The sequence below is a fragment of the Roseovarius gahaiensis genome, assembly GCF_011601345.1.
Lineage (GTDB): Bacteria > Pseudomonadota > Alphaproteobacteria > Rhodobacterales > Rhodobacteraceae > Roseovarius > Roseovarius gahaiensis.
Genome location: NZ_JAAORB010000003.1, coordinates 54,408 through 167,300, shown reverse-complemented (window position 1 = coordinate 167,300; position 112,893 = coordinate 54,408). Strand labels below are relative to the sequence as shown.

The window sequence follows — 112,893 nt, the reverse complement described above, 5'->3', positions numbered from 1 at the left end:
GGCCTGCGCCGAATGTAACGCGTGCCTGTCAGCGCGGATCAACGTCGCAGATTTTTCGCCGTCGCGCAGTCAGCGCAAAACGCTCAAGCGCAACAAGACCCTTGAACGCCGGTCAACCTCGCCATGGGCCACCGAAGAACAATACGACCTGTTTCGCCGGTATCTGGCGGACCGCCATGCAGATGGCGGAATGGCCGACATGGATACCTTTGAATTCGCCGCAATGGTGGAAGAAACGCCGATCAGAACCCGCGTGGTCGAATATGTGGACACCGACAGCGGCGATTTGGTGGCAGTGTGCCTGACCGACGTTCTGGATGACGGGGTCAGCATGGTGTATTCGTTTTACGAGCCCGACCGCGCCACCGCGTCGCTTGGCACCTATATCATCCTTGATCACATTGAAATCGCAAGACAAAACAGCCTGCCGCATGTCTATCTGGGTTATTGGGTGCCGGGCAGTTCGAAAATGGGCTACAAGGCTGCGTTTTCAGGTCTGGAATTGCATGTGAACGGCGCGTGGGAAAAGATGCGTGCGCCCGAAACCTATGACGCGCAACTGCACCCTTTGTCCAACGATCCGATCTCGGAGCAGGTGGCCAATATTTCCCTGCCCGACGGCCGACCGCTGCGCGCGCGCCGGGGATGAAATTCAGGCGTTGCTGCGCCGTGCACCACTCATAACCGCCACAAACCCGACCAGCAGAACAGCGACACAAACCATCAGCAATTGCTCGTATTTGTGCCCCTCGGGCAGCAGGCTTGCGGCCCAACTAGCCTCGCGCGCGAAATACGTGACCGCGCCAAAGATCGCGGCGCTGAACGCCACCAGATAGGCCCAAACGGCAACGTGCCGGTTCAAGATCAGCCCGACCACCAAAACCGGGGTCAGGAACATGCTGGCTGTTCCGCTGACAGCCACAGCATCGAACAGGGTTTGGTTGCCCCAAAGTGTCAAAACAGCACCAAGCGTCATGAACGCCAACATGGCCAATCGCCCACCCATCAGGCTGCGTGGGCTGAGGCGCAGCTCATCCACCACCAGCCGTGCGGCACTGGCCAAGGCCGAATCCAGCGTGCTCAGCGCGCTGATCAAAAGCGAGATCAACAGTGCCCCATAGACCCAAGCCGGGAACATACCCGCCCACGTCCCCAAAAGCTCGCCCTCATAGTCTGCCCCGACCAGTCCCGCCTGCACCCCGAACAACCCGAACGCGATGATGCACAGGGCCGAAATCCAGAACGCATGCAGAAACGACGCCCGTGTGGTCGCGCGGTCGGCCAAAAAGCCGCGATCCATCATCACCGGATCATGTGCCGGATAGGAAAACACCTGTAAAAATGCCACCAGCAACAAAACCTGCCCGTTCCATGCGCCGCTTGTGCCCGGTGCAGTCATCACAGCGCCAAAGTCAAACGCCGGGCTGGCCAACAGCGCCACGAAGGCCGCCGTAAACACCACCAAAAACACGCTCATTTGCAACACATCCGTGCGCAAGGATGCGCTCAGCCCGCCCCATGCGCTATAGGCCAGCCCAAGCCCGGCCACCGCAAGAATGGCCGCCGTATCGGCCCCGGCCCAGTGCGGCAGGGCCGCCGCAAAGATCAGCCCAACCACCAGCAGGTTGGCAAACACTTCGGACAACAGCCGCAGCGCGATCACGATGTTATAGCAGGTCACCCCCACCAGACCGAATCGCGCGGTCAGCCAGCCCTGCACCGATCCAGCACCGCGTTCGCGCAGCCGGTCCACAATGAATCCACCGGTCAGGAACGATCCGTAATACGTGGCATAAGCCAAAACGCCCCAGATCCCGTAAAAGTATCCAAGGATGGCCGCATTCATCAAAGACCGTGCAAAGATCCAAGTTGTCACCTGGCTAAGGACAAGGGTCCAAAGGCCCGGCGCACGCCCCGCGGCAGACGCACCGCCAAAAAAGCCCTCGACAGTGGCCCGACGCGGCGCAATCGCGATACTGGCAATGACAAGAAGGACGAAAAGGGCAATGACGACAGAAGTTTGCATGGGCGATCCGAAGGGTTGAAGCGACACATGCCTTTAGCAGTCGCCGCCCTCTCTCTCCAGAGTTTGGCCCCCGTGCCACGCGAATGTGATGGGCTTTTGTCGGCCCGTGTTCGGTGCCACGTCCCTTGGTGGGTGCCAGCGGGGGCTGGCGCGGCATGGTGCATCGGACCACGCCGCCACCGATTAACTACGCTGGTCAGGCTTTAGATGCCTGATGCTTGGGTCACATCGTGGTGTTCACGGCACCACCGTCCAGCAACACATTCTGCCCGATGATGAAGCCTGCATACTGACTGCACAAAAACGCACAGGTCGCGCCGAATTCTTCCGCCGTGCCGTAACGGCCTGCGGGGATCGTGGCGCAGCGTTTTACCTTGGCCTCTTCAACCGTAATGCCTTCGGCCTCGGCCACGCCCTTGTCCAATGCTGCGGCCCGGTCCGTTGCATGGATGCCCGGCAAAAGATTGTTGATGGTCACGCCTTTGCCAGCCACCTGACGCGACGTGCCCGCAACATACCCCGTCAGACCCGCCCGGGCCGAGTTGGACAGCCCCAACACCGGAATGGGCGATTTGACCGATTGCGAGGTGATGTTCACCACCCGGCCCCAGCCACGCTCCATCATGCCCGGCACGATCGCCTTGATCAGGGCAATCGGCGCCAGCATGTTGGCATCCAGCGCGGCGATGAAATCATCGCGGTCCCAATCGGTCCACATGCCCGGCGGCGGGCCGCCTGCATTGTTCACCAGAATATCCACGTCTTGCGCGGCATTGATCAATGTCGCCTGCCCGTCTTCGGTTGTGACGTCGCAGGCCACGGTGGTCACGGCCACGCCAAACGTGTCGCGAATGTCCTGCGCCGCAGCCTCAAGCGCCTCGGCGCCGCGCGCGTTCATGATCAGATCGACACCCGCTTCGGCCAGTGCCCGCGCGCAGCCCAAACCCAAACCTTTCGATGACGCGCAAACCAGCGCTGTTTTCCCTTTAAGTCCCAGATCCATTTGAATTCTCCCGCATTTGTCTGACTTGTCCCTATCACCAGTTCGACCGGCAACACCAGACAAGCGCAGAATGATTGACCATATTTGCGCGGGACTATACCGTTACCTCGCTGACCTTCCAGTGTAATTTCCCAATAAGCTGCTGCCGGACACTCATGACCGAAACAACGCTTAAACCATGCCAATCCATCCCGGTCTTCAGGGCGGTTGATTTCCGCGTCGTGAACGGCGCGAATTTGGGCGACCCGATTTCATTCGCCGCCGAACTGGATCTGGACGACACATATGAGCTCAGCAAAACCGCCCGTCAGCACCGCCTGTCGGTTTTCAGCGATGACAGTGGCGTATTCACCATCGCCGCCGACACGGTCTTGGGCCATCCCGGTGCAACATTGCATCTTGATTCTTGTCTGACCATGATGTCGGGCACCGGCCAGACCACGGAAATGCTGATCCTTGTCGAAGTCGACGGCAATGGCAATGTGACCGAGGTTTACATTCTTCCCTTGGCCGCATTGGCGCCGCGTATAGGTTATGCGCTTGTCGGGATTGATCGGGACAATGCCGATCAGAAGTTTGCCGAAGTGGCCTGCGTCTCGTTCTCGCGCGGCACGCATATTACCATGGCCTCGGGCCAACAGCGGCGGATCGAAGATCTGAACGTGGGCGACATGGTGCTGACCCGCAACGATGGGCCGCAGCAAGTGCGTTGGATCGGCCAGTCCACCGTGCGCGCGGTTGGTGAATTTGCCCCGATCCGGATCAAGGCCGGGGCGCTGCACAATGAGCACGATCTGCTGGTCAGCCCCGACCATCGCCTATTCATCTATCAACGCTCCGATGCGCTTGGGGCGGGCCGCAGCGAATTGCTGGTGCGGGCGCGGTATCTGGTGAACGGCGATACCGTGGTGCAACAGGATGGCGGGTTTATCGACTATTTTCAGTTGCTCTTCGATCATCATCAGATCATCTATGCCGAAGGGATCGCCGCCGAGACGCTGCTGGTTGATACCCGCACCCGCGCCGCCCTGCCGCAAGACCTGCATGACGCCTTGGCCGATCTGCTGTCGGATCATGGTGATCAAACCCACAAAGACCTTGAGGTCAGCGAGGCGTTGCTGAAACACCCCGACGCCGCCAGTATTCTCAAACGCGCCTCGACGCGGTAGTGTTCTGCGCCCTGTGGGTGGCTTGATGAAATCCGCCGTTAAGGTTCAAACGAATGGCCCAAGGGTAAGGAGGGTGACGTCAGCGGCCGCGCATCGTCGGGCCGCGGTGTGGCGATCTAATCGATAGTCTATGGCGCTTAATCCAGAACACTGGCGCACACCCCATGCTTGATGCGCTTAGACCAACCCAATCGCCGCGCCGGGCGGCCCGGCGATGCACGGCGGCGCTATGCGCCTTGTTCCGCGCAGAGAATATCCTTCTATCCGGTCCGACGGTTTATGGGTTCACGACCAGCCGCGCTGACTGTGCTCACCTGAAAAATTCCTCTCGGACGACCTGCCTCCTGTGCGACGTGCTGAACACTCGGTCTCGAGAACAGGCTATCACCGCGTATTGCGCCCCTGCCCTGCGCCCTCTATATGCCGCAGCATGTTGGATCAGACCCCGAACCGCCCCGATTTGCCGCCCGAGATTGCGCGGCGCCGCACCTTTGCGATCATTTCGCACCCGGATGCGGGCAAAACCACGCTGACCGAAAAGTTCCTGCTGTATGGCGGTGCCATCCAGATGGCCGGTCAGGTGCGCGCCAAGGGCGAGGCACGGCGCACGCGCTCGGACTTCATGCAGATGGAAAAGGACCGCGGGATCTCGGTGTCAGCCTCGGCCATGTCGTTCGATTTCGGCAGGTTCCGGTTCAATCTGGTCGATACGCCCGGCCACTCGGATTTTTCCGAAGACACCTATCGCACGCTGACGGCGGTGGATGCGGCCGTGATGGTCATTGACGGGGCCAAAGGCGTCGAAAGCCAGACACGAAAACTGTTCGAAGTGTGCCGCCTGCGCGATCTTCCGATCCTGACTTTTTGTAACAAGATGGACCGAGAAAGCCGCGATACCTTTGATATCATCGACGAAATTCAGGAAAATCTGGCGATTGACGTGACCCCGGCCAGTTGGCCCATCGGCGTGGGCCGTGATTTCATCGGCTGTTACGACATGCTGAACGACCGGCTGGAACTAATGGACCGTGCCGACCGCAACAAAGTGGCCGAATCCATCCAGATCAACGGCTTGGACGACCCCGAGTTGGCCCGCCATGTGCCCGACCATCTGGTCGAAAAGCTGCGCGAAGAGATCGAGATGGCGCGCGAATTGCTGCCCACGCTTGATGCGCAATCGGTGCTTGAAGGCCATATGACGCCGATCTGGTTTGGCTCGGCGATCAATTCTTTCGGCGTCAAGGAACTGATGGATGGCATCGGCGCCTACGGCCCCGAACCACAACCGCAATCGGCCGACACGCGCCAGATCGCGCCCGACGAAACCAAGGTGTCAGGCTTTGTCTTCAAGGTTCAGGCCAACATGGACCCCAAGCACCGCGACCGGGTGGCCTTTGTCCGCATGGCCAGCGGCCATTTCAAGCGCGGCATGAAACTGAACCATGTGCGCAGCAAGAAACCCATGACGGTGTCCAACCCGGTGCTGTTTCTGGCCTCTGACCGGGAACTGGCCGAAGAAGCGTGGGCCGGGGATATCATCGGCATCCCCAACCACGGCCAGTTGCGCATCGGTGACACGCTGACCGAGGGCGAGGCCCTGCGCGTGACCGGCATCCCGTCCTTTGCGCCAGAGCTGCTGCAAAGTTGCCGCGCGGGCGATCCCATGAAGGCCAAGCATCTGGAAAAAGCCCTGATGCAATTCGCCGAGGAAGGCGCAGCCAAGGTGTTCAAGCCCGCCTTTGGATCGGGGTTTATCGTCGGCGTCGTCGGCGCGCTTCAATTCGAGGTTTTGGGCAGCCGGATCGAGATGGAATACGGCCTGCCCGTGCGCTTTGAGGGGTCGCAATTCACCTCGGCCCGGTGGGTGAACGGCCCGCGTGACGCGGTCGACAAGTTCACCGCGGCCAACAAACAGCACATCGCCCATGATCACGACGGCGACGTTGTCTATATGACACGGCTGCAATGGGATATTGACCGGGTCGAACGGGATTACCCCGACATCACCCTGACCGCGACCAAGGAAATGATGGCCTGATCGCCTACCAGCGGCCGGTGGTGGCGGCGGCCATCAAGCCCAAACGGCGGCGGATCGGTGACACCTCAAGCGCCGCGTCGGCCACCCGGCGCGGATCTCGCGCGGCGCGGCGCAGGATCGGCGCGACCTGCCACATCGGCAACAGCGCGGGCCGAACCTGAGGGGAAAGATCACCGCGGCCTTTGCGGGCCGCGCCAAGCGCCTCCAGCCCTTCATGCGCCAAAGCGCGCACAGCATCCGGCGTGCCTTCAACCAACGGCACCCGGCCTGCCTGTTCCAACGCGGACACGGCGCGCAGCCAATTGGCGACCCCAAGCGCAAAACCCGCCCGCCGGACAACCCGGTCCGGCACCGGCCCCAAGGCCCGCGCCGCCGCCAGCAGCAGATTGCCCGAGGTCTTGTCCAGATACTCCCGAAAATGCGTCATATCCTCAAAGGGCTCCCGGTAGACATCCCACCGCCGCGCTTCGATCAATCTGTCCAACAGGGCCGCCCCATCGGCATCCAGCACCTGCGCCAGCGGCGTCGCCACCTCGTGCCGGCGGACTTTTTTGTCACTGCGGATTTCGGCCAAGACATCGCGCCACCATTGCAGGCGCATTTCGGCAATCATGGGTTCTTGGGTCACCCATGGCGCGCGCGACACTTCGATGTTGAAAGCATAGATCGGAAACAGCGCCAGCCGGGCCGGCGGCGGCGCGGCCATCACGGCTGCAAACCTGTCGGGGTCGCCGCGTTCAACCAGTTGCGCACAGGCGATCAGATCAGTATCAAATTCCATACCCTGCACCTAGGCTACGGCCCCGGTCATGCCATAATCGCGGGACAATTTCCATGTGATCGCGTCCAGCAGCGCCTCGAAACTGGCATCAACGATGTTGGCGCTGACGCCCACGGTGGACCAGCGCCGCCCCTGCCCGTCTTCGCTGTCGATGATCACGCGGGTCACGGCCTCGGTCCCGCCTTGGGTGATCCGCACCTTGAAATCCACCAGACGCATATCGTCGATGGCGGCCTGATACGGCCCCAGATCCTTGGCCAACGCCTTGGCCAAAGCGTTCACCGGGCCACGGTCATTACCGCAGTCATCCATCGATTCACTGACCGACAGTTTCTTTTCGCCGTCCACCTTGACGACAACCACAGCCTCGGACAACGACACCATCTTGTCATACTTGTTCTTGCGGCGCTCGACCGTCACCTTGTAGCGCTTGACCTCGAAGAACGCGGGCAACTGCCCCAGTTCACGCCGCGCCAAAAGCTCGAAACTGGCCTGCGCGCTGTCATAGGTATAGCCGCGATCCTCGCGCTGCTTGATCTCGTCCAGAATGCGCGCCAGGGCCGCATCGCCCGGCACCACCTCGATCCCGGCCTCGGCCAAACGGCGGCGCAGGTTCGACTGCCCCGCCTGATTGGACATCGGGATGATCCGCGTGTTGCCCACCAGGCCCGGGTCGATATGCTCATACGTCGATGGGTCTTTCAAGATCGCACTGGCATGTAGCCCCGCCTTATGGGCAAAGGCCGACGCGCCCACATACGACGCCTGCTTGGTTGGCACCCGGTTCAGGATTTCGTCCAGCAACCGGCTGGCTTGCGTCAGCCCCTGCAAGGCGTCTTGCGTGATCCCGGTTTCAAACCGGCTGGCATAAGGCTCTTTCAGCAACAGCGTCGGGATCAGCGCGGTCAGGTTGGCGTTGCCACAGCGTTCGCCCAAACCGTTCAGCGTGCCCTGAATTTGCCGCGCCCCGGCCCGCACCGCCGCCAGCGATCCAGCCACCGCCGTTTCGGTATCGTTGTGACAATGAATGCCCAATCGGTCGCCCGGAATACCGGCGGCAATCACCTCCGCCGTGATCCGCTCGATCTCGTCGGGTAAGGTGCCGCCGTTTGTATCGCACAGCACGATCCAGCGTGCGCCGGCGTCATAGGCGGCGTGTAAACACTCAAGCGCGTAGTCGCGGTTGGCTTTCCAGCCGTCAAAGAAATGCTCGGCGTCAAACAGCGCCTCGCGCCCTTGCGCCACCATATGCGCGACCGAGCGCGCGATATTGTCGGTATTTTCCGCCAGCGTGATGCCAAGCGCGGTCTCAACATGAAAATCATGGGTCTTGCCCACCAGACACACCGCGCGGGTGCCGGCATTCATCACCGCCGCCAGCACATCGTCGTTGTCGGCCGAGCGGCCCGCCCGCTTGGTCATGCCAAAGGCCGTCATCGTGGCGCGCGTCTGCGGGGCTGCGTCGAAAAAGGCGCTGTCAGTGGGGTTGGCACCGGGCCAGCCGCCTTCAATGTAATCCACCCCCAACACATCCAGCGCCTGCGCAATCTGCACCTTTTCGTGGGTCGAGAACGAGACACCTTGCGTCTGCTGCCCGTCGCGCAGGGTGGTGTCGTAAAGGTAAAGGCGCTCCTTATCCATCACGCAGAACCTTCTTTTTCTTGGTCAAAATACCCCGGGGAGTGTGAGGGGCTGGCCCCTCACTCCGCCGCGCGCCAAACCGCATTCGGGCTGCAAATGCCGATCGCCCCCCAACCATATCTCCCCGCGCGGAATAAAGGCGGGCCTGCCCGCCGCCGCGCAGCGCCCGACCGCCCCCTCGGGCGGGCGCTTTTGCAACGTCGCAGTCCCGCACTGTTGTTTGATGTATTTGGCAACCATAAACGGCACCAAACACCTGTCGCAGCGCCCCCCCGGCGGCCGGACGCTGCGCGACACGCAAACGTTGTCCGGACAGGTGCATCATTCCAACCCCTCCAGCTTGGCCGGATCAAACCCCGCACCGGGGATCAGCTCGACACCATCCTTGCTCATCCGCACCTCGACCCCGGCCTCGACAAGCGCCGCCTTGAGCCGGTCCACCTCGGAAAAATCCTTGGTCTCCATGGCGGTTTGGCGGGCTTTAAACAGACGGCTTTCCAGACCCGACAGGTCGGCCACGGGGGTGGTCGCCCAATCTCCCAATTCATCATTCAACAGCCCCAGCATCTGGGCCGAGGCCTTCAACCCCGCCGCATCGCCAGCGGCGGCCAGTTTGTGCAATTCGGCCACCGCGCCTGCGGTGTTCAGATCATCGGCCAAGGCCTCGAGAACGGAAGCGGCCAACTCACCGGCCTGCACGCTTTCGGTCATGGCACGCCACTTGCGCAGTGTCGCCTCAGCCTCCCGCGCCTTCGCATCCGTCCAATCCATCGGTTTGCGGTAATGCGTGGACAAAAACACAAAGCGGATCACCTCGCCCGGATAGCCCTGGTTCAGCAAATCATGCACGGTAAAGAAATTGCCAAGGCTTTTGGACATCTTCTTGCCCTCGACCTGCAACATCTCGTTATGCATCCAGATTTGTGCAAAGCCCCCTTCGGGATGGGCGCAGCAGCTTTGGGCGATTTCGTTTTCGTGGTGCGGGAACATCAGGTCGTTACCGCCGCCGTGGATGTCGAAACTCTCGCCCAGCAATTCATAACTCATAGCCGAGCATTCGATATGCCAGCCGGGCCGTCCGTGGCCCCAAGGGCTGTCCCATCCGGGCAATTCTTCGCTTGAGGGTTTCCACAGCACGAAATCCATCGGGTTGCGTTTGTAGGGGGCCACCTCCACCCGGCTCCCCGCGATCATGTCGTCCACGGTGCGGCCCGACAGGTGCCCATACTCCTTGTAGCTTTCGACCGAGAACAGAACATGCCCCTCGGCCTCATAAGCGTGGCCCTTGGCGATCAGGTCTTCGATCATGGCGATCATCTGCGGGATATACTGCGTGGCGCGCGGCATGGCGTCGGGTTCCAATGCGCCAAGCGCGCCCATGTCATCCAGAAACCATTGCGTCGTCTGCGCAGTGATGCGGCCGATCTCGGCGTTCACATCGCCGCCTTGGCCGACGTTGTCGATGGCGCGGGCGTTGATCTTGTCATCAACATCGGTGAAATTGCGCACATAGGTCACATGATCGGGGCCGTAGAAATGGCGCAAAAGCCGATACAGCACGTCAAAGACGATGACCGGTCGCGCGTTGCCCAGATGGGCGCGATCATAGACCGTGGGGCCACAGACATACATCCGCACATTGTCGGGGTCCAACGGCGTCAGCACCTGCTTGGCGCGGGCCTTGGTGTTATACAGCTTGATCGTCGTCATGAATGTCCTCGCAGGCGCAAATCTCCCGCGGCGGGCTTATCAAGTCATGTCTGGATATGGAATAGATGACGGCCCGCCCCGGATATGTCAGGTGGTAATGCAGCGATCGGTGATACAACGGGGTGTCATGCGGGCGACGCTATGCCCGCGACGCACAGATGGCAAGCGCAAACGCTGGACATGGATCATTCGCGCCTATGCCGGATCGACCGGGCTTTATCCAATTTACTGGCGCTTCGCTCCCTATCCCTCTGCCAACCGGGCAAGGATAGCCGCGCTGTCGATGCCTTCGATGGCACCGCTGATCCGGCCGCGCGCCCCGGCAAGGCGGGTGGCGATAAAGCCTTCGGCCACCGCCGGCGGGGCGTGGCGGATCAACACCGAGGCGGTCAGCAGCGTGGCAAGGCTTTCGGCATACCAGCGCGCCTGCGCCTCGTCGGGCAACCGCGGAAAGCGGCCCATATGGTCGCGCAAGGCGGCGTCATACCGGCGATAACTGCCCGCCGCCGCGCCCAGTTCGGCGCTCAGCATCTCACCGGCCAACGGTTCGCGCCGCAGGGTGCGCAGGATATCAAGGCAGATCACGTTGCCGGATCCTTCCCAGATGGAATTCAACGGCGCCTCGCGATACAGCAGCGGCAGCGGCGTATCCTCGACATAGCCCATGCCGCCCATCGCCTCCATCGCCTCGTACACGACATTGGGGCACAGCTTGTTGCCCATGAACTTGGCCAAGGCAACGGACAGGCGGGCAAAGGCGCGGGCCTCTTCGCCCGGTGTGTCGAACAACCGCGCCACATACAGGCCAAGCGCCAGCGACCCTTCCCAATCCAGCGTCAGATCGGCCAGAACCGACCGCATCAGCGGCTGGTCGATCAGTTGTTTCTGAAAGGCCGTCCGGTGGCAGGCCCAATGGTGGGCATGATCCAGCGCCGCGCGCATCAGCCCCGCCGGGGCCATCGCGGTATCCAGCCTTGTGTGATGCACCATTTCGATGATCGTCTGAAGGCCCTGCCCCTCGTCGCCCAGACGGTGGGCCAGCGTGTTCACATATTCGATCTCGGCCGAGGCATTGGCGCGGTTGCCCAGCTTGTCCTTGAGCCGCTGAATGTGGATCGTATTACGCTCGTCCTCCAACCAACGGGGCACCAGAAAACAGGTCAGCCCGCCGGGGGCCTGCGCCAGCGTCAGGAACCCGTCGGACATCGGCGCGGAACAGAACCACTTATGCCCATTCAGGCGGTACACCTCACCCTCGGGGGTGGCGGTGGTGGTATTGGCGCGCACATCCGAGCCGCCCTGCTTTTCGGTCATCGCCATGCCAAGGGTCGCGCCCGGTTTGCGGGCCAGCGGCAGCGGCGCACCGTCATAGGCGCGCGCCGTCAGCTTAGGCACCCATTGCGACAGCAGCGCCTTGTCGGCCCTCAGCGCCGGAACAGCAGCATAGGTCATGGTCATCGGACAGCAGACACCGGGCTCGATCTGGCTGGTCAGGTAGACCATCGCGGCATGGGTGGCATGGCCGCCCTTTGCCCCCTCCCACGGCAGGGCGGCATAGCCTGCGGCGATGCCAGTTTGCAAAAGGTGGTGATAGGCCGGATGAAAGCGCACCTCGTCCAGGCGCCGGCCACCGGCATCGAACAGCACCAGTTCGGGGCTGTGGCGGTTGGCATCGCGCCCGGCGGCCTGCATGTCGGCAGTGCCGATGCGCGCGCCATAACTGGCAAGGTGATCGGCCTGCGCGCCGCTGGCCCGCGCGTGATCGCGCAGGGCGGGGTCGCTGTGCCACAAGTCCAGATCGCCACGCGGAGCGGGCTGATTGCTGACCTCATGGGTGGCAAGATCGCTGCGCGGCGGCACGTGTGGCATGGTGGACTCTCCTGTGCCGGGAAAGTATCGCGCAATGCGGTCAAGGTGAAAAGAGGGATTCACAAAGCGAATCAGCTGTGACATGGTATGTAGGACCGCCCGGTAAGAGGCGGCCCGTAAGGCAGAGCAGACATCACCATGACCCGTCGCACCCGGCCCGCTTTGGGCGTCTTGATCTTTTTCACCGTGGCCTTCGGCCTTGGGCTGTATTTCACCTTTGCCGCCGTGCAAGGCGATTACGGTCTATTCCGGCGCGCCGAGATCGAAGGCGAGACCCGCGCTCTGCAGGCGCAGCTAGACGCGTTGGAAGGGCAAGTCGCACGGATGGAAAACCTGACGCGGCGGCTGTCAGACGACTATCTGGATCTGGACTTGCTGGACCAGCAGGCGCGCGATGTGCTGGGGATGCTGCGCGCCGACGAGATCGTCATTCGGTAACTCCTGCTTGTCGCGCGTCACCGCGCGCCGCGCGATATTGTTGGCCCGCAAGCGCCGAGTCCCAAGCCATGAAAAATTGACCCTCGCATGCTAAGCGGTTTTGTTGTATGAATTAGTTTAACGCTAAACTAGTTTGCAGCAGAGGAGCGGGCCACAGATGACCACCCGAAAAAGCGCAAAGAAACCAAATGTTTCCGCTGACGAGCTGAAGGCATATTACCGCGACATGCTGTTGATCCGGCGATTCGAGGAAAAGGCCGGCCAGTTGTATGGCATGGGCCTGATCGGTGGGTTTTGTCACCTTTATATCGGACAAGAAGCCGTTGTTGTCGGGCTTGAGGCCGCCGCCGAAGAGGGTGACAAGCGGATCACAACCTATCGCGATCATGGGCATATGCTGGCCTGTGGGATGGACCCAAAGGGCGTCATGGCCGAGCTGACGGGTCGCGAGGGTGGCTATAGCCGTGGCAAGGGCGGCTCGATGCACATGTTCTCGACCGAGAAGGATTTCTACGGCGGGCATGGGATCGTGGGTGCAAATGTGCCGCTTGGTGCGGGTCTGGCCTTTGCCGACAAGTATCTGGAAAACAACCGCGTGACCTTCACCTATTTCGGCGATGGTGCGGCCAATCAGGGCCAAGTTTACGAGACGTTCAACATGGCCGCCTTGTGGGATTTGCCGGTGGTCTTCGTGATCGAGAACAACCAATACGCCATGGGCACGTCGCAGCAGCGCTCGACGTCCTCACCGGATATTTATCACCGGGGCGAAGCGTTCGGCATCCCCGGCGATATGGTTGACGGGATGGATGTTCTGGCCGTCAAGGAAGCGGGCGACAAGGCCGTGGCGCACTGTCGCGCGGGCAAGGGGCCATATATCCTTGAAATCAAGACCTATCGCTATCGCGGGCATTCGATGTCGGACCCGGCCAAGTATCGGACCCGAGAAGAAGTGCAAAAGATGCGCGAAGAAAAAGACGCCATCGAACATGTGCGCGATTTGCTGTTGTCGGGCAAACACGCCACCGAAGACGATCTCAAAGCCATCGACAAGGAAATCAAGGGAATCGTCAGCGATGCGGCCGATTTCTCGAAGGACAGCGCCGAGCCTGCCGAGGCCGAGCTGTGGACCGATATTTACACCGACATCGCCCCCCAGAACGCCTGAGCAGGAGAGACGACAATGGCAACCGAAATTCTGATGCCCGCCCTCTCGCCCACTATGGAAGAAGGCACGCTGGCCAAATGGCTGGTCAAAGAAGGTGACGAGGTGTCCAGCGGCGATATCATCGCCGAGATTGAAACCGACAAGGCCACGATGGAATTCGAGGCGGTCGACGAAGGCACGATCGGCAAGATCTTGATCGAAGAAGGCGCCGAAGGCGTGAAGGTGAACACGCCGATTGCGGTACTGCTGGAAGAAGGCGAAAGCGCCGACGACATCGACAGTGCCACCAGCAACGCCCCTGCCCCACAGGCCGACACGGCAAGCGAGTCTGACGCCGCCGATAGCGCACCCAAAGCTGCCCCGGCCACCGCCAAGGCCCCCGACGCGCCCAAGCCCGATCAAAGCCCCGATTGGCCCGAAGGCACAGAGACCAAGAAGCAGACCGTGCGCGAGGCCATCAATGCGGCCATCGCCGAGGAAATGCGCGGCGACCAGACCGTGTTCATCATGGGTGAAGAGGTGGCCGAATACGAAGGCGCCTACAAGATCACCCAAGGTCTGTTGGACGAGTTCGGCGCGAAACGCGTGATCGACACCCCGATCACCGAACACGGCTTTGCCGGGATCGGTGTTGGGGCCTCGTGGGGCGGGCTGCGCCCGATTGTCGAATTCATGACATGGAATTTCGCCATGCAGGCGATTGACCAGATCATCAACTCGGCAGCCAAGACCCTTTATATGTCGGGCGGGCAGATGGGCAGCCCCATCGTGTTCCGTGGCCCGAACGGTGCCGCCGCCCGCGTGGGCGCGCAGCACAGCCAAGACTATGCCGCGTGGTATGCGCAGGTGCCCGGCCTGAAAGTGGTGCAGCCCTATTCAGCCGCCGACGCCAAGGGCCTGTTGAAAAGCGCCATTCGCGATCCCAACCCGGTGGTGTTTCTGGAAAACGAAATCCTCTACGGCAAATCCTTCGAGGTGCCGGTGCTGGACGATTTCACCATCCCCTTCGGCAAGGCGCGCATCGCCCGCGACGGCAGCGATGTGACCATCGTCAGCTTTGGCATCGGCATGACCTATGCCTTGGAGGCCGCCGAAAAGCTGGCCGAAGATGGCATTGACGCCGAAGTGATCGACCTACGCACATTGCGCCCGATGGACCATGACACGGTGATCGCGTCGGTGATGAAAACCAACCGCTGCGTGACGGTCGAAGAAGGCTGGCCCGTGGCCTCGATCGGCAACCACATTTCGGCGGTGCTGATGGAGCGCGCGTTTGATTATCTCGATGCCCCGGTGATCAATTGCACCGGCAAGGACGTGCCGATGCCCTATGCCGCCAACCTTGAGAAACTGGCGCTGACCTCAACCGACGAGGTGATTGAGGCCGTGCGCAAAGTGACCTACCGCTAAGGAGACATGGACGATGCCAACTGAAATTCTCATGCCCGCCCTGTCCCCCACCATGGAAGAGGGCACGCTTGCCAAGTGGCTGGTCAAGGAAGGCGATACCGTCAATTCCGGCGATCTGCTGGCCGAGATAGAAACCGACAAGGCCACCATGGAATTCGAAGCCGTGGACGAAGGCACCATCGGCAAGATATTGGTAAGCGAAGGCAGCGAAGGTGTGAAAGTGAACACGCCGATTGCCGTGCTGCTGGAAGAGGGCGAAAGCGCCGATGACATCGGTGATACGGGCAGCGCCCCGGCCCCTAAGGCAAAATCCGAAAGCGATGAGACCCCGCCCGAGACAGCCTCGCAAGAGGCTGACGAGGGCACGGCCCAAGCCGCCCCCGCCGCACCCAAGGACGACAGCGGCGCGCGCATTTTCGCCTCGCCGCTGGCCCGCCGGATTGCCGCCGACAAAGGGTTGGACCTGACTCAGATCACCGGCTCGGGCCCGCATGGCCGGATCGTCAAGGCGGATGTGGAAAGCGCCAAGGCGGGCGCGGCCCCGGCCAAGTCCGAGGCATCGGCCGAGGCGGCCAAGGCCCCGGCCCCTGTGCCAGCCGGCCCGTCAGGCGATGCCATTGCCGCGATGTACAAAGACCGCGACTACGAGGAAATCAAGCTGGACGGCATGCGCAAGACGATTGCCGCGCGCCTGACCGAAGCCAAGCAGACCGTGCCGCATTTCTACCTGCGGCGCGATATCCAGCTGGACGCGCTGTTGAAATTCCGCGGCGATCTGAACAAGCAGCTTGAAGGCCGCGGCGTGAAACTGTCGGTCAATGATTTCATCATCAAAGCCTGCGCCTTGGCCTTGCAGGCAGTTCCTGCTGCCAATGCCGTTTGGGCCGGTGACAAGGTGTTGCAGCTCAAACCATCGGATGTGGCGGTGGCTGTGGCAATTGAAGGCGGGTTGTTCACACCCGTTCTGAAAGACGCCGAGATGAAATCGCTTTCGGCCCTGTCATCCGAGATGAAGGATCTGGCCAGCCGCGCGCGGGATCGCAAGCTGTCGCCCGAAGAATATCAGGGCGGCACGTTTGCGATTTCCAACCTTGGGATGTTCGGGATCGACAATTTCGATGCGGTGATCAACCCACCACACGGCGCCATTCTGGCCGTGGGTGCAGGCGTGAAAAAACCGGTTGTCGGCAAGGATGGCGAGCTGTCCGTGGCCACGGTGATGTCGGTCACGCTCAGCGTCGATCACCGGGTGATCGACGGTGCGCTTGGGGCCGAATTGCTGAAACAGATTGTCGAGAACCTGGAAAACCCGATGGTCATGCTGGCCTAAGCGCAAAAGAACAAAAGCCCCGCACAACAATATGTTGGCGGGGCTTTTTCATGTAACGCATGAACGTTGGTTCGATAGATATTTCAGTCCGACCCCTTGGTGCCCAACAACTGATCCATGCTGACCGAGGGCTGATCGCAGCCCGCTTCGCCGACGATCTTGGCCGGAACGCCCGCCACGGTTTTGCATGGTGGCACCTCTTGCAGCACGACCGAGCCCGCAGCAACGCGCGAGCAGTTTCCCACACGGATATTGCCCAGCACCTTGGCCCCTGCCCCGATCAGAACACCGTTGCCGATCTTGGGGTGACGATCCTCTTCTTCCTTGCCGGTGCCACCCAGAGTGACCGAATGCAGCATCGACACGTTGTCGCCCACGGTCGCCGTTTCACCAATCACGATGGAGTGGGCATGGTCGATCATGATCCCTTTGCCGATCGTGGCAGCCGGGTGAATATCAACGCCAAAAGTCTCGGATGAGCGCATCTGAACGAACCGCGCCATGTCGCGCCGCCCCTCACGCCACAGCCAGTTCGCGATACGGTAGGCCTGAATGGCCTGAAAGCCTTTGAAAAACAGCATCGGCTGGATAAACCGGTCGCAAGCCGGGTCACGGTCATGCACCGCCACGATATCGGCGCGCGCGGCCATCGCCAGCGACGGGTCAGCGGCATGTGCCTCATCACAAATCTCACGCAGGATCTGCTCGGGCATCTCGGTCGAGGCGAGTTTCAGGGAAATCCTGTAGGCCAAGGCCGATTCCAGCGTTTTGTGGTGCAGAATCGACGAGTGAATCACCCCGCCCAACAGCGGTTCGTCGTCGATTGCCTGTTCGGCTTCTGTGCGGATACGGCCCCAAACCGGGTCAAGCTGGGCCAGTTTTGCGCGGGTTTCAGCCATTTGCATGCTCCCAAATTCGATGATTGAGTGTAGCAGATAGCACAGCCAGAGAAAACGCAAAGCTGTGATCGAAAGGATCAGGCTGATGAATAAAGAAAACCTTGTCCGATTTCGCGATTTGATCAACATGCGGCTGGCCGAGTTGAACGCCGAGGACCAATTGGGCGAAACAGGACAGGCCACGGTCGAGCTGGATCAACAGGCCGTTGGCCGCCTCAGCCGTCAGGATGCCCTGCAAAATCAGGCCATGGCCAAGGCCACACAGGCCCGCAGGCAAGTGGAACGGAAACGCTTGGCCGCCGCACTCGTCTGTATGGACGAGGGCGAATACGGCTACTGCGAGGATTGCGGCGACGAGATTGCGCCGGGCCGACTTGAACTTGACCCGGCAGCAACCCGTTGCGTGGAGTGTGCGACGGGGTGACCGTGGCTATTCCGCCACGTCCAACCGCACGAACACGCCTGCGCCGTATAGGGCCGAAACTTGGGCCACCTGCACCGTGAACGGACCAGACAGGCCATCTTGGACCTGTGCCGCGCTGTCATAGGTCCAATCGGAGGTACTGGTGATTTCCTCGCGCAGCAGGGCCGTGCCTTGCATCACGCGCACGACATAGCGTTCGGTCTCTTCGCCCAGTGGCACCTCGGGCGTGTCCCAACGGTCGCCGCCGATCCGGGTGCGGCGCACCCATTGGAGGTGGCGCGCGCCGTCCAGCGCCTGTCTGTGGCGCAAGTGCACCGGTGCGTAGGGCCGCAAACCCAAACCGTCGAACGCAACTTGCGTGGCCTGATACGACGGATCATCCACCGGCCTATCAGCCGGCCCTACGCGGTAATACCGCGCCAGCCCGCGCTTGACCTCGGGCAAATCCATCTGCGTCGCGCTGCCATCCAACCGCACAAGGATCGACCCCACAGGCCAGACATCGCGCATCGCCGCCTCGGTGCCCAATTGGCCGCGCAGGCGGTGATGCAGAATATAGGTATCCGGGCCAACCAATTCCGCATCGCGGAACTGAAACAACTCCCATCCATCGGGGGTGCCATCGCCAATGGCACAGAGGTTCGCGCCCCCAAGAAAGGCTGCGGTGCTGACGCTGCTCAACGTGCCCCCCGGCCATTTGCACCACCAACCCCTCGCCCCGGTCGATCCGCCCAGAACATGAGGCGCGCAGCGGGGTTTCAGTTCGGCCCATCGGCGTGGGCTGTTCGATCAGGCGGTTGAGCTGGTAATCGGCGTCTTCGTCCGAGCCATAAACCGCCGCGCCGCCCGGCCAAGGGTCGGCTGTCACCGCGATATGCGGCGCATGTGGCACCTCTTCGCCGGTCATCAAGGGCAAATCCATGAACACGGGCGCAACCGGCACAGGCGCGGTAAACGCACGTATTTGTGTGGGCAAATCTTCAAGATCGGTCGGGCGGTAGGTTTCCGGCTCGATCCGCACGGCCTCGACCCTTTGGGTCTGCGCCAGTTGTTCGACCCGGTCGATGCGAAACAGCCCGTGGCCACCGTGCTCGGGTAGTGCAATCACGTCTCCGGCCCCGGCAGCCAGTTTGGACAGCGGCAGCGCAAGGCGCACAGTATCGCTCGAAACACGCGCCTCGGACAGCCAGCGTTCGACGGTCTGCCGTCCCTCGCCGCGCGCCATCAGCAGCGGCATTTCCGATGTGGCCACCGCATGGGTGGCGTCATCTGGCAATACGGCTTCTTCGGCAATCACCTCGAAATCGGCACCCGCTTCAACAAAGCGCAGGCGCACACGCCCGGCCAGTTCGGCGTTGTTTCCGCGGGTCTTTTCGATCACCCCATCCAAATCCGCATCGCGCACAAGCCATTCGGGATCAAGAACATGATCGGTTCGGCCATCGCGCATCCGAAAGGTCAAAAGGCCATCGCGTTCGAGGGCGTCAAACCCATAGCGCAGCATCAAGGGCTGCAAGGCACCGCGCGCCTCTTCGACCTGATCCACCAGATAGCCGCGTAGATGACCATGCAGCGCGCTGCTATCCGTCACCTTAGGGTCCAGCCCCGCGCGCGCCGTGACCTCATCAACGACCGAGGCCAGCGTGCGCGCGCATACACGCCCGTTCAGCCAATGCCCGCGACCGTAATTGTCGCCATCGCTCCAAAGGCCACGGTTGTTGGGAAAGAACGGGTAAGGCCGCGCATCCCACGCCCAGGCACAGCTATGATCCCAATCCAGCATCGGGCCACTGTATTCGTCAGACAGCGGATTATGCGCCGGATCGGTCCAATAGCCGGCCATGGCGCGCAGATATTGCAACTGCATCAACTCGTCCTGCCGCCCGGTTGAATAGCGCGGCAGGCTGGATTCGGACGATTTGGCATCCAAAAACTTGTTCGGTTGGTTGCTGCCCTTGTCCACCGCCGCGCAGCCGTATTCGGTAAAGCGGATCGGCTTGGAGCGCGGCACCCAGCCGGTGGGCGTGTCACTCCGCACGCCATCCACCCGGTCGTGATGCCAGTTCACCCACCAGTTGCGAATGTCCTTGAATCGCCAAATCCACGGCTCGTTATGCGCGTCGTCGCTAATCGGGGTGCGAATTTGCGCAGCCCGCGCCTCGGGTGAGTGATAAAACCAGTCGTAGCCTTCGCCGCCTTCGATATTGGATTGCAGATAGTCCAGATCGTAGATCGACGCGTAGTCCTGCGCGTCGCGATGATCATGACCCTCGCGCCAATCCGAAAGCGGCATGTAATTGTCGATCCCGATGAAATCGATATTGTCATCGCCCCATAGCGGATCAAGGTGAAAGAACCGGTCGCCATTGCCGGGCTGAAAGCCGAAATATTCACTCCAATCGGCGGCGTAGCCGATCTTGACATCGGGCCCCAACAGCGCGCGCACCTCGGCGGCCAGATCAATCAGGTGTGCGACCGCCGGAAAACTGTTGTCCGCGCCACGAATCTGCGTCAGCCCGCGCATTTCCGAGCCGATACAGAAGCTTTCGACCCCGCCCGCCGCCGCGCACAGCGCCGCCTGATGAAGAATGAACCGGCGATAGCCCCACTCCTCCGGGCCTTCATAGCGCACAGGGCTGCTGGCCGGGCGCGACAGGCCGTAGATCAAGCCCTGAGGGCTGGTGTCGGCCAAATCTCCCGCGTTGTCCGCCTCTTGTCCGATCTGGAAATCCGCGGCACTGGCGGTGCCAAAGAACGCCGCCACTTCGGCCTCGGCAGCGGCGGTGCCGTCGGGGCTGCCCGGCTGCCCCGGCGCGACCGAAGTGGTGATCCGCCCACGCCATGGCAAAACCGGCTGTTCGCCCGCATCGCTATAGGGGTCCGCCAACCCGTTGCCCGGCATCTGATCCATCAAGATAAAGGGGTAATACATCACGTCTTGGCCCGCGTCTTTCAACGCCTCGATGGCCTGCACAACCGACAGATCCGCAGGCGTGCCGCCGTAAACCTGTCGGCCCTCGTTGTCCAAAGGCACAGTGCGCGCCTGCTGCCGCGTCAGGCCACCGGCCATCCACGGCATGTTCGAGGCATCATACCGCTTTTGTTCGACCTTGGGCCGAATATCACACGTGCCACAGCGTAGATCGTCACCAAACCAACTGACGATCAGCGACACGGTCCGGCAGGCTGGCAATTCACCGATCAGGCTTTCAAGCGAGGTTGCGAAATCGGCCTTGCCCGACGGGGAATTCACATTGACCAGCCCCTGCGACCAGAATCCGTAGGTCATGCGCACAGGCTCGGGGGCAAGGGCGTATTCCCCGCTGCCGGGCAACAGTGCGACACCACGCATCGCCTGCGGTGGGTCCAATTCGGCCCCCGGCTGGCCGGGTTGCGCGGGGCGCATCACCTCGAAGGTGAATTGCGGCACACGGTTGCCGAACTGCGCCAGCGCCAGATCCTCGATCACAACATAGGCCGTGCCGCGATAGGCAGGCACCCGGCCAGCCCCTTCAACGGCTTCGATCTTGGGGTCGGGCATCTGATCAGCGGTGCCGCGATACACCCGCATCGACAGCTTGTCGCGCGCGATCTCTTGCCCGTCGGCCCAGACCCGGCCAACATGCGAAATCTCGCCCTCACAAAGCGCAATGGCCAAGGACACGGAATAGCGATGCACTATTTGTGTCGGCTGTGGCGGGCGCGCGCCCTTGCCGCCGCCGCTTCCGGCAAAGATGAACACCTGTTAGCGAAATTCTGTCGCCCAGATCACCTGTCCCGACACGCGCATGCGCCCATACACCTGCGCAATCGCATCGCCCTCGCCCGCGCCAGTCAGACGCAACCGCTTGACCTGCCCTGTATGCACCGTTTCCGAGCCTTGGCCCATCAACCGCTGATCAATCGAGCGCCCGATGACAGCCCCTGCAAAGCGGCCCGCTGCCCCCATAGACAGGCCCAAAACCGTGCCGCCGACCGAGCCGCCAATCGCCGCCCCCGCCGCTGAAAGAAGTATCGTTGCCATGACCTAGCCCTCCTCGGGAAATGAAAACCGGGCCACGATGCGCCGCGCCCATGGCGGCGTCAGGGGGCTTTCGACCACCGCGTGACCCGAATATGCGTGAATGAATGTGGCCGCTGCACCGACCCGGCCCGCGACCCCCAGATGCTTGGCCACTGCCCCGTCACGCATCCGAAACAACAACACATCGCCCGGTGCGGCATTGTTGACCGGCTTGGGCTGCAAATGCCTTTGCGCGGCGCGCCACAGAACCTCGTCGCGCGACGGCTCGGACCAGTCCATGCTATAGGCAGGCGGGCGTTCGGGCTCATGGCCCAGCACCTCGCGCCAGACGCCCCGGAGCAGGCCCAGACAATCGGTGCCCGCGCCCCGGCAACTGGCCTGATGGCGATATGGCGTGCCAATCCAGCCGCGCGCGGCGGTGACAATGCGGTCTGAATGTGTGCTCATCCTCGGCGGCTCCGGCCTGTCAGGCTGCCAGCGCGCGCCGGGTCGGTGATTGACCAATCATCGCCGGGAATATCGGGAAAGCCTTGAAAGTTCGGCAGGTTTTGAAATTTCAGGCGGCAGGTTTCCATGCGCTTGTCACAACCCGCCGTCAGGCGCAGCTGATCCCCGGGCGCAATCTCTGCGCGCAAAGGATGCCAAAGCTCAATCACCCGCGCGGAGCCATCAAAAACGTCGCGCTTGATCGCGCCGCGCAGGCCATCGGCGGCCCCGCTTTGCATACGCAACAGACCGTGGCGGAACCATCCGGCATCAAATCCATCCAGTCCTGCAAAGCGGAACACGCGCCGGTCCTCGACCTTCTCGACCACCAGATCAGCGAAATAGCCCGGCGTTTGCGTCTCAAACCCACAGGTCCGGTCACCCAAAACCGCACTGCACGGTTTCTGATAGACCCGGCCCAAAGGCACGTTCAAAACGTCCGTCAGGCCGCGCAACTCGGCCTCAAACGCGCCACCGGCGCGGCGCAGCTCTCCGATACTGCCGCGAAACTGCAACTGCCGCTGGCTGACATCGGCCCAATTGACCAGCCAAGCGCGCACCTCGGCCCCGTCAAAACGACCGGCCTCGATGTCATCCTCACGGATCGCGGCATCGCTCAGCGCCCCAAGCGCCTCGGTATTGTCCACCGACAGGCCAGTGCTTTGTTGCAAGGCCAGTGCGCTCAGCCCGGTATCGGCCTTGAATTGGATGTCATCGAAGGCCAACCCGCAATCGTGATCGGTAAACCCCATCACTACGCCATCACGGCGCGTGACCGCCCAACAGCGGCAAACCGTGGTGATACCGCTTTCCAGATGCGCCTTCAGGCCCGCGTTCAGCCCGCTCATGCCCGCACCTCGATGATCGGAACATTGGGCACGTCGCCAGCCTGAAAACTCGCAAGGCTGGTCTGGATGCGGTCGGTGTCGAACCGCACAGGCACGTCAAATTCATAACCTGCCGTAATCTCGACCCCCGCATCAGGCGGATGCACAAAACTGACCAAACCCGTGGTGTCGTCCACCGTATAATGAACACCATCCTGCTGCGCCGTGCCATCCAGCCCGATGCGCACCGTGCCCTCCACCGGCTTAGAGATCGGCCGGACATAGCTTTGGCCCCCCGATCGGTAGGTTTTGACCAATTGAAAAACCGCCGTCGTGTCGTCGCCATTGGCGATCACCTGATCCCCGATCCCCGGCTCGGCGCGCGCACCACAGGATTTGTAATCGGTCCAGTCCTTCCAGCGAAAGCCATGGATCTGCCCCTGCCGTGCCTCGAAAAAGGCGATCAGCGTTTCAATGTCATCAAGGCTGCGCATCGCCACACCTGCATCATAGCGCCGCCGCGAATGCCGCCACGGCGTGTTGCGCTCTTCATGGCCATTGGCCAGCGTGACCACATCGCTGTGCCGTTCCGGCCCCCCGACCGAGCCAAAGCTGAGGCTGGTGGGAAAGCGTATCTCGTGAAATGCCATGTCTGGTTCCCCTTTGCCTTAGCGATTGCGCCCGCCGCGCCCGATGACGCGGCCCAACTCGGCAGCGATCTGCCCCTTCGAGCGGCGAAACCCCTCGGTGTCGGGCGTGTGAATGTTCATCACAACATTCACCGGCGCCCCGCCCCCGCGCGCCTGCACCCCCAGCTTGCCGTCGGGGCCACGCGACAGCGGCATGATCGCCTCTGGCCCGGCCTCGCCCATCAATCCCATGCCACCGCGCATCGGAAATGTGACGGGCCTGCTGACAATCCCGCCGTTTGCAAAGGGCTGCACCCGCCCTTGGGCAAAGCTGCCGCCCTTCTCAAACGGCAAAAGCCCCGACATCAGGTTGCCCACCCCTTCGGCCAGCAAGCCGCCGAAATGGTTGCTCACCGGCTTGACTGCCGCATTGAAGGCCGCGTTGATCATGGTGTTGGCCATCTTGTCCAAGGCTTCGCTCAGGCTGTCGCCTTGCACCACCAGCCCGCGGATCGCCCGGCTCAGACCACGGCTCATCCCCCGCTCCAGCGTGGCAACGTCCTGCCCCGCCTCGGCAAAGCCCGCGCGCACCCGCGCCAATTCGCCGTTGAACGCCGCCGCCATGCCGGCGGCTTGTCCAAGGTTGTCGTCCAGCGCCTCAACCTGCGCATCGAGATCATCCAATTGTTCCACCGTCACACTCCTTTCGTGCTTGTGCGCCGTCGGGATGGGCAGACAGCAATGCGTCCAGCCGTTCGCGTTTCAGCGGCGCGACACCGGCCTGCTGGCCCAGCATCAGCTCCAGCTCGGCCGGGGTCAGCGCCCAGAACTCTGCCGGGCGCAGGCCCAGCCCCCGCAGGCCCGCGCGCATCAATGTAGGCCAGTCCACCGGGCCGCTCATTCGCTGACACCCGGTGCCATAAAGGCCCGCGCCAGCAACTCAGCCGCCGCGCGGGCCGCCCCCATCGGGCCGCCCTCAATCTCCGCAGTGATCAGATCGTTGGCTTGCCCGCGCCAGCCGCCGCCGCGCAGCCCCGCCACGATCAGACGCAGCACATCACGGCTGGCGAAGCGGCCACTTTCGAACCGCTCCACCAGATCAACCAGCGTGCCGGTCTCAAGCCCAGCCTCCAATTCCGCCAGCGCGCCCAATGTCAGCTTCAGAACATGGCGCTGCCCGTCGATCACCAGCGCCACCTCGCCTGCCCAAGGGTTCGCCATCGCCTTACGCCACCGCCGTAAAGGTCAACTGCCCCGCCGAAGCCAAGGACAGCTCATAGGTCGCCTCACCATCATGGGTGCCCGCATATTCGATCGCGGTCAGTTGAAACGGCCCTTCGACCGCCCCGAAATCCGGGATGACCACCTGAAACTCCGGCACTTCGCCGTCAAAAAAGATTTGCCGCGCACGGGCGTCGCTGGCCGCATCGCGAAAAATGCCAGAGCCGCTGATCGCCGCCGATTTTACGCCCGCGCCTTTCAGCAATTCGCGCCAGCCGCCCGCCGATTCAAGGCTGGTCACATCAACGCTTTCGGCGTTGAAGCTGATACGCGTGGCGCGCAGCCCCGCCACCGTCTGGAAATTGCTGTCACCCGTCAGGTCAATCTTGACCAACAGGTCTTTGCCGTTCTGAACCGCCATATCGTTTCTCCGCTTGTTCAGTGGGTTAAAGAGTGTCTTGCGTCCGCGCCCGAAAGGTCAGGTCGATCCGACGCTGCGCGCCGGTGCCTTCCCGCCGAGCCCGCGCGCGGTAGAAATGCAAGGCCACCAGATGGCCGTGCCCAAGGGGCAAATCCGCATCAGTCAAGGCCTCGCTGATCGTGGCCGCCACCTGTTTGGCGGCGTGAAAGCCCGCCGCACTGGTGATCACCGACACCGCAAAGCGATGCCACGCGCCACCGCCGCTGCCGTCACTGCGGGCGCGCACGTCTTCGGGGCCAAGGGTCACATAGGTTTCTGGCAAACTGCCCGCCGGGACCGTGTCATAGATCGCCCCGCCCACCAGCGCCGCCAAGTCTGTATCGCTGGCCAACCTCTGGAAAACCGCCTCTTGCAGGGCCGCCGCTGCCGCGTAGCTCATGGCACCACCTCCTCGGTTGCGAAACAGGTCAGAAACCGTGCCTGCGCATCGCGTTCGGTCACTGCTTCGATCCGAAACAGCCGCGTATCGTCGCGAAACCGCTGACCTGCGCGGGGCCGCGACGGCGCCCCCTGCGGCGCGGCGCGCACGGTGATACGAAATTTGGTGGTCGACAGGCTGACAGCCTCGCCACCGCGTTCGCGTCCGGCACGCGGCACCACCTCGCCCCAAAAACTGCCAAGTGCCTGCCACTGCTCGGAAAACCCACCGGCGCCGTCAGGTGCGCGCACAGCTTCTTCCAGCATCAAGCGACGGGCCAGATGGATGCGGCCACTCATGCCCGGCCCCCTGCAAACAGGCGTACCGTGCGATAGCGCTCGATCAAGGCGGTCACGCCAAACGGCATGCAACCATCGCCAAGCGCGGTCTCCTCGCGGTATTCGTAGTAATGCGCGGCCAGCAACAAAACCGCTTGCGCCAGATCAGCGGGCAAGCCGCCCCAATTGTCGGCATAGCCTGCATCAAACACGATTTCCGCCGTGCCACCCGAAGGAATGTAGGGCAGCACCGCCCCCTTGGGCCGGATCACAGGCCGCTGCATATCGGTCTCAAGCGTATAAAAATCCGGCGCGATCACTTCTTCGCCTTCGCCCCGGTCGCGCAGCACCAACCGCGTGATCTGCGTCACCGGGGCCACCGGCAAAGCCTGCACCGCCGGATCGCGCCAGCGGGTCAACGTCCATGAAAACGCACGCCGGATCAGCACCTTACCAGTGCGCGCCTCAATGGCCGCCATGGCCGCGCGCAGGAAACTTTCCAAAACGGGGTCCTGAATGCCGTCGTCGGCAAACCCCGTACCCAACCGCAAATGCGCCCTGAATTGCGCCAGTGGCAATGCGCTCTGCGGCACAGCGGTTTCTTCGATCAACATCATGGATGCTCTCCACAAATCCCGGACCCCTCCGGTGGTTCTGGTCAGGCGCGCGCCGCGCCCCGCGTTGCTCGGTCGGAGGGGAGCAGCTGGACAACGCGATTGGGTCAACCGGCGCGCGCCTTGGGGCGGGGCATCGCGCGCCCGCCCCATCCGCACATCCCTTACGAGACGGCGAATTTCAGCAGTTTGATCGCGGCAAAATCGCTGACGTCGCCGCCCACGCGCTTGGTGGCGTAGAACAGCACATGCGGCTTGGCGCTGAACGGATCGCGCAGTACGCGCAGATCGGGGCGTTCGGCCACGGTATAGCCCGCACTGAAATCGCCAAAGGCGATGGCATCGGCCCCGGTGGCGATGTCGGGCATGTCCTCGGCGATCAGCACCGGATAGCCCATCAAGCGCGCAGGCTCGGCGGCGGCCAGACCATCGGACCACAGGAACCGCCCGTCATTGTCCTTCAGCTTGCGCACCGCACCGGCGGTTTTTGAGTTCATCACAAAAGCCGCTTTGGCGCGGTATTGCGCGCCCAGCGCATAGACCAGATCAATGATCGCATCCGCGCCACCGAAATCCCCGTCAACGCCCGTGGGCACGTAGCCCAGATTGCCCCAGGTCCAGACATCGTGATCAACCGTCGGATGGGTCAAAAAGCCCTTGGGCTTGTCAATGCCATCGCCCGAAATGAACGCCGCTGCCTCGGCGCGGGCGAACTTGTCGGCAATCCGACCTGCCAGCCAGCCCTCGATATCAAACGCGCTGTCATCCAGCAGGCGCTGGCTGGCTTTCGGCAGCGCGCTCAACTCGTGCAGGGCAATGGTGATACGATCAATGGCCGGGGTGCCGGTTTCAGTGGTGGGATCGGTTTCGGTGGCCCAGCCGTGGCCCACATCCGAATGGTCGATGAGCACGTCATAAGACGTGGCCTCGACCTGCACCACATTGGCAATCGCGCGGATCGACGCGGTCGACGCCAGCACCGATTTGACCGTGTCAGCGGTTTGCGGATCGACCAGATAGCCACCATCGCCCGCAACGGCGCTGCTCATGGCTTTGCCTTCCAACTCCAGCCCACGCAGGCCATCGTCATCGCCACTGCGCAAATACGCGTCAAAAGCCTTGATGTGGGGCGCGCCAGCCTCGACGCGGGTTGCGTCAGCGGTGGACAATGCCGGGCGTGCAAGCCCCATGGATTTGCGTTCAATCTTGGTCATCTTGTCGTCCTGTTGTTGAAGTCGTTCCAGAATGTCGGCCCGAAAGCCCTTGAAGTCGCTCATGAAACCCGCCACGGCGGTTTTCATCTCGGCCACCGGAGACAAATCTTCCCCGGTCCGAGACTGTGCCTCGGTTGTGCTCATCGTTTGATCCCGTTTGGTTAAGGTCGGTGTGCGGCGCGTATTTCTGTCAGGATTGCGCCAACTCCCGGCGGGCGCCCTCAAAGACCGCCGCCAGATCACGCAGGTCATGGCCATCCAGCGTATCGCCCTTGGCCCCCACCCGCGCACTGGGCAACATCGGGAAGGTCACCAGCGACACCTCCCACAGCTCCAGTTCCTGCAAGAGCCTGCGGCCCCTGTCGTTCTTTGCCGCCCGCACGGTGCGATAGCCGATGCTCAGCCCGTCAATCGCCCCGGCCGCAATCAGCGCCGCCGCCTCACGCGCGCGCGCCACGCCGTCCAGCAGACGACCTTTGACATAAAGGCCCCGCGCATCTTCACGCACCTCGTCCCATACGCCAATGGGCTGGCCCGGGTCGTGCTGCCACAGCATCTTAACGCCGCGCCCCTCTTGCGCCAGCCGCTTGAGGCTGGCCGCATAAGCGCCCTTGGCGACGATATCGCCGCCCCGGTCGCGATTGTCGAACAGGCTGGCATAACCTTCGATCACCGTGCCATCGGTTACGACCAGATCGTCAGCCCCTCGGCAGAACTTGTGTTCCAGCCCGCAATCCATATCCATCACCTTCATCCTTTCACCTATCACCCGCCTTAGGGCATTGCCGCCAAAAGGGGCTGAAACGCCTGTGCCAGAATGGCCGCCATCACGCCGTAGACCGCCAGCCACAACCGCCGCTCTAGCTGCGCCAGCGCCTCTTCGATCTTTTGCAGCCGATGCAGCAACGCATCATGTTGCAACCGCGCCACCCGCTCATGCGCCTCAAGCCTCAGCGCCGGGGCACAGTCGAACGGCTCAAACCCATAGCGCTCACCGGGGTCACGCTCAGCCATCCTCCGCCTCCAGCGCGGGCAGCCCCAGCAAGGCCCGCTTTTCCGCCGGACTCAGGAAATCAGCCCCGGCCACACGCGCCCATTGGGCATCGCGTTCGGCCGATAGCGCCGGCACCTGATCGAGATCGGGGCGCAGCTCCAGCACGTCACCGGCAAAGCCCGACAGCCAGTCCGACAACGCCCCGGTCACTCGTGCCACCAGCGGCAAGACCGTCAGACGGTAAAATGCACGGTTGGCCTCGGCGTAATTGGCATAGGTCGCATCCCCCGGGATGCCCAACAGCATCGGCGGCACCCCAAAGGCCAGCGCGATCTCGCGCGCGGCGGCCTCCTTGGTTTTCTGAAACTCCATGTCCGAGGGCGAAAACCCCATCGGCTTCCAGTCCAGCCCCCCTTCCAGCAGCATCGGACGCCCAGCATTGCGCGCGCCCTGATGATGGCTTTCCATCTCGCTGACCAACCGATCATAGTGATCAGTGCTCAGGCTGCCCTGCCCCTCGGCCCCTTTGTAGACAATCGCACCACTGGGCCGCGCCGCATTGTCCAATAGCGCTTTCGACCAGCGGCTGGCGGAATTGTGCACATCCACCGCCTGCGCGGCGGCCTGCAAAGCCGAAAGCCCGTAATGGTCATCTTGCGGGTGAAACGATTTCAGATGACAGATCGCTGGATGCCCCGCACTGACATCAAAGCGATGCTTGCGCCCGCCGACCGTGTATTCATACCCCACCGGCCAGCCATCCGCGCCCGGAACCACGCTCATCCGGTCCGAGCGCAGCACATGCAGTTCCATTGGAACACTGCCCTCGCCGCCGCCCGCAGCCTCGACATAGCCATTGCCAGTCAGCAAAAGCTGACCATAAAGCGCCTCCAGCCATTCGGCGCGGCCCTGCGCCGGGTTGGGGCGGCGCACCAGTTCCAACAGCGGATGGCGCGCATAGCGTTGCTCGACATCCTGCAAGACCAATGGCAGCGCGGCTGCCGCCTCGGCCAGCATCTTGACACAGCGAAACCCAACCGGGTTGCCGCTGAACCCGGTGCGCGTCAGCGTCACGGTATCGCGCGGGCTCCAGGCCACGCGGCCCGCACCGTGCCACGCCATCACCGGCCCGGCGGCACTGGCCTTGGTCTCAGGCACATCCCGGTCCGCGGCCCCTGCCGATCCGGCGCTTCGGAAAAAATCCAGTATCATCTTGGCTCGTCTCCTTGGGTCTGCCCGCAGTCGAAATCGTTTTCACGTCTTGCCCAGCATCAGACCCCGAAAGGTTTAAGAATTGTAAATCAGACCGCGCGCACCTGAGGCCGCCGCCATTTCGCCGCTGGCGCGATCATCAACTCGTGCAGCGCCCACACCAGCGCATCCACCCGGTCGGGGCTGCCCTTGCCCTCATAGCCCTGCGCGGTCATGGCGCACATCTGGTCCTCCAGACGGCCAAGGCCGCGCAGATGATGCACCCGGCCCTGCTCATACAACGCCGCGACAGGCTCGGCGCGGGCCACCTTGCCGCGGCTGGCATGCACGGCCTTGACCGGCACCATGGGGTCCACCTGCCGGATCACCTGCGCCACCAGATCGCCGCCTTGGTTGACCTCGGCCACCAGACGCTCGGCCCCAAATTGCTCCATCGCGCGGATCGCGGCAGTGGCCCAGCCCACCGGGCTGGCCGCGGCCACGCTGCAATCGGCCAAAACCCAAGCCCGCCACTCCTGAACTGGGCCTTGCGTGCAGGCCCCCGCCACAATGATCCCGCATTCGTCCGATCCGTCTTTGCCACTCACCGCCGGGTCCACGGCCACCACGATCCGGTCCAGATCGGGCGGGGCCTCGCGCCTTGCATCCTCAAGCATGGCCGAATTCCACAACGCGCCCTCGGCATCCTCCAGCAACACGCCGTCCAGTTCCTGACGGCCCAACCGCGTGCCTGCATAGCGCGCGCGCACTTCTTCAAGGAAAGACTGTGCCAGAAAGGCGCTGTTGGCCTCGGTCGGGGCGTTGGTGACAACCGTGCTGTCCTGACGCACCAGATCCTTTAGCACACCCACGTTGCGCGGCGTCGTGGTGATGCACACCTGCGGATGCTCGCCCAGCCGCAACCCGAATTGCAACATATCCCACGTCTCGCGGGCCTTTTTCCACTTGGCCAGTTCATCCACCCACGCCCCGTCGAATTGCGGGCCACGCAAGCCCTCGGGTTCATGCGCCGAAAACACCTGTGCCACCGCGCCATTGGGCCAGATCAGCCGCTTTCGGCTGGCCTGCCAGTCAGGGCGCCTGTCGGGCGGCGAACAGGCCATGATCCCGCTTTCGCCGAAAATCATCACCTCGCGCACCTGATCGATGGTTTCACCCACCAGGGCCAAACGGCGGCAGCGCCCGGCATCCAGCGGCTTGTCGCCTTCCACTTGGGCGCGCACCCATTCGGCACCGGCGCGGGTTTTCCCCGCGCCACGCCCCCCCATGATGATCCAGTTGGTCCACGCCCCATCAGGCGGCAATTGATGCTCAAGGGCCCAAAACTCGAACAGATAGGGCAGCGCCATCAGCTCGCCTTCCTCAAGACTATCGAGGAACGCATCCTGAACATCGGGCCCTTCTGAGACGATCCAACCGGTAGCAGATCGAAGCCCGTGCTTCTCCAAGGTCGAGGGCATAGTCGTTGACGATGCCTTTTTCCTGCTTTCTGCGTTTTTCAAGTTGCGCCTCCGCTTCTATCGCGATCTTCAGCCACTGTCGGATTTCCGCCGTCGCCTTGGCCGCGTTTTTCAATTCATCGAAATCCCCTGCACGGATCTTTTGGTAGATGATCTCGATATCCTCGCGCATGTCCGACAGTTGCCGTTCCAGCGAGTCGATCGAGGTGGTCAGGCCCGTGGGCCCCTCGTCGGGGGTGATCAAAACCATTCGTGCTCATGCCTCATGCGTTGCGTGCCCGGTCACGTCCGAGTGAGGGAACAGCACACATGCCACCCCTCCAGCTGGCAGGCCGGAAAGATGCGTCATCGGGCGTTAAGATTGATTAAAGGGGGGGTGCGGTCGGGCGGTATCAGGCCCTGCGGTTTCACCGGGGCCATGATCACGACAAACCATTCAGCGCGCCTGATCGACGCGCGCACGTTTACGACGCGGGCTTTTAGACAAAACCCGCGTCCATTTTGTAGGATGGGTCCGAAACGCCCCGATCAGGCGTTATCTTTGGTCAGCGTTTACACTCATAGGCCCGTGCGACCAGACGTTCCTGCCGCTTTTCCCAATATGCTGCCTCTTTGGGATTGGTCGAATAGCTGATCCGGCGCACGGCTTCGTCCGCATAGGCAAGCTGATCATCGACTTGATGGCACGGCAAAAATTCAGGTGCTGTCGGCAGACTTTCCCGATCAATTTCAATCGGATCCATCGGCACACAGGCTGCCAATGCAGCCAGACCTACACCACAAACGAACACTTTGGAAAATGTCATGTTTTGTCCCCCACAAAATACGCGATTTTAAAAAGCGTGCTCCTGAACCCCCATAAAAAGGGAGGCCAGAACGCACAGTCAAACCTTCTACCAACGCTCAAGATGGTAGCATAATTTTGCTTTCAAACAAAGAACTTACTGGCGCAATCCCCGCCTTAGCGGCGGGTGAAACACGACGCGCGCTTGCCAAATCCACTGGGCGAACAAATCCACGAACCGCTTCCCTTTGCGCTTTGATTGCGCGCAATTTGGCGTTTCTGTGCATGGCTCAGCCTTGCCTGACGCTCTGCCTTGCTGATTGGCGTGACCCACATATAGCTTTTGTGCAAAGGCGTTACTGATTTGGTGCCACCAGCCGCTTCAACCGGCGACGCCGCAACAGCGACCGCACCTATAGAGATAGCTGGCGCGATATGCGCCAAGCGCTTGATTATATTGAGTTTCACTGCTCTACTCCAGTTTTGTTTCGCAGCCGCCCCGATGCCGGTTATCGTCTGTTCCGGTTTTATCGAGTTTCAGACAAGACATGTCATGCCCCGTCCGACAGCCTTCCTGCCACGCGCCAATAGTGGCGGTTTTACGCAGCTAAAGTCAATCGACCGGGCCAGAACAGCCCTTGTATGGCTGACTCTCGCGCATGACCTTGGCGAAAATATGGTGTTAAAGCCTTAATTTTTGGCGTGCACCCTTAAAGTGCCGCCGCCTAATCGTTTGGATTACTTAAAAAGACGGGGCAGGCTTTGCAGCTGCCCCGTCCGAATGCAGCCCTGCGATCCCGCGCTTGAGGTTGCGCCGTTTTATTCGTCGGCACCTGTAACGCGGTTATCCACACGCCAATCCGGTAGCCCAAACCCATCTGGCCAAGGATAGACTTCGACCTGATTAAAGTAGACGACGCCCACCAAATCCGGGAATTGTTCATAGGTCTGGCGAATGCTGTTATGCCACGCCTCGACATAGGCCTGATCGCCCGAAAACCCGGTTTCGGCCACAACGATTGGTTTGCCAAACTGCTTGGCCCGCTCATAGCGCGGCTCCAGAATGTCGACAAAGCTCTGTGATTTGCCCAAAATCTCTTCTTCCCAAGCCTGAAAGCCGAATACCGACAGCCCGACGAGATCCGCATAATCGTCTCCGGGATAATATTCATCCATGTTTTCAAAGCCAAGCGGCGACCACATGTAGTTTACTTGCGGGGCTTCGGCGCGACAGATATCCACCATCCGCCTATACGCGTCGATATAGGTGCCCGGCTCCCATTTGGCCCAAGTAAACTGGGTGGTATTATCATCCATTTCCTGCGCCCACCGCACCGTCACAGGACTATTGAGCGTGCCAAGGACCGAGCAGATCGCCCGCATGTATTGATCATACTCGCCCGATTGTAACCCCTGTTGAAGTCTCTGAGGCGTGTTGCGTTCGCTGCGCGTCCATGTCCATGGCTCGATTGTGACCAACAAGGCGCGTGCGCGCGCCAAAGCATATACATCAGCATCAACAAGACTGGGTAGGAACACATCCTCCCACGGCAGGAACAAATGTTCGATCTGCACGTCACTGTCATCCGAAAACTGCCCCTCGGGATCATAGACCCCGAACGGCGTTTCACCGGGCGGTGCTGCACCCGCGCTGCCGGCCAAGAACCCGGCCAAGAATGTCCCACTCAGCGCCTTTGCAAACATGGCTTTTGTTAAATGTCGCATTTCGAACTCCTTTCCCCACAACAGCTTGTGCCGTAATGTTTTCTAATCCCAACCCAGTTTGAAAACGTATTTCACTTCACCGGGCGGCGCGCGCCCGGCCCCGGACACGATGTGCTGGGTTTCCACCACATGCATGGCATCAAGGCCCAGCATAAGCGCATAAAGCGACTCTGGCCCCCGCATCCAAAGCGCCATCATCCCCAATCCGACCAAGCCAAAACATAACGCAATCTGCGCCCCCAAAACCAAAGGCTGGGTCAAAGCCCCGATCCCGGCGTTTTTCAGGTGATGCCAAACAATGACCACCACCAAGGCGACGTTCAAAGCGGCGTTCAACAGGGACAGAATATAGAACCCGGCGGCGTTCGTGACATTATCCACGGTTAATATCGGCCACATGCAAAACAGCGCAATCGCCGCATAAGGCACCAAAAACCGCAGCGGCAGCCGCGCCTCCACCGCATCGCCCTTGGGCGTTATCCGAAAATCCACAAACCGGCCTGTCAACCGGTCCCAGACCGCAACAGCGCACCCCCAGAACATCCATGGCCACTGCGCCGCCGCAAACAGGATTTTTTCCCAACTCAGGATTTTGGCATCATGCGGCCTGAAAAAGCCGTCACGCCGCGCCACCCATACCAACAGGATCAAGGCCAAAGTGGCTGGCACCGCATGGCCGATAAAACCCGGATAGGTGACATCGGCGTAGCGCACATCGAATGTCAGCGCCACAACCGGCATCGTATAGATCGCCAGCAGGAACAGCGCCGCGATTGGATACCACATCTGCGAAAACACAAACTGAAACTTCAAATGCGCGGGCAGCCCCGCCAGATACCGCGGTGTGTATTGCAACAACAACGTCACCAAGCTGCGCGACCATTGAAATTCCTGCGTGGCCATATCCGCCAAGGTGCCCGGCCCAGCCCCATGCGCTATGGCGTTCATCGCATGAACTCCGCGCCAGCCATTGGCGTTCATGATCAGCGAGGTCGAATGGTCCTCGGCCAGTTCTGGGCCAAGACCGCCAATCTGCCGCAAGGCACGGGTGCGCACGGCGTAATGCGAGCCGATGCACATCGGGGCCCATCCGCCACTATACCCCGCCTGCAACGCGCCGTGAAACATCGCCTCGATATACAGACGGGCGCGCGCCGCCCAACTTTGAACCGCGTTGGCATTGCAAATCGACGGGGCAGATACATAGCCAATCGACGGATCGGCAAAGGGCTTCATCAGTTCGCGCAGGTAACTGGGCTGCGGCACGTGATCGGCATCGAGCTGTGACACGAAATCATAATCGTCATAGCCCCAGTTGTCATAGAAAAACGCCAGATTGCCCTCTTTGCACCGGGTTCGGCGGGGCCATTCCGTCCGATGATACGCATCCCGGCCCTTTCGGCTGGAAATTCGCACGCCATGCGTGCGGCACCAGTCGATTGTGTCTGGCTGCGGGTCTTCATCGGCCAGCCATGTATCATGCGGCACATCTTGCGCCAGCATCGCCTCAAGCGTGGTTTTCACCATCGCAAACGGCTCGGACGGGGTTTTTGTGACCACCATCGCAATGCGCGGCTGCCCCAGATCATCGAAGGATGCCACCACCTTCCGACCGTTCAAAAACAGCACGATAAAATAGGCCTGAAGAAAGAAAAGCCAGAAAATGCAAAGCGTTACCAGAATATAGCGCCCCATGCCGATGATATGCTCGGGCTGTAGCCACCACCGCCAGAACCACGCAGCCAAAACAGCCCACAAAAGCACAAGACACATATATTTAACCCTCTGCGGCCCCTCCATCAAAGGTGCCAGAATTCTGGGGCTGTCTGCCTTGGGCGGGATCCGTCCCGGATGGGCGGCCATATCAGGTGCGCTGTAAATGTTTCGCATCGCGCACCTCAAGTCCAAAGCCTGGCGCCGCATCGCGAACCATCGCCGCAAGATTGGGCCATTTTGGCGCAAAACCCAACGATTGCTGCGCCTTTGACGCATCTGCCAGCAAAATGGCCGGATCACCGGGCCGCCTGTCGCGCATCACGTAAGGCACCCGGCGGCCTGTCACCTTTTGCACCGTTTCGATCACCTCAAGAACCGAAGCGCCCTGCCCCGTCCCCAGATTGACCGACAACGCCGCGCCCGGCCCGGACGCCTGCACATGACGCCACGCCGCCACATGCGCGGCAGCCAGATCGGCCACATGGATATAATCGCGAATGCAGGTGCCATCGGGCGTGTCGTAATCGCCGCCCATCACGTCCAAACGCTCGATCTGTCCTGCCGCCGCCATCAAAGCCAGCGGGATCAGATGCGTTTCGGGGTCGTGGCGTTCGCGCAGCATACCGTCCGGATCGGCACCAGCCGCGTTGAAATACCGCAAAGCCACGTAAGACACACCATAGGCCCGCGCATGATCGGCCAGCATCTGTTCGCAAATCAGTTTGGTCCAACCATAGGGGTTGATCGGGCGCTGCGGCGTGTTCTCGGTGATCGGCAGATGGTCAGGGGTGCCGTAAGTGGCACAACTGCTGGACAGGACAACCTGCCTCACCCCGGTATCGCGACACGCGGCCAAAAGCCCAATCATCCCGGCGACGTTGTTGTCGTAATAGAGCGCCGGATCTTGCATGGATTGCCCGACATAGGCAGAGGCGGCGAAATGCATGACCGTTTGCACGCGGTGATCGCGCAGGGCCTTTGCCACGGCGTCGCGATCCCGCACATCAGCGCGCACCAAAGGGCCCCATTTCACCGCATCGGCATGACCCGTCGACAGATTATCCAAAACAATCGGTCGCACCCCGGCCTCGGCCAGCCATTTGCATGCATGCGCGCCGATAAACCCGGCCCCTCCTGTCACCAGAACACCCGGTTTCATCACTCCGCCCCGACCAGAACCGGTGCCTTCATATCCAGCAATTCGTTTTGGAAATACGCGGTCGTTCGGGCAAGCCCCTCATCCAGCGAAACGACCGGCTGCCACTCCAGATACCGCTTGGCAAAACTGATATCTGGGCGACGCTGACGCGGATCATCCACAGGCAGATCGCGGAACACCAATCGCGCCTCTGATCCTGTCAGGTTCAGCACTTTGTGGGCCAGTTCCAACATGGTGAATTCTTCGGGATTGCCGATGTTGATCGGCATGACTGTGCCCAGAGGCGCGGCCATCAGGGCCATCAACCCCGCAATCTGATCGTCACGGTAACAAAAAGACCGGGTCTGCATCCCGTCCCCGTAAACCGTCAGATCCTCTCCCAGCAGGGCCTGCATGATGAAATTCGACACAACGCGCCCGTCATCGGGGCTCATGTTGGGGCCATATGTGTTGAAAATACGCGCGATACGGACTTCGACACCGTGGCGTGCGTGGTAGTCATGAAACAAGGTTTCCGCCGCGCGTTTGCCTTCATCATAGCATGACCGCGGCCCAACCGTGTTGACCGACCCGGTGTAGCTTTCGGGCTGTGGCGAGATTTCCGGATCTCCATACACCTCCGAGGTGGAGGCCTGCAAAATTCTGGCCCCCTGTGCCAACGCCAGATCCAGCATATTGATCGCGCCAAAAACGCTTGTTTTGAACGTATGTATTGGGTCAATCTGATACTTGGGCGGTGACGCCGGGCAAGCAAGATTAAAAATCTCGTCGACCGGGCCGGATACGTCCAGCGGATTGACCACGTCATGCTGCATGAAGGTAAAATTTACCCGGCCCTGCAAAGGCGCGATGTTGGACATCCGGCCGGTAGAAAGATCGTCAACACAGATGACTATATGGCCGGCGTCAACCAGCAAAGTACAAAGGTAAGAGCCCAGAAATCCGGCCCCCCCGGTGACAACAACAGTTTTACGCTTGGCCCCAATGGGCCGATTTTGTGCCAACGCTACGCACGACGGATGTGAATCAATCAGTTTCAATTTAACGTCCCCCATCTGCGGTCCAAAATGGACAGCGGCCCGAAAGCTCGACAGCGCCTGTCATGGGAAAGCAAAAATTCAAAAATCTATAGGTAATAGGCCGCTATTGATTTGGTTTAGTTACGGCGTACTCGTAAGCCTTCCTTCCCACCAATAAACGGACACCAAGGCATCCGATAAACCCCACGGGTCAAATAAGACATGAAATTCAAAGTAAGTCAATTTTTTCAATAGCTTAGACCATTTGATTGATCGCCCCAACGGGACTAATCAGATGGTATAAACCCAAAGATTTATACGCCTTGACCGCAGGGCTGACACTACGATGCCTCACTCGGCTGCGCGCTCTGCCTCGATCTCGCGCCAGCGGGCGACGTTCCGGTTATGCTCTTGCAGCGTTGTGGCAAAGGCATGCCCGCCGGTCCCATCCGCGACGAAAAAGATATAATCGGTGTTATCGGGATTGACGGCCGCTTCGATGCTGGCCCGGCCCGGATTGGCGATAGGTGTCGGGGGCAGACCAGCAATGACATACGTGTTCCAAGGCGTTTCTGCGCGCAATTCGCTTTGGCGCAGGCCGCGGCCCAATACGCCCTCACCTTGGGTGATGCCATAAATCACCGTTGGGTCGGTTTGCAGGCGCATCCCCTGATTCAGGCGGTTGACGAACACGCTGGCCACTTGCCGCCGTTCGGCGGCAATGCCTGTCTCTTTCTCGATGATCGAGGCCAGAATAAGCGCCTCCTCTGGGCTATCCAGCGGAAGACCTTCTTGCCGCGACTCCCACGCCGCGGCAAGAATCACATCTTGCGCGTCGCGCATACGCGCGATCACACTGGCCCGGCTGTCACCATCGCGCACTTCATAGCTGTCCGGCGCAAGGCTGCCTTCGGCGGGGATGTCCTGCACCTCGCCTGTCAGCACATCAACCGCCGTCAGCGCATTGACCACCTGCCAGCTTGTCACGCCTTCCGCCACGGCAATCCGATAGCGCGTATCGGCCTTTTCGCGCACGTCCTGAAACAGATCCGGCACGTTGTCATCACCGGGGCCAAAGGCCGCTTTTTCGACATAGCGGCTGGTGGTCGGGTCCAGTTCGCGCACTTGGATGCCTGTGCTGTTAACGCCGACGCGATACACGATTTCAGTGCCGCATGTGCTGGCCCCGCCCTTCGTAATCAGGTCGGTGATTTGCGACATGCTGGCACCCTCGGGGATCAGCCAGCTACCGGCCTTCAACAACGAAACCCGGTCGCTATATTCTGCCCCCACACGAAAGATCGTATCATTCGTAATCGCACCTTCATCCGCCAACCGGCGCGAGATGAGACGCATGTTGCTACCACGCTCGACCTGCAGGCAGATCGGTTCGTCCAGTGGGCCGGTCGCGTTATACTCGGATTGCCCCCAAAGGATCACGCCCCCGATCAGGAACACGATCACCACAAGAAACGTCAAGAAGTTCGACGCGATATGTCGCCACATCAGCGCGGTTTCCCGATGCAAAGGCAGGCGTTTGTGCCACCAAAGCCGAAGCTGTTGGAAATCGCCACGTCGATCTTGCGCTCGCGCTTGGCATTGGGGGCCAGATCAAGCGGCGTGTCCACGGCCGGGTTGTCCAGATTGATCGTGGGCGGTGCTACCTGATCGCGCAGGGCAAGGATCGAAAAGATCGCTTCGATCGCGCCAGCCGCGCCCAACAGGTGCCCGACCGACGATTTGGTCGAACTCATCGTGGCCTTTGACGCGGCATCGCCCATCAAACGCTCGACGGCTTGCAATTCGATGGTATCTGCCATGGTGCTGGTGCCATGCGCGTTGATGTAATCCACCTGATCGGGCGTAATACCCGCGTGTTTCAGCGCCATGCTCATCGCCCGGTATCCACCATCGCCATCCTCTGACGGCGCGGTGATGTGGTATGCATCCCCCGACAGGCCATACCCCAGCACCTCGGCATAGATCTTGGCCCCGCGCGCCTTGGCGTGCTCGTAGTCCTCCAACACGACAACGCCCGCGCCTTCACCCATGACAAACCCGTCACGGTCCGCGTCATACGGACGGCTGGCCGCCTTGGGGTCATCTGCGCGCTTGGTGCTGAGCGCCTTGCAGGCGTTAAAGCCCGCGATCCCGATTTCGCAAATCGCCGCCTCGGCACCGCCGGCGACCATCACGTCGGCATCGCCGAACTGAATCAGGCGCGCCGCATCGCCGATGGCATGCGCCCCGGTGGAGCAGGCGGTGACAACCGAATGGTTCGGCCCCTTGAAACCGTAGCGAATGCTGACCTGCCCGCTGATCAGGTTGATCAGCGCGCCGGGAATAAAGAATGGCGACACCCGGCGCGCGCCCTTGTCGCGGATCAGCAAGGTGGTTTCCTCGATCGACCGCAGGCCACCAATGCCAGAGCCAAGCATCACCCCTGTGCGCAGGCGGCTTTCCTCGTCCTCCGGGGTCCAGCCCGCATCTTTGACGGCCATATCCGCAGCGGCGACGCCGAAAAGGATGAAATCATCTACCTTGCGGCGCTCTTTGGGCAGCATGTGGTCATCTGCGTTGAATGTGCCGTCGCTGCCATCGCCCAAAGGCACTTCGCAGGCGTATTTCGTGATCACGTTCTCGGGATCAAAACGGGTGATCGTCCCCGCTCCGGACTGGCCCTTCAGAAGACGTGACCACGTTTCCTCGACGCCAGCGGCCAACGGTGTGACCAATCCCAGCCCGGTAACAACCACTCGACGCATGCTGCTGCCCTTTCCTTATCGCTTCCCGGCTGCTCATAACCCGCCTTGACCATGGGGGGCAAGAGCGGCCCTGCATGTGGCAGCCGCCTTCGACACTCTTTCGCCGACGATTTCGCGCGGGGCTTACTGAAATTCTGCCGTGGGTTCCGTCTCGGCTTGTGCAAAAGCAACCGCATCGGCCAGATCGACATCCTTTGATAACAAGGCTCGCCCGATCAATGTGCCCGCGATATTGGGCACGTATTTCAGACGCGCCACATCATCCGCGCTGCGCACGGTGCCCCGAGCAATCACCGGGTGACGGGTTTGCGCAGCAAGGCTGCTGATAACACCAAGGCTGCCATCACTGTCTTCGATATCGGCATCGACATCGGTGACGATGATTCCGGCCAATGGCGCATCATCAAACGCCTGAACAAAGCTGTCGGGCTGGAACGCGCTGCGGATTTTCCAGCCTTCTGTCACCACCGACCCGTCGTGGATGTCGACGGCCAGAACAATCTGATCAGGGTGGAATTTCGCCAGTTCCCGCAGAAGGTCGGGATCATGTGCCGCCATCGTTCCGATCACGATACGCCCGGCGCCGCGATCAATCCATTGGGCCACCCTCTCGCGCGAGCGGAAACCGCCGCCCAATTGCACCGGGATACCCACCGCGCGGATGATCTCTTCGATCAAGGCGTCATTGTCGCCCTCGCCACGCAGCGCGTCGATATCGGTGATATGCATCCAATCGGCCCCCGCTGCCGCGAAACTGCGGGCGGTTTCGACGGGGTCCACATGCCAGATCACCGGCGCATCCAGTCGGCCACGCGTCAGCGACACGCATTTGCCATTCATCAGTTCAAGGGTCGGGTAGATGATCATGACAGTTGGACCTTTCGTTGCATATGACGCGCCCGGCACGGCCGGACCCGTTGCCACTGTGCACCTCCCTTGCCTGTGACGGTGTTTTCAAATCGGCATGATAGGGTCTGTTCGCGCCGCCCAACGCAAAAGGCCCCTGCCGTTATGGCAGGGGCCTTGTTCTCATCCGAAAAGGATAAGGTAGCGGCTTAGGACGCTTCGTTGATGAACTTCACCGCGTCGCCGAATGTCTGGATGGTTTCGGCTGCGTCATCGGGGATTTCGATGCCGAATTCTTCTTCGAAGGCCATGACCAGCTCGACCGTGTCAAGGCTGTCTGCGCCCAGATCGTCGATGAACGAAGCGTTCTCGGCTACCTTGTCTTCTTCCACACCAAGGTGCTCAACAACGATTTTCTTCACGCGGTCTGCGATATCGCTCATGGTCATAATCCTCATTTACTTCGGGGTCTGCCGACCCGATTTGGTGCCCTTGCCCCCGGCGGGACGCGGCCTTGGTTGTGCCCCGTGGGGCGGCTGTATCTTTTCGTCACAGAAGGTTGCCCGGGGGCTCCGGGTGTCATCCCCCGGACGATCTGCGCCGCCTATAGCACATGGCGCGGCGTTGGCAAATCCTTTCGCCCAGCCTGTTGGCCAGTGACTTGGCCCAAAAACCCAACCCCGGCTGCATGGTGATTGCAAGCCCGGCCCTTCGGTTAAACCTCTGGTGCTGCGAAACAAACCCGGCATTTTCTGCATCACGACGGATCAATACCGCACGCCGGCCGGATTGCATGGCCCTGACATATTGCAACTTGCGACCGGGCCAATGAAGGCTGGCCTGCAAAGCGCGGTCGCAAGTGATTCCCACTGTCGTTGCCACGCCAATGGCCTTTAGATCATGGCCATGCCGCCATTCACGTGCAGGGTCGTGCCCGTCACATAGCCTGCTTCCGGGCTGGCAAGGTAAAGAACCGCGGCCGCGATTTCCTCGGGGGTGCCCATGCGGGCCGCCGGGATCTGCGCGTTGATCTTGTCTTTCTGATCATCGGTCAGCTTGTCGGTCATCGCCGTGGCGATAAAGCCCGGCGCAACCGCATTGGCGGTAATGCCCCGGCTGGCCACTTCATAGGCGATGGATTTCGTCATCCCCACAAGCCCCGCCTTGGACGCGGCATAATTGGCCTGCCCCGGGTTGCCCGTGGCCCCGACAATCGAGCTGATATTGATGATCCGCCCCCAACGAGCCTTCATCATCGGGCGCATCACGCCACGACACAGCCGCATCGATGAGGTCAGGTTGACATCCAGAACCTGCGCCCATTCCTCGTCGGACATGCGCATGAAAATCTGATCGCGGGTGATCCCGGCGTTGTTGACCAGTATATCCAATCCGCCCATCGCCTCGATCGCCTGCTTTGGCAGGGCCTCGACCGCCTCGGCATCGCCAAGGTTGCAGGGCAGAATATGCGCCCGCTCGCCCAGTTCTTTGGCCAGCGCCTCCAGCGGCTCAACCCGCGTGCCGCTTAGGCCAACTGTGGCCCCCGCGCCGTGCAGCGCCTTGGCAATGCCGCCGCCAATGCCGCCCGAGGCGCCTGTGATCAAGGCTGTCTTTCCGGTCAGATCGAACATGATATGTATCCTTTTACTCTGGTGCCCGGTGTGTTGCATGACACGCGGCACGAAACTTCAAATGGTGTGTGGCCCAGGCTTATGCGGTCATCGCTTCGGCAGCGGCTTTGACATCATCAGGGTTGCCGACAGCACGGGTGTCAATGCTGCGCTCGATCCGGCGGATCATGCCGCTTAGCGCTTTGCCCGCGCCGATTTCCCAAATCTCGGTCACGCCTTGCGCGGCCATATACTGCACGCCCTCGCGCCACCGGACCGCACCGGTGACCTGCTCGACCAACAAGGCACGAATTTCATCCGGGTCACTCACCGCCTCGGCCCGCACATTGGCCACCACGGGCACCTTCGGGGCGTTGATGGTGACGGCGCTCAGGGCTTCGGCCATCGCATCGGCGGCGGGCTGCATCAGGGCACAATGAAAAGGCGCGCTGACCGGCAGCAGCATCGCGCGCTTGGCGCCTTTTTCCTTGGCGATCTCGACCGCGCGTTCGACGGCGGCCTTGTGGCCCGAAACCACGACCTGCGCGGGATCATTGTCATTGGCAGCCTGACAGATCTCACCCTGCGCTGCGGCCTCGGCCACCGCGCGCACGGCGTCCAGATCAAGGCCCAGAATGGCGGCCATTGCCCCCTCGCCCACCGGCACGGCCTTTTGCATCGCCGCGCCGCGCGTGCGCAAAAGCTGCGCGCAATCGCTGACACTCAACGCGCCTGCGGCCGCAAGGGCCGAATACTCACCCAAGGAATGGCCCGCCGCCATCGACGCGGCCTCGATCCCGACGCCTTCGGCCTCAAGCGCGCGCATCGCGGCCAGCGACGTGGCCATCAGCGCGGGCTGCGCGTTATGGGTCAGGGTCAGCGCGTCTTGTTCCCCCTCCCAGATCAGGGCGCTCAACTTTTCGCCCAAGGCCGCGTCCACCTCATCGAACACGGCCTGCGCCGCTGGATATGCCTCGGCCAAGGCCCGGCCCATACCGATGGTTTGCGCGCCCTGTCCGGGGAAAACGAATGCTCGGGTCATGTCTGTCTCTTGCCTCTCTGATGCGGTAATCCCCCGATACCGCGCCTTGCCCGCTGAGGCAACGGCCAACCCCGGCCCCGGCATCAATGCACGAGCGTTGTGCATGACCTGCAATTGTTCAGCCTGCACAAAAGTCTAAACTTAGCCCAAGTCACCAATCAGGAGCAGACCATGCCCGCCAGCAATACCCGCACCACCTACGGCAGCGTCACCAAGACCTTTCACTGGCTGACCGCGCTGCTGATTTTCGCAACGATTCCGCTTGGGGTTATCGCCAACGATCTGGCCCATCAGGTGCGCAACCCTGATATCGCCACGTCCGATGCCACTTTGAAATGGGCGGCAACGCTGTTCTCGACACACAAGACCATCGGCGTGACACTTTTTTTCGTGGCGCTTGCCCGTATCCTATGGGCCTTGCGCCAAACCAAGCCGGGGCTGCTGAACGGAGATCGCGGGCCCGAGGCATGGCTGGCCGAAACCGTGCATTGGCTGCTCTACGGGTCATTGATCGCGGTGCAGTTGACCGGCTGGGTGCATCACGCGTCCACCACCGGATTTGCGCCGATCTGGTGGCCCTTCGGGCAAGCCCTGCCCTTCGTTCCCCAAGATCCGCAGTGGGCCGATCTGTCGGCCAGCCTGCACTATATCCTGCAATGGGTGCTGATCGGGGCCATTGGTCTGCATGTGGCGGGCGCGTTGAAACACCATGTGATCGACCGCGACGCCACCCTGCGCCGTATGCTGCCCGGCCACACCCCCGGCCAACCGACGCAAAAGCAACCGGGCCATGTTCTGCCCGCCCTGACCGCCCTGACGGTCTGGGCGGTGGTGCTTGGCGGCGCGGGCGCGCTTGGCTGGCTATCGGTGAGTGGTGACGCATCCGAGCGGGCCAGCACAGCGCCACAATCCCTTGAGGCCGCGCAAGGCGAATGGCAGGTGCAGGAGGGCGCGCTTGAAATTACGGTTTTGCAGATGGGGTCCGAGGTGACCGGCAGCTTTGCCGACTGGACCGCCGACATCGCATATGCGCAAACGCCCGACGCCACTGGCAAACATGGTGAGGTCACGGTGACCATCTCGATCGGGTCGCTGACCTTGGGATCGGTCACCGATCAGGCCATGGGGGCCGAGTATTTCAATGTCGAGAATTTCCCCACAGCACGCTTTACCGCAGACCTGCTCAGCAGCGAGCAAGGCCATGTGGCACGCGGAGATCTGACGATTCGGGACGAATCCGTGCCGGTCGAGATGCCGTTCGAGCTAGAGATTGACGGTGACACGGCACAGGCGCAGGGCGGGCTCAGCGTGGATCGGCGCACCTTTGGCATCGGGTCAGAAGGCACGGATTCATTGGGGGCCACGGTGGATATCCAGTTCAACTTGACGGCGGCGCGGGGCTGACAGGCCGTAACTTGACGACACGAAAGGGCCAGTCGCAGACGCAAACCCCGACCGGATATGTTGAGGATCGCGAGCGTCACAAGAGAGTGCCCACTGCGAGCGCAGAGTGGTGGGTGCTGTGCCAATTACAAATGGCGGCAAGGCGCAGGGAGCGGGGCTTGCAAAGTGGCACCGTGGTTGACCTTTTGCAGGATGGAGCAGACGCCGGATCAAGCCGCGCATCGCCGACGCGCGCGGTGGCGACGCTACGATGGAGCGGCGCACTTGATGTCAGCCAAATCCGAAAGACATCATGGCGATGCGCCCAGCGTCACCAAATCGCCGCCGCGTGGGGGCGCGTCGGCGATGCGCGGCGGCGCTAAGCGCCTTGATTCCGCGCAGGAGATTCGCATTCCAATGTCTGCGCCGGGGCCGATAAAACCGCCATTGCCCCGGCCAAGTTGAGCGGTAACAAAGCCGCGCACCGGCGGCCTCTAGACCGATGAAACCGGACCCGCAGAGTCTTGCGAGGGTATGAGCCTGTGTAGACCCATATTGCGTTCGGGGTCATACGTGGCCTTTCACCACACACAAAAAAGGGCCAGTCGCAGATGACTGGCCCTTTAATGTTCAATAACAGGTCTGCGGTTTATTCGGCTTTACCAGCCTCGATCGAGATCGTCACGTCAACCTCGTCTCCAACCGCCGGTGCAAATTTACCCAAGCCAAAATCGCTGCGCATCAGCGTTGTGGTGGCGTCAAAGCCGACCCATGGCTGACCGTCTTTCATCGGGTGACCGGCCATTTTGTTCATCGCAGCGTCCAGCACGACCGATTTGGTCACGCCATTCACGGTAAGGTCGCCGGTGATTTCGGCGGTGGTGTCGCCGGTGACGTTGATCCCGGTCGACGTGAAGCTGACCATGTCGTCTTCTGACGCGTCGAAAAAGTCACCCGACATGAAGTGCTCGAACCGCTTTTCCCATCCGGTCAGCATCGACATCACGGGCATCGACACGTTCACCGACGACGCGGCGGGGTCTTCCTCGTCGAACATGATGTCACCCTCAAAGCCCGAAAACATGCCGTAGGTGGTCGAATAGCCAAGGTGGTTATATGAAAACACGATCTGACTGTGGCTGGGATCGAGCGTATATTTTTCGGGGGCGGCGAGCGCGCCGGTGGCTCCGAATGCCAGTGCGGCGGCCAAAAGCATCTTGTTCATTGCGTTTCTCCCTCAAGAGTTCAAAGTGTTTCGTAACCCTACTTAACCGCAGGGCTTGGCCCCGGTGCAATCCTGTTAAATTCAACAAATGGTGTGAATAAGCGAACAGCCGCCTGTCCTTCTGTGCGCAAAAGGCGGCCCGAAGGTCACAGCGCGGCGCGCAGGGCCTCTACCACATCGGGGTTGTTGACCCGCACATCAAACAACTTTTTGCCCTTGCGGTCATGCGCCGTCAGCACCCCACCCTGCAAATCTAGGTCCGACAGCCCATCAAAGTCATGCGCCGCGGCAATCCGTGCCCGGCCCGCGCCATCGAACTCCACCACGCGCACCTGCCGGTTAAGCGGATCGACATGCAGCTCGGGCGGGCCGGCCCGGTCACGCAAGCCCGAGACGAAAATCATGCCGGTGATCAACAAAACCGCCGAGACCAGCAGTTTGATCAACTGCATGGCGGCATCGCCCGCGCCGGGCTGAAAGCCCCAGACACCGACGGCAGCCATCAAACAGGCCGATCCAACGGCCATGTATACAGCCCGTTTCGTGGTTGCCTGACCCCGCAGCGCCCGGCGCGCCTGACGCTCGACAGCAGTTGAGTTTTGCAGATCGGCGATATCCGGCAGGGCAACCATGGCAGGCCTCGTTCTATTGATGCAACGCGGGTCAGTTAATGTGGCAATTACGGCGCGAATTTGGCGCGGTGCGGACGTTTTCTGGCAATTGAAGAAACAAACGCCAGCCCGCCTGACCATGCTGACGCACGGCCCTTGCGCCATTGATCAAAGCGTCGTATACGCCCCGAACCTTCCGCACGACGTTTGACCCGCGCAGACTCTCGTGGTGGGGCCGCGGAAGGACAGTTGGCCCACCTATGAAATGCGCCTTGATAGAAATGGAGATCACATGCCGCTGTATGAGCATGTTTTTATCGCGCGTCAGGATTTGTCCAACGCGCAGGCTGAAGGCCTCATCGAACATTTCGGTACGGTTCTGTCCGACAACGGCGGTAGCGTCGTGGACAGCGAATACTGGGGCGTCAAAACGATGGCCTACAAGATCAACAAGAACCGCAAGGGCCACTACTCGTTCCTGAAAACCGACGCACCCGCGCCGGCCGTGCAGGAAATGGAACGCCTGATGCGTCTGCATGACGACGTAATGCGCGTTATGACCATCAAGGTCGACGAGCATGCCGAGGGCCCCTCGGTCCAGATGCAGAAGCGCGAAGAACGCGACACCCGTCGCGAGCGCCGTTGATATTCGCCTGACGAAAGGACACTAAACCATGGCCGCAAAACCGTTTTTCCGCCGCCGCAAGGTCTGCCCCTTCTCGGGCGACAATGCACCTGCGATCGACTATAAAGACACGAAACTGCTGCAGCGCTACATTTCCGAGCGTGGCAAGATCGTGCCGTCGCGCATCACCGCCGTCTCGGCCAAGAAGCAGCGTGAACTGTCCCGCGCCATCAAACGCGCACGGTTCCTGGCCCTGCTGCCCTACGCCGTGAAGTAAGGAGAGAGCATCATGCAAGTTATCCTTCTCGAACGCGTGGCCAAACTGGGCCAGATGGGCGAAGTCGTCGACGTCAAACCCGGTTTCGCTCGCAACTACCTGCTGCCCCAAGGCAAAGCCCTGTCGGCGTCTGACGCCAACATCAAAGGCTTCGAAGCCCAAAAGGCGCAGCTGGAAGCCAGCAACCTGGAAACCCGCAAAGAAGCCGAAAAACTGGCCGAAAAACTGGACGGCCAGCAGTTCATCGTGATTCGTCAGGCATCTGATGGTGGTAGCCTCTATGGGTCAGTTTCAACCCGTGACGCCGCCGCTGTCGCCACCGAAGAGGGCTTCACGATCGACCGCAAGCAGGTTTTGATCCGTCAACCGATCAAAACTTTGGGCCTGCATGACGTCGAAGTGCATCTGCACCCCGAGGTCGAAGTCACCATGCAGCTTAACGTTGCCCGGTCCCCCGAAGAAGCTGAATTGCAGAAATCGGGCAAATCCATTCAGGACGCGGCCGCCGAAGAAGAGGCCGCCGCTGATTATGAGATCGCCGAGTTGTTCGAAGACATTGGCAGCGCCGCCGCCGATGATGACGACTTGGCCGACACCGTTGACGAGGCCCTGCCAGAAGACCGGGCTTCGGATGAAGACAACGCATAAAGCGACGCCTTCTTAAGACAAACCAGCCTTCGGCCGCGCGGCACCCTCGCGCGGCCGAAGTGCGTTTGGTGTTTACTCTGCGTCAATCATGTTTCATTATGAACCAGTCCTTTTGATTAGTTCATGCGGTGCGCGACGGCATGTGATTGCAGATTTTCGCATAGTCTGTGCTGCGCCATAGGGTTGGTTATGCCGCTCACCTACTGAGTAACGAGTACGACTGGTTGTGTTTTCGTAAGCCACCTAACGTGGAATCCACACTTGACGTGGATCACTGCACAAAAGTGGCCTTGTGATTAACATATGGCATGGGGGTGCCATCGGTTCGGAAGGTTTCGTTGAACTGGGTGGCTCTGCACAGCTTGGCCTGCCTACCGGCAGGATCTTGGCTTACGGCAGAGTGCCCCTGCAGTATCGTAGAACGTGGGGAGAGGGGCACAACGCGTCCCTTTAGCGATATGAACAAACGCATGGATTTGATTGATCTCGCGGAAACACCGGAAGGCCAGCGCGACTATGTCGCGCATCTAAGGCAACTTTGCGATGGGGCTGGCGTCGAGCATGCCACATATGCCGCAGCCAATCCCGTAACCGGGACACTGCACGCCTTCACCACCTACCCCGACAGGTGGAAGAACCACTACATGGAACGCGGGCTGCACAATCTGGATCCCACGCTGAACGCCGCCGCCCGCTCCGTCGCCCCGGTTGATTGGAGCCGCCTTGAAAGAACGGAAAGCTTTCAATCCGTGTTTTCCGAAGCGCATGACTTCGGCATGCCGGATACCGGCCTGACCGTGCCCGTGCGGGGGCCTTTGGGTGAAACCGGCTTGTTGTGCATCTGCACGTCGATAAGCGTGCCGGAATGGCGCAAACTGAAACGCCACATCATGGGCGACCTGCTGACCAACGCGGTGCATTTACACGACACCGTGATGAACTCGGAACCCTTGATGAAGGCCTTGCGCAAGCCCCGTCTATCGCTGCGGGAAATCGAAATCCTGCAATGGGTTGCCGCTGGCAAGTCGCAGCAGGACGTTGGCGATATCCTGTCGATCTCGTCCCGCACGGTCGAGGTGCACCTGCGCTCAGTTCGCGAGAAACTATGCACCATATCAACCCCACAGGCGGTGGGCCGCGCGGTCAGCCTTGGCATCGTTCATCCCGGCTAATTGCTGTGCCCTATGCCGTCGCTGTGCACGTCACAGCACGTCCCCCCATAATGCTGCCGCCGTGTTTGTGACGCGGCCGCACTACGGGATTTCCCCAATATCCTAATTTTGAACTCTCGCTAAGCTTTCCCCATCATCACTTATTTTGGGGGAAGTGAAACCATGATCCTTGTTATTGACGCATTGAACCGTCACCGTTTCGGATCGATCATCGACGATATGTACCAATTGCGCGCGCGGGTGTTCCGGGACCGGCTTGGATGGGATGTCACCGTTCAAAACGGTCGCGAATCCGATTTGTTCGATGATCTCGATCCAGCCTACCTGATCGCGCTTGACGATGATTACAATGTCATCGGCTGTAACCGGATGCTTCAAACGACGGGGCCACATATGCTGGCCGATGTGTTTCAGGACATTTTGTGCGGTGAACCGCCGCTGCGCAGTGCCACCGTTTGGGAAAATACCCGGTTTTGCGTGGACACTGAACGGCTCAAGCGTCCCGAAGTGTCTCAAACCGTCTCAACCGCAACCTGCGAATTGATGGTCGGGATCCTTGAGTATGGTCGCGACTCGGGCATATCGGATGTCATCAGCGTGATCGACCCGCTGATGAACCGGGTTTTGAAACGCTCGAACAATGCGCCTTATGACTACATCGGTAAAACCGTGCAAATGGGGAAAACCCGTGCCATGGCCGCTTTGAACGATTGTACAGACTAGCGAATTCAAAACGTACGTGACTTCGCCGGGATCACAGGTGACGTGTTTGCTGATGAAGACGCGGTCGTGGATGCACTTGAGGCACGCAAGGCCAACATCGCGGTTGCCCCTGAATTGCGGGCCTATTGCCATGATCAGATCGCAGCCGCCGAAACCGAGGACGAGCGTCAAGCCGCCTTGGCCCTGCAAGACAAGATCACCCAGATGTTTCGTTCAAGCGGACCTGCAAGGCCAGAGACCCACCCCAGATAGGCCTCTGCAGATCATGCGCAGGCGGTGCAGATTATCTCCCCTGCCCGTCTGCCATGCCAGAACGAAACAGGCCGCCCCAGTCCCCGGGGCGGCCTTTTTGAGCATTGACCAACACAGGGCCAGATGGCCCCGCTGCGCAGTCTTTATTCGTCGTCCAGCGCTTCGACAGCTTTTTCCAGATCGGCCTTTGACACGTCCTTGTCGCTGATCTGCGCCTGTTCGACCACATGGTCGATGACCTTTTCTTCAAAGATCGGCGCGCGCAGCTGTTGGCGCATCTGCGGGTTGTTCTGCACGAACTCAAAGAACTGGCGTTCCTGACCGGGATACTGGCGCGCCTGCTGCATGACCGCTTGGGTCATCTCGGCATCCGACACTTCCACTTCGGCTTTCTGGCCCAGCTCGGCCAGCAACAGGCCCAGACGCACCCGGCGCTCGGCCAGTGTCTTGTGCTCGTCGGTCGCTTCGATCTCGGGGTGGTCATGCCCCTCGACCTCGGGGTTTTCCTCGTGCCACAGCTGATGCGCGATCTGCTTGGCCTCGGCCTCGACCATGCTGGGGGGCAGATCAAAGCTGACCAGCTTGTCCATCTCATCCAGCACATTGCGCTTCAGCACAGCGCGCGCGGCCCCGGCATATTCAGCTTCCAGCCGCTCTTTGATCTGGGCTTTCAGATCGTCAAGGCTTTCGGCGCCGTATTTAGTGGCCAACTCGTCATTGACCTCGGCGGCGACCGGCTCTTTGACTTCCTTGATCTTGCATTCAAAGACAGCTTCTTTGCCCGCCAGATGTTCGGCCTGATATTCTTCGGGGAACGTGACGGTCACGTCTTTTTCGTCGCCCGCTTTCACACCAACCAGCTGTTCTTCGAAGCCGGGAATAAAGCTGTTCGAGCCCAAGGTCAGCGGGTAATCTTCCGCCGAGCCGCCTTCGAATGGCTCGCCGTCAACCTTGCCGACAAAGTCGATCACGACCTGATCGCCATCTTTCGACTTGCTGCCTTTCTTGCGGTCTTTGAAGTCCTGCGCGCTCTCGGCCAGATTGGCCAGCGCTTCGTCAACGGCTTCGTCATCGGCCTTGGCGACCAGACGTTCCGCCTTGATCTGGCTCAGGTCCACCTCGGGAATATCGGGCAGAGCCTCATACGACATCTCGATCTCGACATCGTCGCCCTCTTTCCAGTCTTCATTGACCATCTTGACGGCGGGTTCCGCGGCGGGGCGCTCGCCCTTGTCTTCGAAATGCTGGGCCATGGCGCCATCCACGGCCTCTTGCATGGCTTCGCCCAGCACACGCTGGCCAAATTGCTTTTTCAGCAGTGGCAGGGGCACCTTGCCCTTGCGAAAGCCCTTCAGCTCAACCTCGGGCTGGGCCTCTTTGAGTTTTTCAGTGACCTTGTCGTCCAGTTCCTGGGCGGTCAAAATCATCGTGTAGGCGCGTTTTAGCCCTTCGTTCAGGGTCTCGGTGACCTGCATAGTCGTCCTCATCCATAGCATCGGGCCGCGGAGGCGTCCGCGGCGGTCAAAATCAGGGCTCGTTCTAGGGATCACACGACAAAGGCGCAAGCAGAGTCTTGGGGCAAGGCACAAAGCCGCTCCATCGGCGGGCCGCGGCACGGCGACCTAACCTATGGGCTATAGCGATTTATCCAAAAACTGGCGCGCGACGTTCAGACGGCGCACCAACACCGGCTCAATCGCCGGGCCGGTCGGGCGCGGCCCACCGATGGCGCGGCGGCGCTCCGCGCCTCGATTCCGCGCCCCTCACTTCAACCGAAACCGATTGCGCAGGCCCAAAGCCAATAGAAAGAAAAACACCGCCCCAAAAATTGTCTGCAATCCCGCAAAATATTTCAGAGAAATCGGCAAAGCCGCCAAGACCTCCGTGAAAAACGCGCGCGACAGCCCAAGAAAGGCCAAGACATTCGCAAATGACAGGCCAATCCCCGACCATCCGGGCGACGCCGCGACAGTATCGGGCACATCATGGCCCATCGGGGCCAGAAAATACCCCGCAAACATCGCCGCCCCAAGCGCCCACAGCACGGCCAAGGCAGCCGCCGGCCGCGCCACCGAAATCCCACTATCGGCGAATTTGCGATATAGAACGAACAACCCCTTTTCAAACCTCCCCGCGAGCGCCTCTTTGCACTTCATCTCCTGCCGCAGGAAGAAATGCTCAAGGTCCGGATCATAAATCTCCGCTGCCACCTGCCTAAGCCGGGTATAGGCGCGCTTGCCCTGCTTCGCGTTCTCCGCCGTCACATTCGGCCAGAGCTTTGGATCATCGGTAAAATTGGTGTTTTGGTGCATTTCGCGATGAAAGAATTCTGGCACCGTGCCTTTGAACTCAGCCTTCTCAAACAACGTTCGGGTTTTAAAGCTGCCATCCGAGAAATCTGCGCCTCGTTCGAATCGTGTTTCTTTGAAATAGACAAGCCCGATGAAACGTGACCTTTGGAATTCCGCAATTGCATTAAATTGCACTTCCGTGAACCAGGCAAACTCGGCGAAATACGTTTCTTGGAAACCAGCACGTCCGGTAAAACGCGCTTTTGAGAAAGAGGTGAACCCAGTGAAATAGGCTCCTGAGAAAGAACCACCCAAGAGAAAATGCGCCCCGTGAAAATCGGCACCTCGAATAAAATTTGCCTGGTGAAATAAGGCACGCCGGGCGAAATAACACTTCGCGAGCACACAAGTATTTAGAAAGTAAACAAGGCGAAAGTCCGCCATTTCATTGACTGCCGGGATCATCTTTTCTGGCGCACTCTGCGGGAACGCCTTTTTGAACCGCGCCTTGACCGCCTTCATCTCTTCCGCGCTCAACGGCGCAAGTGCCTTTTCCGAAAGGCCCAGTGTCTCCGCCAAAGCGGCGCGCTCACCTTCCTCCATTCCCTGACACATCCACCCATTCCAGAACCGCCGGTTGTTGGCATGCAGGTCATGGTCAATATCGGCAATAGAGGCCCCATCCTGCTCCCCCGCCACCGTCGCCAGCACATACCACGGGTTCTTACTGGCCGGGGTCAGCGTCACCCCGTCATTGCGCAGCGCGCCGCCGTCCTCATAGGTCTCGACAATCGCCCCCGGCGGCAGCTCTGGATTTTTCAGCGGTTTACGCATCCCCATGTCACCCCTTGCCCGTGCCCATGGCGCAAGCCTAGGCCCCGCATCGCAAGGTTGCAATCTATGGCTGTGGCGCGCGATCCGAACACGCGCGAGAGACGCCCACCGCTTGTCAATTTATGAAAAATCACAGCCGACGGTGAGGAAGCTGCGCCCGGCCTCAAGTCGCCAAAGGCGGTAGGCAATCTAACCGGCCTCAAGCAGCCAAAGGCGGTAGGCCATCTAACCCGCCTCAAGCAACCAAAGGCGGTAGGCCATCTAACCCGCCTCAAGTAGCCCAAGGCGGTAGGCAAGCTAACATGGTGCGGGTGAAGGGACTCGAACCCCCACGCCAAAGGCGCCAGAACCTAAATCTGGTGCGTCTACCAATTCCGCCACACCCGCATCTGAGCTGCGTCTTAGCAAAGCCCGAAAACGGATGCGAGCGGAAAATACACCTCAAAAAGCGCAGAAGCCTGCGCAAAAAAAGCGCGACATTAACGCAATCTTGCCATATTATAGCAGAAAACTGAGGCAGTCATAAAGCGAGCAACGCCATGAAACCGAAAACGGTCGGGCGCACAGTCGGCGGTAATGCCGAACATGCCCCCATTGAATCTACCGGGCTGCTGGCCCAGTCCATTATCCTGACGCTGGACGGTGAAAAACCCGTGGCTGACGTAACAGCCGGGGATCGAGTGATCACCCGCGACAGCGGCACCGCAGTGGTGCGCACTGTGCGCCGCCGCAAAATCACCTGTGACACGGTTGTCATTCAGGCCGGATCGCTTGGCGACAAACGTCCCGATTGCGATACTGTCTTGCCCGCAGGCCAGCCGGTCTTGATCCGCGATTGGCGCGCCGAGGCGCTGTTTGGCAGTCGTCAGGCGCTGGTCGCTACAGAACGCCTGATTGATGGTGAGTTCATTCGCCGCGAAGCCTCCACCGAGATGACCGTGATCGAGCTTGAGTTTGATCGCGCGCATGTTCTGTATGTGGACGGCTTGGAAGTGGCCTGCCACACCGTGCAATCCGCGCAGGCCACAGCCGCCTGACCACGCAGAATTGCACACCGATATTTCAAAGCGTTGCTTGGCATCCCCATGCCAGGCGGCCCTTGGCCCTTACCCCAGACCTAGCCTGCGAAAGACTTTGGGCAGTTCCTCGGGCAGATCCTCGGCAATCAGGCCGGGGCCAAAGGATCGCGCACACTCCACATGCAGCCATGCCGCCGCCTCGGCCGCCTGCATCGGGTCAAATCCTCGCGCCAGCAGGCCGGTGATAAACCCGGCCAGAACATCCCCCGCCCCCGCCGTCGCCAGCCAAGGCGCGGCCCGATCACCTGTCGCCGCATGGACCGCGCATTTCCCATCCGGCGCGGCGATCACCGTATCGGGCCCCTTGAACAGCACCACACAACCTGCCCGCTTGGCCGCGTCGCGCGTCGCATCCACCTTGGAATAGGCCGGGCCTTTGCTGGGCACAGCGTTCAGCTTTTCGGCAATGTCGGGAAACAGCCGCGCGAACTCGCCGCCATGGGGCGTCAGCACACAGCGGTCATGCAACATGCCAAACAGCGCCTCGGGCGCGTCGGCAAAGGCTGTCAGCGCGTCGGCATCCAAAACCACGTAGGGTGCGTGCTCGGCACGCACCGCCACTGGCACAAGGTCGCGCGCCCGTTCAATCCCCAGCCCCGGCCCCAGACACAGCGCATTGATCCGCGTGTCGGCCAACCCCTCAGCTAACGCCGCGCTGTCATCTACCCGTCGCAGCATCAGCGCGGTGATCTGGCAGGCCACTTCCATCTGCGCCGATCCCGGCGCGCCGAGCGTCACCAACCCTGCGCCGATCCTGAGCGCCCCCCGTGCCGCCAATCGCGCCGCACCGGTGCGCCCTGCCCCGCCTGTCAGAACCAACGCATGGCCGTGGGTGTATTTGTGCGCACCATCCACTTTATAGGAAAATTTTGCATGCGACGCCTCGACAACACGTACCTTGTCGCGCTGCGTGTCGGGACGCAAACCAATATCCGCAACGACAGTGCGTCCGCATTTGAAAGTCCCGCATTGCAGGTAGTGGCCAAGTTTTGCCGCGTGAAATGATACCGTGAGAGATGCCAGAACCGTTGCGCCATTGTGCCCCAATTCACGCCCACTATCACTACATAGCCCCGAGGGCATATCCACGGCCACGGTCTTGCCTTGGGCGTCCGGGTCCGCCTCTCGGTCCGTGGCCCATGTCAACGCCGCCCCCTCCAAGGGTCGCGCCAACCCTGTGCCAAACAACGCATCAACGAATAGATCCGCCTCATGCGCGAACCGGGGCGCGGCTTCGATCGCCCCAACCTGCCCAATCGCGCACCACCAGTCGTAATTCACCTTGGCGTCCGGCGGCAGCTTGGCGGGGTCTCCATAAAGGAACACCTGCACCGTCCAGCCCCAGTCTTTCAGCAGCCGCGCCACCACAAAGCCATCACCACCATTGTTGCCGGGGCCGCACAGAACCACTGCCTTGTGCGGGGCATTGGCCAGATCGGGCCATTCCTCGAACACTGCCTCGATCACGCCGCGCCCGGCGCGCTCCATCAGCTCTAGCCCGGTCACGTCACCCGACTCGATGGCGGCCTGTTCGATGGCCCGCATCTGTGCCGCCGTCAGCAATTCCGTCATTGTTCCCCACCTCTGCGATTCAATTTCGCCCATACGAAAGGCGTATTGCCTAAATTTTGTGCATTACTTGCGCAGCACACCCGCACAACGCCCCACCGCAACCCTATCCGATTGAGAGCCCACCTGAGAAGTGGTCTGCAACTAGCAAGATACTGAAGGGCGAGGAGGCCGAGCCATGAAGAAGATCGAAGCGATCATCAAACCGTTCAAGCTGGACGAGGTCAAAGAAGCCCTGCAAGACGCAGGCATTCAGGGCCTCAGCGTGCTTGAAGTCAAAGGCTTCGGTCGCCAGAAAGGCCACACCGAATTGTATCGCGGTGCCGAATACGTGGTGGATTTCCTGCCCAAGGTGAAAATCGACGTTGTGATCGACGATGATCAGGTCGATCAGGCCATCGAGGCCATCGTTGATGCCGCCCGCACCGACAAGATCGGCGATGGCAAGATCTTTGTCAGCCCCGTCGAACAAGCCATCCGCATCCGCACCGGCGAAACCGGGTCAGACGCTCTCTGACGCATACCGCCGTTTTGCGAATAGCACAAAACACCCGCGCCACCCGGCGCATCTCAACCAACACTTAGACGCGACCCAGACAGAAAGGGATTTCACGAATGAGCCACAAAGCTATCATTCAGCAGATCAAAGAAGAAGACATCGAGTATGTCGATATTCGCTTTACCGACACCCGCGGCAAGCTGCAGCACGTGACTATCATTGCCGACGAGGTTGATGAAGACTTCCTCGAAGAGGGTTTCATGTTCGATGGATCGTCGATTGCAGGATGGAAATCCATCGAAGCGTCCGACATGAAATTGATGCCCGATACCGAGTCGGCCTATGTGGATCCGTTCTATGCCGAGAAAACGCTGTGCATCCACTGCTCGATCGTTGAGCCCGATACCGGCGAACCCTATAATCGCGATCCGCGCGGCACGGCCGAAAAAGCCGAGGCCTATCTGAAATCCTCGGGCATCGGCGACAACGCCTTCTTTGGCCCCGAAGCCGAGTTTTTCCTGTTCGACGATGTGCGTTTTTCAAACACGATCAACAAGGTATCCTACGAAGTTGATGCGATGGATGCGTCGTGGAACAGCGACACCCAATATGAAATGGGCAACACCGGGCACCGCCCCGGCGTCAAGGGTGGCTATTTCCCGGTCAACCCAATTGACGATGCGCAGGACATCCGCAGTGAAATGCTGTCGACCATGAAGCGCCTTGGCATGAAGGTTGACAAGCATCACCACGAAGTCGCCTCGTGCCAGCACGAATTGGGCCTGATCTTCGGCACGCTGACAACGCAGGCCGATGAGCTTCAGAAATACAAATACGTCATTCACAACGTCGCGCAGGCCTATGGCAAATCGGCCACCTTCATGCCCAAGCCGATCTATGGCGACAACGGCACCGGCATGCATGTGAACATGTCAATCTGGAAAGACGGCAAGCCGCTGTTTGCAGGCGACAAATATGCCGATCTCAGCCAAGAGGCGCTGTATTTCATCGGCGGCATCCTGAAGCACGCGAAAACGCTGAATGCCTTCACCAACCCGTCGACCAACAGCTACAAGCGTCTGATCCCGGGTTTCGAGGCCCCCGTTCTGCGCGCCTATTCGGCTCGTAACCGCTCGGGCTGTGTGCGTATTCCGTGGACCGAAAGCCCCAAGGCCAAGCGCGTCGAGGCCCGCTTCCCCGATCCGTCGGCCAACCCCTACCTGTGCTTTGCAGCGCTGTTGATGGCCGGCCTTGACGGCATCAAGAACAAGATCGACCCGGGCGAGGCGATGGACAAGAACCTCTACGACCTGCCCGCCGAAGAGCTGGAAGGCATCCCGACCGTCTGCGGCAGCCTGCGTGAAGCGCTGGATGCACTGGCCGCCGACCATGACTTCCTGCTGGCCGGTGACGTGTTCACCAAGGACCAGATCGAAGGCTATATCGATCTGAAGATGGAAGAGGTCGAAACCTACGAACACACCCCCCACCCGGTTGAATTCCAGCTGTATTACAGCTGCTAATCACCGAGAACGGGACAGTGAACACCGGGGCGCCCTGCACAGGGCGCCCTTTTTCGTGCGCCGATGCCAGACGGGATGTCCGTGCCAATCTGATCGTTCCACACCGCGCAACAATAGGGCGCTCAGCGCGGGATTGCCCCAATGTATTCTTATTTGAAACAAACCTTTTCCAACTTGCGCATGCAAAAGGGATGCTCCTGAAATCCCCATGAGCAGGCAAAACCATGACCAATGACACAAGATGGGTTACAGCAGGACTAGTATTTCTCGGTATGAGAGACATCGACATCGTTGAAACCTCGAACCGCGTTCAAGCCGCCCTTGCGCGCTTGGGCCATCGGATCACAGGGGCCAACATTCGATCGGATTCCAGCGCTTATGTGGCATCGTGTTGCCACACGTTGCGCATCGACATCACGCAAGACGGCTTTGTCGACGAGTTTTCCAAACAGGTTCCGCGGGTTCTGACACTCTCGGTCGCAGAAGAAGATTCTGTGCCGGTGCCGGATGGGCTGGGACTGACCAATGACATGGTTCTCACGCATGTGCAGCGCGACCTTCAATGGCAACTGTCTGCGGATTATGTCCGTTGGGTGGGCCATGGCCGATTGCTCAGCTCGGCGGATTTTGCCTTGATGACAGCCGATTTACCCGGCCCGATCAAGGCCCCGGCGACGCGCTTGGCCCGCGGCACCGCCGACGCCAGTGTCGCCAGATCAGCCAGGGCCGAACAAGCCTGTGCCGCCGATCTGGCCGACCTTCGCCAGTTTTTCGTCGAGGCCGACACCAACCCACAAGCCGTCGCTGATGCGTTGCTAGATGAGATGCCAAAACCTCTTAGCGCACCGCAACGGTTGTCTGCGTGGCTGCTGACCTATGCCGTCATGCTGCTTGCGTTTCCGGTGGGGCTGTTTTTGTTCCTGATGACTGTCTTCAAGGGTGAAAACCCGCGCCTTGCCTCGCAAACCGCTGCCCTGACGGGAACGTTTTTGTCGTTTCAGACCTTCGGCACGACCGCGCAAGCCATGGAGGCCATGCAGGCCGTTCTTTTTTGAACACGCGCACATCGCCGGCCCTCTTTGCGGGGCCGGCCCATTTAGAGCTTTGTGAGCGCGGCCCTTGTCCGCTAAGCTTTCACCCGCAACGCCACAAATTATTGCGGGAGCGCACAATGAATTTCACACCCACGTTTTTCCCAACAACACACAATCGGTCAATCCGCCTTCTGGCGCTCACGATGCTTGCCGTCAGCCTGATGCCCGGCACCGCCATCGCCGCGCCTTGTGGCAATGACGGGTCTGGATTTGCCGCATGGAAAACCGCCTTCGCCGCCGAGGCCCAACGTGCCGGTGTTGGCAAGCGTGGCCTTCAGGCGCTGGCCAAGGCCCAATATGCCTCGCGCACCATTGCCGCCGACCGCAATCAGAAAAGCTTTCGCTACTCCCTCGCCAAGTTCATGCAAGTGCGCGGTGCCAACACCATCGTCGCGCAAGGCCGCACCCGCAAGGCGCGCAATGCCGCGTTCTACGCAGCGCTTGAGCGTCAATATGGCGTTCCAGCCGGTGTTCTGATCGCCATTCACGGTATGGAAACCGGCTTTGGCGGCTTCATGGGCGACAGCAGGGTCGTTTCGGCGATCACCACGCTGGCCTATGACTGCCGCCGCTCTGATTTCTTTGTCCCCCACGCCATCGGCGCCCTGAAACTTGTGGATCAAGGGGCAATCACCGCCGAGACCCGCGGCGCCAAGCATGGCGAGTTGGGCCACACACAATTCTTGCCTGGCAATGCCCTGACATACGGTATTGACGCCAATGGCGATGGCCGCATTGATTTCTACAATCAGGCCGATGCAATGGCCTCAACCGCGAATTTCCTGCGCCAGAAAGGTTGGCGTCCCGGTGAAGGCTACCAAGAAGGCCAACCAAACTTCAGCGTCATCAAGCAATGGAACGCCGCTGGCGTGTATCAAAAGGCCATCGCGATCATGGCGGCACAGATTGATGCGGGCGGATAGTCGGCACAGGCTGTCCAAGGCATTGAAAATTCACTTATTCCCACTCATTCTGGCTGACTTCACGGTTCCGCCGTATTTCGATCAAACTCGCATCAAAATCGCCGGGCATTGATCAACGCAAGGACAGATTCAAACCCAGACAGGAGTAGGCGCAATGCAGACCTACGGTGTGGTTATCGGGTTCGAGTATCGCGCATGTCCGCGCATGGAATTTCCGGATATCGTCGAAGAGTTCGACCTATCCTTTCAACTGGCTGATGCCCAAACCCGTGCTTTGACCTGGGATTGTGACGACATCGCCGTGATCGACCGCGACTATCTGCGCGTGGCGCTTGGCTGGCTTCCGCCCGACGAGGACGGCGGCGCTTGGCATTTGGTTGCGGCTGTCGGTCCCTGTGAGACCGCGGCAGGGTGCCTGCTGGATGATAATTCACTGACCTTTCTGGTGGATCAGATCATCGCGCGCACCCAAAACGTGCTGCCAGCGGACGCGGTGTTACAAGGCCCGGCATCTGGCCCGGTCGGCCCCGAACTTGTCGATGACATCTTCGATCTGCTGCGCCTGACGGCAACCGCCGCGTGCGACACCGTTGCCAAACCGGATATCGCGGGCGCCGCGTCAAATGTCATACCCGATGGGCAAGCGGCACCGGGCTTTGTACCTTCACCAGACGACGCCAACACCATCGACATTGCCACCAAGGCCCCGCCATGGCAGGCGGTTGCCGGCTGGCTGTCCAAACGTGCCGACCCCTCGAAACCGCTGCGCCTGACGGTGCATACACTGGCCCTCACCCTGATGCTGTATGTTCCGCCGCTCGGGGCGTCCCTGTTCACCTATACCATGCTGCGCGATATCGTGCCGGTCTCGGCCTGACCAAACCCGGCCTCAGCCGACATGCTGCACGAATGTATGGATCGAAAACACGCAGGCCTGCGTTTCCGGCAGCCGCAGCACGCATTGCCGCTCGCTGCGCAGGTAAGGCAGGTCCGCCCGGTCCACCGGATGCGGCGCCTGCGGCTTGCAGGGCTGAAACAAGGCCGGGTCTTCATATCGCAGCGCGTTGAAGCGCCATAGCGGGCGGCCCACTTGCACCCCGTCAAACAGGCGCTGCACGCGCCGTGCAAGCGCGTCGTCATAGTCCGGCACTGGCACATGAATGCCGGTCAACGGCTTGCCGATCTTGTCGGCCAGCCGCCAGCTGGCGGGAAAACACACGGTCGCGGCAGTCAAAACGTGCTCGTCGCCCTGCTTGTCCATCACGCACAGGTCTTCCTGCACCAAATGCCCCAAGGTGCCCATCGGATCGTCCCGGTCCAAAGGCACCCGCAGGCCATCGGGCCGGCGCACAGTGTCGCCTGCCACGCCATAACCCGGCGCATGCGCGTGCAACCAAGCCAGCACAACGTCGAACAGTTCTGCCGCCGCGGCCCGCCCCTCCGGCGTCACCGCCACAACCGCGTCGCGCCGCGCGTCCAGCAACCGCGCCCGTTCCGCCATCTGCGCCTCAAAGGCGTCGTCCACCAACAACCACTGCGCCGGATCCAGCGGCGCAATCCCCGGCAGACGCGGCTGCGCTTGAACATCATAAGGAATCGTAGATTGAAAAATGCCTGTCATACCCGGCTCTTGCCCTTCGCGTTTTCTCTTTATCGCCCCATCCAAACACGGCTCGACCAGACCCGCCTTTCATTGTTCTAAAAATACTCCAGGGGAGTCGCCGTTTACGGCGACGGGGGCAGCGCCCCCTCTTTCCCTCTCCCGGTGCCGTGTTCCGGTCGATACTCGGTCATCATGATATAATCCTTGCGCGGCCCCCGCACCTGCCAAATACACCGCCACGAAGGCCACTGGCCAAACACGTAGCGCCCCTCATATTGATCGGGATCACACCAATGGCTGCATGTCCCACCGCGCGCAGGCACCTGATGAAAAAAGCGCCCGTCGTCGAACCATACGCGCAGACCGTCGGACCATAAATACCGCCGCTGCGCCTCCAGCGGTGCCGCGTCAGCCACCTGCAACAGCCCGCGTTCCTCACAAATCAGCCCATCGGGCGCAGGGGTCCAGCAGGCCTCGCCCTCCATCCGCGCGACGGTGCCATCGGCGTGGACAATGCGGCGCACCATCTGCCAACGGCCTTCAAAGTCGGCCAGCGTGCGTGCCTCCGCCTCGTTATGCTCATCCGCCATAGCCATCCTTTCAGATCCCGTCTGCTTGCCGTGACCTTGGCTTCCGTCTAAACCCGGCACAACCGTTACAGGACAGACAAAGGCTCGTCATATGATTCCTCGCTACTCCCGCCCCGACATGGTTGCAATCTGGTCGCCAGAAAGCAAATTCCGCATCTGGTACGAAATCGAGGCGCACGCTTGCGATGCGATGGCCAATCTGGGCGTCATCCCCCGTGAAAACGCCGAAGCCGTGTGGAAAGCCAAGGATGTCGAGTTTGACGTGGCCCGCATCGACGAGATCGAGGCTGTCACCAAACATGACGTCATCGCCTTCCTGACCCATCTGGCCGAACATGTCGGCAGCGACGAGGCGCGTTTCGTCCATCAGGGCATGACCAGCTCGGACGTTCTGGATACTTGTTTCAACGTGCAGCTTGTGCGCGCCGCCGATATTCTGATTGCCGATATTGAGGGGCTTCTGGCCGCCCTCAAACGCCGCGCGCTTGAACATAAGACGACGCTGCGCGTTGGCCGGAGCCACGGCATCCATGCCGAACCCACCACCATGGGCCTGACCTTCGCACGCTTCTATGCCGAGATGGATCGCAACCTGACCCGCATGAAAACCGCCCGCGACGAAGTGGCCACCGGCGCGATTTCTGGTGCGGTTGGCACCTTCGCCAATATCGACCCGGGCGTCGAAGAGCATGTCTGCACACAACTGGGCCTTCAGCCCGAACCGATCAGCACGCAGGTGATCCCGCGCGACCGGCACGCCGCCTTCTTTGCCACGCTTGGTGTCGTCGCGTCGTCGATTGAAAATATCGCCATCGAAGTGCGCCACATGCAGCGCACCGAAGTTCTTGAAGGGGCAGAGTTTTTCTCGATGGGTCAAAAAGGCTCCTCGGCCATGCCGCACAAGAAAAACCCGGTGCTGACCGAAAACCTGACCGGGCTGGCCCGGATGGTGCGCTCGGCTGTTGTGCCGGCGATGGAAAATGTGGCGCTTTGGCATGAGCGCGACATCTCGCATTCCTCGGTCGAGCGGATGATCGGCCCGGATGCCACCATCACGCTTGATTTCGCATTGGCCCGCCTGACGGGCGTGATCGACAAGATGCTGATCTTCCCTGAAAATATGCTGGAAAACATGAACAAGTTTCCGGGCCTTGTCATGTCGCAGCGGGTGCTTTTGGCGCTCACGCAGGCCGGTGTCAGCCGCGAAGATGCCTACGCCATGGTGCAGCGCAACGCGCTGAAAGTCTGGGAAGACCGCACCGATTTCAAACAGGAACTGCTGGCCGACGCCGATGTCGTCGCGGCGCTTGGCAAGGACCAGATCGAGGAAAAATTCGATATGGGCTATCACACCAAACATGTCGATACGATTTTCAAAAGGGTGTTCGGTGAAAGCTGACATCGCCTTTGGTGCCTAGAATTTCAGCAAGGGCGGCCCCATCTGGGCCGCCTTTTTCGTGCGGCGTTTTGAGAGCGGGCAAATCCATGTTATAAGGGGAAAATGGTTCAACAGGAGAAACAGAGATGACCCTCAAAACCATTCTGGCCGCCGCCGCGCTGACCCTCACCTCGGGTGCCGCGGGCTTTGCTTGTCCCGCGCATGATCATCAGGCGATGTCGTGCATCGAAGGCACCACGTGGGATGCCGACGCCAAGGCCTGTGTGCCGCAAATCAGCAGTTGAGCCATAGCTCAAAACCAAGTGTGCAAGCGCACCTCGGATAATGCGCCCGCGCCCTGCTTTTCTTTAGGCAATTCTTCATTCCTCTGCCCCTAGACTGCAAAGAACACCGCATCGAGGGACGGGGATGAGCACTTCAAGACCGCTTGCACAGATCACACCAAGCCGCAGCCCCGGCCCGGCCAGTGCACGCTTGTCACGTCGTCAGAAGGCGGCGATCATCGTGCGCTTCTTGCTGAACGAAGGTGCCGAAATTCCGCTGACCGATCTGCCGGAACAGCTTCAGGCGCAATTGACCACGCAGATGGGGTCGATGCGCTATGTGGATCGCAGCACGCTCGCCGATGTGGTGGCCGAATTCGCCGCCGAGCTTGAGGCGATGGGCCTGACATTTCCGCGCGGCGTGGCCGGCGCGCTGAATGCGCTTGATGGCCGGATCAGCCCGCAAACCGCCGCCCGCCTGCGCAAAGAGGCTGGCGTGCGCCAATTCGGTGAGCCTTGGGAACAGGTGCGCGCCGCCGCGACCGACGACCTTATGAACATGATCACCCGCGAAAGCACCGAGGTCGCCGCCGTCATGCTGTCCAAGCTTGATGTCGCCCGCGCCGCCGAACTTTTGGGCCGCCTGCCCGGCGATCAGGCCCGGCGCATCACCTATGCCGTCTCGCAAACTGGCGCGGTCACCCCCCAAGCGGTCGACCGCATTGGGCTGGCACTGGCCGCGCAACTGCACGACGTGCCCGAAACCGCCTTTGATGAAGGCCCGGTGGAACGCGTCGGCGCGATCCTGAACTTTTCCGCCGCCACCACGCGTGACGACGTGCTGACCGGGCTGGATGAAACCGATCAGGACTTTGCCAAACTGGTCCGCAAGGCGATTTTCACCTTTGTTCATATCCCTGCACGTGTCGCCGCCGTCGATATTCCCAAGATCATCCGCGAGGTGGATCAGGCCGTTCTTGTCACCGCGCTTGCCTCGGCCAGCGATCAGGGCGGTGATCTGGCCCCGGCGGCCGAGTTCATTCTTGGCAACATCTCGACCCGGATGGCCGATGCGCTGCGCGAAGAAATCGAAGAGCAGGGCCGCGTCAAACCCCGCGACGGCGAAACAGCGATGACCGAGATCGTCAACGCCATCCGCACGCTCGAAGCCCGCGGCGAGATTACCCTCGTCAGCCAAGAGGAAGAGGAGGACGGCGACGAATGACATGCCTCGAATCGACAGCGCGCCCTCCCGTGCTTGGCCTGACCAGATAAGCCGGTAGCGAAAGCTGCTCTTGGCCAAAACAACTGCCTGCGCTAGGTTAACGGCATGTCCACATCATCCCCCATCATAGACAATCTTTCACTGCCCGCAGGCCAAACCACCTGTGGCACCACATGGGAATTGGTCTCGGATCGGGTCATGGGCGGGGTCTCGGACGGTTCGCTGACCCATTGCACGGTGGAAGGCCGCCCCGCCCTGCGCATGACAGGCACGGTCAGCCTTGAGAACGACGGTGGATTCTTGCAAATGGCACTGGATCTGCGCCCGGATGGCTGCGGTGTCGATGCCAGCGGCCAGACCGGGCTGGCGCTGGACATTCTGGGCAACGATCAACGCTACAATATCCACCTGCGCACCGCCGATGTCACGCGACCGTGGCAATCCTACCGGGCGGAATTTACCGCGCCGGGCCACTGGACGACCATAAAACTGCCGTTCTCGGATTTCACGCCACACCGTTTGACCGCCCCGCTGGATCTATCCAGCCTGCGCCGGGTCGGCCTTGTAGCCATCGGTCGTGCGTTTACCGCCGATCTGGCTTTGGGTGATCTGCGCTTTTACTGACCTCTGGACAGCCGCGCCCCTTGGCCCTACCCTGCCCGTATGATGGATACCGATGGACGCCGCTGGCACGATATGGGCGGGCAGGATGCTGGCCCGGTTTGTGCCGATGACCATGATTTCGCGCTTTGGGAAAAGCGTGTCGATGCCTTGATGGTGCTTTGCGGTGCCAAAGGGTTTTTTACCGTCGACGGCCTGCGCCGCGCGCTTGAAGATATGGGCGAAGACGCGTTTGAAACCATGTCTTATTACGAACGCTGGATTGCCGCGATCAATCAAAACCTGCTCGAATACGGGGCCTACACCCCGTCTGAGTTGGGCGAACGGATGGAACAGATCGCCGAACGCGGCCCCACCTATGCCGCCGCCCAAAAGGCCCACGATGCCTGAGCGTGTGCGCGTCAAAACCATCATGCCGCCGGGCCATGTACGCATCCCGGCCTATCTGCGCGGCAAAACCGGCGTGATCGAACGCGCGCTTGGCCCTTTCCCCAACCCCGAGCAACTGGCCTATGGCCTGCCCGCTGCCAGCCAACCGTTGTACCGCGTGCGATTTACCATGGACGAGCTTTGGGGCACCGCCGCCGAACACCCCAACGATACGCTGGATGCCGAAATCTATGGCCATTGGCTGGAGAAGGTCTGACACATGCCCCACGATCACCACGACCATTCCGGGCTGAGCCCCTCGGGCCATCCCTACCGCGCCGATAACGACACACCGCTCAGCTATTGGCAGCGCATGGAAATCGCGGTGCGCGAGCTTTTGATCGAAAAGGGCCACCTTGATGCCGCCGCGGTGGCCGCGCAGATCGACGCGATGGATGCCCGCAGCCCCGCCAATGGCGCGGCGGTCGTGGCCCGCGCATGGACCGATCCGGCCTTCAAGGCGCGCCTGTTGGACAATGCGTCGCAAGCGTGCCGGGATATGGGGTTCGATATCGGCCCGCTGCATCTGATCGCGGTCGAAAACACGCCGGACACCCATAACATGATCGTCTGTACACTGTGTTCATGCTATCCACGCAACCTGCTGGGTCTGCCGCCGGATTGGTACAAAACGCGCGAATACCGCGCGCGCGCCGTGCGCGAGCCACGGGCCGTACTGCGCGAGTTTGGGGTGGACCTGCCCGACAGCACCACCATCCGCGTGCATGACAGTACCGCCGACATGCGCTATATCGTTTTATCCGCCCGGCCCGCTGGAACCGACGGCATGACACAAGACCAGCTTGCCGCGCTTGTGACCCGCGACAGCATGATCGGCACCGGTCTGCCCCGCACCCCATGACGCCGCCCTTGGTCTTGTGATCATGTTGCGCAGGGCGTATGTCTGCGCAGCAAGACTCCAAAGGCCACCCCCGATGACAGACCCAAGCCCAAGTTTTCTTGACCGCGCGCGTGACACCGCCCTTGGGCTGGCCATCTATGCGCCGATCGCATTGGCACGGCGGCTGCCCTACCGCTGGCGTGTGCCGGTGATGGGCTGGATCACCTCGCGGATCATAGCCCCGATCGCCGGGTATGACCGCCGCGTGCGCGACAATCTCGCCCATGTCCTGCCAGACCTGCCAAAGGCCGAGGTGCGGCGACTTAGCCGCACTGTTGCCGACAACGCCGGGCGCAACATGATCGAACTGCATTCCCCGAATGCTTTCATCGCGCGCACCCGCGATATTCCTCTGGAGGGTCCGGGCGTCGACCTGATCCGCGCCGCCCGTGCCCAAGGCCGCCCGGTGATCTTTGTCACCGGGCATTTTGGGAATTTTCATGCGGCGCGCGTGGCGCTTGTGGCGCAGGGGTTTGACATGGGGGTGTTCTATCGCCCCATGGCCAACGCGTTTTACAATCGCCGCTACACGCACTGCATGGAAACGCTCAGCACGCCAATGTTCCAACAGGGCCGGCGCGGTATGATGCAAACGGTCAAGCACCTGCGCGCGGGTGGCGTTCTGGCGATCCTGACCGACCTGAACGCGCTTGATGGCGTGCCGCTGGACTTTTTTGGCAAACCCGCCCTGTCGTCACTGGCGACCGCGGAAATGGCGCTCAAGTTCGACGCGCCGCTGGTGCCCGTCTGGGCGATCCGCGCCGAAAACGGGCTGGATTTCCGCGTCATCGTCGAAGAGCCGGTGCCTGCCACCGATCCGGTCACCATGACCCAAGAGGTCAACAACCGGCTGGAAGCGATGGTGCGCCAGCACATGGATCAGTGGTTCTGGATTCATCGCCGCTGGAAAAACGGCACCGGCCCCTTGGCGGATCGTGGCGCGAAACAATTGAAAAAACACCGCAACGATTGAACGGCGTCCGGCGCGGCGGCCTGTCAGGGCCGACAAGCCGCGCGACTCAGACCCATTTGGCCAGTGGTGGCAGGCTCATCAGCACGGCATTGGCGTCATGGCCTGTCGCCAGACCAAACTTGGTGCCCCGGTCGTAGACAAGGTTATATTCGGCATAAAGCCCACGATGCACCAGTTGCGCGTCCTTGTCGGCGTCGTCCCATGGCTGCACCCGGCGCTGTTCCACCAGCGGCACAAAGGCGGGCAGAAACGCGCGGCCAATATCTTGCGTCAGGGCGAAATCCGTCTCCCAATCGCCGGAATTCTGATCATCCATGAAAATCCCGCCCACACCACGCGCGCGGTGCCGGTGCGGGATATAGAAATATTCGTCGGCCCAAGCCTTGAGGCGCGGGTAAATATCCGTGCCATGCGGGTCCAGATGCGCCTTTTGGGTGGCGTGAAAATGTGCTGTATCCGCGTCATATTCGATGCAGGGGTTCAGGTCCGAGCCGCCGCCAAACCACCATGCGCCCGGCGTCCAGAACATCCGCGTGTTCATATGCACCGCGGGCACATGCGGGTTTTGCATATGCGCCACAAGGCTAATGCCGCTGGCCCAGAAACGCGGGTTGTCCGCAATCCCCGGCACGCCGCGCGCGGCCATTGCCTTTTGCGCGGCCTCGCCCAAGGTGCCGTAGACTTCCGATACGTTCACACCGACCTTTTCAAACACGCGCCCGCCACGCATCACGCTCATCAAGCCGCCGCCCGCATCCGATCCGTCGTCGCTGGCGCGCGTGGTCTCGGTCACCTCAAAACGACCCGCCGCAGCCTCGTTCAACGGGCCGGTCGTGTGGCTGTCTTCCAATCCTTCGAAAGCTGCAACGATCTGATCACGCAACTCGCGGAACCATGTCGCCGCGCGGGCCTTTTGATCCAGCATATCACCACTCATGTCTTGTCCCTCTTCAATGCGCCGGGGCCGCGACCGGATCCAGCAGGCAGCGCCCACCATCCACGGTCATGATCTGCCCGGTCATAAAGCCCGAGCCGTCACTGGCAAGGTACTGCACCGCTTCGGCCAGTTCCGTGGGCGAGGCAATGCGCCCCAAGGGGGTGTGATCCTCGATGTCGGCGCGATAGTCTTTTTTCTCGCGCAGTGTGTCTTTCAGCGACGCCGACATGACCGAACCGAAGGCCACGGCATTGACCCGTATCCGATAGGAGGCCAACGCCACGGCCATGCTGCGTGTCATCTGGTCCAGCGCGGCGGTTGACACCGAATAGGCCATCAAATCTGGATGCGTGCGCCGCGCCGCGATCGACGACAGGTTCACGATCGCGCCGGCATTGCCCTCGGTCTTGCCTTCGGACTGCTTGATCATCCGCTTGGCGACCATTTGGCTTAGCCGCAGCGAGGTCATCAGGTTTTGCTGCAACAACTGCTCAACCGCGTCGTCATCGGGGTTCAGCGCGTCAGAGGGCATCACCTGACGGCAGGCATTCACAAGGATATCTACCTTGTCAAAAGCATCTATCGTCGCCGATAAAAGATTGGCCTGCGTCAGACGCTCGCGCAAATCCCCGGCGAAATAGCGAATATTCGACGCGTCCTCGTTCTGGCCCAGTTCCTTGACCAGCCGTTCCTCGTCCATGTCGGCGAACATAACGTTTGCGCCCTTATCCGCGAAATGGCGGCCAATGGCCAAACCGATGCCATTGGCGCCGCCGGTCACGATGGCGGTCTTGCCTGAAATGGAAAATGACATGAGTGGGAACCCTCTTTCGTGTTTGCGCCCGCACGCAACCTAAGCCATTTTACCGGCGCTTGCGAGCCACCCCGCGCCCCAGCAAAACCTTGAACCGATTGTCGCCCGTCACTTCCTCCACATGAGAGAAACAGGCGCGCATTTCCGCTTCATAGGGCAGATGACGATTGGCCACCAGCCAAAGCACGCCGCGCGGGGCCAGCATCGCGGCGGCGGCCCGCACGAAGGCCCGGCCCAGATCGGGATTGGCATTGCGCCCGCTGTGAAACGGCGGGTTGGTGATCACCGTGTCGGCCGGTGTCTCGGGGCGCCAGCGCGTGGCGTCTTTCCAATGCAGCACGGCGCGCGGATCAGTCAGGTTCTCACGCGCGCAAGCCAGTGCGGCGTGATCAGCCTCGACCAGATCAAGCCGTTCAATGGTATCACGGCCATCCAGCGCCCGGACGCTCAGATAGCCCCAGCCACCGCCCAGATCCACCACGTGCCGCCCCAGTTTGACGGGTAAGTGATCGGCCAGAAGTTTCGACGCCGGGTCAATCGCGTCGGCTGAAAACACCCCCGGCGCGGTCACGAATCCGCCCTCAACCTCTTGATGCTGGGGCGCGGTCCAGTCGTCAAACGCACCTTGTGGCGCGGTAAACCAGAACAGTTTGCCGTGCGCCTTGTTCACCGGCGCGGACAGATCGGCGCGTTCACGGCACGCCTTCAGGATCGAATCCACCCCGTCCGTTTTGGCCCCGTCCACGATTAGAGGCCCGTCCGTCACACTGGCTGCTTTTGCAATCAGGGCGCGGGCCAACGCCTTGGCGCGGGGCAGGAAAATCACCGATGCGGCATAGCGGCCCTCGGGCTTGACCGCACAGGTCAGCCCCAGCCCCCCGAAATAATCATGATCGGGCTTCAAGCCGCTGATCAGATGACAGCGCGACAGGGGCAACCCGGAAAGATCCACCCCCTCGCGCGGGGCAAACAGCGCGATGCGCCCGGCCTCGGGCAGCTCAAGCAGGCCAGCCTCAAGGGCCAGCGACAAGCGGGATTGGATGCTCATCCCTGCGCTACTCTTTTTCCATGGTGCATTGCAGCGGATGCTGGTGACGGCGGGCGAAATCCATCACCTGCGTGACCTTGGTCTCGGCAATCTCGTGGCTGAACACGCCCACAACGGCGACGCCCTTTTTGTGAACCGTCAGCATGATCTCAAACGCTTGCGCGTGGTTCATTCCGAAAAATCGTTCCAACACGGCGACGACGAATTCCATCGGCGTGTAGTCGTCATTCAAAAGCAAAACCTTGTAAAGCGGCGGGCGCTTGGTTTTTGGGCGCGTTTTGACAACGACCGACGTATCGGTGTCATCATCGCCGTCGTCCTCGCTGGACATCATCCATAGGCTATACGTTGACATGCTGTTCCGTACTTTGCTGAGTGTCGTCCTGCAAAAAGGCAATATAACTTTTCTACGCCCCGAGAAAAGGGGCAGTCTTTCAACGAGCATTCAAATTCGCCGGCCAAGGCCCGACACAGCCGCTTAGCGCAGGATGCTGACCGCCTGAATTGGCCCCTGCCCAATTTTCTGTAGCAACACGACCACGGGCTGATCCCCCTTGATGGGCAGGCTAATCGACAAGGGTGCCGCCCCGTCCCAATCCGCCACCACCGACCAATCTGTCACGATGTTGGAATAGCCAAGGGTGCGGCCTGCATTCTCGCCTTTGCGCACCTTGACGTCTTTTTGCGGGATGTAGCGCACCACATGCACTTGCACTGGCGCTTTCAACGCGCCCTCGGCGCGGATGCGCAACTGATCGCCGTCACGCTCTGCCTGCAACTCAATGCTGCGGCCAACCGATTTGTGCTTGGCGATCAGGTCGGCCAACTTCATCGCCTTGGTGCCGACGATGGCATGCTGTCCGTTCACCACGATCTGCGGGGTGTAGACCATGTTTTCGCCGCGCGCGGCGGCATAGGCCTTTTGACGCGCGGTGTTGCGCGGATCACCGAAACTGTCTTTCCAGCCGATGTAATCCCAGTAATCCACATGCAGCGCCAGCGCGACAATGTCGTCGCGCTTTGCCAACTCGGCCAGCAACGCGTCAGCCGGTGGACAAGACGAACAGCCCTGCGACGTGAACAATTCAACCACCACCTTGCGCTGTTCGGCCTGCGCAGGCGACGCAGTCAGGCCCGCCACCGCTCCCAAAAAGCATAGGCCCGTGGCAAAAACCGTTTTGGAAAAAAATCGTGTCATGTCGATGTGCCTGTTGCGCATGTGCAATGTGATATTTCATGTATCGCCATGGTGGTGCAATGACCAATCAAGGTTTCGCGAGACCACGGTGATCCCGGCGGCGTATCCTGAGAGTGGACTTTTTGTGTGCAATAGTATACAAATTGCACCGTGCCCCCTTGATCGCTTGTGTCAAATCGGTCAGAAGCAACGCAGCGAATTCCTGCCTTGAGAGTGAAAGGAAGGCCATATGCCCATCTCCGTTGGACACGACACCGCCAAAACCCGCAAAGAGCTTAGCATCAATGGCAAGACCTTTGCCTATTATTCGATCAAAGCCGCCGAGCAATCCGGCCTTGGTGATTTTTCAAAACTGCCCGCCGCGCTGCGCGTGGTGCTGGAAAACATGCTGCGTTTCGAGGACGGCAAGACCGTCTCGACCGAGGATATCAAGGCGTTTTCCGAATGGGCCGACAAGGGCGGCAAAAACCCCCGCGAAATCGCCTATCGCCCGGCCCGCGTTTTGATGCAGGACTTTACCGGCGTTCCCGCCGTGGTCGATCTTGCGGCGATGCGCGATGGAATTGTGGCGCTTGGCGGCAAAGCCGAACAGATCAACCCGCTGAACCCGGTCGATCTGGTCATCGACCACTCGGTCATGATCGACGAATTCGGCAATCCCCGCGCCTTCCAAATGAATGTTGACCGCGAATATGAGCGCAACATGGAACGCTACCAGTTCCTGAAATGGGGCCAAGGCGCGTTCAACAATTTCCGCGTGGTGCCACCGGGCACCGGCATCTGCCATCAGGTGAACCTTGAATACCTTGCGCAAACCGTCTGGTCCGATGTCGATCAGGACGGTGTCGAGGTGGCCTATCCCGACACGCTGGTCGGCACAGACAGCCACACCACCATGGTCAACGGCGCTGCCGTTCTTGGCTGGGGTGTTGGCGGGATCGAGGCCGAGGCCGCCATGCTGGGTCAGCCGATTTCCATGCTCATCCCCGAGGTTGTCGGGTTCGAGCTGACCGGCGCGATGATGGAAGGCACCACCGGCACCGACCTTGTCCTGAAGGTCGTGGAAATGCTGCGTGAAAAAGGCGTTGTCGGCAAGTTTGTCGAATTCTACGGTGAGGGGCTGGACAACCTGCCGCTGGCAGATCGTGCGACCATCGCCAACATGGCCCCCGAATACGGCGCCACCTGTGGTTTCTTCCCGATTGACGACGAAACCCTGCGCTACCTGCGCAACACGGGCCGCGATGAAGACCGGGTTGCGCTGGTCGAAGCCTACGCCAAGGAAAACGGCTTCTGGCGCGATGCCGGCTATGCGCCGATCTATACCGATACGCTGACCCTGGACATGGGCACCATCGTTCCGGCCATCTCGGGCCCGAAACGCCCGCAGGATTACGTGACGCTGGACAAGGCGGCATCGGCCTTCTTTGACGTGGTTGCTGAATACCGCGGCGAAGATGAAACCGCAGCCGCCACTGACATGGCATCGGAAGGGCCCACCCCCGACGCCCTGATCGACCCGCGCAAGATCGCCGAGGTCGATGGTGAGGACTACAAACTGCATGACGGCTCGGTCGTGATCGCTTCGATCACCTCCTGCACCAACACCTCGAACCCCTATGTGATGATCGGGGCGGGTCTTGTCGCCCGGAAGGCGCGCGCCCTTGGCCTTGATAGCAAGCCTTGGGTGAAAACCTCGCTTGCGCCGGGCAGTCAGGTGGTGTCGCATTACCTTGAGGCGGCTGGCCTGCAAGAAGATCTTGACGCCATTGGCTTCAATCTGGTCGGCTATGGCTGCACCACATGCATCGGCAACTCGGGCCCGCTCCAAGACGAAATTTCGAAGGCCATCAACGACAACGATCTGATCGCAACCAGCGTTCTGTCGGGCAACCGCAACTTCGAAGGCCGGATCAGCCCCGACGTGCGCGCCAACTATCTGGCCTCACCGCCGCTGGTGGTGATCTATGCCATCGCGGGTGATATGAATATCGATCTGGTCAACGAACCGATTGGCACCGACAAAAACGGCAAGGATGTCTACATGAAAGACATCTGGCCCACGCAGGCCGAAATTGCCGAACTGGTCGAACAAACCGTCACCCGCGAGGCGTTCCAATCGAAATACGCCGACGTGTTCAAGGGCGACGACAAGTGGCAGTCGGTCGAAACCTCCGAAGGCGAAACCTATGATTGGCCACCGCAATCGACCTATGTGCAAAACCCGCCCTACTTCCAAGGCATGGCCAAAGAGGCCGGCACCATCTCTGATATCAAGGGCGCGCGGATGCTGGCCCTGCTCGGGGACATGGTCACCACCGACCACATCAGCCCGGCAGGCAGCTTCAAGCCCTCGACCCCGGCGGGTGAATACCTGACCGAACGTCAGGTGCCGGTGCGCGAGTTCAACTCTTACGGGTCACGCCGCGGCAACCACGAAGTGATGATGCGCGGCACCTTTGCCAACATCCGCATTCGCAATGAAATGCTGGACGGTGTCGAAGGCGGCTATACCAAAGGCCCGGATGGGGAACAGACCTCGATCTTCGATGCGGCCATGGCATGGCAGGACAAGGGCGTGCCGCTGGTCATCGTCGCAGGCGAGCAATATGGCGCAGGCTCCAGCCGGGACTGGGCCGCGAAGGGTACCAACCTGTTGGGCGTCAAGGGCGTGATTGCCGAAAGCTACGAACGGATCCACCGCTCAAACCTTGTGGGCATGGGCGTGATCCCGTTCGAGTTCACAGGTGGTGATAGCCGCAATACGCTGAACCTGACCGGCGATGAAAGCTTTGATATCACCGGGCTGGAAGGCGACATGAAACCGCAAGCCGAGGTGCCCTGCACCATCACCTATGCCGATGGCACGACGAAAGAGATTACGCTCAAGTCACGCATCGATACGGCGGTGGAAAAGGAATATGTCGAAAACGGCGGCGTGCTGCACTACGTGCTGCGCAACCTCGCCAAATCCGCTGCCTGATCGCGGATCGGCTTGGAACACCGGGGCGGCCTGCGGGCCGCCCTTTTTTGTTTACGCGTCCGAGTGCCGCAACCCGGTTTAAGCGCCACCGGAAGCAAAAATGTGCTCCGCACAAGTATGGGGCATAATCCCGAAAACTCCCCCTTTTATTTACCTCTGAACACCCCAATTAGGGCCCATACCCAAAGTGCGGGCAAATGGCGGGACGGATTTATGCGGGCAATCATCATTCTGGTTCAAGCGGGCATTCTGACGATGATGGCGGTCATCGGCGCGCAGGGCGACAGCGAAAGCAACAAGCCCTGCCCCAGTCTGACCCCAAATGCCAAGGTTGAATGCAGCCTTTGATGCGCCCTACCGTCGATGATCGGCGGCGCATCTCGGCAGGCACAACGCGCCGTTACAGCCGTGCGTGCGCCCCTCAGCGCGCCTTTTCGATGGCGGGCAAGATCTGGTTTTCCATGGCCCGTTCGGTGATCGGGCCGGCAAACCTCAACACGACCCGCCCGTTGCCATCAATCACATAGGTTTCCGGCACGCCGTATACGCCCCAGTTCAGCGCCATGCGCCCGGCCTCGTCGGCACCGATGGCGGTATAGGGATCGCCCAAATCATTCAAAAACTTCAACGCGTTGCCAGGTTTGTCCTTGTAGTTCACGCCGTAAATCGTGATGCCCTGATCAGACAGCGTTTCAAGGTTCGGGTGCTCTACCCGGCACGGCGCGCACCAACTGGCCCAAAAGTTTACCAGCTTTACGTCACCTGAGCGTAGGTCACTGTCGCGCAGGGGCGTTTTCTCCCCCAAGGGGATCACCTCAACCGCAGGCGCAGCGCGCCCTTCCATCGCCGACGGCAGGTCGTTGGGGTTTTCGCGCTGCAATCCCACAAAGGCCAACACGGTAAACCCGGCCACGATCACCAGCGGCGCCGCCATCAGCGGTGAGATTTTAGCCATTTCTTTTCACTTTCATTTCAATGTCTTGCAACTGCGCCTTGATGCGTTTCGAGCGCCGCACGCTCAACCACACCAAGACCATCAGCAGCACAAGTGACACCGCGTAAGACGATAAAACCGCGTCAGCATATTTTCCCAGATCCGGCATCATCCCATCCGCTCCCGTGCCAAAAGCGCCCGCATCCGCCGCGCGCGAATTTCCGTACGCGTCCGTAGCAATACCAACGCTATGAAAAGTAACACAAACCCCGCAATGCACACCAACAACGGATACCAAAACACGTCGGCCACGTTTTCTTCCTTATCAAGGCTCAGTGACGCCCCCTGATGCAATCCTTGGTTCCAGAAATTCACCGCATAGCGGCTGAGCAATGCAAAGACCGATCCGACAAGACACAAGATGCTGGTCAGGTCAGCGGCGGTATCATCGTTGTCAATCGCCTCCCACAGGGCCATGTAGCCCAGATAGAACAGGAACAGGATCAGGAACGAGGTCAAGCGCGGATCCCACGCCCACCATGTGCCCCACATCGGCTGGCCCCAAATCGCGCCGGTGGCCAAGGCAATCACCGTCATCACCGCCCCTATGGGCGCCGCCGCCCGTGCGGCCAATGCGCTGACATGGTGCCGCCGCACGATCCAGATCAGCGATGTCACCAGCATCATCAGCCAGACATTGATCGCCATCAGCGCGCTTGGCACGTGCAGGTAGATGATCTTGACGGTCGAGCCTTGGCGATAGTCATCCGGCGTGAAGAAGAACCCCCAGACCAGCCCGACGATCAATGACACGACGGCCAAGACAGACACCCACGGCAACACCTTCTCGGTGGTCTGAATGAATTTCTTGGGGTTCGCGTAGGCCCAAAGTGCGTTCAGATTCATTGTCGTATCCCGTATGCTTAGCGCAGGTTGACCTTCAATACCGCAGCCGAGGCAAAAGGCAAAAGCGCGATGGTGCCGCAGGTGATGCCAGCCAGCATCAACAAGGGCGTTGTATAATCCAGCCCATCGACCCCACGGCGCGCCATTTCCGCGCCAAAGATCAATATGGGCACATAAAGCGGCAAGACAAGCAGGCTGAGCAGCAGCCCGCCGCGTTTCAGCCCCACCGTCAGCGCCGCGCCGAATGTGCCAATGACGCTCAGGGCCGGGGTGCCCAACAACAACGACACGACCAGCGGCATGTAACCCGGCGCAGGCAAGCTTAGCAGCAGGCCGAACACCGGCGCCGCCAGCACCAGTGGCAGCCCGGTTGTCAGCCAATGGGCAAGCGCCTTGATGGTTACGATCGCCTCCATCGGCAAGGGGGCCGTGGCCAGCAGATCAAGGCTGCCATCCTCCCAATCCAAGGCCAGGATACGATCCAGCGACAGCAGGCACGACAACAGCGCCCCCAGCCACAAAATACCCGACGCGATGCGCGCCAAAAGGTCACTTTGCGGCCCCACGCCAAAGGGCACCAGCGTGACGACAATCAGGAAGAACGCCAACCCAAGGCCAAAGCCGCCACCGGCGCGCATCGCCAGCCGCAAATCGCGGATCAGCAAGGCAATCATAGGAACGCCTCGTCGAAATCATCGACTTCGGCGGCAACGGCCCGGTATGGTCCGACCTCCAGCACATAGGCCTCGGGCAATCCAAGCTCGATATGGGTGGCGATCAAGGCCGAGCCACCCCTGCGCAAATGCGCGCGCACCGCTTCGGCGAACATGGCGACCGCTTCGGCATCCAGTGACACGGTCGGCTCGTCCAGAATCCAGACCGGCCGCCCCGTCACCAACAGCCGCGCCAGCCCCAAGCGGCGCTTTTGCCCGGCCGACAGCCCACCGGCGGGCCGTGTGACCAATCGTTCCAACTGGAACGCCGCAATCGCGGTTTCAATATCCGTTTCGCCAAAAACCTGCGCCCAGAATTGCAGGTTTTCGGCAACGCTCAACGTGGCCTTTATGCCATCGGAATGCCCGGCATACACAATGCTGTCAGGGTCGGTCTCAACCCGCCCGGACACCGGCGGCTGAAGCCCTGCGACCGTGCGCAACAGCGTGGTCTTGCCAATCCCGTTGGGGCCGCGCAACACAATCGCATGGCCCGGATCAAGCGTGAATGACACGCCTTCCAGAACTCTGACGCCACCGCGCGCGATGGTGAGGTTTGACACATTCAATCCCATGCAAATGTCCCTACCCCAAAGCCATACCTGCTGAAAGTGACCTGGATCAAAAGCGGCCGTTTTTTCACACCGGCAACAGTGCGGCCGCCACCCGGCGTCCCTCGGACAAAAGGACATTGAAGGTCCGGCATGCCGCAGGGGAATGCATCACCTCAACCCCAAGGCCTGCGTCTTCCAGTATCTGGCGCAGATCGGCGGGCAAATGGGCCGTCTCGGCCCCGGTGCCGATGAACAGAACATCCACCTGCCCGGCCAAGTCCAGCAAAGGCGCGAGATCGTCATACCCGGACCACCTGCGCACGTGCCCGGACGTAACCAGAACGGCACCGTCCAGAACTTCGCCGCCAACCCGGAAAAAGCCCGGCCCATAGCCATCAATCGGCGTCGCCTCGGAAAAGGTCACTTCGTGCATCTGCATGTCACGTCTCCCTCAGGTCCAGATCGGCAGGCCGGTAAGAACCGCTGCCCCAATTACGCCATATGCGGCCCACCGGTACAGCCGCTCGTGGCGTGGGTCAAACATCGACTGACCGATCAATGTGGTGAAAAAATAGGGCACCGCCAGTATCGCGGCCAGAAATGCGGTGTTCAGCGTCACCGCCTGCCGCAACAATAGGTTTACAACGATCACCACATCCAAGGCGGCAAGAAACAAAATCGTATTGGCCCTGACCGATTGCGCCGTGGCGCGTCCAGCCAGATAAAACAGGATCACGACCGGCCCGGTCAACCCGGTCAGCCCGCCAATTACACCGGCCACCGCGCCAATACCGCCAAGACGCAGTTTCGACACGTATCCCGAAAACCGCCAGCCCGCCACCAAGGCGACCAAAGTGACCGAGGCAATGGCCGCCACGATCCATCGTATCGACTCGATTGGCAGACGATCCAGCAACCACAGGCCAAGCGGCACCGTCAGCAGCGCCATCAGCGCCAACAGCCCCACCTCGGGGCGGTTGGCCTGCCCCCACGCGCGCGGCAAAAGCGCCGCTGTGCTGGCAATGCCTGTCAGGGCAATCAGGCCAATCACGACGGCAGGCGGCAAAAAGATGCCCGCCACCGGCACGAAAATCAGCGCCGTGCCGAACCCTGTGAACCCGCGCACCAGACCGGCAATACCAATCGTCAGGACAAGCCACAGCAGGCCCGGCATGGACCAAGCCTGCACCAACGCATCAGGCATCTACGTTCGAAAACTGATTTCCTTGGTTCGCGTCGGGCTTGGACCAATCGCGTTTGACACCCAGCCACAACAGCACTGTGCTGGCGACGAAAACCGACGAATAGGTGCCGATGATCACGCCCCATATCATCGCAAAGACAAAGCCGCGGATCACATCGCCGCCAAGCACAAACAGCGCCAGCAAGGCCAGCAAGGTGGTGACCGATGTCATCACTGTGCGCGACAACGTCTCGTTAATCGAGATGTTCAGCACCTCTTTCAGCGATTTCTTTTTGTATTTTCTCAGGTTCTCGCGCACCCGGTCAAACACCACCACGGTATCGTTCAAGGAATAGCCGACGATGGTCAGCAAGGCCGCGATGATGGCCAGATCGAACTGGATTTGCAATTCAGAGAAGATTCCGATGGTCAGCACCACATCGTGCACCAAGGCCGCCACGGCCCCAAGCGCGAACTGCCATTCAAACCGCATCCAGATATAGACCAGGACCGCCGCGATGGCCAAGGCGACCGCGATCATCGCGGTTTGGATCAGTTCGCCCGAAACTTTCGGCCCGACACTTTCCACCGAGGTGAATTTCAGATCGGACGCCACCGCTTGTAGGGCGGTTTTCACCTCTGCGATCACATCCGCCGAAACGCTTTCCTGCCCCTCTTGGGCCTGAATGCGGATCATGGCGACGTTCTGATCGTCCTCAAACGTTGGATCGAACACTTCGGTGATACTGACATCGCCCAATTGCAAAGGCTGGATGGCATCGCGATACGCCCCGATATCCACAGGCTGCACGGCCTCGGTTCGGATCGTCGTTCCACCACGGAAATCAATCCCATAATTCAGGCCTTGCAACAGGAACGAGCCCGACGCGACCACGATCAGGACAGCCGACAGGCCCAAAGACAGCTTCCAGCGGCGGAAGAAATCCCATGTGGTGTCTTTCGGAACAAGACGCAGCGCGCGGCCTTCCAGCACGGTTTTCGGGCGCTTGCGTTCAAACCAGATCACCACGATCAGACGGGTGACAAAGAGCGCGGTAAAGACCGACGTGATGATGCCAAGCCCCAGCGTAATGGCAAAGCCTCGCACCGGCCCCGAGCCCATGGCATAGAGGATCAACGCCGTGATGAAGGTGGTGATATTGGCATCGGTAATCGCACTCAGGGCTTTTTCATAGCCCAGTTCGATGGCCCGCGCCGGGCCTTTGGCGGTTCTCATTTCCTCGCGGATACGTTCGAACACCAGCACATTGGCGTCCACCGCCATGCCGATGGTCAGAACGATGCCAGCGATCCCCGGCAGGGTTAGCGTGGCCCCAATCATGCTGAGCAAGCCGAAAATCAGCACGACATTCACGATCAGCGCAATATTTGCGAAAATCCCAAACGTGCCGTAGCTGACGACCATGAAGACCAGCACAAGCGCAAAGGCCACGATGCAGGCAATCTTGCCCGCCTCGATGCTGTCCGCGCCCAGCTCCGGCCCGATGGTGCGTTCTTCCAGAAAATCCAGCCCCGCGGGCAAGGCACCGGCCCGCAACAAGACAGCCAGTTGCGTGCTTTCCTCGACGGTGAAGTTACCGGTGATAATCCCGGACCCGCCAGGAATATGGCTTTGGATCACCGGCGCGCTGATCACTTCGCCGTCCAGGACGATGGCAAAGGGGCTACCGATATTTTCGGCGGTGTAATTGCCGAATTTGCGCGCGCCCGTGGGGTCAAAGCGGAACGACACCGCAGGCCGCCCGTTCTGATCGAAATCGGGTTGCGCATCGACCAGTTCCTCGCCGGTCACGACCGGTGCGCGCTCCAACGTGTAGAATTGGCCCTCTTCATCAAGCGAGGGGAGAATCTCATTGCCCGCGCCGGGGGCCGCGTCGGCATCCTGCGTGCGGCCGATGACCGGCTGGAACGTCAGTTGCGCGGTCGTGCCGATAATCGCCTTAAGTTCTGCCGCGCTGCCGACCCCCGGCACTTGAATTAAGATACGGTCCGCGCCTTGGCGTTGAATCGTCGGCTCGCGGGTGCCGACCTCATCGATCCGGCGGCGGATGATCTCAAGCGCCTGCCGCACGGTGCGGTCATCGGTGGCGCGTTGCTCGGCCTCGCTCAGGCGGATGACGATCTCGTCGCCCTCGGTCGTCACCTCAATATCGCTGGCCCCTGCCCCGCTCAGGCTAGTGACAGGCCGGGCCAAGCCGCGCACAAGGCTGGCCGCATAACCAACCTCATCGGGCTGGTCCACCAAGCGCACCCGCAATTCGGCGGCCTGCGTGGGTTGCAGGCGAATAGGACCGACCCGGCCCCGTTCCTCGCGCAGCAAATCCCGCACCTCGGGCCACATGCTTTCGATGCGCGACTGGTAAACGTCCTCAACCTGCACCTCGGCCAACAGATGTGCCCCGCCGCGCAGGTCCAGCCCCAGATTGACCAGCCCCGAGGGCAGCCATTCGGGCCACTGCGCGGCTTGTTCTACCAATTGCGGCGTTTGCGCACCGGCCTCAACAGCCTTCAGGGCGTCATTGTGCGTTTCGACCCGGCTGTAAAAAGCGTTCGGCAAGGCCAGCAACAAGCCCAGGGCAACGACACCCCAGATCACGATGCGTTTCCACAGGTCGATTTGCAGCATTATCCTGCCTTTTCAATAGGGTGCCGGGTTTTGGCGTATTAATGATTGGGCTTCAGCCCTCGGCGGGTTCGGTCTTGTTCAAGACTTGGGCGATGGTCGATTTGACAACACGCACGCGCACGCCGTCGGCCAGTTCAACCTCGACCTCGTCCTCTTCCTTGACCTTCGAGACCTTACCGATCAGCCCGCCTTGGGTGACAATCTGATCACCACGGCGCAGGGCCTGGACCATCGCCTTATGCTCCTTGAGCCGCTTTTGCTGCGGACGGATCAACAGGAAATACATGATCGCAAAGATCAGAATGAGGGGAATGAACTGTCCAATGGCTTCCATCTGGGTCTTATCCTTTGTTTCAAGGGGCGCTACCCGCCCTGCCGAATTGCGCGGAACCTATGACCCGAGCAAACCATTTGCAAGGCGCTAAGGGTGGTTGGGTTTGGTTGCAATGTTTTGAGTGGAGAAAACCGACGGTGGCTGAGGGGTGGGCGCTGCGCGATTTTCGTGCTTAGGTTGCGGAAATGTGACTCGGGAAGGGTAATCAGTTGGGCGAAGATCAGGTGACTATCACGCTACCAATATCAGGCCATGCGTTTGGTGTTATCATTACCGTTCTGGGCGTGGCTCTCTTATCAATCTTTGTTTTCTGGGCGACGGGAAAAGCAAAGCGGAAAGACTGGCTTTCTACACTGCGTCAGCGCTTGGGGTTGACCGGTTTGCATCAGGTTTTGGTGGTGTTTTTCATCATCTTGTGGGCTGCGCTTTTTGTGGCTCTGCTCACCGGCGTTTTCTGGGTGCTTTTCGCTATCGGGGAAAGGATGAGCGTTTCTTCGGAAGAAGAAGGGCAAGACCTACGGTGGTATCTACTGACGCTTACGGCAGTTACAGCGGCACTTGGGGCGGTGATTGCGCTTCCCTTCACTTTGATAAAAACCGCATTGAACAACAGGCAAACTGAGACCGCCGAACAAGGCCTGATCACTGATCGGATCAACAAGGCGGTTGAGGGTTTGGGTCATGCGAAGAAAAGCGTGCGAATTGGCGCCTTACACAGCTTGTATACCCTGGGGCGTGATGAGCGCGTTTTTCCCGGCCAAGTTTCCGGTATTATGGCCAGCCATATCAGAATGCTGGCGAAGAAACGCAAGACTGAACCTTTCCCGGACCCAATTCCTGAGGTTTATGAGGGCAGTCATTCTCGCGCATTTAGTTGCAAAAACCATTTCGCCTTTCTGCAGCGGAACGACAAATCTCTTTCCAAGTGGCTTGAAGAATTACCCAAACCATCCGAGGAACTACAGACGGCCATCACTCTTTGGGGCCGTTTGCCTCGTAAAGAAAAGTTCAAGACTGATTTCAGCGATTGCAATTTTACGAAAGTGAAATTCGTAGATTGTGACCTTAGCCAAATAAACTTCACATCCACGAAACTGGATGGTGCCAAGTTCCATCATTGCAGGTTCTTAGGTTCGTCATTCAATGGCACCAAAGAAACTGAGAAATCTAGCGACGATGGATGCTCATTTCATGTAGCAAACGGCGCTACCTTGTATCAAACGTATTTCAGGAAATGTGAATTTAAGTTTGCACGTGCTGTGGGAGCTGTATTTGACGGCGCAATATTCGTCGATTGCAGAATAAAGTTCTCTGATTTTTCTGGAGCGTCTTTTGCTATGTCAGAGTTTCGAGACTGCGAAATAACTGGGACACTCTGGTATTTGGCTTTCATAAAATATCTAAGTAAGGGGATAAATGACATTCTTGAGGGAAATTTAATCTACTTGGCAGACTGGCCTGAAACTTGGGATTCTGAGAACGTAAAAAGCATTCGAACTCCGACAGATCACGATAATGCCGAAGATGAGTGGCATCAGCTTTACGGAGAGCGATAACTTTTGAAATCGACTTTTTCACTGCTTGACCCGTAGAAAGATGTCACGTTTTTCCCCATCCCCCAAACCCTAACCCCTCTGCGCCACCCTGAAACGCCGGCCCACATCACACACCCTACACCTTACAAAAAATCTGGTGCATAAGCGGCTTGACCCGACTCGAACCAAGTGCCGAGGACCAAAGACATGCACGATATCCGCGCCATCCGTGACGATTCCGCCGCTTTCGACGCCGCCATGGCGCGGCGCGGGGTTGAAAATGCCTCGGCCCCGATCCTAGAGCTGGACGAGGCGCGCCGCGCCAAGATCCATGCCGCCGAAACCGCGCAGGCCGAACAGAACAAAGCCAGCAAAGAGGTGGGCGCCGCCAAAGCCAAGGGTGACGAGGCCGAGTTTGAACGGCTGCGCGCCCTTGTGGGCGAGAAAAAGGCCGAAGTCGCCGCGATGCAGGCGCAGGCCAAAGAGCTTGACCAGCAACTGACCGATCTGCTGATGAGCCTTCCCAACCTGCCGCTGGCCGATACCCCCGATGGCGCGGACGAGGCCGACAATGTCGAATTGCATCGTTGGGGAACGCCGACACCGATGGATTTCGCCCCGAAAGAGCATTTCGAGATCGACGGCGTCAAGCCGGGCATGGATTTTGAAATGGCCGCCAAGCTGAGCGGCTCGCGCTTTGTGGTGCTGCAAGGTGCCGTGGCGCGCATTCACCGGGCCTTGGCGCAGTTCATGCTCGACACTCATGTCGAGGAAAACGGCCTGCTGGAAACATGGACGCCCGTTCTGGTGCGCGATGACATGATGTATGGCACCGGGCAATTGCCCAAATTCGGCGAAGACAGCTACAAGACCACCAACGGCTGGTGGTTGGTGCCCACAGCCGAGGTGACGCTGACCAACCTTGTCAACGGCGAAACCGTCGATGCATCCACCCTGCCACAGCGCTATGCCGCCCATACCCAGTGTTTCCGCTCGGAGGCGGGCAGCGCAGGCAAGGATACCGCGGGGATGCTGCGCCAGCACCAGTTTGAAAAGGTGGAAATGGTGTCGATCACCCACCCCGACCACAGCCGCGACGAGCTGGACCGGATGACAGGCTGCGCGCAAGGCATCCTTGAAAAACTGGGTCTGCCCTATCGCACCATCGTTCTGTGCACCGGAGACATGGGCTTTGGCGCGCGCCGCACCCATGACATCGAGGTTTGGTTGCCCGGTCAGGATACTTACCGCGAGATCAGCTCGGTCTCGGTCTGCGGGGACTTTCAGGCGCGGCGCATGAACGCGCGCTTCAAGCCCGCCGATGGCGGCAAGCCGCAATTCGTGCATACGCTGAACGGGTCAGGGCTGGCCGTGGGGCGCTGCCTGATTGCGGTGCTGGAAAACGGCCAGCAGGCCGATGGTTCGGTCGCGCTGCCCGAGGTGCTGTACCCCTATCTGCGCGGCAAATCCGTGCTGCAAGCCGACGGCACTTTGGCCTGATCCCCCGCCAAGGAACCGTCGGCCAATGGCCCATCCATCGGGCCGATCACTCGGCCGGCACGGTGCCCTGCCCGTTTTGCACAGGCGGAAACGGCACGAGTTTCTGGCAGTCCTCATCCCATAGCTTCAGCCGGAAACTGGCCAAGGCTTCGGGCCAGCGGATCACGTCGTGACATTTCAAAGCGTCGGGCATGTCCTTTTGACAGCGCCGCAAACGGTAAGACGGAATGCCGGGATTGAAGTGGTGCAAATCGTGATAGGCGATGTTGCCCGTGCCCAAATCCCAAAGCCAGCCCAGATCAAGCGAGCTTGAGCCCTGCAATGTCGCGCGCCGGAAATCCAGATCGGGTTTGCGATCCCAATAGGTGTCTTCGAAATTATGCTGAAGATAGACCAAAAACACCCCGATCGCCCCAGCCAGAACGGCACTTGCCGCCCATACGGCCACACCGGACCAACCCAGCAGCCACCACAGCCCCGCGATGAAAACCGTCAGAGCAAAGTTATGGGCGACCACCCCGGCCACGCCAACCTTGCGGGTGTTGTGGGGCCAGCGATAGGCGATGAAATAGGCGTAAATGCTCCCAAGTCCCAACATCAGAACCGGGTTGCGATAGAGCCTGTACCACAGCCGCCGCGACCACGGGGCCGCCTGCCATTCGCGCAGCGTCATGGTGTAAACTTCGGTGGTTTCGCGGTGATCCAGATTGCCCAGATAGGCGTGGTGCAGATTGTGGTTGTATTGCATGACCCGGTAGGGCGTCAGCGAAAACACCGAGATCACGTGGCCTGCCAGATCGTTCCACGGCTTGGTCGCGAACAGCGCGTAGTGCCCGCAATCATGTTGCAACACGTAAAGCCGGACCGACGCGAAGGCCAAAACCACGATAGACAGCGCGACCAGAGCGGCGTTGCCACCATTGAGTGCGCCGATCACCAGCGCGGCGAAATATACGGTGAGTGTCGCAAAGAAAGACAACGCGCCCAAAAGGTCACTTTTGGCTGTATAGGCGCGGGTGAATTCGCGAATCGTCATTCAGATTCCTCCCGTTGGACACAACCCTATCACACCTTGAATTTCAAAACCGGGCAAGACCGCAGGTCATGAAACTTACACGACACCGCGTTCACCGCGCCTGATTATGAGGCATCAGGGATTGACCGCGCCGGGAAAACCCCCACGTTGGGCGTATGAAACGTATGAAAGCGATCCTGACCCTGACAGCGGCCTTGGCCTTCGCCCTGTCTCCCCTCACGACCGAAGGTTTTAACGGGTTCCGGCCCGATCAATTTCCGATTCCTCAGGTTGATCCACCGGTGCAACCGGCGGGCTATGCCTTTGCTATATGGGGGCTGATCTATGTCTGGCTGGTCGCCGGGGCCGGGTTTGGCCTTATCAAACGCGACATGGTGCCGGGATGGGATGCCGCCCGCTGGCCGCTGATTGCCAGCCTTATCATCGGCGCGGCGTGGATTCCCGTGGCGCAGATATCGCCGCTATGGGCGACGATGCTGATTTGGGCCATGCTGGCCACGGCGCTATGGGCTTTGATGACAGCCGGAACAGAAGACAGGCTGTGGCTACGCACCCCGATCGCACTTTATGCAGGTTGGCTGACAGCCGCCAGTTGCGTGGCCTTGGGCCTGATGTTGGCGGGCCATGGGGTTGTTGATGCACAGGTTGCGGCACTGGCGATGATCGTGCTGGCCTTAATCATTGCCCTTGTGGTGATGGCCCTGCGGCCCGATACGCCGGAATATGCCGCAACCGTCGCTTGGGCCTTGGTGGGGATATCCGTATCCAACCTAAGCCCGCCGAACATCGCGGTCCTCTCGCTTTGCGCCGCCGGTTTGGCGTTGCTGGCCCTTGGCGTGCGCAGCAAGATCACCAGCGCCTAAGCGGCCCGCCAATGCCAGCAATGGATTATTTCGGCGGGGTGCCCTTGCCTTGGATGTGCTTGCGCAGCCGTGACGGCGTTGATTTTTTCTTGCCCTTGAAGGGGTTCTTGTCGGATTGCGAGCGCATGTGCAGGCGAATAGGCGTGCCGGGCATGTCAAAATCCTGACGCAGCCCGTTGATCAGGTACCGCGAATAGCTGTCTGGCAATTTATCGGGGTGTGAACACATGACCACGAAATGCGGCGGACGGGTTTTGGCCTGCGTCATATAGCGCAGCTTGATCCGCCGTCCCCCCGGCGCAGGCGGGGGATGCGCTTCGATCATACCGGCCAGCCAGCGGTTCAAATGTGCTGTGGTCACACGCCGGTTCCAGACGTCATAGGCTTTTTCAACAGCCGCATGCAGCCGGTCCAGCCCCTTGCCGGTTTTGGCCGAGACAGTGACCAAGGGCGCGCCGCGCAACTGTGGCAACAGCCGTTCGAACGCCTCGCGCAGGTCACGCAGCTTTTGCTGCTTTTCGCTTTCGATATCCCATTTGTTCACCGCAACAACCACCGCGCGTCCCTCGCGTTCGGCCAGATCGGCGATGCGCAAATCCTGTTGCTCAAACGGAATGGCCGCATCCAGCAAAACCACCACGACTTCGGCAAACTTGACGGCGCGCAATCCATCCGACACCGAGAGTTTTTCAACCTTGTCCTGCACGCGCGCTTTCTTGCGCATACCGGCGGTGTCGAAAATCCGCACCGGCAGGCCGTCCCAATCAATTTGCAGGGAAATCGCATCGCGGGTGATCCCCGCTTCGGGGCCGGTCAGCAAGCGGTCTTCGCCCAAAATCGTATTGATCAGGGTGGATTTTCCGGCGTTCGGGCGGCCAATCACGGCCACCTGCATCGGCCGCTCAGCCGTAGGTGTGCGCACCGCATCGGGATCTTCGGCCTCGCCATCCTCGTTCAGCAGAACCTCGGTTTGCGGGGCTTCGGCGGCTGCGCGTTTTTCAAACTCGTCCGACACTGGCATCAACTGCGAATAGAGGTCGTTCAGCCCCTCGCCATGTTCGGCCGACAGGCGCACCGGTTCACCCAGACCCAGACCATAGGCCTCGTAGACGCCCGCATCGGCGGCACTGCCTTCGGACTTGTTGGCCGCAAGGATCACGTGGCGCGCGCGTTTGCGCAAAATATCGGCCAGAACTTCATCCGTCGGCGTCACCCCGGCCCGCGCATCAATCAAAAACAGGCAGATATCGGCCATGTCGACGGCTCGTTCGGTCAGCTTGCGCATCCGGCCTTGAAGGGATTCGTCCGTCGCCTCTTCCAGACCGGCGGTGTCGATCACGGTAAAGCGCAGGTCGCCAAGACGCGCCTCGCCTTCGCGCAGATCACGCGTTACGCCCGGTTGGTCATCGACCAAAGCAAGACGTTTGCCGACAAGGCGGTTGAACAGCGTAGACTTGCCCACATTCGGGCGGCCCACGATGGCAAGGGTGAAACTCATTTCTTAGGCTCCGGAACGGGTCAAGCCGTCCTGTTACAGCATCACGCGCTTAACGGAAAGCGTGCAGTTGGCCCTTGCGCGACACGACGTAAAGCGTGCCACCGGCCACCACCGGTTCAGTCGTCGCGCCACCGGGCAATTCGGTCCGGCCCGTCAGCTTGCCCGAAACCGGGTCAAACATCCGCAAATAACCGTCTCCCGATGCGACAACCAGTTGGCCACCAGCCATGATCGGGCCGTGATGCGCATAGATTTCCGCCTGCCGGCGCGGTTTGTTGCTGGTAAAGAACGGCAGCTTCGTGGCCCAAATCCGGCTGCCATCTTCGGCAGACAGGCGGATCAATTCATTCCGGTCCGACACCAGAAACACCGAATCGCCCGCGGGCCACACTTGCTCAAGCGCGCCCTCGTTCGCCGTCCAAAGCCGCTCACCGTTGGCCAGCCCAAGCGCCACAGTGCGCCCCGAATGGCTGCCGACATAGACTTTGTCCCCGTCGATCACCGGATCGCCGGTAATGTCACCGACGCGCGCCATGGAATATCCGTCGCGCTGTCCGGCAACCTGCGAGTCCCATAGCCGCAGACCGCCTTTGCGGAACGCGCCCTGAACCTCGCCCGACCCAAACGCGAACACGACATATTTGTCCGAAACCGCAGGCGCAGGCGCGCCCATCACATTGTGAAGATTGGGCGTGGCTGACAATTGCCAACGGATGCGTCCGGTATCCTTTTCCAAGGCCCATGCCAATTCATCGCCAGCGACAAGGTAGACAAGATCCCCCGCCACGGTCGGGGTGCCCGATCCGGTGGCGCGCAGGTTTTGCTGCCATTTTTCGGCCCCCGTCGCCGCATCAAGCGCCGTCATCAGGCCAAATCCCGAGGATATGTAAATCGTGCTGTCATCATAGGACAGGCCGCCGCCCGTGGCGTCTTTGGCAGAATCATTGGCCGGCACCAGATCACGCGACCACAGCGTTTCCCCGCTGGTCGAAACAGCCGTAACGCGTGCGCCGGCATCCAGCGTAAAGATCCGCCCATCCGCAACAACCGGGCTTGCGGTGATGCGCTCCTTGCGCCCATCGCCCGCGCCGATCGACGTCGACCACAGCAATTGCGGGGCGTCTGACAATGCGGGGTGGGCCGTGCGAGTCGCGGGGGTGCCCGCCGATTGCGGCCAATCCTTGTTGGTCTGTGTCGCGACAAGGGAAATCGGTTGGCTGCGATCCCGGGTGGGCGCCTCGGCCTCTGCGGTGGCCTGCGGGCTGCGCAGCACCTCGCGAATACCTTCGCGATCGCCTTGCAGTATGGCTTCTTCCTTCGAACATGCCGTCAGCGACACTGCCGCCACCAGCCCCAGAATTATCCCGTTTGGTTTCAAAGCCGAAGCCCCCCAAATTTACGCATTCGCCCGAACCGGTAAAAGCCCGAGAGCGGGTTTTTACCCGCCTTGTCCGGACTGCGGCACGTCACCGCCCAAGGCTACAATCACTTGTGACGCGCGCCGACGCAAGCCTGCTGTCGCTTCAGCGTCGCCCGCAATCGCCGTCAAACGCTCTAGCGCGGATACGGTATCGCCGGTTTCGATATCGATCAAAGCCAGTTGTTCTTCGGCCAACAGCCGGGTCAGCCCGCTGGACATGGCAAGCGCTTGCACCCGGTTGCGCCGGTCTTCGACGCTGAGCCCGGACTCCGGCAGCGCAACCGCCTTGAGCGTCGCTATCCGGCGATAGACCGGATCGACGCCATCGCTGTCGGCAAGCGCCAACAGGCGCGTGGCGGCCTGTTGCGGTGTTTCGTCTGTTTCCTCTGCGGCGGTCAAAAGGTCCAACACCGCACCGGCCCCCGGCGTCGGTGCCGCGACCGTATCCAGCGCAGACGCGCGCGCTGTGCGATCCTCGGCCTCAAGAGCGCCAAGAACGGCATCGCCGAAGGCTTGTGCCTGCGACCGCTCTTCCGACTTGCGCCATTCGTTCCAAGCCGTCCCGCCCACGATCAAAGCCACCGCCAAAACCGGAATCCAGCCATACCGCCGCATCAAGCGGAACAGCCTGTCGCGCCGGACCTCTTCGGTGACTTCTTGGATAAAACTGTCTGTGTCGCTCACGCCTGATATCCTTTGCGTTTGGCCCCTCTTAGCGTGTCGGCCCCGGCCTGCCAAGGGGCGGGATTTGCGGCGCGCACCGGGCCGACAGACGCGAAAGCCACGCGGTTGCAGCACGCCATGCGGTCTTGGTACCCGTCTGATGCGGCAAAACGGCCGTCGTGCCAGCGCATCTTTTCTGTCTTGGCGCTTCGTGTTGTGGCACAAACAGCCCATCTTGCGGCTACAGGTGCAAAATAGTAATCTAAACTGCGTAGTTCAGACGTATCCGGCATTGGAACAGCTGGATGCCAGCTTATGTGGCATCGTTACCGGTCCAGAGCCCGCGAAAAAGGTTATATGATGCGACTCTTCCCTATTCTTGCCGCTGTTGTGGTTGCGGTTCTGGTTTACGCCTTTGTGTTTGAACGCGACCGGCTGACAGACATGATGCCGGCCCCCGTGGAACAGCAAGACGACACGCCGGTTGAGACAGGGTCCGACGCCGCAGACCCGGCGCAAGACGCTGACGGCCCGATCCGTGTGATTGCTGTGAAATCCACGGCCCGCACCATCGACAGCGCCGTGGTTCTGCGGGGCCAGACCCAAGCCTTTCGCCAAGTGGACCTGCGCGCCGAGACATCAGGAAAAGTCATATCGGACCCACTGCGCAAAGGCGCTTTTGTGGATGAAGGACAAGACTTGTGCCAATTGGACCCCGGCACACGTGCCTCGGCCCTTGCCGAAGCCGAATCGCGCCTGAGCGCGGCACGCGCCAGTGTGCCTGAATCCAAGGCCCGTCTGGAAGAAGCGTTGTCACGGCTGGATGAGGCCCGGATCAACGACAATGCCGCCATACGTCTGTCTGAAGAAGGCTTTGCATCGCAATCAAGGGCGGCCGCGACCAATGCCGCGTTGCGCTCGGCCGAAGCGGCTGTCGAATCGGCACGCACCGGGGTGCAGACCGCACGCTCGCAAATCGATTCGGCGCAGGCCGCTGTGGACGCGGCAGAAAAAGAGATCGAACGCCTGACGATCACGGCGCCTTTTGCCGGTCTCTTGGAAAGTGACACCGCCGAATTGGGCAGCCTTCTGCAGCCCGGCGCGCTGTGCGCGACCGTCATCCAGTTGGACCCGATTCAGTTGGTCGGCTTCGTGCCTGAAACGGATGTGGCGCGCATCACTCCCGGTGCGACCGCTCGTGCAAGGCTGGCGTCGGGCGGCGAAGTGGCCGGCAAGGTGACGTTTCTGTCACGCCGCGCCGATGACACAACCCGCACATTCCAAGTGGAAATCCGCGTCCCGAACCCCGACCTGACCCTTCGCGACGGCCAAACCGCGGAAATCACAATTTCCGCCGACGGCACCAAGGCCCATCTGGTGCCGCAATCGGCCCTGACGCTGAACGATGAGGGCACATTGGGCGTGCGGCTGGTCTCTGAGGAAAACACCGCGCCGTTCACGCCCGTGACCTTGCTGCGCGACACCCCCAATGGGGTTTGGTTGTCCGGCCTGCCTGATCAGGCCAATGTGATTATCATCGGGCAAGAATACGTAACGGACGGTGTTAAGGTCACCCCCAGCTATCAGGAGCTTGGCCAATGACCGGCATCGTCGATTGGGCCGCTGCCCGCGCGCGGATGGTCATCGCATTTATCGCGCTTTCGCTGCTGGCCGGCACGCTGGCCTATGTCAGCCTTCCCAAAGAAGGCGAGCCGGATATCGAAATTCCGGCGCTGTTCGTCTCGGTGCCCTTCCCCGGCATTTCCGCCGAGGACAGCGAGAAACTGCTGGTCAAGGTCATGGAGACCGAACTGAGCGATTTGGACGGTTTGAAAACCATAACCGGCACAGCCGCGGAGAATTACGCGGGTGTTGCGCTTGAATTCGAATTCGGCTGGGACAAGACCAAGATCATGGCCGATGTGCGCGATTCCATGAATGCGGCCGAGGCCAAGTTTCCAGAAGGCGCAGAAAAGTATTCGATCAACGAAATCAATTTCAGTGAATTTCCAATCATCATCGTCAACCTGACAGGCGATGTGCCCGAACGGACCATGGCCCAATTGGCCAAGGATCTTCAGGATCGCCTTGAAGGGCTGGAGGCTGTGCTGGAGGCGGGCATTGCCGGAAACCGTGATGAGATGGTCGAGGTGATGATCGACCCGCTACGCCTTGAGGCTTACAATGTCACCGCCAATGAACTGATCAACGTGGTGCGCAACAACAACCTGTTGATTGCCGCCGGTGAGGTTGAAACCGCCTCGGGTGCGTTTTCGGTCAAGATCCCGTCGTCCTTTGATGATACACGCGATATCTATGACCTGCCGGTGAAAACCAATGGCAACCGCGTGGTGACCCTTGGCGATCTGACGCGCATCAACCTGACTTTCGAAGATCGTCTGGGCACCGCCCGTTTCAACGGCGAAAAAACCGTGGCGCTTCAGGTGGTCAAGCGCAAGGGCTTTAACATTATCCAGACCGCTGATCGGGTCCGCGAAACCGTGCGCGAGGCCCGCGCCGAATGGCCCGAGGAGCTGAAAGCCGCCGTCGCCCTTGGCACATCGAACGACCAGTCCCGCACGGTTGAATCCATGGTCAAGCAGCTTGAAGGATCGGTGCTGACGGCGATTGCGTTGGTGATGATCGTCACGCTGGCCGCGCTTGGTATTCGCCCTGCGCTGTTGGTGGGGTTTGCCATTCCGACCTCGTTCCTTTTGTGCTTTGCCCTGCTGGCGATCATGGGCGTGTCGATTTCCAACATCGTGATGTTCGGCCTGATCCTTGCCGTGGGCATGCTGGTGGACGGGGCCATTGTGGTGGTCGAATACGCCGACAAACGCATCGCCGAGGGTGAAGGCCCGATGCATGCCTATGTCGAGGCCGCCAAGCGCATGTTCTGGCCGGTGGTCAGCTCCACTGCGACCACGCTCTGCGCCTTTTTGCCGATGTTGTTCTGGCCCGGTGTGCCGGGGCAATTCATGGGCATGCTGCCGGTGACGCTGATCTTTGTTCTATCGGCGTCTTTGTTGGTGGCGCTAGTGTATCTGCCGGTTATGGGTGGCGTGACGGGGCGGTTGGAACGTTGGTTCACCACTCGCACCAATGAGATCACCAACGGTTTTTGGCTGTGGCATATCATGCTGTTCCCTATCGCCGCCGGCGCGCTTGTGCTGGCAGGTGGCACCGTGCCCACGTTGCTTGCGCAAGTGACCGACCAGTTCTCGCAGATGGATGGCGGGCGCATCCTTGGCTCGGTCATTCCAGTGCTGTTGAATGTTTTTGTCCGTCTACTGGGGGTGGCCGTGCTGGCGGTTGCCGGGTTGTCGGCGGTCGTGGCCCTGCTGTTGGGCTTGATGGCCTTGGGACAGCGGGTGCGCCGCAGCATTGGCGGGCTTTTCGCATGGGCCGTTCCGAAACGACGGCGCACCACCGTTCAGGCGGGGTATCGCCGCAGCGCCTTTGGCCATGTCATCCAAGCGATTGCTGGCAATCCTGTGATGCCTTTGGTCACCTTCGCGATGGTGTTCGTTCTGGTCGGCTCGGTCCTGATTTTCTACATGAACAACAACAAAGGGACCGAATTTTTTGTCGAGTCCGAGCCCGAACAGGCCATCGTCTATGTCAGAAGCCGCGGAAACCTGTCGCTTGATCAAAAGGACAAGCTGGTTGCCCGCGTCGAACAAACTGTCATGCAGCATCCCGGCGTCGAAACCGTGTTTGCCTTCTCGGGCGAAGGCGGCCTGAGCAACAACACCGGCGGGGCCGAAGCCCCGCTTGATACCATCGGGCAAGTGCAACTGGAAACGATCCCGTGGGAAAACCGCCCACAAAGCCGCGAGCCATGGTTCACCATCCCGTTTTTCGATGTCGAGGTCACACGCGCGGTCAGCGCAGAAGCCTATGATGGTGACACGATCATCGCCGAGCTGACCGAGCAACTGGAGCAACAGCCGGGCATCAGGATCGAAATTCTGGCGCAGGCGCGCGGCCCGGCCTCGGCCAAGCCCGTTCATTTGCGGCTGAAGGGCGACAACTGGCAAGAGTTGCAGGACGCCACCGCCATGGCGCGCGAAAAATTTGACACGACCTTTGGTCTGACGCAGGTCGAAGACACCCTGCCCCTGCCCGGCATTGATTGGCAAATCGACGTCGATGTCGAAAAGGCTGGCCGATACGGCGCTGATGTCGCCACGGTGGGCGCGATGGTACAGCTTGTGACGCGCGGGATATTGCTGGACACGATGCGCGTGCCCTCATCGGACGAAGAGATCGACATCCGGGTCCGCCTACCAGAAAAAGACCGGGTGCTGTCCACGCTTGATACGTTGAAGGTGCGCACCGAGGATGGGTTGGTGCCGCTATCCAATTTCATCACCCGCAAACCGGTTCAGAAACTGGCCCAGATCGACCGCGTCGATCAAACCCGTCATTTCGACATCAAGGCCGGAGTTACAGACGGGCTGACCACCAGCGTCGAAACTGAAGATGGCAGCGAAAAACAGGTTCCGGTCACCGCCAACGAACGGATCGCACATTTGTCCAAGTGGTTGGACAGCGGCGTATTGCCCGACAGCGTAAGCTATGAATGGACCGGCGACCAAGAGGATCAGGCCGAATCCGGCGCGTTCCTGCAAAAAGCCTTTGCCGGGGCCTTGGGCTTGATGTTCATTATCCTGCTGGCGCAGTTCAACAGCGTCTACAACGCGGTTCTCGTCCTGCTGGCGGTGGTCTTGTCCACCACGGGCGTTTTGATCGGGATGCTGGTGATGAACCAACCGTTTTCAATCATCATGACAGGCACAGGCATTGTGGCCTTGGCCGGGATCGTGGTGAACAACAACATTGTGTTGATCGACACCTATCAAGAATACAGCCGCTACATGCCAAGGGTCGAGGCGATTACTCGCACCGCCGAAGCCCGCATTCGCCCCGTGTTGCTGACCACGATCACCACGATGGCCGGGCTGGCGCCAATGATGTTCGGCCTCAGCCTAGATTTCGTCAACGGTGGGTATGCCTTCAACTCGCCGACCTCGCTGTGGTGGAAACAACTGGCGACGGCGGTGGTCTTTGGGCTTGGGATCGCCACCATGCTGACGCTGGTCTTCACGCCCTCGATGCTGGCGCTGCGGATTTGGGCGGGCACTTATGTGCTTTGGATGTCGCGCGGGCTGGCCGCCCTGTCGATGGGCCGCGCCAGCCGCGCGGCACAAGATTGGGCGCTGCAAACGGCGGCGGGCAAGGTCAAGGCACCCGAAATTTTGTGGCCGATTGAGCAGATGGACGGCGATGGCGGCCAAACCGTCCAACGCCCCAGTCTTTCGGAAATCAAAAAGGCGTTGAAGGGCCACGATTCCAACGGCAACCCGCTGCGCGCGGCAGAATAAGCGCGGCGGTGGCTAGCGGTCTGACGGCTCGCCCTCGCCGCGCGCCCGCGCTGCGGCCTCCAGCCCTGACCACCACGCCGCATAGCTGCTATTGGCCGGGTGTTGCCCGGTTTCGTCCCGCGCCCCATCCGCCCACCAAACCGGGCCACGCTCGCCCAAGCGGCGCTTGGCGGCGTCGACATCGGAATGCGCCCGGATGTGTTCAGCTTCGGTTTGCGCCACCTGCCCGGCGCGTCGGGCCTGCATCAGGGCCTTGATCGCCGCCCGGCGCTCCTGATCGGACAGCGACGGATCGGTTTTTCGCCACAGCTTTCCTTTGGACACGAAATAGCGTCCATCCGGTGTTTCAGGGTAGGCCTTGCGGCTCATGCGGCCTCTTCGGCCTGCTGACGTTGCCAAAGGCTAGCATAGCGTCCTTGCCGCTCGATCAGCTCGGCATGGGTGCCCTGTTCAACGATTTTCCCGTCTTCCAACACGACGATTCTGTCGGCATTCGCCACCGTGGACAGCCTATGCGCGATGGTGATCACTGTGCGCCCTTGCCCTGCGCGTTCTAGCGCGCCCTGAATGTCGCGTTCGGTTTCGGTATCCAATGCGCTTGTCGCCTCGTCCAGCAACAGGATCGGCGGGTTTTTCAGCAAGGTGCGGGCAATCCCGACACGCTGCTTTTCACCGCCCGACAATTTCAGCCCGCGTTCGCCCACCTGCGTGTCATAGCCATCGGGCAGGCTTTGAATGAAATCATGGATTTGCGCGGCTTTCGCGGCGGCCTCCACCTCGGAGCGGGTGGCCCCAGCACGGCCATAGGCGATATTATAGCCCACCGTATCATTGAACAGCACCGTATCCTGCGGCACCACGCCGATGGCCGCATGAAGACTGGCTTGGGTCACATCGCGCAGGTCTTGCCCGTCAATCTGAACCGATCCGCCCTGCACGTCGTAGAAGCGAAACAACAAACGGCCAATGGTGGACTTGCCCGACCCAGACGGCCCGACCACCGCCACCGTTTGCCCGGCAGGCACGCGCACCGACACGCCTTTCAAGATTGGTCTGGCGGGATCGTATCCAAAGAATACATCGTCCAGGACCACCTCGGCCCCTTGGACATTCAGAACTTTTGCGTCCGGTTTATCGGTGACATCCGGGGCTTGCTCTAACAATCCGAACATTTCGCCCATATCGACCAGCGATTGGCGAATTTCACGATAGACCGTCCCAAGGAAGTTCAGCGGCATGGTGATCTGGATCATGTAGGCATTGACCATCACGAAATCGCCCACGGTCATATCGCCATTCTGAACGCCCACGGCCGCCATCACCATCACCGCCACCAACCCGCCGGTGATCAGCATGGATTGGCCAAAATTCAAAAGCGCCAACGAATACGAGGTTTGCAAAGCCGCGCGTTCATAGCCTTCCATCGCGGCATCATACCGGGAGGCTTCGCGCGATTCAGCGCCGAAATACTTGACGGTTTCGAAATTCAGCAGGCTGTCAATCGCTTTCTGATTTGCGTCGGTGTCTTGGTCGTTCATCTGCTTGCGCAGCTTCACCCGCCATTCCGTAACCTTGAGTGTAAAGGCGACATAGGTCGCGATCACCCCGACCACGACGACCAGATACCAAAAGTCAAACAGGGTCCACAGCACGATGGCGATCATCAGCAGTTCCAGCACCAGCGGACCGATGGAAAACAGCAAGAACCGCAGCAAGAACTCGACGCCCTTGACCCCGCGCTCGATGATCCGGCTAAGGCCGCCGGTCTTGCGGGTGATGTGATAGCGCAGCGACATGCGGTGAATGTGCTGAAACGTGACCAACGCCAATTGCCGTAGGGCGCGCTGCGCCACGCGGGCAAAAATCACGTCGCGCAGTTGTTGAAACCCAACATTCAGCAACCGTGCCATGCCATAGGCCACCGTCAGGCCCACGGCCCCAAATCCCAGCATCCACGCCGCGCTGTCGCTTTCGCCCGACAGGGCATCGACAGCCGCCTTGTAAAAAAACGGGGTGCCCACAGCGACCAGTTTGGCCACCACCAAGGCGATCAGCGCCAGCACCACCCGGCGTTTGACCCAAGCCTGATTCTTGGGCCACAGGTAGGGGGCAACACGGCGGATCGTGGCCCAGCCGTCGGCAGGCATGTCTGAGGTGGTCAGGGTGGTGCGACGCATCAAGCGATCCGATGTTGTTTCCTAGATCAGCAACCTAGGCCTGCCCCTGCAATAAGACCACCCCACATCCGTTACCCACGTGCCGCCACCTGCCCCGGTGCGGGGTATTGGTGCGCTTACTGGTCTTGCGGGACGGTAAAGACTTGGCCGGGATAAATCAGGTCCGGGTCGCGAATGCGATCCCGGTTTGCCTCGAATATCCGCACATACATTGGCCCCTCGCCATAGCGGTTGCGCGAAATTTCCCACAAGGTATTGCCCGGTTGCACCGTCACGGCCCGGGCCGCTGGCGCGGCATCCTCCTGCGCGTCAACCAAGCTGCGGTCTTCACGCTTGAACGGGGTTTCCACCCGTGATGTGACATTGCCATCGGCATCCACCTCATCAACGCGCAGGGTGTAAACGCCGCTTTCCACCTGCGGCAGGTCGCTGCGCCAGCCACCATCGGTCGCAATCCGCGAAGACGCCACCGGCTGATTGTCCAGATACACGCGCACGAACCCGTCACCGCTGCCGCGGCCTGACAAGACAACCTCGCCCTCATCGGAATAGGTGATCGCATCCAAAGCCACACTCGACATGACGTCGGGGGCTGCCTCGGGCGCGGCGGGGGGTTGCAACACCCGAACACCGCTTTCATCGGACAACAGAACCGCCTGTTGCTGCGGCGGTTGTGTATCGGTGGCCGGTTCCTGTGTCGGGTCTGGCGCGGCTTGGTCACTGCTGGACTTTGCCACCTCCTCGGCTGTTTCTGCCGGGGCCGGGGATGGGTCTGAGGCCGGGTCTGGCATGGCAGGCGTCGGCGCGATAATCACCTCATCGGACGATACAACATCCTCGCCGGTGTCCGGTGAGCGCATGGACAGTGACAAAACGCGCGGCTGACCGCTTTCGTCAAGCGACAGGAATTCGACAAATTCCCCCCCGGCATCCGGTGTCAGGGTTTTCAGTGTTTCGCCATCCACAAGGATCGAGGTTTCCCATCCGGTTTGTGATCGTCCCGCCACCAACATACGCCCATCGGTCTCAAGCCGGAACGTGCTGATGCCGGGCAGAGTTGGCACATCGGGCGCGGTTGATTCCGCGACCTTTGGTTCTGGAGTTTCCTGAATTATGTCAGACTCTTGCGCGTCGTCGTTCACGTAGTCTGCCACGTCATCCGGCGGCACGGGTTCGGACTCGAACCTGCCAAAAAGATACAGCGCGGCCACAATCGTGACCGCCGCGCATATCGCGCCCACAGCGATGACCGGCCCGCCAATCAGCCCAATAGATTTTTTCATGCCATCCCCCTGACATGCCCGCACCCCGCGTGCAAGGTTGCCGGACAATAGCAACCCGGCTATCAGGGGTCAAAACACCGCTTGGCAAAATAGGATTATTTTCATGGTGATGCGCTCTGTATGTGTCTTTTGTGGCTCGCGTAGCGGGGCGCGACCGGCCTACACCACCGCCGCCACCGATCTGGGCCGGATGCTGGCCGATCAGGGATGGCGGCTGGTTTATGGGGCTGGCGATGTCGGATTGATGGGGGCGACAGCGCGCGCTGCACAGCAGGCCGGCGGCCAGACCTTTGGCGTTATCCCCGCGCACCTGATGCACCGCGAGGTCGGCAAACGCGATCTAAGCCACTTTGTGGTCACCGAAAATATGCATGAACGCAAAAAGGTGATGTTCATGAATTCGGATGCCATCGTTGTCCTGCCCGGTGGTGCAGGGTCTTTGGACGAGTTTTTCGAAGTTCTGACATGGCGTCAGCTTGGCCTGCATCAAAAGCCAATTTTTCTATTGAACACAGAAGGTTACTGGCAACCGTTAACAGGCTTGATCGACCATGTGATCGCCGAAGAGTTTGCCGATGACAGCCTGCGCGATTTCATCCGAACGGTGGATGACCTTCAGGAACTTTCAAGCGCCCTGCGCGCGGCCCTGTCCTGACGCCAACTGGCGGCGGTATAGATGGCAAGCGCCGTCCAGATCATCGCAAAGGCAATGCCGTGCCACAGGCTGAACAGTTCGCGAAAGATCAACGTCGCCACCAGAAATTGTAGCGTCGGGTTGAGATATTGCACCAAGCCGACTGTGCCCAGTCGAACCCGGCGCGCGCCGTAGCTGAACAGAACCAGCGGCAGGCCTGTCAGGATTCCGGAAAACATCAACAGGGCCGTGTCCCGCCACGAGGTGCCATAAGCACCCTGCCCCTCGGCGTGAAACCCCCATAAGACAATCAGGGCAATCGGGCTGAGAAACAAAACTTCGGTCGTGACCGAAACCACCGGCCCGACATCCAGTCCCTTCTTGGCCAGACCATAGAGGCCAAAGGATGTCGCAAGTATCAAGGCGATCCACGGGGCCACGCCCAACCCCACGGTCAGGGTGATCACCGCTGCCACCGCCAAGGCCACCGCCACCGCCTGCGCCCGGTCCAGCCGTTCGCGAAAGGCGATCATGCCCAAAACAACGGCGACAAGGGGGAAGATGTAATAGCCAAGCGAGGCTTCCATCGCGCGGCCAATCTGGATCGAGGTGATGAACACGAACCAATTGGTGGAAATCATCAACGCGGCAAACCCGATCACCAACGCCGAGCGCCACGACCGCAGCGCGATCCGCACCAGCCCGAACCGTCCCTGCACGACCAAAACGGCGGCGAAAAAGATGAACGACCACAAGGTGCGATGCGCCAGAATTTCAATCGGGGGTATGTGCTCTAGCAGCTTGTAGTAAAGCCCCGACAGCCCCCACACGGTGCAACAGGCGACAATTGCCGCCACGCCCTTGATCGAATCGTTCATCCCGCGCCTGCCCTGCCCTGTGTCCTGCTGTGCCAGTCTTAAGTGCTGGCGCAGCATGGCCACAATGGCAAGGCCGAAAACCGCGCCTTGACGGGCCGCGACGGAACAAAGATTAGCCTTTTGCCAGCTCGGCCTTCAATAAGGCTTCGATCTTGTTCACCGGGTGGTTGGTCATGTCCTTGTCGACTTCGGCCACGATCCGGGCGCGCACTTCCTTGTGCAGCCCATCCCGCAAAGCCCCAAGCGTTTTGGGTGGGGCGACCAAAACAAGCTTTTCATAGGCTTTGCGCGCCGCCAGACGATACAGGATGTCCGACAACTCGGACGCGAAACGATCCTTGGCCAAAAGGTGCCAATCCGGGTCGTCCATGGCCGAGCGTTGCCCGTGGCCGGTATCCGGCATGCGGCCGGGCCGGTCGCTGACCTGATCCCCGTGCTGTGGGTTGTCTTGGCTTTCCAGCCGCACCACCCGCAAGAACGGATCTTGCCCGTCGGTGACGTTTTCAAGAAACATCGCTTTTTCGCCGTCGGCCACCAAAACCCATACACCATGTGCCAATTCGGTCATCGGTTATCCTCCTGTGTCACTGCACTTATGATGACGTAAGCATGCTTGATGCGTCTGAAAAGACGATAACCCAAATCAAGCCGGGTAATAAAAAACCCGCGCAGGGTGACCTGCACGGGCTTAAATGTCTGATGTGCTGTCGGCGCGATTACATGCGCGACGCCACGTTTTCCCAGTTCACGAGGTTGTCCAGGAAGTTTTGCAGATAGACCGGGCGCTTGTTGCGGAAGTCGATGTAGTAGGAATGCTCCCACACGTCACAGCCCAACAGCGCGGTTTGATTAAAGCACAGCGGGTTCACACCGTTTTCGGTTTTGGTGACTTTCAGGCTGCCATCGGTGTCCTTGACCAGCCAAGCCCAACCCGACCCGAACTGACCGGCCCCTGCGGCGGCAAACTCTTCTTTGAATTTATCGACCGACCCGAAGGATTCGACCAGCGCCTTTTCCAACTCACCGGGCATGCCGGTGCCGCCGGGCGCCATCATTTCCCAGAACTGGGTGTGGTTCCAATGCTGCGAGGCATTGTTGAAAATACCATTCTGTGCGACCGCGCCGGCCTGATAGGTGCCTTTGATGATCTCTTCGACAGATTTGCCGTCCCACTCGGTCCCGGAAATGGCCTTGTTGCCATTGTCGACATAGGCCTTGTGGTGAATGTCGTGGTGATATTCCAGCGTTTCGCGGCTCATGCCGGAATCCGCCAGTGCATCATGCGCATAGGGCAGTTCGGGTAGTTCAAATGCCATTTCAGGTCCCCTGTTCGTTATGAGAATTACATTTCTATACATGGTAGTCCCCGACCTCCAAGGTCAAGGGGCTGCTCTGTATTTCCGCGCAAAACTCTCAGGAAAAAAGACCCACCTCACTGCCCGGCGCAGCCGCACCTTTCAGCAGGTTGAACGCATAATCCGCGACCGAGCGGAAGCAGATCACATGCAAGCTGTCGTCGGTCGGCATCCACAGCGCTGCGGGGATCTGCGCCATACGTGTGCGGCGGAACTGGCCGGGGCCAAAGGCACCCGGTGTCATATCCACCGGGCACAGCTTGGCAATCGCCTCGCGCAGGCCGGTCGCGCTGCCCGACAGCCGGAACACCGCCCGCGCATCAGACACGTTGGCCACCAGATGATGGCTGCCCGACAACGCCTTACGCAGGTCCGCTTCGATCTGCGGGGCGGCGTCATATGCTACAATCAACAGCAATTCATCGGGCGACATCCAGGCGACCCAATTGCCGTCCGCGCCCGAGACTTCGCGCTGTCCCGGTACGGGTGCGCCGGTGGCGTCCTGCACCGCAGCCTTCACTGCGTCCGAGGCCAGATCACCGCGCAAGGTGATCATGCCATGCAGGCCAGTATCCTTGACCGTGACGAACCCGTCAAAGGATGCGCCTTTCAATGCGCTGACTGCCTCAGACATTTTGCTTCTCCCCATTCTTGTCATAAAAGACCGGGTCAACGATCTTGGCCTTGATCACTGTCCCATCCACCTTGGGGAAGTCCAGCACATCGCCCATGCGGTCCGGCCCGTTCAGAACCAGCCCCATGGCAATGCCCCGGCCCAATGTCGGCGAATGGTAGGTCGAGGTGACCCGCCCCTGCACATTGCGCTGACCGTTGGCATTGGTGCCGTCGGCCGTGGCATAGGCCCCATCCGGCAATGTGCTGCCGTCCAGCGTTTCCAGCCCCACAAGTTTCCAGCGGGTCGGATCGGTCATATGGCTGCGCTGCTGTGCGCGTTTGCCAAGATAATCCTCTTTCTTTTTGGAAATCGCCCAGTCCATCCCCAGATCTTGCGGAATGACCGTGCCGTCGGTTTCGTCGCCGATCATGATAAAGCCCTTCTCGGCGCGCATGACATGCATCGCCTCGGTGCCATAGGGTGTCACACCAAATTCGGCCCCGGCCTGCATCAGCATGTCCCACAACGCGCGACCATGCGAGGCCGGAACCGCCAGTTCGAACGACAATTCACCGGCAAAGGAAATGCGGAACACGCGGGCCGGAAGGCCGCCTTTCAGGGTGATTTCCGTCCACCCCATGAAGGTCAGCGCATCATTGCTGATGTCATCATCGGTCAGCTTTTGCAAAACCTTGCGGGATTTCGGGCCAACCACGCCGACCTGCGCGAATTGCTCGGTCACGTTGGCGGTGTAAACCTTCCAATCCCACCATTCGGTCTGCAGCCATTCTTCCATGTGGCCGTGAATATTGTCGGCCCCGCCGGTTGTGGTGTGGCACAGGAACGTGTCCTCATCCAGACGGGCAACCACGCCGTCATCCATCAGGAATCCGTTCTCGTTGCACATCAGGCCATAGCGGCAGCGGCCGGGCTTTAGCGTGGACATCATATTGGTATAGAGCATGTCCATGAATTTACCGGCATCCGGCCCTTTGACGATGATCTTGCCAAGGGTCGAGGCATCCAGCAGGCCAAGGCTGTCGCGGGTTTGCTTGATCTCGCGATTAACCGCGTCGTGCACCGATTCACCCGGCTTTTGGAAGCAGTACGGCCTGCGCCATGCGCCCACCGGCTCCCAATGGGCGCCGTTCGCTTCGTGCCAAGAATGCATCGGCGTCTTGCGGATCGGCTGGAACGTCTCGTTGCGCGCCTCACCCGCGATCGACGACATGGAAATCGGCGTATAAGGCGGACGGAACGTGGTGGTGCCGGTTTGCGGAATGCCTTGGCTCAGCGCGTCTGACAGAATGGCCAAGCCGTTGATATTGCTAAGCTTGCCCTGATCCGTTGCCATACCAAGGGTCGTATAACGCTTGGCGTGTTCAACCGATTCAAACCCTTCGCGCGCCGCCAGCTGGATATCCGACACCTTGACGTCGTTTTGATAATCCAGCCACGCCTTCATGCGCAGCTTATAGCTTGCGCCCTGCGGCATCATCCAAACCGCTTGAATCGGCGTCATCGTTTCCGGCTGCGCCTGCGGGGCTGCGCCCTTGCCCGGTGTGTGCCCCGTGGCCTGCGCCGCCGCCTTGCCCGCCGCATCGGCGTTGTCCAAAACGGATGCCAAATCCAGACAGCCATCAGCCGAGCCTGCCGGGATCACGAACCGCTCACCCTCGGCTCCGGTCGGGGCTTTGTCCCCATCGGGGCGGAACATGACGTTTTCGTCATCCCACAGCAGTTTACCACCGCAATGCGACCACAGGTGCACGACCGGCGACCAGCCACCCGACATGGCAACCGCTTCGCATTTGATGGTCTCAAGCGCGGCCCCTTCGCCGGCTTGGGTGCAAATCTCAACACCTTCGACGCGCTTGCCGCCTTTGACCTTGGCGATGCCCTTGCCGTTTTCTACCCGAATGCCAAGCGCCACCGCTTCACCGGCCAGCGGGCCACCGCCGCTTGGGCGCGCATCGACAATCACCGGAACCTCAAGCCCCAGATTTTTAAGGGTGATGGCCGTGCGATAGGCATCGTCGTTATTGGTGACAACCACAGTGCGATCACCCACGGACACACCGTAATCCACCGCATAGTCGCGCACCGCCGAGGCCAGCATGACCCCCGGAATATCATTCCCGGCAAAGCTGAGCGGGCGTTCAATGGCACCGGTTGCCGTGACGATCTGCCCGGCGCGAATCCGCCACAGGCGGTGCCGCGGGCCTTTGGCGTCGGGCTGATGATCATTGACCCGTTCGTAGCCCATGACATAGCCGTGGTCGTACACTGCCGCGCCCATCATCCGGGTGCGCAGCGTGACGTTCTCCATTGCGTGCAATTCAGAAACACTCTGTTCCACGAACCGATCCACAGACAGGCCGTCAACCTCGCCGCCATCTACCGGCGCGCGCCCGCCCCAATGGGGGGTCTGTTCCATCACCAGCACCTTGGCCCCGGCTTGGCCTGCGGCCTTTGCGGCCTGCAAGCCGGCAACACCGCCGCCAACAACGACCACGTCGTAGAAGGCATAGAAATGCTCATAGCTGTCTTCGTCACGGTCGCGCGGGGCTTTGCCCAAACCCGCCGATTGGCGAATGAACGGCTCGTATACGTGCTTCCACAGGGGGCGCGGATGAATGAACATCTTGTAGTAAAAACCCGCCGGCAAAAACCGCGAAAGTTTCGAGTTGATCGCACCGACGTCAAACTCAAGGCTGGGCCAATGGTTTTGGCTGGCACAGGTCAGCCCATCGAACAGCTCGGTCGTGGTGACACGCTGGTTGGGTTCAAATTTGCCGTTTTCGCCAAGCCCGACAAGCGCATTGGGTTCTTCGCCGCCCGAAGCAACAATCCCGCGCGGGCGGTGATATTTGAACGACCGGCCCACCATCATCTGATCGTTCGCCAGCAGCGCCGAGGCCAGCGTATCGCCTTCGACCCCGGTCATGCGTTTGCCGTTGAAGGTAAATTCCAGCGCCCGCCCCTTGTTCAGTAGACGGCCGCCATTGGCCAGACGTGTGCTCATGCGAACTCTCTCCAGCTCCAGCCCGGCCGCTTGGCCGAGATCTTGTCCTTGATGTCTTGCGGGGGCTCGGTGGTCTGGGCGCTGTAGGTGCCGAACACCTCAAGCGTGACCGTGCAGCGCGCGGCATGAAACCACTTGCCGCAGCCATTGTTGTGCCGCCAGCGTTCGAAATGCACCCCCTTGGGGTTCACCTTTTCAAACAGGTAGCCGTGAAAGTCATCCTCGGACGAGCCGGGGCCAAAGCGCGTGACGTGCGCCTCGCCGCCGCCGTGGAATTCGGTTTCTTCCGCGGTCACGCCGCAGCAGGGGCAGGTCAGGATCAGCATGTCGTGCCTCCGGTGATCTGGATGTCAAAGCGTTTGGCCGCGCACAGGCGCAACGTTTGGCAGAAAGTCGTTTGCAACGCGGTCATCAATGCGCCACCCCCGCAGCCACCGATTCATCAATGAACCGGCCTTCTTTGAAACGGTTCAGCCCGAATTCGTTGCACAAAGGCGAATGGCCCTTGGCCATCAACTCGGCAAAGCCCCAACCACTGCCCGGGGTCGCCTTGAACCCGCCGGTGCCCCAACCGCAGTTGATGAACACCCCCTCGACCGGGGTTTTCGACAGGATCGGCGAGCGGTCGCCGGTGACATCCACGATCCCGCCCCACTGGCGCAGCATCTTCAGGCGGCTGATCATCGGGAAGGTTTCGACAAGCGCGCGCACGGTTTCTTCGATGTGGTGGAAAGCGCCGCGCTGCGTGTAGTTGTTATACCCGTCGGTGCCACCGCCGATCACCATTTCGCCTTTGTCAGACTGGCTCATGTAGCCGTGCACGGTGTTGGCCATGACGACGCAATCCATGCAGGGCTTGATCGGCTCTGACACCAGTGCTTGCAACGACACCGACTCGATCGGCAGACGGAATCCTGCCATATCGGCCAGATGCCCCGAATGGCCCGCCACGACGATGCCCAGCTTGTCACAGGCGATGTCACCACGATTCGTGCTCACGCCGGTGACGCGGCCGCCCTCGCGGGAAATGCCGGTCACTTCGCATTTCTGGATGATATCCATGCCCATGGCCGAACAGGCCCGCGCAAAGCCCCACGCCACCGCATCATGCCGCGCGGTGCCGGCCCGCGCTTGCCAAAGCCCGCCCAACACCGGGTAGCGGGGTCCGTCCAGATTGATGATCGGCACGATTTCCTTGACCCGCTGCGGCGAGATGAACTCGGTCGTGACACCTTGCAGCGCGTTGGCATGGGCCGTGCGTTTGTAGCCGCGCACCTCGTGCTCGGTCTGAGCCAGCATGATCACGCCACGCGGGCTATACATGATGTTATAATTCAGATCTTGGCTCAGCGTTTCATACAGGCTGCGCGATTTTTCATACATCGCCGCGGACGGATCCTGCAGGTAATTCGAGCGGATGATCGTGGTGTTGCGGCCGGTATTGCCGCCCCCCAACCAGCCCTTTTCCAGAACGGCGACATTGGTAATGCCGAAATTCTTGCCAAGGTAATAAGCGGTGGCCAGACCATGCCCCCCGGCCCCGATGATGATCACATCATATTTCTTTTTCGGCTCGGGCGAGGCCCAGGCCCGCTCCCAGCCCATATGGTTGCGCAGGGCTTCGCGGGCGACAGCAAAGGCGGAGTAACGTTTCATGCGCGCTCTTTCGACCAAGGTTGGAATCGCAGTCAAACTGCCATGCCAGCGTAATGCGACAGCTTGCAAAATCAAAGGATACCCGGCGCGGCATAAAGGGCGCAATATGCGACATGACGCCAACTTGTGTCAGGTCTGCGGCCCAAACCGCACCCCTGCGCTCCTTTGCCTCTTTTTTCTGCCGCGCGCGATGGCTACATGGAAGCACGGATTTAAGGAGAGATCATGCTGTTCTGGATCATCACCGGCGTGTTGGCATTGCTTGTCAGCGGAATTATCGGCCTTGCCCTGCTGCGCGGGCGTGTCGGCGACAAGCCCCCGGCCGCCTATGACCTGCAAGTCTATCGCGATCAATTAAAAGAGGTTGACCGCGATCTGGCGCGCGGTGTGGTCGGGCCGGAAGATGCCGAACGCACCCGCGCCGAAATTTCGCGCCGGGTTCTGGCCGCCGATGCGCAACTGAAGCAAGAAGAAGATACCGCAGGCAAGCCCAACCGTAGTGGCGCTTTCATCGCGTTCGCGCTGGCACTTGTGATGATTGGCGGCGCTTTTGGGCTTTACACGCAACTTGGTGCGCCGGGCATGGGCGATTTGCCGCTCAAGGCACGGATGGCCGCATCTGACGCCGAGCGCGCCAGCCGACTGACACAGGCCGAGGCCGAGGCGCAGATGCCTGCCGCCGATATCAGCCCCGACACCAGCGAAGATTTCATGCGCCTGATGGAGCAGCTGCGCCAAACCGTCAAAGACCGGCCTGGCGATTTGCGCGGCTTGACGCTTTTGGTCCGCAACGAATCCGCGCTTGGCAATAACGCCGCCGCGTATGAGGCGCAGCAAAAGATCATCGACATCAAGGGCGATGCGGCCCCGGCCTCCGATTACGCCTATCTGGCCGAACTTAAGGTCAGAGCGGCGGGCGGCTATGTCAGCAAAGATGCCGAAGAGGCCCTGCGCGCCGCCTTGGAACGTGATCCACGCAACGCAATCGCCCGCTTCTACATGGGTATCTATCTAATGGACGTTGACCGCCCCGATGCCGCCTTCCGCACATGGGACACCCTGTTGCGCGAAAGCAGCCCTGACGCGCCGTGGGTCGCGCCGATCCGCGCGCGGATTGAGGAATTGGCATGGCGCGCCGGGGTGACCGATTACGAACTGCCCGAGATGCCGCAAACGGATGCACCCGCGCAAACCCCGCCCGTTGCCGGGCCGTCCACTGCCGATATCGACGCCGCTGGAGATATGTCAGAAGAGGACCGCCAGCAGATGATCCAAGGCATGGTTCAAGGCCTGTCAAAACGTCTGGCGACCGAAGGCGGCACATCTGCCGAATGGTCACAGTTGATCCGCGCGCTTGGGGTTCTGGGGAACACAGAACAAGCCGCCAACATATGGGCCGAAGCTCAGGGCGTGTTCGCCGAACAGCCCGAGGCCTTGGATCAGGTGCGCGCGGCGGCCCGCGCGGCTGGCGTGGCAGAATGATCTGCGAGGATATCGCAGATTTTGTCACCGCACTGCCCCCCGGCCGTCCCATCATGGGGCTGGATCTGGGAACCAAAACCATCGGTGTCGCGCTGTCGGACCGGTTGCTGTCGGTGGCCAGCCCGTTTGAAACCATCAAGCGGCGCAAGTTCGGCCTTGATGCGGCGCAGCTGCTAGAGATTGCCGTTAGGCGCGAGGCCGGCGGCATCGTTCTGGGCCTGCCGCGCAACATGGATGGCAGCGAAGGCCCAAGATGCCAATCGACCCGCGCCTTTGCCCGCAATCTTTCCCGGCTGACTGATCTGCCGATCACCTTTTGGGATGAGCGGCTATCGACCGTCGCCGCCGAACGCGCGCTGCTTGAGGCGGATGCGTCACGAAAACGTCGCGCCGAGGTTATCGACAACATCGCCGCGTCTTATATCCTGCAGGGTATATTGGACCGGCTGCGACACATAAGGGGATCTTCGTGAACGACAACACCGTCTGGACCAGAAACGAGATCGAAAGCCCCTGCGTGCGGATCTGCGTGGTTCACCCCGAGGCGCGGATATGCACCGGTTGCTACCGCAGTATGGATGAAATCGCCCGCTGGTCAAAAATGAGCCACGAAGAACGCCGCGAAGTGATGACGGCCCTGCCCGACCGTGCGCCGATGCTGGCGAAACGGCGCGGCGGGCGGGCGGCGCGTCTGGCGCGGGACAGCGAATAAACCACAGCGCGCCGCGCCTAAGGCAAATCCAGCCAGTCCCGTGTGCCGCCTGCGAATTCGGGCCGGAAATAGGCAATCATCCGGCCATCCGCCGGGGCGCGCGCGCCATCGGCCCAAGGGGCCACGCCATGCAGCGCAAAGCGATGCACCAGATAGGCCGCGCCGGGTTTTGCGGCAATCTCAACCCGTTTACAGCTGTCAAACACCGTGCGTCGCGCGGCGTGATAGGCTTCTGTCAGATCGACATCGGCCCATTCCGCTTGCGGCAGGTGGGCTAATGCCTTGGTGAACATGTCGCGCATGATGTGGTGGCTGCCCTCCCACACCACAAAGGGGCTGGCCCCTGCCGCGCAGTCGGTCAGCGGCAGGCCCAGAATATAGGCGTGGCGCTCTTTCAGCATACGCTGCCGTTTGGGCCCGGTCGGCAGCAGGCCATCGACATGCGCCGCATCCCGGTTGCGGCGATAGCGAAACGCCGCGTCACTTTCGCCATCGCGCGGACGCGGGTAGCCCGGATAAGTCACCGACACCTGCCCGCGATGCAGAGGCAACACCCCGTAAAGGCCCTGCGCGGCCTCGATCGCCTGCCCGGTCAGCGGACCAGACGCGCCGACCGCGCCATCGCTGCTGTTGGGCAAACTGTCGACGCCCACAAACCATGTGCCTTCGCATTGCAACCATTTGGCCCGCTCGTCGGGGTCGGCCACGCGCTCGACGGCAACATCCTGTGCGGCCTGCGCCCACCGGGCGACGCTTTCCTCGGGCGCGAACTGCGCCCAGCCTTGGCGCAGCAGCGCCTCTACCATCCCAGCGCCTTGCGCAGCATGTTCAGCGCCACCAGCGTCAGGAACACCGCAAATATCCGTTTCAGCGGTTTGGGATCCATCGCATGGGCAAGTTTGACACCCCAAGGCGCGGTGATCATCGTCATCGTGATGACGATGCCGAAGGCCACCAGATTCACGGCACCGATTGTCAGCGGCGGGCGGTTGGCCGGGGCAATCTCAAGAAACAGAAACCCGATGACCGAGGGCACCGCGATGGTCACGCCAAAGCCCGCGGCCGTGGCCACGGCGCGGTGAATGGGCACGCCATAAAGGCTCATCAACGGCACGCCAAAACTGCCGCCACCAATGCCCATCAGCACCGACAAAAACCCGACAATCGGCGACAGCGTGGCCCGGATCAGGCCGCGCGGCATCTCGGGGCCCAGCCGCCAATGCGCGCGGCCAAGCCCAAGATACGCGCCGATGATCACGCCAAGGCCGCCAAACACGCCCTGCAAGGTGGTCGACCGCAGGCTGGCGGCCACCAGAACCCCCAGCACAGCCCCGATGGCAATGCCCGGCGCCCATGTTCGCAAAACCGGCCAATCAACCGCGCCTTTCTTGTTATGGCTCAGCACTGACCGGACCGACGTTACGATGATCGTTGCAAGGGATGTTGCCAGACAGATTTGCATAAGCTGCGGGCCGTCATAGCCAAGCGTTTGAAAGGCATAAAAGAAGGCAGGCACCAAAACGATACCGCCACCCACACCCAACAGGCCTGCCAGAACACCGGCAAAACCGCCAATCACGATCAACAGCAGCAGCATTTGGAGCAATAACATCGTATCGGGCATGGCCGGGCCTTTCGTTTTGTGCAGGGCAAAGCCTTACACCGGGCAACTTGAAAGGAAAAGCCGCCAAAGGGTCGGGCCCCTAGCCTTGCACAGCTCTCGGTCTGCACCCGGCTTTGCGGCAAAGCTCAATCGCGTG

114 protein-coding genes, 1 tRNA gene and 1 pseudogene (2 of these 116 running past the window's edge) are annotated in these 112,893 nt (G+C 60.6%); 41 read left to right on the top strand and 75 right to left on the bottom strand.

Going from position 1 to position 112,893, the window contains the following annotated elements; all coding sequences use genetic code 11:
* A protein-coding gene (locus HAT86_RS03235) for an arginyltransferase (protein ID WP_167193337.1) crosses the window boundary here: on the top strand, positions 1-649 show its 3' portion. 182 nt of this gene lie to the left of the window's left edge; the window shows 649 of its 831 coding nt (coding positions 183-831); its start codon lies off the left edge, out of view; the stop codon is at positions 647-649.
* A gap of 3 nt (positions 650-652) precedes the next feature.
* Here HAT86_RS03235 and HAT86_RS03230 read toward each other — a convergent pair whose 3' ends face one another.
* Entirely contained in the window at positions 653-2,026 is a 1,374-nt protein-coding gene (locus HAT86_RS03230; RefSeq protein WP_167193335.1) for an SLC5/6 family protein, read from the bottom strand.
* Positions 2,027-2,249: 223 nt separating this feature from the next.
* Positions 2,250-3,029, bottom strand: coding sequence for an SDR family oxidoreductase (locus tag HAT86_RS03225; protein ID WP_167193333.1), 780 nt, complete (start codon positions 3,027-3,029; stop codon positions 2,250-2,252).
* Positions 3,030-3,184: 155 nt separating this feature from the next.
* Here HAT86_RS03225 and HAT86_RS03220 point away from each other — a divergent pair, with 155 nt between their 5' ends.
* Together HAT86_RS03220 and HAT86_RS03215 are read left to right on the top strand one after the other, a co-directional pair.
* Complete coding sequence (locus tag HAT86_RS03220; protein ID WP_167193331.1) at positions 3,185-4,198, top strand: Hint domain-containing protein; 1,014 nt, start codon at positions 3,185-3,187, stop codon at positions 4,196-4,198.
* A gap of 430 nt (positions 4,199-4,628) precedes the next feature.
* Positions 4,629-6,236 (top strand): peptide chain release factor 3, encoded by a 1,608-nt coding sequence (locus HAT86_RS03215; RefSeq protein WP_167193329.1) that lies wholly within the window; start codon positions 4,629-4,631, stop codon positions 6,234-6,236.
* 4 nt (positions 6,237-6,240) lie between these two features.
* Here HAT86_RS03215 and HAT86_RS03210 read toward each other — a convergent pair whose 3' ends face one another.
* The 4 genes from HAT86_RS03210 to HAT86_RS03195 all read right to left on the bottom strand — a co-directional run bounded on the left by HAT86_RS03210 (position 6,241) and on the right by HAT86_RS03195 (position 12,237).
* Positions 6,241-7,017 (bottom strand): squalene/phytoene synthase family protein, encoded by a 777-nt coding sequence (locus HAT86_RS03210; protein WP_167193327.1) that lies wholly within the window; start codon positions 7,015-7,017, stop codon positions 6,241-6,243.
* 9 nt (positions 7,018-7,026) lie between these two features.
* The gene (cimA, locus tag HAT86_RS03205) at positions 7,027-8,658 is read right to left on the bottom strand and encodes a citramalate synthase (RefSeq protein ID WP_167193325.1); all 1,632 of its coding nucleotides are present in this window, start codon (positions 8,656-8,658) and stop codon (positions 7,027-7,029) included.
* Between the two features lie 321 nt (positions 8,659-8,979).
* A complete protein-coding gene (cysS, locus tag HAT86_RS03200) occupies positions 8,980-10,368 on the bottom strand; it encodes a cysteine--tRNA ligase (protein WP_167193323.1) in 1,389 nt (462 codons plus the stop codon).
* A 243-nt stretch (positions 10,369-10,611) separates the two neighbouring features.
* The gene (locus HAT86_RS03195; protein ID WP_167193321.1) at positions 10,612-12,237 is read right to left on the bottom strand and encodes an acyl-CoA dehydrogenase family protein; all 1,626 of its coding nucleotides are present in this window, start codon (positions 12,235-12,237) and stop codon (positions 10,612-10,614) included.
* A gap of 138 nt (positions 12,238-12,375) precedes the next feature.
* Here HAT86_RS03195 and HAT86_RS03190 point away from each other — a divergent pair, with 138 nt between their 5' ends.
* The 4 genes from HAT86_RS03190 (at position 12,376) to HAT86_RS03175 (ending at position 16,583) form a co-directional block, all read left to right on the top strand.
* Complete coding sequence (locus HAT86_RS03190; protein ID WP_167193319.1) at positions 12,376-12,675, top strand: FtsB family cell division protein; 300 nt, start codon at positions 12,376-12,378, stop codon at positions 12,673-12,675.
* 157 nt (positions 12,676-12,832) lie between these two features.
* Positions 12,833-13,843: a pyruvate dehydrogenase (acetyl-transferring) E1 component subunit alpha gene (gene pdhA / locus HAT86_RS03185; RefSeq protein WP_167193317.1), complete on the top strand. Its 1,011-nt coding sequence runs from the start codon at positions 12,833-12,835 to the stop codon at positions 13,841-13,843.
* A 15-nt stretch (positions 13,844-13,858) separates the two neighbouring features.
* Positions 13,859-15,253 (top strand): pyruvate dehydrogenase complex E1 component subunit beta, encoded by a 1,395-nt coding sequence (locus tag HAT86_RS03180; protein ID WP_167193315.1) that lies wholly within the window; start codon positions 13,859-13,861, stop codon positions 15,251-15,253.
* 13 nt (positions 15,254-15,266) lie between these two features.
* On the top strand, positions 15,267-16,583 hold the full coding sequence (locus HAT86_RS03175) for a pyruvate dehydrogenase complex dihydrolipoamide acetyltransferase (protein WP_167193313.1): 1,317 nt from the start codon (positions 15,267-15,269) through the stop codon (positions 16,581-16,583).
* 83 nt (positions 16,584-16,666) lie between these two features.
* Here HAT86_RS03175 and cysE read toward each other — a convergent pair whose 3' ends face one another.
* Positions 16,667-17,482, bottom strand: a complete 816-nt coding sequence (gene cysE, locus HAT86_RS03170) for a serine O-acetyltransferase (RefSeq protein ID WP_167193310.1) — start codon at positions 17,480-17,482, stop codon at positions 16,667-16,669.
* An 85-nt stretch (positions 17,483-17,567) separates the two neighbouring features.
* Here cysE and HAT86_RS03165 point away from each other — a divergent pair, with 85 nt between their 5' ends.
* The gene (locus HAT86_RS03165; RefSeq protein ID WP_167193308.1) at positions 17,568-17,906 is read left to right on the top strand and encodes a TraR/DksA family transcriptional regulator; all 339 of its coding nucleotides are present in this window, start codon (positions 17,568-17,570) and stop codon (positions 17,904-17,906) included.
* A 6-nt stretch (positions 17,907-17,912) separates the two neighbouring features.
* On the opposite strand, the pseudogene HAT86_RS03160 reads toward HAT86_RS03165, so the two are convergent.
* From HAT86_RS03160 to HAT86_RS03055, 22 genes and pseudogenes are all read right to left on the bottom strand, one after another.
* Positions 17,913-21,930 (bottom strand): annotated as a pseudogene (locus tag HAT86_RS03160) (baseplate multidomain protein megatron).
* 3 nt (positions 21,931-21,933) lie between these two features.
* Positions 21,934-22,377, bottom strand: coding sequence for an NlpC/P60 family protein (locus tag HAT86_RS03155; protein WP_167193306.1), 444 nt, complete (start codon positions 22,375-22,377; stop codon positions 21,934-21,936).
* Positions 22,374-23,264, bottom strand: a complete 891-nt coding sequence (locus HAT86_RS03150; RefSeq protein ID WP_167193304.1) for a DUF2163 domain-containing protein — start codon at positions 23,262-23,264, stop codon at positions 22,374-22,376. Before HAT86_RS03150 ends, HAT86_RS03155 begins: the two co-directional genes overlap by 4 nt.
* Positions 23,261-23,893, bottom strand: a complete 633-nt coding sequence (locus HAT86_RS03145; protein WP_167193301.1) for a DUF2460 domain-containing protein — start codon at positions 23,891-23,893, stop codon at positions 23,261-23,263. The genes HAT86_RS03150 and HAT86_RS03145 overlap by 4 nt, the downstream gene beginning before the upstream one ends.
* Before the next feature lie 18 nt (positions 23,894-23,911).
* The gene (locus HAT86_RS03140; protein ID WP_408014991.1) at positions 23,912-24,496 is read right to left on the bottom strand and encodes a phage tail tape measure protein; all 585 of its coding nucleotides are present in this window, start codon (positions 24,494-24,496) and stop codon (positions 23,912-23,914) included.
* 52 nt (positions 24,497-24,548) lie between these two features.
* Positions 24,549-24,773 (bottom strand): rcc01693 family protein, encoded by a 225-nt coding sequence (locus HAT86_RS03135; RefSeq protein WP_167193298.1) that lies wholly within the window; start codon positions 24,771-24,773, stop codon positions 24,549-24,551.
* The gene (locus HAT86_RS03130) at positions 24,770-25,093 is read right to left on the bottom strand and encodes a gene transfer agent family protein (protein ID WP_167193295.1); all 324 of its coding nucleotides are present in this window, start codon (positions 25,091-25,093) and stop codon (positions 24,770-24,772) included. The genes HAT86_RS03135 and HAT86_RS03130 overlap by 4 nt, the downstream gene beginning before the upstream one ends.
* A gap of 4 nt (positions 25,094-25,097) precedes the next feature.
* Positions 25,098-25,514: a phage major tail protein, TP901-1 family gene (locus tag HAT86_RS03125; RefSeq protein WP_167193294.1), complete on the bottom strand. Its 417-nt coding sequence runs from the start codon at positions 25,512-25,514 to the stop codon at positions 25,098-25,100.
* 25 nt (positions 25,515-25,539) lie between these two features.
* Entirely contained in the window at positions 25,540-25,953 is a 414-nt protein-coding gene (locus HAT86_RS03120) for a DUF3168 domain-containing protein (RefSeq protein WP_167193293.1), read from the bottom strand.
* Positions 25,950-26,291: a head-tail adaptor protein gene (locus HAT86_RS03115; protein WP_167193292.1), complete on the bottom strand. Its 342-nt coding sequence runs from the start codon at positions 26,289-26,291 to the stop codon at positions 25,950-25,952. The genes HAT86_RS03120 and HAT86_RS03115 overlap by 4 nt, the downstream gene beginning before the upstream one ends.
* Complete coding sequence (locus HAT86_RS03110) at positions 26,288-26,887, bottom strand: head-tail connector protein (protein WP_167193291.1); 600 nt, start codon at positions 26,885-26,887, stop codon at positions 26,288-26,290. The genes HAT86_RS03115 and HAT86_RS03110 overlap by 4 nt, the downstream gene beginning before the upstream one ends.
* Positions 26,888-27,048: 161 nt before the next feature.
* On the bottom strand, positions 27,049-28,242 hold the full coding sequence (locus HAT86_RS03105) for a phage major capsid protein (RefSeq protein WP_167193290.1): 1,194 nt from the start codon (positions 28,240-28,242) through the stop codon (positions 27,049-27,051).
* 46 nt (positions 28,243-28,288) lie between these two features.
* The gene (locus HAT86_RS03100; protein ID WP_167193289.1) at positions 28,289-28,843 is read right to left on the bottom strand and encodes an HK97 family phage prohead protease; all 555 of its coding nucleotides are present in this window, start codon (positions 28,841-28,843) and stop codon (positions 28,289-28,291) included.
* Positions 28,844-28,872: 29 nt separating this feature from the next.
* Positions 28,873-29,112 carry a GTA head formation protein, RCAP_rcc01685 family gene (locus HAT86_RS03095; RefSeq protein ID WP_167193288.1) on the bottom strand — a complete coding sequence of 80 codons (240 nt, stop codon included), beginning with the start codon at positions 29,110-29,112 and terminating at the stop codon, positions 28,873-28,875.
* Entirely contained in the window at positions 29,105-30,304 is a 1,200-nt protein-coding gene (locus HAT86_RS03090; RefSeq protein WP_167193287.1) for a phage portal protein, read from the bottom strand. Before HAT86_RS03090 ends, HAT86_RS03095 begins: the two co-directional genes overlap by 8 nt.
* An 89-nt stretch (positions 30,305-30,393) precedes the next feature.
* Positions 30,394-31,764, bottom strand: a complete 1,371-nt coding sequence (locus HAT86_RS03085; protein ID WP_167193284.1) for a terminase large subunit domain-containing protein — start codon at positions 31,762-31,764, stop codon at positions 30,394-30,396.
* The gene (locus HAT86_RS03080; RefSeq protein ID WP_167193282.1) at positions 31,673-32,014 is read right to left on the bottom strand and encodes a hypothetical protein; all 342 of its coding nucleotides are present in this window, start codon (positions 32,012-32,014) and stop codon (positions 31,673-31,675) included. Before HAT86_RS03080 ends, HAT86_RS03085 begins: the two co-directional genes overlap by 92 nt.
* Positions 32,015-32,309: 295 nt before the next feature.
* Positions 32,310-32,570 (bottom strand): hypothetical protein, encoded by a 261-nt coding sequence (locus HAT86_RS03075; RefSeq protein ID WP_167193280.1) that lies wholly within the window; start codon positions 32,568-32,570, stop codon positions 32,310-32,312.
* Between the two features lie 797 nt (positions 32,571-33,367).
* Positions 33,368-34,273: a glycoside hydrolase family 26 protein gene (locus tag HAT86_RS03070; protein ID WP_167193278.1), complete on the bottom strand. Its 906-nt coding sequence runs from the start codon at positions 34,271-34,273 to the stop codon at positions 33,368-33,370.
* Positions 34,274-34,315: 42 nt separating this feature from the next.
* The gene (locus HAT86_RS03065; protein WP_231125796.1) at positions 34,316-36,163 is read right to left on the bottom strand and encodes a glycosyltransferase family 2 protein; all 1,848 of its coding nucleotides are present in this window, start codon (positions 36,161-36,163) and stop codon (positions 34,316-34,318) included.
* On the bottom strand, positions 36,138-37,148 hold the full coding sequence (gene galE / locus HAT86_RS03060; protein ID WP_167193276.1) for a UDP-glucose 4-epimerase GalE: 1,011 nt from the start codon (positions 37,146-37,148) through the stop codon (positions 36,138-36,140). The genes HAT86_RS03065 and galE overlap by 26 nt, the downstream gene beginning before the upstream one ends.
* A complete protein-coding gene (locus HAT86_RS03055; RefSeq protein WP_331272492.1) occupies positions 37,148-38,062 on the bottom strand; it encodes a UDP-glucuronic acid decarboxylase family protein in 915 nt (304 codons plus the stop codon). Before HAT86_RS03055 ends, galE begins: the two co-directional genes overlap by 1 nt.
* Here HAT86_RS03055 and HAT86_RS17060 point away from each other — a divergent pair.
* A complete protein-coding gene (locus tag HAT86_RS17060) occupies positions 37,955-38,173 on the top strand; it encodes a hypothetical protein (protein WP_331272493.1) in 219 nt (72 codons plus the stop codon). The genes HAT86_RS03055 and HAT86_RS17060 overlap by 108 nt on opposite strands.
* A gap of 345 nt (positions 38,174-38,518) precedes the next feature.
* Here the strand turns inward: HAT86_RS17060 and mltG are convergent, their stop codons facing one another.
* The 6 genes from mltG to fabD form a co-directional block, all read right to left on the bottom strand.
* Complete coding sequence (gene mltG / locus HAT86_RS03050; protein WP_167193272.1) at positions 38,519-39,673, bottom strand: endolytic transglycosylase MltG; 1,155 nt, start codon at positions 39,671-39,673, stop codon at positions 38,519-38,521.
* The gene (gene fabF / locus HAT86_RS03045; protein WP_167193270.1) at positions 39,673-40,932 is read right to left on the bottom strand and encodes a beta-ketoacyl-ACP synthase II; all 1,260 of its coding nucleotides are present in this window, start codon (positions 40,930-40,932) and stop codon (positions 39,673-39,675) included. Before fabF ends, mltG begins: the two co-directional genes overlap by 1 nt.
* A 123-nt stretch (positions 40,933-41,055) precedes the next feature.
* A complete protein-coding gene (locus HAT86_RS03040; protein WP_167193268.1) occupies positions 41,056-41,799 on the bottom strand; it encodes a 1-(5-phosphoribosyl)-5-[(5-phosphoribosylamino)methylideneamino] imidazole-4-carboxamide isomerase in 744 nt (247 codons plus the stop codon).
* 188 nt (positions 41,800-41,987) lie between these two features.
* Complete coding sequence (locus HAT86_RS03035) at positions 41,988-42,221, bottom strand: acyl carrier protein (RefSeq protein ID WP_167193266.1); 234 nt, start codon at positions 42,219-42,221, stop codon at positions 41,988-41,990.
* Between the two features lie 450 nt (positions 42,222-42,671).
* A complete protein-coding gene (gene fabG / locus HAT86_RS03030; RefSeq protein WP_167193264.1) occupies positions 42,672-43,409 on the bottom strand; it encodes a 3-oxoacyl-[acyl-carrier-protein] reductase in 738 nt (245 codons plus the stop codon).
* Between the two features lie 79 nt (positions 43,410-43,488).
* The gene (gene fabD / locus HAT86_RS03025; RefSeq protein WP_167193262.1) at positions 43,489-44,430 is read right to left on the bottom strand and encodes an ACP S-malonyltransferase; all 942 of its coding nucleotides are present in this window, start codon (positions 44,428-44,430) and stop codon (positions 43,489-43,491) included.
* Between the two features lie 171 nt (positions 44,431-44,601).
* On the opposite strand from fabD, the gene HAT86_RS03020 reads away from it, so the two are divergent.
* Positions 44,602-45,834 carry a cytochrome b/b6 domain-containing protein gene (locus HAT86_RS03020; protein ID WP_167193260.1) on the top strand — a complete coding sequence of 411 codons (1,233 nt, stop codon included), beginning with the start codon at positions 44,602-44,604 and terminating at the stop codon, positions 45,832-45,834.
* 628 nt (positions 45,835-46,462) lie between these two features.
* Here the strand turns inward: HAT86_RS03020 and HAT86_RS03015 are convergent.
* Together HAT86_RS03015 and HAT86_RS03010 are read right to left on the bottom strand one after the other, a co-directional pair.
* Positions 46,463-47,038: a YceI family protein gene (locus tag HAT86_RS03015; RefSeq protein WP_167193258.1), complete on the bottom strand. Its 576-nt coding sequence runs from the start codon at positions 47,036-47,038 to the stop codon at positions 46,463-46,465.
* 146 nt (positions 47,039-47,184) lie between these two features.
* Positions 47,185-47,670 carry a hypothetical protein gene (locus HAT86_RS03010; protein ID WP_167193256.1) on the bottom strand — a complete coding sequence of 162 codons (486 nt, stop codon included), beginning with the start codon at positions 47,668-47,670 and terminating at the stop codon, positions 47,185-47,187.
* A 271-nt stretch (positions 47,671-47,941) separates the two neighbouring features.
* On the opposite strand from HAT86_RS03010, the gene rpsF reads away from it, so the two are divergent.
* The 6 genes from rpsF to HAT86_RS02980 all read left to right on the top strand — a co-directional run bounded on the left by rpsF (position 47,942) and on the right by HAT86_RS02980 (position 51,346).
* Positions 47,942-48,295, top strand: a complete 354-nt coding sequence (gene rpsF / locus HAT86_RS03005; RefSeq protein WP_167193254.1) for a 30S ribosomal protein S6 — start codon at positions 47,942-47,944, stop codon at positions 48,293-48,295.
* 28 nt (positions 48,296-48,323) lie between these two features.
* Positions 48,324-48,551: a 30S ribosomal protein S18 gene (gene rpsR / locus HAT86_RS03000; RefSeq protein WP_007813591.1), complete on the top strand. Its 228-nt coding sequence runs from the start codon at positions 48,324-48,326 to the stop codon at positions 48,549-48,551.
* A gap of 12 nt (positions 48,552-48,563) precedes the next feature.
* Positions 48,564-49,199, top strand: coding sequence for a 50S ribosomal protein L9 (gene rplI, locus HAT86_RS02995; protein ID WP_167193252.1), 636 nt, complete (start codon positions 48,564-48,566; stop codon positions 49,197-49,199).
* 470 nt (positions 49,200-49,669) lie between these two features.
* Positions 49,670-50,371: an autoinducer binding domain-containing protein gene (locus HAT86_RS02990; RefSeq protein WP_167193250.1), complete on the top strand. Its 702-nt coding sequence runs from the start codon at positions 49,670-49,672 to the stop codon at positions 50,369-50,371.
* Positions 50,372-50,533: 162 nt separating this feature from the next.
* Positions 50,534-51,094 (top strand): acyl-homoserine-lactone synthase, encoded by a 561-nt coding sequence (locus tag HAT86_RS02985; protein ID WP_167193248.1) that lies wholly within the window; start codon positions 50,534-50,536, stop codon positions 51,092-51,094.
* Positions 51,095-51,136: 42 nt separating this feature from the next.
* Positions 51,137-51,346: a hypothetical protein gene (locus HAT86_RS02980; protein ID WP_167193246.1), complete on the top strand. Its 210-nt coding sequence runs from the start codon at positions 51,137-51,139 to the stop codon at positions 51,344-51,346.
* Between the two features lie 143 nt (positions 51,347-51,489).
* On the opposite strand, the gene tig is transcribed toward HAT86_RS02980, so the two are convergent.
* From tig to HAT86_RS02965, 3 genes are all read right to left on the bottom strand, one after another.
* Positions 51,490-52,821: a trigger factor gene (gene tig / locus HAT86_RS02975; RefSeq protein WP_167193244.1), complete on the bottom strand. Its 1,332-nt coding sequence runs from the start codon at positions 52,819-52,821 to the stop codon at positions 51,490-51,492.
* A gap of 288 nt (positions 52,822-53,109) precedes the next feature.
* Complete coding sequence (locus tag HAT86_RS02970) at positions 53,110-54,471, bottom strand: pentapeptide repeat-containing protein (protein WP_167193242.1); 1,362 nt, start codon at positions 54,469-54,471, stop codon at positions 53,110-53,112.
* A gap of 303 nt (positions 54,472-54,774) precedes the next feature.
* A tRNA-Leu gene (locus HAT86_RS02965) sits at positions 54,775-54,858 on the bottom strand.
* A 152-nt stretch (positions 54,859-55,010) separates the two neighbouring features.
* On the opposite strand from HAT86_RS02965, the gene HAT86_RS02960 reads away from it, so the two are divergent.
* Complete coding sequence (locus tag HAT86_RS02960) at positions 55,011-55,508, top strand: Hint domain-containing protein (RefSeq protein WP_167193240.1); 498 nt, start codon at positions 55,011-55,013, stop codon at positions 55,506-55,508.
* A gap of 69 nt (positions 55,509-55,577) precedes the next feature.
* Here the strand turns inward: HAT86_RS02960 and HAT86_RS02955 are convergent, their stop codons facing one another.
* A complete protein-coding gene (locus HAT86_RS02955; protein WP_167193238.1) occupies positions 55,578-57,122 on the bottom strand; it encodes an NAD(P)H-hydrate dehydratase in 1,545 nt (514 codons plus the stop codon).
* Positions 57,123-57,297: 175 nt separating this feature from the next.
* On the opposite strand from HAT86_RS02955, the gene HAT86_RS02950 reads away from it, so the two are divergent.
* The 5 genes from HAT86_RS02950 (at position 57,298) to HAT86_RS02930 (ending at position 62,035) form a co-directional block, all read left to right on the top strand.
* A complete protein-coding gene (locus HAT86_RS02950) occupies positions 57,298-57,636 on the top strand; it encodes a P-II family nitrogen regulator (RefSeq protein WP_167193236.1) in 339 nt (112 codons plus the stop codon).
* A gap of 98 nt (positions 57,637-57,734) precedes the next feature.
* Positions 57,735-59,141 (top strand): type I glutamate--ammonia ligase, encoded by a 1,407-nt coding sequence (glnA, locus tag HAT86_RS02945; RefSeq protein ID WP_167193234.1) that lies wholly within the window; start codon positions 57,735-57,737, stop codon positions 59,139-59,141.
* Between the two features lie 272 nt (positions 59,142-59,413).
* On the top strand, positions 59,414-60,196 hold the full coding sequence (locus tag HAT86_RS02940; protein ID WP_167193232.1) for a hypothetical protein: 783 nt from the start codon (positions 59,414-59,416) through the stop codon (positions 60,194-60,196).
* 182 nt (positions 60,197-60,378) lie between these two features.
* Positions 60,379-61,158 carry a lytic murein transglycosylase gene (locus HAT86_RS02935; protein WP_167193457.1) on the top strand — a complete coding sequence of 260 codons (780 nt, stop codon included), beginning with the start codon at positions 60,379-60,381 and terminating at the stop codon, positions 61,156-61,158.
* Positions 61,159-61,312: 154 nt separating this feature from the next.
* Entirely contained in the window at positions 61,313-62,035 is a 723-nt protein-coding gene (locus tag HAT86_RS02930) for a hypothetical protein (protein WP_167193229.1), read from the top strand.
* 12 nt (positions 62,036-62,047) lie between these two features.
* Here the strand turns inward: HAT86_RS02930 and HAT86_RS02925 are convergent, their stop codons facing one another.
* Entirely contained in the window at positions 62,048-62,779 is a 732-nt protein-coding gene (locus tag HAT86_RS02925) for a heme-dependent oxidative N-demethylase family protein (protein WP_167193227.1), read from the bottom strand.
* 104 nt (positions 62,780-62,883) lie between these two features.
* Positions 62,884-63,357 carry a DUF6314 family protein gene (locus HAT86_RS02920; protein WP_231125795.1) on the bottom strand — a complete coding sequence of 158 codons (474 nt, stop codon included), beginning with the start codon at positions 63,355-63,357 and terminating at the stop codon, positions 62,884-62,886.
* A gap of 85 nt (positions 63,358-63,442) precedes the next feature.
* Here HAT86_RS02920 and purB point away from each other — a divergent pair, with 85 nt between their 5' ends.
* The 8 genes from purB to HAT86_RS02880 all read left to right on the top strand — a co-directional run bounded on the left by purB (position 63,443) and on the right by HAT86_RS02880 (position 69,162).
* A complete protein-coding gene (gene purB, locus HAT86_RS02915) occupies positions 63,443-64,750 on the top strand; it encodes an adenylosuccinate lyase (protein ID WP_167193225.1) in 1,308 nt (435 codons plus the stop codon).
* Positions 64,751-64,875: 125 nt separating this feature from the next.
* A complete protein-coding gene (locus tag HAT86_RS02910) occupies positions 64,876-65,034 on the top strand; it encodes an adenylosuccinate lyase (RefSeq protein WP_167193223.1) in 159 nt (52 codons plus the stop codon).
* Positions 65,035-65,158: 124 nt separating this feature from the next.
* Complete coding sequence (locus tag HAT86_RS02905) at positions 65,159-66,238, top strand: flagellar motor switch protein FliG (RefSeq protein ID WP_167193221.1); 1,080 nt, start codon at positions 65,159-65,161, stop codon at positions 66,236-66,238.
* A 105-nt stretch (positions 66,239-66,343) separates the two neighbouring features.
* A complete protein-coding gene (locus tag HAT86_RS02900; RefSeq protein ID WP_167193219.1) occupies positions 66,344-66,862 on the top strand; it encodes a CIA30 family protein in 519 nt (172 codons plus the stop codon).
* 39 nt (positions 66,863-66,901) lie between these two features.
* Positions 66,902-67,249 carry an SH3-like domain-containing protein gene (locus tag HAT86_RS16975; RefSeq protein WP_269204294.1) on the top strand — a complete coding sequence of 116 codons (348 nt, stop codon included), beginning with the start codon at positions 66,902-66,904 and terminating at the stop codon, positions 67,247-67,249.
* A complete protein-coding gene (locus HAT86_RS16970; protein WP_167193217.1) occupies positions 67,242-67,505 on the top strand; it encodes an SH3-like domain-containing protein in 264 nt (87 codons plus the stop codon). Before HAT86_RS16975 ends, HAT86_RS16970 begins: the two co-directional genes overlap by 8 nt.
* 3 nt (positions 67,506-67,508) lie before the next feature.
* Complete coding sequence (gene nthA / locus HAT86_RS02885) at positions 67,509-68,150, top strand: nitrile hydratase subunit alpha (RefSeq protein WP_167193215.1); 642 nt, start codon at positions 67,509-67,511, stop codon at positions 68,148-68,150.
* Between the two features lie 73 nt (positions 68,151-68,223).
* A complete protein-coding gene (locus HAT86_RS02880; protein WP_167193213.1) occupies positions 68,224-69,162 on the top strand; it encodes a lysophospholipid acyltransferase family protein in 939 nt (312 codons plus the stop codon).
* 46 nt (positions 69,163-69,208) lie between these two features.
* Here the strand turns inward: HAT86_RS02880 and hemF are convergent, their stop codons facing one another.
* The 5 genes from hemF to HAT86_RS02855 form a co-directional block, all read right to left on the bottom strand.
* Positions 69,209-70,099 (bottom strand): oxygen-dependent coproporphyrinogen oxidase, encoded by an 891-nt coding sequence (hemF, locus tag HAT86_RS02875; protein ID WP_167193211.1) that lies wholly within the window; start codon positions 70,097-70,099, stop codon positions 69,209-69,211.
* A gap of 13 nt (positions 70,100-70,112) precedes the next feature.
* A complete protein-coding gene (locus HAT86_RS02870) occupies positions 70,113-70,913 on the bottom strand; it encodes an SDR family NAD(P)-dependent oxidoreductase (protein ID WP_167193209.1) in 801 nt (266 codons plus the stop codon).
* A 49-nt stretch (positions 70,914-70,962) separates the two neighbouring features.
* Positions 70,963-71,961 carry a class I SAM-dependent methyltransferase gene (locus tag HAT86_RS02865; protein WP_167193207.1) on the bottom strand — a complete coding sequence of 333 codons (999 nt, stop codon included), beginning with the start codon at positions 71,959-71,961 and terminating at the stop codon, positions 70,963-70,965.
* Positions 71,962-71,968: 7 nt separating this feature from the next.
* Positions 71,969-72,316 carry an ATP-dependent Clp protease adapter ClpS gene (gene clpS, locus HAT86_RS02860; protein WP_167193204.1) on the bottom strand — a complete coding sequence of 116 codons (348 nt, stop codon included), beginning with the start codon at positions 72,314-72,316 and terminating at the stop codon, positions 71,969-71,971.
* Positions 72,317-72,439: 123 nt separating this feature from the next.
* The gene (locus tag HAT86_RS02855) at positions 72,440-73,159 is read right to left on the bottom strand and encodes a DUF1223 domain-containing protein (RefSeq protein ID WP_167193202.1); all 720 of its coding nucleotides are present in this window, start codon (positions 73,157-73,159) and stop codon (positions 72,440-72,442) included.
* Between the two features lie 229 nt (positions 73,160-73,388).
* On the opposite strand from HAT86_RS02855, the gene acnA reads away from it, so the two are divergent.
* Together acnA and HAT86_RS16965 are read left to right on the top strand one after the other, a co-directional pair.
* Positions 73,389-76,142, top strand: a complete 2,754-nt coding sequence (gene acnA, locus HAT86_RS02850; protein ID WP_167193200.1) for an aconitate hydratase AcnA — start codon at positions 73,389-73,391, stop codon at positions 76,140-76,142.
* A 213-nt stretch (positions 76,143-76,355) separates the two neighbouring features.
* Positions 76,356-76,490, top strand: coding sequence for a hypothetical protein (locus HAT86_RS16965; protein WP_269204293.1), 135 nt, complete (start codon positions 76,356-76,358; stop codon positions 76,488-76,490).
* Between the two features lie 73 nt (positions 76,491-76,563).
* On the opposite strand, the gene HAT86_RS02845 is transcribed toward HAT86_RS16965, so the two are convergent.
* The 9 genes from HAT86_RS02845 to yajC form a co-directional block, all read right to left on the bottom strand.
* Positions 76,564-77,097: a DsbE family thiol:disulfide interchange protein gene (locus HAT86_RS02845; RefSeq protein WP_167193198.1), complete on the bottom strand. Its 534-nt coding sequence runs from the start codon at positions 77,095-77,097 to the stop codon at positions 76,564-76,566.
* A complete protein-coding gene (gene ccmD, locus HAT86_RS02840; protein WP_196780488.1) occupies positions 77,090-77,248 on the bottom strand; it encodes a heme exporter protein CcmD in 159 nt (52 codons plus the stop codon). The genes HAT86_RS02845 and ccmD overlap by 8 nt, the downstream gene beginning before the upstream one ends.
* Positions 77,245-77,982, bottom strand: coding sequence for a heme ABC transporter permease (locus HAT86_RS02835; RefSeq protein WP_167193196.1), 738 nt, complete (start codon positions 77,980-77,982; stop codon positions 77,245-77,247). The genes ccmD and HAT86_RS02835 overlap by 4 nt, the downstream gene beginning before the upstream one ends.
* A gap of 17 nt (positions 77,983-77,999) precedes the next feature.
* Entirely contained in the window at positions 78,000-78,656 is a 657-nt protein-coding gene (gene ccmB / locus HAT86_RS02830; protein WP_167193194.1) for a heme exporter protein CcmB, read from the bottom strand.
* Positions 78,653-79,270 (bottom strand): heme ABC exporter ATP-binding protein CcmA, encoded by a 618-nt coding sequence (gene ccmA, locus HAT86_RS02825; RefSeq protein WP_167193192.1) that lies wholly within the window; start codon positions 79,268-79,270, stop codon positions 78,653-78,655. The genes ccmB and ccmA overlap by 4 nt, the downstream gene beginning before the upstream one ends.
* A gap of 64 nt (positions 79,271-79,334) precedes the next feature.
* Positions 79,335-79,688 carry an Mth938-like domain-containing protein gene (locus tag HAT86_RS02820; protein ID WP_167193190.1) on the bottom strand — a complete coding sequence of 118 codons (354 nt, stop codon included), beginning with the start codon at positions 79,686-79,688 and terminating at the stop codon, positions 79,335-79,337.
* Between the two features lie 12 nt (positions 79,689-79,700).
* Positions 79,701-80,453 carry a sulfite exporter TauE/SafE family protein gene (locus tag HAT86_RS02815; protein WP_167193188.1) on the bottom strand — a complete coding sequence of 251 codons (753 nt, stop codon included), beginning with the start codon at positions 80,451-80,453 and terminating at the stop codon, positions 79,701-79,703.
* Positions 80,446-83,079, bottom strand: coding sequence for a protein translocase subunit SecD (gene secD / locus HAT86_RS02810; RefSeq protein ID WP_167193186.1), 2,634 nt, complete (start codon positions 83,077-83,079; stop codon positions 80,446-80,448). The genes HAT86_RS02815 and secD overlap by 8 nt, the downstream gene beginning before the upstream one ends.
* Positions 83,080-83,131: 52 nt before the next feature.
* Positions 83,132-83,413: a preprotein translocase subunit YajC gene (gene yajC, locus HAT86_RS02805; RefSeq protein WP_167193184.1), complete on the bottom strand. Its 282-nt coding sequence runs from the start codon at positions 83,411-83,413 to the stop codon at positions 83,132-83,134.
* 209 nt (positions 83,414-83,622) lie between these two features.
* Here yajC and HAT86_RS02800 point away from each other — a divergent pair, with 209 nt between their 5' ends.
* Together HAT86_RS02800 and serS are read left to right on the top strand one after the other, a co-directional pair.
* Positions 83,623-84,969: a pentapeptide repeat-containing protein gene (locus HAT86_RS02800; protein ID WP_167193182.1), complete on the top strand. Its 1,347-nt coding sequence runs from the start codon at positions 83,623-83,625 to the stop codon at positions 84,967-84,969.
* A gap of 186 nt (positions 84,970-85,155) precedes the next feature.
* On the top strand, positions 85,156-86,448 hold the full coding sequence (serS, locus tag HAT86_RS02795) for a serine--tRNA ligase (protein ID WP_167193180.1): 1,293 nt from the start codon (positions 85,156-85,158) through the stop codon (positions 86,446-86,448).
* Positions 86,449-86,494: 46 nt separating this feature from the next.
* Here the strand turns inward: serS and HAT86_RS02790 are convergent, their stop codons facing one another.
* Entirely contained in the window at positions 86,495-87,484 is a 990-nt protein-coding gene (locus tag HAT86_RS02790) for a fatty acid desaturase (protein ID WP_167193178.1), read from the bottom strand.
* Positions 87,485-87,639: 155 nt separating this feature from the next.
* Between HAT86_RS02790 and HAT86_RS02785 the strand changes: the two genes are divergently transcribed.
* Positions 87,640-88,347 (top strand): hypothetical protein, encoded by a 708-nt coding sequence (locus tag HAT86_RS02785; RefSeq protein WP_167193176.1) that lies wholly within the window; start codon positions 87,640-87,642, stop codon positions 88,345-88,347.
* 25 nt (positions 88,348-88,372) lie between these two features.
* Here the strand turns inward: HAT86_RS02785 and der are convergent, their stop codons facing one another.
* From der to HAT86_RS02765, 4 genes are read right to left on the bottom strand one after another with little or no spacing between them, the layout of a single operon-like run.
* A complete protein-coding gene (der, locus tag HAT86_RS02780) occupies positions 88,373-89,845 on the bottom strand; it encodes a ribosome biogenesis GTPase Der (RefSeq protein WP_167193174.1) in 1,473 nt (490 codons plus the stop codon).
* 49 nt (positions 89,846-89,894) lie between these two features.
* A complete protein-coding gene (locus HAT86_RS02775) occupies positions 89,895-91,223 on the bottom strand; it encodes a PQQ-like beta-propeller repeat protein (protein WP_196780487.1) in 1,329 nt (442 codons plus the stop codon).
* A 60-nt stretch (positions 91,224-91,283) separates the two neighbouring features.
* Complete coding sequence (locus HAT86_RS02770; RefSeq protein ID WP_167193172.1) at positions 91,284-91,949, bottom strand: hypothetical protein; 666 nt, start codon at positions 91,947-91,949, stop codon at positions 91,284-91,286.
* Entirely contained in the window at positions 91,946-92,119 is a 174-nt protein-coding gene (locus HAT86_RS02765) for a hypothetical protein (RefSeq protein WP_167193170.1), read from the bottom strand. Before HAT86_RS02765 ends, HAT86_RS02770 begins: the two co-directional genes overlap by 4 nt.
* Before the next feature lie 169 nt (positions 92,120-92,288).
* Here HAT86_RS02765 and HAT86_RS02760 point away from each other — a divergent pair, with 169 nt between their 5' ends.
* Together HAT86_RS02760 and HAT86_RS02755 are read left to right on the top strand one after the other, a co-directional pair.
* Positions 92,289-93,530, top strand: a complete 1,242-nt coding sequence (locus HAT86_RS02760) for an efflux RND transporter periplasmic adaptor subunit (RefSeq protein WP_167193167.1) — start codon at positions 92,289-92,291, stop codon at positions 93,528-93,530.
* Complete coding sequence (locus tag HAT86_RS02755) at positions 93,527-97,315, top strand: efflux RND transporter permease subunit (protein ID WP_167193165.1); 3,789 nt, start codon at positions 93,527-93,529, stop codon at positions 97,313-97,315. The genes HAT86_RS02760 and HAT86_RS02755 overlap by 4 nt, the downstream gene beginning before the upstream one ends.
* Before the next feature lie 12 nt (positions 97,316-97,327).
* Here HAT86_RS02755 and HAT86_RS02750 read toward each other — a convergent pair whose 3' ends face one another.
* The 3 genes from HAT86_RS02750 to HAT86_RS02740 all read right to left on the bottom strand — a co-directional run bounded on the left by HAT86_RS02750 (position 97,328) and on the right by HAT86_RS02740 (position 100,775).
* A complete protein-coding gene (locus HAT86_RS02750; protein WP_167193163.1) occupies positions 97,328-97,684 on the bottom strand; it encodes a hypothetical protein in 357 nt (118 codons plus the stop codon).
* Complete coding sequence (locus HAT86_RS02745; RefSeq protein WP_167193161.1) at positions 97,681-99,492, bottom strand: ABCB family ABC transporter ATP-binding protein/permease; 1,812 nt, start codon at positions 99,490-99,492, stop codon at positions 97,681-97,683. The genes HAT86_RS02750 and HAT86_RS02745 overlap by 4 nt, the downstream gene beginning before the upstream one ends.
* 116 nt (positions 99,493-99,608) lie before the next feature.
* The gene (locus tag HAT86_RS02740) at positions 99,609-100,775 is read right to left on the bottom strand and encodes a LysM peptidoglycan-binding domain-containing protein (RefSeq protein ID WP_167193159.1); all 1,167 of its coding nucleotides are present in this window, start codon (positions 100,773-100,775) and stop codon (positions 99,609-99,611) included.
* A gap of 103 nt (positions 100,776-100,878) precedes the next feature.
* Between HAT86_RS02740 and HAT86_RS02735 the strand changes: the two genes are divergently transcribed.
* Positions 100,879-101,430 carry an LOG family protein gene (locus tag HAT86_RS02735; protein WP_167193157.1) on the top strand — a complete coding sequence of 184 codons (552 nt, stop codon included), beginning with the start codon at positions 100,879-100,881 and terminating at the stop codon, positions 101,428-101,430.
* Here HAT86_RS02735 and rarD read toward each other — a convergent pair.
* The 7 genes from rarD to HAT86_RS02700 all read right to left on the bottom strand — a co-directional run bounded on the left by rarD (position 101,391) and on the right by HAT86_RS02700 (position 108,939).
* Entirely contained in the window at positions 101,391-102,287 is an 897-nt protein-coding gene (gene rarD / locus HAT86_RS02730) for an EamA family transporter RarD (protein WP_167193155.1), read from the bottom strand. The genes HAT86_RS02735 and rarD overlap by 40 nt on opposite strands.
* Positions 102,288-102,399: 112 nt before the next feature.
* On the bottom strand, positions 102,400-102,855 hold the full coding sequence (locus HAT86_RS02725) for a host attachment family protein (protein ID WP_167193153.1): 456 nt from the start codon (positions 102,853-102,855) through the stop codon (positions 102,400-102,402).
* Positions 102,856-103,003: 148 nt separating this feature from the next.
* A complete protein-coding gene (locus tag HAT86_RS02720; RefSeq protein WP_167193151.1) occupies positions 103,004-103,603 on the bottom strand; it encodes a superoxide dismutase in 600 nt (199 codons plus the stop codon).
* A 97-nt stretch (positions 103,604-103,700) separates the two neighbouring features.
* Positions 103,701-104,276: a sarcosine oxidase subunit gamma gene (locus tag HAT86_RS02715; RefSeq protein WP_167193149.1), complete on the bottom strand. Its 576-nt coding sequence runs from the start codon at positions 104,274-104,276 to the stop codon at positions 103,701-103,703.
* A complete protein-coding gene (locus HAT86_RS02710) occupies positions 104,269-107,283 on the bottom strand; it encodes a sarcosine oxidase subunit alpha family protein (protein ID WP_167193147.1) in 3,015 nt (1,004 codons plus the stop codon). Before HAT86_RS02710 ends, HAT86_RS02715 begins: the two co-directional genes overlap by 8 nt.
* Entirely contained in the window at positions 107,280-107,609 is a 330-nt protein-coding gene (locus tag HAT86_RS02705; RefSeq protein WP_167193145.1) for a sarcosine oxidase subunit delta, read from the bottom strand. The genes HAT86_RS02710 and HAT86_RS02705 overlap by 4 nt, the downstream gene beginning before the upstream one ends.
* Before the next feature lie 85 nt (positions 107,610-107,694).
* Positions 107,695-108,939 (bottom strand): sarcosine oxidase subunit beta family protein, encoded by a 1,245-nt coding sequence (locus HAT86_RS02700; protein ID WP_167193143.1) that lies wholly within the window; start codon positions 108,937-108,939, stop codon positions 107,695-107,697.
* 225 nt (positions 108,940-109,164) lie between these two features.
* Between HAT86_RS02700 and ccmI the strand changes: the two genes are divergently transcribed.
* Genes ccmI through HAT86_RS02685 form a run of 3 tightly spaced genes read left to right on the top strand, consistent with a single transcriptional unit; the run spans position 109,165 to position 111,133 of the window.
* A complete protein-coding gene (gene ccmI / locus HAT86_RS02695) occupies positions 109,165-110,421 on the top strand; it encodes a c-type cytochrome biogenesis protein CcmI (RefSeq protein ID WP_167193141.1) in 1,257 nt (418 codons plus the stop codon).
* Positions 110,418-110,894: a Holliday junction resolvase RuvX gene (ruvX, locus tag HAT86_RS02690; protein ID WP_167193139.1), complete on the top strand. Its 477-nt coding sequence runs from the start codon at positions 110,418-110,420 to the stop codon at positions 110,892-110,894. The genes ccmI and ruvX overlap by 4 nt, the downstream gene beginning before the upstream one ends.
* Complete coding sequence (locus HAT86_RS02685) at positions 110,891-111,133, top strand: DUF1289 domain-containing protein (protein WP_167193136.1); 243 nt, start codon at positions 110,891-110,893, stop codon at positions 111,131-111,133. Before ruvX ends, HAT86_RS02685 begins: the two co-directional genes overlap by 4 nt.
* A 17-nt stretch (positions 111,134-111,150) precedes the next feature.
* On the opposite strand, the gene HAT86_RS02680 is transcribed toward HAT86_RS02685, so the two are convergent.
* From HAT86_RS02680 to HAT86_RS02670, 3 genes are all read right to left on the bottom strand, one after another.
* The gene (locus HAT86_RS02680; RefSeq protein ID WP_167193134.1) at positions 111,151-111,939 is read right to left on the bottom strand and encodes a hypothetical protein; all 789 of its coding nucleotides are present in this window, start codon (positions 111,937-111,939) and stop codon (positions 111,151-111,153) included.
* Positions 111,933-112,757: a sulfite exporter TauE/SafE family protein gene (locus tag HAT86_RS02675; protein ID WP_167193132.1), complete on the bottom strand. Its 825-nt coding sequence runs from the start codon at positions 112,755-112,757 to the stop codon at positions 111,933-111,935. The genes HAT86_RS02680 and HAT86_RS02675 overlap by 7 nt, the downstream gene beginning before the upstream one ends.
* 125 nt (positions 112,758-112,882) lie before the next feature.
* A protein-coding gene (locus HAT86_RS02670) for a hypothetical protein (protein ID WP_167193130.1) crosses the window boundary here: on the bottom strand, positions 112,883-112,893 show its final stretch. 568 nt of this gene lie beyond the right edge of the window; 11 of the gene's 579 nt are visible here — the last part of the coding sequence; the start codon falls outside the window, past its right edge; its stop codon occupies positions 112,883-112,885.

Coding starts and splice junctions, on each gene's coding strand:
- HAT86_RS03230 (WP_167193335.1), bottom strand. CDS start 2,026: ATGCAAACTTCTGTCGTCATTGCCCTTTTCGTCCTTCTTGTCATTGCC.
- HAT86_RS03225 (WP_167193333.1), bottom strand. CDS start 3,029: ATGGATCTGGGACTTAAAGGGAAAACAGCGCTGGTTTGCGCGTCATCG.
- HAT86_RS03220 (WP_167193331.1), top strand. CDS start 3,185: ATGACCGAAACAACGCTTAAACCATGCCAATCCATCCCGGTCTTCAGG.
- HAT86_RS03215 (WP_167193329.1), top strand. CDS start 4,629: ATGTTGGATCAGACCCCGAACCGCCCCGATTTGCCGCCCGAGATTGCG.
- HAT86_RS03210 (WP_167193327.1), bottom strand. CDS start 7,017: ATGGAATTTGATACTGATCTGATCGCCTGTGCGCAACTGGTTGAACGC.
- cimA (WP_167193325.1), bottom strand. CDS start 8,658: ATGGATAAGGAGCGCCTTTACCTTTACGACACCACCCTGCGCGACGGG.
- cysS (WP_167193323.1), bottom strand. CDS start 10,368: ATGACGACGATCAAGCTGTATAACACCAAGGCCCGCGCCAAGCAGGTG.
- HAT86_RS03195 (WP_167193321.1), bottom strand. CDS start 12,237: ATGCCACACGTGCCGCCGCGCAGCGATCTTGCCACCCATGAGGTCAGC.
- HAT86_RS03190 (WP_167193319.1), top strand. CDS start 12,376: ATGACCCGTCGCACCCGGCCCGCTTTGGGCGTCTTGATCTTTTTCACC.
- pdhA (WP_167193317.1), top strand. CDS start 12,833: ATGACCACCCGAAAAAGCGCAAAGAAACCAAATGTTTCCGCTGACGAG.
- HAT86_RS03180 (WP_167193315.1), top strand. CDS start 13,859: ATGGCAACCGAAATTCTGATGCCCGCCCTCTCGCCCACTATGGAAGAA.
- HAT86_RS03175 (WP_167193313.1), top strand. CDS start 15,267: ATGCCAACTGAAATTCTCATGCCCGCCCTGTCCCCCACCATGGAAGAG.
- cysE (WP_167193310.1), bottom strand. CDS start 17,482: ATGGCTGAAACCCGCGCAAAACTGGCCCAGCTTGACCCGGTTTGGGGC.
- HAT86_RS03165 (WP_167193308.1), top strand. CDS start 17,568: ATGAATAAAGAAAACCTTGTCCGATTTCGCGATTTGATCAACATGCGG.
- HAT86_RS03155 (WP_167193306.1), bottom strand. CDS start 22,377: ATGAGCACACATTCAGACCGCATTGTCACCGCCGCGCGCGGCTGGATT.
- HAT86_RS03150 (WP_167193304.1), bottom strand. CDS start 23,264: ATGAGCGGGCTGAACGCGGGCCTGAAGGCGCATCTGGAAAGCGGTATC.
- HAT86_RS03145 (WP_167193301.1), bottom strand. CDS start 23,893: ATGGCATTTCACGAGATACGCTTTCCCACCAGCCTCAGCTTTGGCTCG.
- HAT86_RS03140 (WP_408014991.1), bottom strand. CDS start 24,496: ATGGCGGCGGCGTTCAACGGCGAATTGGCGCGGGTGCGCGCGGGCTTT.
- HAT86_RS03135 (WP_167193298.1), bottom strand. CDS start 24,773: ATGAGCGGCCCGGTGGACTGGCCTACATTGATGCGCGCGGGCCTGCGG.
- HAT86_RS03130 (WP_167193295.1), bottom strand. CDS start 25,093: ATGGCGAACCCTTGGGCAGGCGAGGTGGCGCTGGTGATCGACGGGCAG.
- HAT86_RS03125 (WP_167193294.1), bottom strand. CDS start 25,514: ATGGCGGTTCAGAACGGCAAAGACCTGTTGGTCAAGATTGACCTGACG.
- HAT86_RS03120 (WP_167193293.1), bottom strand. CDS start 25,953: ATGAGCTACGCGGCAGCGGCGGCCCTGCAAGAGGCGGTTTTCCAGAGG.
- HAT86_RS03115 (WP_167193292.1), bottom strand. CDS start 26,291: ATGAGTGGCCGCATCCATCTGGCCCGTCGCTTGATGCTGGAAGAAGCT.
- HAT86_RS03110 (WP_167193291.1), bottom strand. CDS start 26,887: ATGATGTTGATCGAAGAAACCGCTGTGCCGCAGAGCGCATTGCCACTG.
- HAT86_RS03105 (WP_167193290.1), bottom strand. CDS start 28,242: ATGAGCACAACCGAGGCACAGTCTCGGACCGGGGAAGATTTGTCTCCG.
- HAT86_RS03100 (WP_167193289.1), bottom strand. CDS start 28,843: ATGGATATGGATTGCGGGCTGGAACACAAGTTCTGCCGAGGGGCTGAC.
- HAT86_RS03095 (WP_167193288.1), bottom strand. CDS start 29,112: ATGGCTGAGCGTGACCCCGGTGAGCGCTATGGGTTTGAGCCGTTCGAC.
- HAT86_RS03090 (WP_167193287.1), bottom strand. CDS start 30,304: ATGATACTGGATTTTTTCCGAAGCGCCGGATCGGCAGGGGCCGCGGAC.
- HAT86_RS03085 (WP_167193284.1), bottom strand. CDS start 31,764: ATGCCCTCGACCTTGGAGAAGCACGGGCTTCGATCTGCTACCGGTTGG.
- HAT86_RS03080 (WP_167193282.1), bottom strand. CDS start 32,014: ATGGTTTTGATCACCCCCGACGAGGGGCCCACGGGCCTGACCACCTCG.
- HAT86_RS03075 (WP_167193280.1), bottom strand. CDS start 32,570: ATGACATTTTCCAAAGTGTTCGTTTGTGGTGTAGGTCTGGCTGCATTG.
- HAT86_RS03070 (WP_167193278.1), bottom strand. CDS start 34,273: ATGCGACATTTAACAAAAGCCATGTTTGCAAAGGCGCTGAGTGGGACA.
- HAT86_RS03065 (WP_231125796.1), bottom strand. CDS start 36,163: ATGCGAAACATTTACAGCGCACCTGATATGGCCGCCCATCCGGGACGG.
- galE (WP_167193276.1), bottom strand. CDS start 37,148: ATGAAACCGGGTGTTCTGGTGACAGGAGGGGCCGGGTTTATCGGCGCG.
- HAT86_RS17060 (WP_331272493.1), top strand. CDS start 37,955: ATGCTGCATGAAGGTAAAATTTACCCGGCCCTGCAAAGGCGCGATGTT.
- mltG (WP_167193272.1), bottom strand. CDS start 39,673: ATGTGGCGACATATCGCGTCGAACTTCTTGACGTTTCTTGTGGTGATC.
- fabF (WP_167193270.1), bottom strand. CDS start 40,932: ATGCGTCGAGTGGTTGTTACCGGGCTGGGATTGGTCACACCGTTGGCC.
- HAT86_RS03040 (WP_167193268.1), bottom strand. CDS start 41,799: ATGATCATCTACCCGACCCTTGAACTGATGAATGGCAAATGCGTGTCG.
- HAT86_RS03035 (WP_167193266.1), bottom strand. CDS start 42,221: ATGAGCGATATCGCAGACCGCGTGAAGAAAATCGTTGTTGAGCACCTT.
- fabG (WP_167193264.1), bottom strand. CDS start 43,409: ATGTTCGATCTGACCGGAAAGACAGCCTTGATCACAGGCGCCTCGGGC.
- fabD (WP_167193262.1), bottom strand. CDS start 44,430: ATGACCCGAGCATTCGTTTTCCCCGGACAGGGCGCGCAAACCATCGGT.
- HAT86_RS03020 (WP_167193260.1), top strand. CDS start 44,602: ATGCCCGCCAGCAATACCCGCACCACCTACGGCAGCGTCACCAAGACC.
- HAT86_RS03015 (WP_167193258.1), bottom strand. CDS start 47,038: ATGAACAAGATGCTTTTGGCCGCCGCACTGGCATTCGGAGCCACCGGC.
- HAT86_RS03010 (WP_167193256.1), bottom strand. CDS start 47,670: ATGGTTGCCCTGCCGGATATCGCCGATCTGCAAAACTCAACTGCTGTC.
- rpsF (WP_167193254.1), top strand. CDS start 47,942: ATGCCGCTGTATGAGCATGTTTTTATCGCGCGTCAGGATTTGTCCAAC.
- rpsR (WP_007813591.1), top strand. CDS start 48,324: ATGGCCGCAAAACCGTTTTTCCGCCGCCGCAAGGTCTGCCCCTTCTCG.
- rplI (WP_167193252.1), top strand. CDS start 48,564: ATGCAAGTTATCCTTCTCGAACGCGTGGCCAAACTGGGCCAGATGGGC.
- HAT86_RS02990 (WP_167193250.1), top strand. CDS start 49,670: ATGGATTTGATTGATCTCGCGGAAACACCGGAAGGCCAGCGCGACTAT.
- HAT86_RS02985 (WP_167193248.1), top strand. CDS start 50,534: ATGATCCTTGTTATTGACGCATTGAACCGTCACCGTTTCGGATCGATC.
- tig (WP_167193244.1), bottom strand. CDS start 52,821: ATGCAGGTCACCGAGACCCTGAACGAAGGGCTAAAACGCGCCTACACG.
- HAT86_RS02970 (WP_167193242.1), bottom strand. CDS start 54,471: ATGCGTAAACCGCTGAAAAATCCAGAGCTGCCGCCGGGGGCGATTGTC.
- HAT86_RS02960 (WP_167193240.1), top strand. CDS start 55,011: ATGAAACCGAAAACGGTCGGGCGCACAGTCGGCGGTAATGCCGAACAT.
- HAT86_RS02955 (WP_167193238.1), bottom strand. CDS start 57,122: ATGACGGAATTGCTGACGGCGGCACAGATGCGGGCCATCGAACAGGCC.
- HAT86_RS02950 (WP_167193236.1), top strand. CDS start 57,298: ATGAAGAAGATCGAAGCGATCATCAAACCGTTCAAGCTGGACGAGGTC.
- glnA (WP_167193234.1), top strand. CDS start 57,735: ATGAGCCACAAAGCTATCATTCAGCAGATCAAAGAAGAAGACATCGAG.
- HAT86_RS02940 (WP_167193232.1), top strand. CDS start 59,414: ATGAGAGACATCGACATCGTTGAAACCTCGAACCGCGTTCAAGCCGCC.
- HAT86_RS02935 (WP_167193457.1), top strand. CDS start 60,379: ATGCTTGCCGTCAGCCTGATGCCCGGCACCGCCATCGCCGCGCCTTGT.
- HAT86_RS02930 (WP_167193229.1), top strand. CDS start 61,313: ATGCAGACCTACGGTGTGGTTATCGGGTTCGAGTATCGCGCATGTCCG.
- HAT86_RS02925 (WP_167193227.1), bottom strand. CDS start 62,779: ATGACAGGCATTTTTCAATCTACGATTCCTTATGATGTTCAAGCGCAG.
- HAT86_RS02920 (WP_231125795.1), bottom strand. CDS start 63,357: ATGGCTATGGCGGATGAGCATAACGAGGCGGAGGCACGCACGCTGGCC.
- purB (WP_167193225.1), top strand. CDS start 63,443: ATGATTCCTCGCTACTCCCGCCCCGACATGGTTGCAATCTGGTCGCCA.
- HAT86_RS02910 (WP_167193223.1), top strand. CDS start 64,876: ATGACCCTCAAAACCATTCTGGCCGCCGCCGCGCTGACCCTCACCTCG.
- HAT86_RS02905 (WP_167193221.1), top strand. CDS start 65,159: ATGAGCACTTCAAGACCGCTTGCACAGATCACACCAAGCCGCAGCCCC.
- HAT86_RS02900 (WP_167193219.1), top strand. CDS start 66,344: ATGTCCACATCATCCCCCATCATAGACAATCTTTCACTGCCCGCAGGC.
- HAT86_RS16975 (WP_269204294.1), top strand. CDS start 66,902: ATGATGGATACCGATGGACGCCGCTGGCACGATATGGGCGGGCAGGAT.
- HAT86_RS16970 (WP_167193217.1), top strand. CDS start 67,242: ATGCCTGAGCGTGTGCGCGTCAAAACCATCATGCCGCCGGGCCATGTA.
- nthA (WP_167193215.1), top strand. CDS start 67,509: ATGCCCCACGATCACCACGACCATTCCGGGCTGAGCCCCTCGGGCCAT.
- HAT86_RS02880 (WP_167193213.1), top strand. CDS start 68,224: ATGACAGACCCAAGCCCAAGTTTTCTTGACCGCGCGCGTGACACCGCC.
- hemF (WP_167193211.1), bottom strand. CDS start 70,099: ATGAGTGGTGATATGCTGGATCAAAAGGCCCGCGCGGCGACATGGTTC.
- HAT86_RS02870 (WP_167193209.1), bottom strand. CDS start 70,913: ATGTCATTTTCCATTTCAGGCAAGACCGCCATCGTGACCGGCGGCGCC.
- HAT86_RS02865 (WP_167193207.1), bottom strand. CDS start 71,961: ATGAGCATCCAATCCCGCTTGTCGCTGGCCCTTGAGGCTGGCCTGCTT.
- clpS (WP_167193204.1), bottom strand. CDS start 72,316: ATGTCAACGTATAGCCTATGGATGATGTCCAGCGAGGACGACGGCGAT.
- HAT86_RS02855 (WP_167193202.1), bottom strand. CDS start 73,159: ATGACACGATTTTTTTCCAAAACGGTTTTTGCCACGGGCCTATGCTTT.
- acnA (WP_167193200.1), top strand. CDS start 73,389: ATGCCCATCTCCGTTGGACACGACACCGCCAAAACCCGCAAAGAGCTT.
- HAT86_RS16965 (WP_269204293.1), top strand. CDS start 76,356: ATGCGGGCAATCATCATTCTGGTTCAAGCGGGCATTCTGACGATGATG.
- HAT86_RS02845 (WP_167193198.1), bottom strand. CDS start 77,097: ATGGCTAAAATCTCACCGCTGATGGCGGCGCCGCTGGTGATCGTGGCC.
- ccmD (WP_196780488.1), bottom strand. CDS start 77,248: ATGATGCCGGATCTGGGAAAATATGCTGACGCGGTTTTATCGTCTTAC.
- HAT86_RS02835 (WP_167193196.1), bottom strand. CDS start 77,982: ATGAATCTGAACGCACTTTGGGCCTACGCGAACCCCAAGAAATTCATT.
- ccmB (WP_167193194.1), bottom strand. CDS start 78,656: ATGATTGCCTTGCTGATCCGCGATTTGCGGCTGGCGATGCGCGCCGGT.
- ccmA (WP_167193192.1), bottom strand. CDS start 79,270: ATGGGATTGAATGTGTCAAACCTCACCATCGCGCGCGGTGGCGTCAGA.
- HAT86_RS02820 (WP_167193190.1), bottom strand. CDS start 79,688: ATGCAGATGCACGAAGTGACCTTTTCCGAGGCGACGCCGATTGATGGC.
- HAT86_RS02815 (WP_167193188.1), bottom strand. CDS start 80,453: ATGCCTGATGCGTTGGTGCAGGCTTGGTCCATGCCGGGCCTGCTGTGG.
- secD (WP_167193186.1), bottom strand. CDS start 83,079: ATGCTGCAAATCGACCTGTGGAAACGCATCGTGATCTGGGGTGTCGTT.
- yajC (WP_167193184.1), bottom strand. CDS start 83,413: ATGGAAGCCATTGGACAGTTCATTCCCCTCATTCTGATCTTTGCGATC.
- serS (WP_167193180.1), top strand. CDS start 85,156: ATGCACGATATCCGCGCCATCCGTGACGATTCCGCCGCTTTCGACGCC.
- HAT86_RS02790 (WP_167193178.1), bottom strand. CDS start 87,484: ATGACGATTCGCGAATTCACCCGCGCCTATACAGCCAAAAGTGACCTT.
- HAT86_RS02785 (WP_167193176.1), top strand. CDS start 87,640: ATGAAACGTATGAAAGCGATCCTGACCCTGACAGCGGCCTTGGCCTTC.
- der (WP_167193174.1), bottom strand. CDS start 89,845: ATGAGTTTCACCCTTGCCATCGTGGGCCGCCCGAATGTGGGCAAGTCT.
- HAT86_RS02765 (WP_167193170.1), bottom strand. CDS start 92,119: ATGCGCTGGCACGACGGCCGTTTTGCCGCATCAGACGGGTACCAAGAC.
- HAT86_RS02760 (WP_167193167.1), top strand. CDS start 92,289: ATGCGACTCTTCCCTATTCTTGCCGCTGTTGTGGTTGCGGTTCTGGTT.
- HAT86_RS02755 (WP_167193165.1), top strand. CDS start 93,527: ATGACCGGCATCGTCGATTGGGCCGCTGCCCGCGCGCGGATGGTCATC.
- HAT86_RS02750 (WP_167193163.1), bottom strand. CDS start 97,684: ATGAGCCGCAAGGCCTACCCTGAAACACCGGATGGACGCTATTTCGTG.
- HAT86_RS02745 (WP_167193161.1), bottom strand. CDS start 99,492: ATGCGTCGCACCACCCTGACCACCTCAGACATGCCTGCCGACGGCTGG.
- HAT86_RS02740 (WP_167193159.1), bottom strand. CDS start 100,775: ATGAAAAAATCTATTGGGCTGATTGGCGGGCCGGTCATCGCTGTGGGC.
- HAT86_RS02735 (WP_167193157.1), top strand. CDS start 100,879: ATGGTGATGCGCTCTGTATGTGTCTTTTGTGGCTCGCGTAGCGGGGCG.
- rarD (WP_167193155.1), bottom strand. CDS start 102,287: ATGAACGATTCGATCAAGGGCGTGGCGGCAATTGTCGCCTGTTGCACC.
- HAT86_RS02725 (WP_167193153.1), bottom strand. CDS start 102,855: ATGACCGAATTGGCACATGGTGTATGGGTTTTGGTGGCCGACGGCGAA.
- HAT86_RS02720 (WP_167193151.1), bottom strand. CDS start 103,603: ATGGCATTTGAACTACCCGAACTGCCCTATGCGCATGATGCACTGGCG.
- HAT86_RS02715 (WP_167193149.1), bottom strand. CDS start 104,276: ATGTCTGAGGCAGTCAGCGCATTGAAAGGCGCATCCTTTGACGGGTTC.
- HAT86_RS02710 (WP_167193147.1), bottom strand. CDS start 107,283: ATGAGCACACGTCTGGCCAATGGCGGCCGTCTACTGAACAAGGGGCGG.
- HAT86_RS02705 (WP_167193145.1), bottom strand. CDS start 107,609: ATGCTGATCCTGACCTGCCCCTGCTGCGGCGTGACCGCGGAAGAAACC.
- HAT86_RS02700 (WP_167193143.1), bottom strand. CDS start 108,939: ATGAAACGTTACTCCGCCTTTGCTGTCGCCCGCGAAGCCCTGCGCAAC.
- ccmI (WP_167193141.1), top strand. CDS start 109,165: ATGCTGTTCTGGATCATCACCGGCGTGTTGGCATTGCTTGTCAGCGGA.
- ruvX (WP_167193139.1), top strand. CDS start 110,418: ATGATCTGCGAGGATATCGCAGATTTTGTCACCGCACTGCCCCCCGGC.
- HAT86_RS02680 (WP_167193134.1), bottom strand. CDS start 111,939: ATGGTAGAGGCGCTGCTGCGCCAAGGCTGGGCGCAGTTCGCGCCCGAG.
- HAT86_RS02675 (WP_167193132.1), bottom strand. CDS start 112,757: ATGCCCGATACGATGTTATTGCTCCAAATGCTGCTGCTGTTGATCGTG.